This is a genomic window from Roseitalea sp. MMSF_3546 (assembly GCF_030732865.1).
Taxonomy (GTDB): Bacteria; Pseudomonadota; Alphaproteobacteria; order Rhizobiales; family Rhizobiaceae; genus Roseitalea.
In genome coordinates this window covers 54587-169929 of sequence record NZ_JASHKB010000002.1, presented here as the reverse complement: position 1 = coordinate 169929, position 115343 = coordinate 54587, and the positions used below count along the sequence as shown (strand labels likewise).

The 115343-nt window shown below is 67.8% G+C and carries 103 protein-coding genes (2 of these 103 running past the window's edge); 64 read left to right on the top strand and 39 right to left on the bottom strand.

Features of this window, described 5'->3' with window-relative positions; genetic code table 11:
• The 10 genes in view from RBB34_RS02640 to RBB34_RS02595 are tightly spaced (at most 11 nt apart) and all read right to left on the bottom strand, a layout consistent with a single transcriptional unit that may run on beyond the window.
• Nucleotides 1-589, bottom strand: the 5' portion of a protein-coding gene (locus tag RBB34_RS02640) for an ABC transporter ATP-binding protein (protein ID WP_306117640.1). It extends 380 nt beyond the left edge of the window; 589 of the gene's 969 nt are visible here — the first part of the coding sequence; its start codon is at nt 587-589; the stop codon falls past the left edge of the window.
• Nucleotides 586-1602, bottom strand: coding sequence for an ABC transporter ATP-binding protein (locus RBB34_RS02635; protein WP_306117639.1), 1017 nt, complete (start codon nt 1600-1602; stop codon nt 586-588). Before RBB34_RS02635 ends, RBB34_RS02640 begins: the two co-directional genes overlap by 4 nt.
• Entirely contained in the window at nt 1599-2990 is a 1392-nt protein-coding gene (locus RBB34_RS02630) for a dihydroorotase family protein (protein ID WP_306117638.1), read from the bottom strand. Before RBB34_RS02630 ends, RBB34_RS02635 begins: the two co-directional genes overlap by 4 nt.
• Entirely contained in the window at nt 2987-4411 is a 1425-nt protein-coding gene (locus tag RBB34_RS02625; protein WP_306117637.1) for a hypothetical protein, read from the bottom strand. Before RBB34_RS02625 ends, RBB34_RS02630 begins: the two co-directional genes overlap by 4 nt.
• Nucleotides 4408-5586: a pyridoxal phosphate-dependent aminotransferase gene (locus tag RBB34_RS02620; RefSeq protein ID WP_306117636.1), complete on the bottom strand. Its 1179-nt coding sequence runs from the start codon at nt 5584-5586 to the stop codon at nt 4408-4410. The genes RBB34_RS02625 and RBB34_RS02620 overlap by 4 nt, the downstream gene beginning before the upstream one ends.
• Nucleotides 5583-6803 carry an amidohydrolase family protein gene (locus RBB34_RS02615; RefSeq protein WP_306117635.1) on the bottom strand — a complete coding sequence of 407 codons (1221 nt, stop codon included), beginning with the start codon at nt 6801-6803 and terminating at the stop codon, nt 5583-5585. The genes RBB34_RS02620 and RBB34_RS02615 overlap by 4 nt, the downstream gene beginning before the upstream one ends.
• Nucleotides 6804-6814: 11 nt before the next feature.
• Nucleotides 6815-7963: a Xaa-Pro peptidase family protein gene (locus RBB34_RS02610; RefSeq protein WP_306117634.1), complete on the bottom strand. Its 1149-nt coding sequence runs from the start codon at nt 7961-7963 to the stop codon at nt 6815-6817.
• Entirely contained in the window at nt 7960-9039 is a 1080-nt protein-coding gene (locus RBB34_RS02605) for an Ldh family oxidoreductase (protein ID WP_306117633.1), read from the bottom strand. The genes RBB34_RS02610 and RBB34_RS02605 overlap by 4 nt, the downstream gene beginning before the upstream one ends.
• A gap of 4 nt (nt 9040-9043) precedes the next feature.
• Entirely contained in the window at nt 9044-9934 is an 891-nt protein-coding gene (locus RBB34_RS02600; protein WP_306117632.1) for a DUF4438 domain-containing protein, read from the bottom strand.
• Entirely contained in the window at nt 9931-10800 is an 870-nt protein-coding gene (locus tag RBB34_RS02595) for a DUF4438 domain-containing protein (protein WP_306117631.1), read from the bottom strand. Before RBB34_RS02595 ends, RBB34_RS02600 begins: the two co-directional genes overlap by 4 nt.
• 188 nt (nt 10801-10988) lie before the next feature.
• On the opposite strand from RBB34_RS02595, the gene RBB34_RS02590 reads away from it, so the two are divergent.
• From RBB34_RS02590 to RBB34_RS02495, 20 genes are all read left to right on the top strand, one after another.
• Entirely contained in the window at nt 10989-12509 is a 1521-nt protein-coding gene (locus tag RBB34_RS02590; protein WP_306117630.1) for a carboxypeptidase M32, read from the top strand.
• Nucleotides 12510-12512: 3 nt separating this feature from the next.
• A complete protein-coding gene (locus RBB34_RS02585) occupies nt 12513-13700 on the top strand; it encodes a pyridoxal phosphate-dependent aminotransferase (RefSeq protein WP_306117629.1) in 1188 nt (395 codons plus the stop codon).
• 11 nt (nt 13701-13711) lie between these two features.
• On the top strand, nt 13712-14191 hold the full coding sequence (locus RBB34_RS02580; RefSeq protein WP_306117628.1) for a VOC family protein: 480 nt from the start codon (nt 13712-13714) through the stop codon (nt 14189-14191).
• Between the two features lie 2 nt (nt 14192-14193).
• Nucleotides 14194-15186: a M14 family metallopeptidase gene (locus tag RBB34_RS02575; RefSeq protein ID WP_306117627.1), complete on the top strand. Its 993-nt coding sequence runs from the start codon at nt 14194-14196 to the stop codon at nt 15184-15186.
• Between the two features lie 4 nt (nt 15187-15190).
• On the top strand, nt 15191-16111 hold the full coding sequence (locus tag RBB34_RS02570; RefSeq protein ID WP_306117626.1) for a polysaccharide deacetylase family protein: 921 nt from the start codon (nt 15191-15193) through the stop codon (nt 16109-16111).
• Nucleotides 16098-16595: an ureidoglycolate lyase gene (locus RBB34_RS02565; RefSeq protein WP_306117625.1), complete on the top strand. Its 498-nt coding sequence runs from the start codon at nt 16098-16100 to the stop codon at nt 16593-16595. Before RBB34_RS02570 ends, RBB34_RS02565 begins: the two co-directional genes overlap by 14 nt.
• Before the next feature lie 186 nt (nt 16596-16781).
• Nucleotides 16782-17498 carry a GntR family transcriptional regulator gene (locus RBB34_RS02560; RefSeq protein ID WP_306117624.1) on the top strand — a complete coding sequence of 239 codons (717 nt, stop codon included), beginning with the start codon at nt 16782-16784 and terminating at the stop codon, nt 17496-17498.
• 13 nt (nt 17499-17511) lie between these two features.
• Nucleotides 17512-18429: an NAD(P)-dependent oxidoreductase gene (locus RBB34_RS02555; protein WP_306117623.1), complete on the top strand. Its 918-nt coding sequence runs from the start codon at nt 17512-17514 to the stop codon at nt 18427-18429.
• The gene (locus tag RBB34_RS02550; RefSeq protein ID WP_306117622.1) at nt 18426-19511 is read left to right on the top strand and encodes a Gfo/Idh/MocA family oxidoreductase; all 1086 of its coding nucleotides are present in this window, start codon (nt 18426-18428) and stop codon (nt 19509-19511) included. Before RBB34_RS02555 ends, RBB34_RS02550 begins: the two co-directional genes overlap by 4 nt.
• Entirely contained in the window at nt 19508-21070 is a 1563-nt protein-coding gene (locus RBB34_RS02545; protein WP_306117621.1) for an ABC transporter substrate-binding protein, read from the top strand. Before RBB34_RS02550 ends, RBB34_RS02545 begins: the two co-directional genes overlap by 4 nt.
• Nucleotides 21071-21143: 73 nt before the next feature.
• The gene (locus RBB34_RS02540) at nt 21144-22118 is read left to right on the top strand and encodes an ABC transporter permease (protein WP_306117620.1); all 975 of its coding nucleotides are present in this window, start codon (nt 21144-21146) and stop codon (nt 22116-22118) included.
• Nucleotides 22119-22126: 8 nt separating this feature from the next.
• A complete protein-coding gene (locus RBB34_RS02535; protein ID WP_306117619.1) occupies nt 22127-23053 on the top strand; it encodes an ABC transporter permease in 927 nt (308 codons plus the stop codon).
• An 8-nt stretch (nt 23054-23061) separates the two neighbouring features.
• A complete protein-coding gene (locus RBB34_RS02530) occupies nt 23062-24138 on the top strand; it encodes a Gfo/Idh/MocA family oxidoreductase (protein ID WP_306117618.1) in 1077 nt (358 codons plus the stop codon).
• Entirely contained in the window at nt 24131-24838 is a 708-nt protein-coding gene (locus RBB34_RS02525; RefSeq protein ID WP_306117617.1) for an SDR family oxidoreductase, read from the top strand. The genes RBB34_RS02530 and RBB34_RS02525 overlap by 8 nt, the downstream gene beginning before the upstream one ends.
• A complete protein-coding gene (locus RBB34_RS02520; RefSeq protein WP_306117616.1) occupies nt 24835-26196 on the top strand; it encodes a M20/M25/M40 family metallo-hydrolase in 1362 nt (453 codons plus the stop codon). Before RBB34_RS02525 ends, RBB34_RS02520 begins: the two co-directional genes overlap by 4 nt.
• Before the next feature lie 137 nt (nt 26197-26333).
• On the top strand, nt 26334-28130 hold the full coding sequence (locus RBB34_RS02515; RefSeq protein ID WP_306117810.1) for an ABC transporter ATP-binding protein: 1797 nt from the start codon (nt 26334-26336) through the stop codon (nt 28128-28130).
• Nucleotides 28127-29986 (top strand): ABC transporter ATP-binding protein, encoded by a 1860-nt coding sequence (locus tag RBB34_RS02510; RefSeq protein ID WP_306117615.1) that lies wholly within the window; start codon nt 28127-28129, stop codon nt 29984-29986. The genes RBB34_RS02515 and RBB34_RS02510 overlap by 4 nt, the downstream gene beginning before the upstream one ends.
• Before the next feature lie 172 nt (nt 29987-30158).
• Nucleotides 30159-30701 (top strand): dihydrofolate reductase family protein, encoded by a 543-nt coding sequence (locus RBB34_RS02505; RefSeq protein ID WP_306117614.1) that lies wholly within the window; start codon nt 30159-30161, stop codon nt 30699-30701.
• A gap of 299 nt (nt 30702-31000) precedes the next feature.
• Complete coding sequence (locus tag RBB34_RS02500) at nt 31001-31336, top strand: STAS domain-containing protein (RefSeq protein ID WP_306117613.1); 336 nt, start codon at nt 31001-31003, stop codon at nt 31334-31336.
• A gap of 26 nt (nt 31337-31362) precedes the next feature.
• A complete protein-coding gene (locus RBB34_RS02495) occupies nt 31363-31773 on the top strand; it encodes an ATP-binding protein (protein WP_306117612.1) in 411 nt (136 codons plus the stop codon).
• 11 nt (nt 31774-31784) lie between these two features.
• Here RBB34_RS02495 and RBB34_RS02490 read toward each other — a convergent pair whose 3' ends face one another.
• On the bottom strand, nt 31785-33143 hold the full coding sequence (locus RBB34_RS02490) for a SpoIIE family protein phosphatase (protein ID WP_306117611.1): 1359 nt from the start codon (nt 33141-33143) through the stop codon (nt 31785-31787).
• A gap of 143 nt (nt 33144-33286) precedes the next feature.
• Between RBB34_RS02490 and RBB34_RS02485 the strand changes: the two genes are divergently transcribed.
• Entirely contained in the window at nt 33287-33808 is a 522-nt protein-coding gene (locus RBB34_RS02485) for a MaoC family dehydratase (protein ID WP_306117610.1), read from the top strand.
• A 4-nt stretch (nt 33809-33812) separates the two neighbouring features.
• Here RBB34_RS02485 and RBB34_RS02480 read toward each other — a convergent pair whose 3' ends face one another.
• From RBB34_RS02480 to RBB34_RS02465, 4 genes are all read right to left on the bottom strand, one after another.
• On the bottom strand, nt 33813-34364 hold the full coding sequence (locus tag RBB34_RS02480; RefSeq protein WP_306117609.1) for a sarcosine oxidase subunit gamma: 552 nt from the start codon (nt 34362-34364) through the stop codon (nt 33813-33815).
• The gene (locus tag RBB34_RS02475) at nt 34357-37356 is read right to left on the bottom strand and encodes a sarcosine oxidase subunit alpha family protein (protein ID WP_306117608.1); all 3000 of its coding nucleotides are present in this window, start codon (nt 37354-37356) and stop codon (nt 34357-34359) included. The genes RBB34_RS02480 and RBB34_RS02475 overlap by 8 nt, the downstream gene beginning before the upstream one ends.
• Nucleotides 37357-37537: 181 nt before the next feature.
• Nucleotides 37538-37852: a sarcosine oxidase subunit delta gene (locus RBB34_RS02470; protein ID WP_306117607.1), complete on the bottom strand. Its 315-nt coding sequence runs from the start codon at nt 37850-37852 to the stop codon at nt 37538-37540.
• A gap of 20 nt (nt 37853-37872) precedes the next feature.
• Nucleotides 37873-39126, bottom strand: coding sequence for a sarcosine oxidase subunit beta family protein (locus tag RBB34_RS02465; protein WP_306117606.1), 1254 nt, complete (start codon nt 39124-39126; stop codon nt 37873-37875).
• A 330-nt stretch (nt 39127-39456) separates the two neighbouring features.
• Between RBB34_RS02465 and rpsU the strand changes: the two genes are divergently transcribed.
• Both rpsU and RBB34_RS02455 read left to right on the top strand, forming a co-directional pair.
• On the top strand, nt 39457-39681 hold the full coding sequence (gene rpsU, locus RBB34_RS02460) for a 30S ribosomal protein S21 (RefSeq protein WP_109768626.1): 225 nt from the start codon (nt 39457-39459) through the stop codon (nt 39679-39681).
• Nucleotides 39682-39789: 108 nt separating this feature from the next.
• Nucleotides 39790-40668: a tetratricopeptide repeat protein gene (locus RBB34_RS02455; protein WP_306117605.1), complete on the top strand. Its 879-nt coding sequence runs from the start codon at nt 39790-39792 to the stop codon at nt 40666-40668.
• A gap of 104 nt (nt 40669-40772) precedes the next feature.
• Here the strand turns inward: RBB34_RS02455 and RBB34_RS02450 are convergent, their stop codons facing one another.
• Nucleotides 40773-41510 carry a helix-turn-helix domain-containing protein gene (locus RBB34_RS02450; protein WP_306117604.1) on the bottom strand — a complete coding sequence of 246 codons (738 nt, stop codon included), beginning with the start codon at nt 41508-41510 and terminating at the stop codon, nt 40773-40775.
• 151 nt (nt 41511-41661) lie between these two features.
• On the opposite strand from RBB34_RS02450, the gene RBB34_RS02445 reads away from it, so the two are divergent.
• Nucleotides 41662-41964, top strand: coding sequence for an antibiotic biosynthesis monooxygenase (locus tag RBB34_RS02445; RefSeq protein WP_306117603.1), 303 nt, complete (start codon nt 41662-41664; stop codon nt 41962-41964).
• A 66-nt stretch (nt 41965-42030) separates the two neighbouring features.
• Here RBB34_RS02445 and RBB34_RS02440 read toward each other — a convergent pair whose 3' ends face one another.
• The 6 genes from RBB34_RS02440 to RBB34_RS02415 form a co-directional block, all read right to left on the bottom strand.
• Nucleotides 42031-43434 carry an NAD(P)(+) transhydrogenase (Re/Si-specific) subunit beta gene (locus RBB34_RS02440; protein WP_306117602.1) on the bottom strand — a complete coding sequence of 468 codons (1404 nt, stop codon included), beginning with the start codon at nt 43432-43434 and terminating at the stop codon, nt 42031-42033.
• A gap of 14 nt (nt 43435-43448) precedes the next feature.
• Nucleotides 43449-43859, bottom strand: a complete 411-nt coding sequence (locus tag RBB34_RS02435; RefSeq protein ID WP_306117601.1) for an NAD(P) transhydrogenase subunit alpha — start codon at nt 43857-43859, stop codon at nt 43449-43451.
• Nucleotides 43852-45018: a Re/Si-specific NAD(P)(+) transhydrogenase subunit alpha gene (locus tag RBB34_RS02430; RefSeq protein WP_306117600.1), complete on the bottom strand. Its 1167-nt coding sequence runs from the start codon at nt 45016-45018 to the stop codon at nt 43852-43854. The genes RBB34_RS02435 and RBB34_RS02430 overlap by 8 nt, the downstream gene beginning before the upstream one ends.
• Before the next feature lie 67 nt (nt 45019-45085).
• On the bottom strand, nt 45086-45304 hold the full coding sequence (locus tag RBB34_RS02425) for an aa3-type cytochrome c oxidase subunit IV (RefSeq protein ID WP_306117599.1): 219 nt from the start codon (nt 45302-45304) through the stop codon (nt 45086-45088).
• A gap of 113 nt (nt 45305-45417) precedes the next feature.
• A complete protein-coding gene (locus RBB34_RS02420) occupies nt 45418-46161 on the bottom strand; it encodes a hypothetical protein (RefSeq protein WP_306117598.1) in 744 nt (247 codons plus the stop codon).
• 202 nt (nt 46162-46363) lie between these two features.
• Nucleotides 46364-48757, bottom strand: a complete 2394-nt coding sequence (locus tag RBB34_RS02415) for an EAL domain-containing protein (protein ID WP_306117597.1) — start codon at nt 48755-48757, stop codon at nt 46364-46366.
• Between the two features lie 652 nt (nt 48758-49409).
• Here RBB34_RS02415 and RBB34_RS02410 point away from each other — a divergent pair.
• The 3 genes from RBB34_RS02410 to RBB34_RS02400 all read left to right on the top strand — a co-directional run bounded on the left by RBB34_RS02410 (nt 49410) and on the right by RBB34_RS02400 (nt 52799).
• Nucleotides 49410-50003 (top strand): TRAP transporter small permease subunit, encoded by a 594-nt coding sequence (locus RBB34_RS02410; RefSeq protein ID WP_306117596.1) that lies wholly within the window; start codon nt 49410-49412, stop codon nt 50001-50003.
• Nucleotides 50000-51955, top strand: a complete 1956-nt coding sequence (locus RBB34_RS02405) for a TRAP transporter large permease subunit (RefSeq protein ID WP_306117595.1) — start codon at nt 50000-50002, stop codon at nt 51953-51955. The genes RBB34_RS02410 and RBB34_RS02405 overlap by 4 nt, the downstream gene beginning before the upstream one ends.
• A 103-nt stretch (nt 51956-52058) precedes the next feature.
• The gene (locus RBB34_RS02400) at nt 52059-52799 is read left to right on the top strand and encodes a tellurite resistance TerB family protein (RefSeq protein WP_306117594.1); all 741 of its coding nucleotides are present in this window, start codon (nt 52059-52061) and stop codon (nt 52797-52799) included.
• Between the two features lie 195 nt (nt 52800-52994).
• Here RBB34_RS02400 and RBB34_RS02395 read toward each other — a convergent pair whose 3' ends face one another.
• Both RBB34_RS02395 and RBB34_RS02390 read right to left on the bottom strand, forming a co-directional pair.
• Entirely contained in the window at nt 52995-53642 is a 648-nt protein-coding gene (locus RBB34_RS02395) for a TetR-like C-terminal domain-containing protein (RefSeq protein WP_306117593.1), read from the bottom strand.
• Nucleotides 53643-53742: 100 nt separating this feature from the next.
• A complete protein-coding gene (locus tag RBB34_RS02390) occupies nt 53743-54912 on the bottom strand; it encodes a pyridoxal phosphate-dependent aminotransferase (protein ID WP_306117592.1) in 1170 nt (389 codons plus the stop codon).
• A gap of 57 nt (nt 54913-54969) precedes the next feature.
• Here RBB34_RS02390 and RBB34_RS02385 point away from each other — a divergent pair, with 57 nt between their 5' ends.
• Genes RBB34_RS02385 through RBB34_RS02375 form a run of 3 tightly spaced genes read left to right on the top strand, consistent with a single transcriptional unit; the run spans nt 54970 to nt 56640 of the window.
• Complete coding sequence (locus RBB34_RS02385; RefSeq protein ID WP_306117591.1) at nt 54970-55665, top strand: GNAT family protein; 696 nt, start codon at nt 54970-54972, stop codon at nt 55663-55665.
• A complete protein-coding gene (locus RBB34_RS02380; protein WP_306117590.1) occupies nt 55649-56404 on the top strand; it encodes an SDR family oxidoreductase in 756 nt (251 codons plus the stop codon). The genes RBB34_RS02385 and RBB34_RS02380 overlap by 17 nt, the downstream gene beginning before the upstream one ends.
• Entirely contained in the window at nt 56401-56640 is a 240-nt protein-coding gene (locus RBB34_RS02375) for a hypothetical protein (protein WP_306117589.1), read from the top strand. Before RBB34_RS02380 ends, RBB34_RS02375 begins: the two co-directional genes overlap by 4 nt.
• Before the next feature lie 3 nt (nt 56641-56643).
• On the opposite strand, the gene RBB34_RS02370 is transcribed toward RBB34_RS02375, so the two are convergent.
• From RBB34_RS02370 to RBB34_RS02360, 3 genes are read right to left on the bottom strand one after another with little or no spacing between them, the layout of a single operon-like run.
• Nucleotides 56644-57678 carry a nickel/cobalt transporter gene (locus RBB34_RS02370; RefSeq protein ID WP_306117588.1) on the bottom strand — a complete coding sequence of 345 codons (1035 nt, stop codon included), beginning with the start codon at nt 57676-57678 and terminating at the stop codon, nt 56644-56646.
• The gene (locus RBB34_RS02365; protein ID WP_306117587.1) at nt 57675-58346 is read right to left on the bottom strand and encodes a DUF1007 family protein; all 672 of its coding nucleotides are present in this window, start codon (nt 58344-58346) and stop codon (nt 57675-57677) included. The genes RBB34_RS02370 and RBB34_RS02365 overlap by 4 nt, the downstream gene beginning before the upstream one ends.
• A 44-nt stretch (nt 58347-58390) precedes the next feature.
• Nucleotides 58391-59320: a LysR family transcriptional regulator gene (locus RBB34_RS02360; protein ID WP_306117586.1), complete on the bottom strand. Its 930-nt coding sequence runs from the start codon at nt 59318-59320 to the stop codon at nt 58391-58393.
• A gap of 144 nt (nt 59321-59464) precedes the next feature.
• Here RBB34_RS02360 and RBB34_RS02355 point away from each other — a divergent pair, with 144 nt between their 5' ends.
• From RBB34_RS02355 to RBB34_RS02335, 5 genes are all read left to right on the top strand, one after another.
• Nucleotides 59465-59833 (top strand): hypothetical protein, encoded by a 369-nt coding sequence (locus RBB34_RS02355; protein WP_306117585.1) that lies wholly within the window; start codon nt 59465-59467, stop codon nt 59831-59833.
• An 86-nt stretch (nt 59834-59919) separates the two neighbouring features.
• Nucleotides 59920-60441 carry a MarR family transcriptional regulator gene (locus tag RBB34_RS02350; RefSeq protein ID WP_306117584.1) on the top strand — a complete coding sequence of 174 codons (522 nt, stop codon included), beginning with the start codon at nt 59920-59922 and terminating at the stop codon, nt 60439-60441.
• Between the two features lie 92 nt (nt 60442-60533).
• Complete coding sequence (locus RBB34_RS02345; protein WP_306117583.1) at nt 60534-61556, top strand: LacI family DNA-binding transcriptional regulator; 1023 nt, start codon at nt 60534-60536, stop codon at nt 61554-61556.
• Complete coding sequence (locus RBB34_RS02340) at nt 61556-62530, top strand: 2-hydroxyacid dehydrogenase (protein ID WP_306117582.1); 975 nt, start codon at nt 61556-61558, stop codon at nt 62528-62530. The genes RBB34_RS02345 and RBB34_RS02340 overlap by 1 nt, the downstream gene beginning before the upstream one ends.
• 78 nt (nt 62531-62608) lie before the next feature.
• Nucleotides 62609-63049, top strand: coding sequence for an AprI/Inh family metalloprotease inhibitor (locus RBB34_RS02335; RefSeq protein ID WP_306117581.1), 441 nt, complete (start codon nt 62609-62611; stop codon nt 63047-63049).
• Here RBB34_RS02335 and RBB34_RS02330 read toward each other — a convergent pair.
• Nucleotides 63043-63804 (bottom strand): gamma-glutamyl-gamma-aminobutyrate hydrolase family protein, encoded by a 762-nt coding sequence (locus RBB34_RS02330; RefSeq protein ID WP_306117580.1) that lies wholly within the window; start codon nt 63802-63804, stop codon nt 63043-63045. The two genes, RBB34_RS02335 and RBB34_RS02330, sit on opposite strands and share 7 nt — an antisense overlap.
• Nucleotides 63805-64069: 265 nt before the next feature.
• Between RBB34_RS02330 and RBB34_RS02325 the strand changes: the two genes are divergently transcribed.
• Nucleotides 64070-65176, top strand: coding sequence for a TRAP transporter substrate-binding protein (locus RBB34_RS02325; RefSeq protein ID WP_306117579.1), 1107 nt, complete (start codon nt 64070-64072; stop codon nt 65174-65176).
• Nucleotides 65177-65407: 231 nt separating this feature from the next.
• Here the strand turns inward: RBB34_RS02325 and RBB34_RS02320 are convergent, their stop codons facing one another.
• Together RBB34_RS02320 and RBB34_RS02315 are read right to left on the bottom strand one after the other, a co-directional pair.
• Nucleotides 65408-66043, bottom strand: coding sequence for a 2-dehydro-3-deoxy-phosphogluconate aldolase (locus RBB34_RS02320; protein WP_306117578.1), 636 nt, complete (start codon nt 66041-66043; stop codon nt 65408-65410).
• A gap of 80 nt (nt 66044-66123) precedes the next feature.
• Nucleotides 66124-67029 (bottom strand): N-acetylmuramidase domain-containing protein, encoded by a 906-nt coding sequence (locus RBB34_RS02315; protein WP_306117577.1) that lies wholly within the window; start codon nt 67027-67029, stop codon nt 66124-66126.
• 108 nt (nt 67030-67137) lie between these two features.
• Between RBB34_RS02315 and RBB34_RS02310 the strand changes: the two genes are divergently transcribed.
• Entirely contained in the window at nt 67138-68076 is a 939-nt protein-coding gene (locus RBB34_RS02310) for a rhodanese-related sulfurtransferase (RefSeq protein WP_306117576.1), read from the top strand.
• Between the two features lie 6 nt (nt 68077-68082).
• On the opposite strand, the gene kynU is transcribed toward RBB34_RS02310, so the two are convergent.
• Entirely contained in the window at nt 68083-69321 is a 1239-nt protein-coding gene (gene kynU, locus RBB34_RS02305; protein ID WP_306117575.1) for a kynureninase, read from the bottom strand.
• Nucleotides 69322-69373: 52 nt separating this feature from the next.
• On the opposite strand from kynU, the gene RBB34_RS02300 reads away from it, so the two are divergent.
• Complete coding sequence (locus RBB34_RS02300; protein WP_306117574.1) at nt 69374-70273, top strand: urease accessory protein UreD; 900 nt, start codon at nt 69374-69376, stop codon at nt 70271-70273.
• Between the two features lie 75 nt (nt 70274-70348).
• On the top strand, nt 70349-71371 hold the full coding sequence (gene galE, locus RBB34_RS02295; protein WP_306117573.1) for a UDP-glucose 4-epimerase GalE: 1023 nt from the start codon (nt 70349-70351) through the stop codon (nt 71369-71371).
• 34 nt (nt 71372-71405) lie between these two features.
• Here galE and RBB34_RS02290 read toward each other — a convergent pair whose 3' ends face one another.
• Nucleotides 71406-72290, bottom strand: coding sequence for a UTP--glucose-1-phosphate uridylyltransferase (locus tag RBB34_RS02290; protein ID WP_306117572.1), 885 nt, complete (start codon nt 72288-72290; stop codon nt 71406-71408).
• A 295-nt stretch (nt 72291-72585) separates the two neighbouring features.
• Between RBB34_RS02290 and RBB34_RS02285 the strand changes: the two genes are divergently transcribed.
• Genes RBB34_RS02285 through RBB34_RS02275 form a run of 3 tightly spaced genes read left to right on the top strand, consistent with a single transcriptional unit; the run spans nt 72586 to nt 78008 of the window.
• Nucleotides 72586-75315, top strand: a complete 2730-nt coding sequence (locus RBB34_RS02285) for a cation-transporting P-type ATPase (protein ID WP_306117571.1) — start codon at nt 72586-72588, stop codon at nt 75313-75315.
• A gap of 6 nt (nt 75316-75321) precedes the next feature.
• Nucleotides 75322-77037, top strand: a complete 1716-nt coding sequence (locus RBB34_RS02280; protein ID WP_306117570.1) for a cation:proton antiporter family protein — start codon at nt 75322-75324, stop codon at nt 77035-77037.
• Complete coding sequence (locus RBB34_RS02275; RefSeq protein WP_306117569.1) at nt 77037-78008, top strand: universal stress protein; 972 nt, start codon at nt 77037-77039, stop codon at nt 78006-78008. Before RBB34_RS02280 ends, RBB34_RS02275 begins: the two co-directional genes overlap by 1 nt.
• Here the strand turns inward: RBB34_RS02275 and RBB34_RS02270 are convergent.
• Nucleotides 77989-78918 (bottom strand): LysR family transcriptional regulator, encoded by a 930-nt coding sequence (locus RBB34_RS02270; RefSeq protein ID WP_306117568.1) that lies wholly within the window; start codon nt 78916-78918, stop codon nt 77989-77991. The two genes, RBB34_RS02275 and RBB34_RS02270, sit on opposite strands and share 20 nt — an antisense overlap.
• Before the next feature lie 112 nt (nt 78919-79030).
• Here RBB34_RS02270 and RBB34_RS02265 point away from each other — a divergent pair, with 112 nt between their 5' ends.
• A complete protein-coding gene (locus tag RBB34_RS02265) occupies nt 79031-80602 on the top strand; it encodes an NADH-quinone oxidoreductase subunit L (RefSeq protein ID WP_306117567.1) in 1572 nt (523 codons plus the stop codon).
• A 13-nt stretch (nt 80603-80615) separates the two neighbouring features.
• Nucleotides 80616-83141, top strand: a complete 2526-nt coding sequence (locus RBB34_RS02260) for a DUF2309 domain-containing protein (RefSeq protein WP_306117566.1) — start codon at nt 80616-80618, stop codon at nt 83139-83141.
• A gap of 39 nt (nt 83142-83180) precedes the next feature.
• On the opposite strand, the gene RBB34_RS02255 is transcribed toward RBB34_RS02260, so the two are convergent.
• From RBB34_RS02255 to RBB34_RS02245, 3 genes are read right to left on the bottom strand one after another with little or no spacing between them, the layout of a single operon-like run.
• Nucleotides 83181-86498 (bottom strand): error-prone DNA polymerase, encoded by a 3318-nt coding sequence (locus RBB34_RS02255; RefSeq protein ID WP_306117565.1) that lies wholly within the window; start codon nt 86496-86498, stop codon nt 83181-83183.
• The gene (locus RBB34_RS02250; RefSeq protein WP_306117564.1) at nt 86499-88034 is read right to left on the bottom strand and encodes a DNA polymerase Y family protein; all 1536 of its coding nucleotides are present in this window, start codon (nt 88032-88034) and stop codon (nt 86499-86501) included.
• The gene (locus tag RBB34_RS02245) at nt 87943-88638 is read right to left on the bottom strand and encodes a hypothetical protein (RefSeq protein WP_306117563.1); all 696 of its coding nucleotides are present in this window, start codon (nt 88636-88638) and stop codon (nt 87943-87945) included. Before RBB34_RS02245 ends, RBB34_RS02250 begins: the two co-directional genes overlap by 92 nt.
• A 385-nt stretch (nt 88639-89023) precedes the next feature.
• On the opposite strand from RBB34_RS02245, the gene RBB34_RS02240 reads away from it, so the two are divergent.
• From RBB34_RS02240 to RBB34_RS02205, 8 genes are all read left to right on the top strand, one after another.
• Nucleotides 89024-90049: an ABC transporter substrate-binding protein gene (locus tag RBB34_RS02240; RefSeq protein WP_306117562.1), complete on the top strand. Its 1026-nt coding sequence runs from the start codon at nt 89024-89026 to the stop codon at nt 90047-90049.
• Between the two features lie 14 nt (nt 90050-90063).
• On the top strand, nt 90064-90867 hold the full coding sequence (locus tag RBB34_RS02235; protein WP_306117809.1) for an ABC transporter ATP-binding protein: 804 nt from the start codon (nt 90064-90066) through the stop codon (nt 90865-90867).
• Nucleotides 90867-91679 carry an ABC transporter permease gene (locus tag RBB34_RS02230; RefSeq protein ID WP_306117561.1) on the top strand — a complete coding sequence of 271 codons (813 nt, stop codon included), beginning with the start codon at nt 90867-90869 and terminating at the stop codon, nt 91677-91679. Before RBB34_RS02235 ends, RBB34_RS02230 begins: the two co-directional genes overlap by 1 nt.
• Before the next feature lie 45 nt (nt 91680-91724).
• Nucleotides 91725-93086 carry an FAD-dependent oxidoreductase gene (locus RBB34_RS02225; protein ID WP_306117560.1) on the top strand — a complete coding sequence of 454 codons (1362 nt, stop codon included), beginning with the start codon at nt 91725-91727 and terminating at the stop codon, nt 93084-93086.
• Entirely contained in the window at nt 93083-94240 is a 1158-nt protein-coding gene (locus RBB34_RS02220; RefSeq protein ID WP_306117559.1) for a CoA transferase, read from the top strand. Before RBB34_RS02225 ends, RBB34_RS02220 begins: the two co-directional genes overlap by 4 nt.
• On the top strand, nt 94237-95010 hold the full coding sequence (locus tag RBB34_RS02215; RefSeq protein WP_306117558.1) for an enoyl-CoA hydratase-related protein: 774 nt from the start codon (nt 94237-94239) through the stop codon (nt 95008-95010). Before RBB34_RS02220 ends, RBB34_RS02215 begins: the two co-directional genes overlap by 4 nt.
• Before the next feature lie 128 nt (nt 95011-95138).
• Nucleotides 95139-96050 carry a LysR family transcriptional regulator gene (locus RBB34_RS02210; RefSeq protein ID WP_306117557.1) on the top strand — a complete coding sequence of 304 codons (912 nt, stop codon included), beginning with the start codon at nt 95139-95141 and terminating at the stop codon, nt 96048-96050.
• Nucleotides 96051-96078: 28 nt separating this feature from the next.
• Entirely contained in the window at nt 96079-97491 is a 1413-nt protein-coding gene (locus RBB34_RS02205) for an amidohydrolase family protein (protein ID WP_306117556.1), read from the top strand.
• A 6-nt stretch (nt 97492-97497) separates the two neighbouring features.
• On the opposite strand, the gene RBB34_RS02200 is transcribed toward RBB34_RS02205, so the two are convergent.
• The 3 genes from RBB34_RS02200 to putA all read right to left on the bottom strand — a co-directional run bounded on the left by RBB34_RS02200 (nt 97498) and on the right by putA (nt 102366).
• On the bottom strand, nt 97498-98376 hold the full coding sequence (locus RBB34_RS02200) for a dihydrodipicolinate synthase family protein (protein WP_306117555.1): 879 nt from the start codon (nt 98374-98376) through the stop codon (nt 97498-97500).
• Between the two features lie 12 nt (nt 98377-98388).
• A complete protein-coding gene (gene fdxA, locus RBB34_RS02195; RefSeq protein WP_306117554.1) occupies nt 98389-98730 on the bottom strand; it encodes a ferredoxin in 342 nt (113 codons plus the stop codon).
• 147 nt (nt 98731-98877) lie between these two features.
• Nucleotides 98878-102366 carry a bifunctional proline dehydrogenase/L-glutamate gamma-semialdehyde dehydrogenase PutA gene (gene putA / locus RBB34_RS02190; protein WP_306117553.1) on the bottom strand — a complete coding sequence of 1163 codons (3489 nt, stop codon included), beginning with the start codon at nt 102364-102366 and terminating at the stop codon, nt 98878-98880.
• 126 nt (nt 102367-102492) lie between these two features.
• Between putA and RBB34_RS02185 the strand changes: the two genes are divergently transcribed.
• The 12 genes from RBB34_RS02185 to RBB34_RS02130 all read left to right on the top strand — a co-directional run.
• A complete protein-coding gene (locus tag RBB34_RS02185; RefSeq protein WP_306117552.1) occupies nt 102493-102957 on the top strand; it encodes an Lrp/AsnC ligand binding domain-containing protein in 465 nt (154 codons plus the stop codon).
• 158 nt (nt 102958-103115) lie between these two features.
• On the top strand, nt 103116-103766 hold the full coding sequence (locus tag RBB34_RS02180) for a cupin domain-containing protein (RefSeq protein WP_306117551.1): 651 nt from the start codon (nt 103116-103118) through the stop codon (nt 103764-103766).
• A 36-nt stretch (nt 103767-103802) separates the two neighbouring features.
• A complete protein-coding gene (locus RBB34_RS02175) occupies nt 103803-105398 on the top strand; it encodes an ABC transporter substrate-binding protein (RefSeq protein WP_306117550.1) in 1596 nt (531 codons plus the stop codon).
• 64 nt (nt 105399-105462) lie between these two features.
• Nucleotides 105463-106488, top strand: a complete 1026-nt coding sequence (locus RBB34_RS02170; protein ID WP_306117549.1) for an ABC transporter permease — start codon at nt 105463-105465, stop codon at nt 106486-106488.
• The gene (locus RBB34_RS02165) at nt 106485-107318 is read left to right on the top strand and encodes an ABC transporter permease (protein WP_306117548.1); all 834 of its coding nucleotides are present in this window, start codon (nt 106485-106487) and stop codon (nt 107316-107318) included. Before RBB34_RS02170 ends, RBB34_RS02165 begins: the two co-directional genes overlap by 4 nt.
• The gene (locus RBB34_RS02160; protein ID WP_306117547.1) at nt 107315-108193 is read left to right on the top strand and encodes an ABC transporter ATP-binding protein; all 879 of its coding nucleotides are present in this window, start codon (nt 107315-107317) and stop codon (nt 108191-108193) included. The genes RBB34_RS02165 and RBB34_RS02160 overlap by 4 nt, the downstream gene beginning before the upstream one ends.
• Entirely contained in the window at nt 108190-109008 is an 819-nt protein-coding gene (locus RBB34_RS02155; protein ID WP_306117546.1) for an ATP-binding cassette domain-containing protein, read from the top strand. Before RBB34_RS02160 ends, RBB34_RS02155 begins: the two co-directional genes overlap by 4 nt.
• Nucleotides 109005-109499: a GAF domain-containing protein gene (locus tag RBB34_RS02150; RefSeq protein WP_306117545.1), complete on the top strand. Its 495-nt coding sequence runs from the start codon at nt 109005-109007 to the stop codon at nt 109497-109499. Before RBB34_RS02155 ends, RBB34_RS02150 begins: the two co-directional genes overlap by 4 nt.
• Nucleotides 109500-109501: 2 nt before the next feature.
• Nucleotides 109502-111577: a hydantoinase/oxoprolinase family protein gene (locus RBB34_RS02145; protein WP_306117544.1), complete on the top strand. Its 2076-nt coding sequence runs from the start codon at nt 109502-109504 to the stop codon at nt 111575-111577.
• A 12-nt stretch (nt 111578-111589) separates the two neighbouring features.
• Nucleotides 111590-113248 (top strand): hydantoinase B/oxoprolinase family protein, encoded by a 1659-nt coding sequence (locus RBB34_RS02140; RefSeq protein ID WP_306117543.1) that lies wholly within the window; start codon nt 111590-111592, stop codon nt 113246-113248.
• Between the two features lie 20 nt (nt 113249-113268).
• Nucleotides 113269-114099 carry an aspartate/glutamate racemase family protein gene (locus RBB34_RS02135; protein ID WP_306117542.1) on the top strand — a complete coding sequence of 277 codons (831 nt, stop codon included), beginning with the start codon at nt 113269-113271 and terminating at the stop codon, nt 114097-114099.
• Nucleotides 114096-115343 carry the 5' portion of a hydantoinase B/oxoprolinase family protein gene (locus RBB34_RS02130; protein WP_306117541.1) on the top strand. 366 nt of this gene lie beyond the right edge of the window, so the window shows 1248 of its 1614 coding nt (coding positions 1-1248); the start codon lies at nt 114096-114098; its stop codon lies beyond the right edge, outside the window. The genes RBB34_RS02135 and RBB34_RS02130 overlap by 4 nt, the downstream gene beginning before the upstream one ends.

Genomic DNA, 115343 nt, shown 5'->3' with positions numbered 1-115343 from the left:
GGTTGACGACCTGCGCCTGGATCGACACGTCAAGCGCCGAGACCGGCTCGTCGGCCACCAGGAACTCCGGATCGACGGCCAGCGCCCGGGCGATGCCGATGCGCTGGCGCTGCCCGCCGGAGAACTCGTGCGGAAAACGGTCCAGATAGTCCGCCGACAGCCCCACCTGTTCGAGCAGCTCGACCGTGCGCCCCTCCCGGCTCGCGGGCTCGCCGATATTGTGCAGGTGCAGCGCATGGCCGATCAGCGTGCGGATCTTCTCGCGCGGGTTCAGGCTCGCATAGGGGTCCTGGAAGATGATCTGCATGCGCTTGCGGTAGCGCCGCAATTCGGGCTTGCTCAGGCCCAGAATGTCGGTGCCGTCGAACTCGATGCTGCCGGCGGTCGCCTGTTCGAGGCGCAGCAGCAGCCGGCCGACCGTGGTCTTGCCCGAGCCGCTCTCGCCGACAAGGCCCAGCACTTCGCCGCGGCGGATGGTGAAGTCGACGCCATTGACGGCCTTGACGTGGTTGACGACCCGATTGAGCACGCCGCCCCGGATCGGGAAGTGCTTGGTCAGGTCCTTGACCCGCATCAGTTGTGCGGTCATGCCGGGATCCTCTCGGCCAGTTCGAGTTCCTTCCAGCGCAGGCAGCGTACCTGCCGGCCCGCTCCGATGGCGTCCAGTTCGGGCAGGGTCTCGATGCAGCGCTGCTGCACATGGGCGCATCGCGACGAAAACCGGCACCCCCTGGGCAACTCCGAAAGGGACGGCACCTGCCCCGGAATGGTCTGCAGCGGCCCCTTGCCGCGCGAAGCGCCAAGCTGCGGGATCGAGCCCATCAGCCCCGCCGTATAGGGCATGCGCGGACGTTCGAAGATGTCCTCGACCGGCCCGCTCTCGACGATCTGGCTGGCATACATGACGACCACGCGGTCGGCCATCTCGGCGACCACGCCCAGATCGTGCGTGATGAAGACGATTGCCATGCCCAATTCGGCCTGAAGATCCTTCATCAGTTCGAGGATCTGCGCCTGGATGGTGACATCGAGCGCGGTCGTGGGCTCGTCGGCGATGAGCAGGCTGGGCCGGCACGCCAGCGCCATGGCGATCATGGCGCGCTGGCGCATGCCGCCCGACATCTGGTGGGGATAGTTGCGCGCCCTGCGGCGCGGCTCGGGAATGCCCACCAGCGCCAGCATTTCGACGGCGCGTTCATGCGCCTTGCTGCGGCCGAGATTCTCGTGCTCGATCAGCACCTCGGAGATCTGGTCGCCAATGGTGTGCACCGGGTTCAGGCTGGTCATCGGCTCCTGGAAGATCATGCCGATCTCCTTGCCGCGCACGGCCCGCATCTGCGCTTCGCGCAGGCGCGTCAGTTCGCGCCCGCGCAGCCTTATCGAGCCGCCGGTGATGCTGCCGATGCCGGCCGGCAGAAGCCGCATGATCGACAGGCTGGTGACCGACTTGCCCGAGCCGCTCTCGCCGACGATGGCCAGCGTTTCGCCCGCGCCAACGCTGAAACTGACACCGTCGACGGCAACGATCCTCAGACTGCCGCCGAGCGTGAAGGTGGTCTGAAGATCGGTGACCTCCAGCAGCGGGGGAGACGGATCGGTCATGGTGTTCTCTCCTGCATTCGGTGTGGCCTGACGAAGCGGCCAAGGCCCGCCTCGCCCCTCAGGCGCCCGTCCCAGACGGTGCGCCCGGCGACGAGCGTGCGCGCGATCCGGCCGCCAAGGCTGATCCCGTGCGACAGGCGCGCCACATCGCGCGCCGCCGTCATCATGCGCGCCGCGTCGATCTCGGTCCTGCCGGCAAGGTCGACGAGCACGATATCGGCCTGCGCGCCGGGCACAAGCCTTCCCTTTTCGTCCAGTGCGAACCGGTCGGCGGCCGCGCCGGCGACGAGCCGGACCGCTTCGGCGAGCGTCAGCCGGCCCTCGGCGACACCGTCGAGCATCGTCGGCAGCAGCACCTCGAGCCCCGGATGCCCCGGCGGAGCGGCGAGGAAATCGCCCTCATGGGCGGCCTTTTCGGCGGCGGCGAAGGCGGCGTGGTCGGTCGTCACGTGAGCGATCGTGCCGTCGGCAAGCGCCTCCCAAAGCGCCTGCCGGTCCGCTTCGCCGCGCACCGGCGGGTTGATCTTGCCGCACACGCCGACGCGGTCGACGTCCGCGCGCGTATGGCGCAGATAATGCGGGCAGGTCTCGGCCGAAACGTCCGAACTGCCGGCAAAGCGCCGCAGCACGTCCAGGGTCGCGGCCGATGTCACATGGGCGATGTGCAGCTTCGCGCCGGCGTCGATGTTCAGCGTCAGCAACTGTGCCACGGCGAGCGCCTCGGCCAGCGCCGGCCGCGCCGCCTCGTGCGTTGCCGCGCGCGCCCGGTCGAGCGTTTCGGCCTCGGTGGCGGCGCGCGCCAGCAATTGCGGATGCTCGGCATGCACCACCACCGGCAGGCCGGTGCGGGCCGCCAGTTCGAGCACCCGCCGCTGATCGGCCGCGTCGGGCCAGGCAAGCCCGTCGAACTCCCGGTGCCGGCCCGGCGGGGCGGGCGTGGTGAAGATCTTCAGCGCCACGACGCCAGCTTCTGCCAGCGCGTCGAACGCCGCCTCGGTCAATGCGCGCGGAGCGGCATAAAGGGCGAAATCGACATGGGCATGCCGGGCGAAGTGGTCGCGGCGCATCGCCACCTGCGCCGGCGTGTTGCAGCACGGATCGGTGATCGGCATCTCGAACACGGTCGTCACGCCGCCCGCCGCGCACGCCGCCGTCTCCGAGCGCACCGTGGCCCGCTCGGGGAAGGCCGGCGCGCGGATGTGGCAATGAATGTCGATCGCCCCGGGCAGCACGTGCAGACCGCGCGCATCGATCGTCTCGGCCGCCGTGACCGGGTCATCGGGCTCGGCGATGCCGGCGATGCGGCCGTCGCGCAGGACGAGCGTGCCGGGCCGCACGCCATCGGGCCCGACGATCGTCCCGCCGGCTATCGCCGTATCGGCCGTCATTTCAGCCCCAGTTCGCTCAGCGCCGCGGCGACGCCGTCAAGATGCGTCAGATGCATCGAGGCGTAGTTGGGCGAAAGCACGACGCCGTGCCCGCCCGCCCGATAGGTGGCGTGCACCGACCGATAGGCGATGTCGGCGGTCATCCTGGCGGTATCGGGCCGCGAGCGCGGCGCATCGACGCCAATGCCCATATAGACCCGCGCCTTGCCCTGGACGCCGCGCAGCGCGTCGACGCACTGGCCGTGAACGTATGTGTCCGGATCCATGCCGGCCCGAACGATCTCATCGAACGGCGCTTCGTTCAGGCCCAGAATGCGGAACAGGGCCGTGGTCGCCTCGCCCGGCTCGAAGTCGCGCAGGATCGTCTTGCGGAAGAAGGACAGCTCCTTCGCCCACACCTCGCCCGCCTGATGCTGATAGGTGATCGGCTTGACGTAGTCGGCATGGAGCGTCTGTTCGGCCCACGGCCACTGCGCCCTGCGCAACAGGTTGAAATGGTTCCGGTTCCACACATTAAGCCCGAACGGCAGCTCCGGCTTGCACCACTTGACGAGCCCGTAGAGTTCGCGGTCGAGATCCTTGTTGCGGGTCAGCCAGAACTTCTCCCAGACCAGCGCTTCGGGATTGTCGAACAGCGTGCGCAGGAAGGTGATCAGCGTGCCGTCGGCAAAAAGCTTGCCGGCAGCGGCCTCCTGACAGAAGTCGTAAAGGCGCAGCATCGCCTGCCGGCAGGCCTCGACATCGATGCCCCGTTCCATCGCCTCGCGCCGCGCGGGCGCGGAGAAGTCGCCCGGGCAGCCGCCCTGAATGAGCGTGTCGAGCGGCGAGTTGCGCTCGTTGCACCACATCACGCCGTCGATGTCGTGATTGCGCACCTGATCCTCGATCATCGAATGGATCCAGCGCCGATAGCCCGGGTTCGATGTCGACGGCTCGCCGCCGAGCCGGCCCAGCGCGTCGATCTCCATGGCCTGCGGCAGCGTCGGGATCTCCACCGCCGCCGCCGAGCCGTGCCCGGCATATTTGAAGAACGGCTCCATCAGCTCGACATAGACCTTCATGCCGCGCGCATGCGCCTGGTCGAGGACCATCTTCAGGATGTCCTTGCCGGCGAATTCGGGATCGCGCGAGCGGTAGTCAGCCATGAAGGTGTCGCGATAGTAGCGCGGATCGGGGTCGAAATAGGCCCCGCCCTTCATCTGGTAGGGCTCGGGCACGCCATGGTCGGGCCAGCCGTCCAGTTCATGGCTGATCGACCGTCCCGACTTCAGCCCCAGCCACGACACCGTGCCGAGCATCAGCACGTTGACGCCGACCCGGTCGCGCAGCGTGTCGAGCACGGTGTCGACGCCCTCGTCGATGAAGCTGATCGGGCTGATCTGGATGCCGACGAACTTGTCCATGGGCTCGGGCCGGGTCATGCCGCATTCCTCGCGGTCCTGGCGAAGGCGGCGATGCGGTCCATTGCCTCCATGATCCTGGGCAGCGGCTGCAGATAGCTGACGCGGATGTAATCGTCGCTTTCGTCGCCGAAAAGCGCGCCGGGGAACACCATGACGCCGGTCTCGCGCAGCAGCCGTTCGCAGAAGTCCGGCGCGGCCATGCCGGTCGAGGACACGTTGACATAGATGTAGAACGCACCGCCGGGATGGCCGTAGCTGAAACCGGCTTCGTCGAGCGCCGGCATCAGCCAGTCGCGGCGGGCGCGATATTCGGCGAGCATGGCCTCGATCGGCTCCTGCGGTCCGTTCAGTGCGGCGAGCGCGGCATGCTGGCTGATCGTGCAGGTGTTGATCGACAGCGTGTGCCGCGGCTCGGTCATCGGCGCAACGAAATCGTCCGGCGCCGCCAGATAACCCACGCGCCAGCCGGTCATCGCATAGGTCTTGGAAAAGCCGTTCAGCGTGACGGTGCGCTCGCGCATGCCCGGCAGCGTGGCGATGGAAAGATGCGTGTTGGGCGCATAGATCATCCGGGCGTAGATCTCGTCGGAGATGACCACGAGGTCGTGCCTGACCGCAAGTTCGGCAATCTGCTCGATCACCTCGGGCGGGGTCACCGCGCCGGTCGGATTGTTCGGTGTGACCAGCACGAACATGCGCGTGCGGTCCGTGATCCGCTTTTCGATCTCGCCGGCATCCAGGGCGAAATCGTGCCTTTCGAAGGTCGGCACCGGCACCGGCACGCCGCCGCACAACCGCACCGCCGTATCGTAGGTGGTAAAGCGCGGCGAGGTGAGCAGCACCTCGTCGCCCGCCCCGATCAGGCCGAGCATGGCGAGCATGATCGATTCCTGCACGCCGGCGGTCACCACGATCTCCTGGGCGCCGTAGTCGAGCCCGTAGCTGGCCGCCATATCGCCGGCGATCGCCTCGCGCAGCGCCGGCAGGCCCGTTGGCCCGGTATAGTGATGGGCGTTGGCGTCGAGCGCGGCCTTGGCCGCCTCGACGATATGGGCGGGCGTGTGGAAATCGGGATCGCCGCGTCCCATGGCGATGACGTCGCTCATGCCCGCGGCGATCGACAGCATGCGCGTGCGATAGGATTCGTCCTGGCCGACGATGCGGCCGTTGATGCGGTTCGCGATCAGGCTCATCCGTGCATCCTCCGCCCGGCGACATAGGTCATGCGGACCCGCTCGAGCGCGAACAGGTCCTCGTCGGGCTTGCCGTCGACGACGATCAGATCGGCGTCCTTGCCCGCCTCGAGCGTGCCGATCCGGTCGTCCATCCGCGACACGCGCGCCGCGCGGATGGTGATGGCCGCCAGCGCGTCCATGGCGTCCGGACACACGCCGATGCGGACCATGAAGTCGAGTTCGGGCGCCACCACATCGTGCTCGACCGCAGGGCTGCCCGCATCGGTGCCGAAGACGATCGGCACGCCGGCGCTTGCGGCGTTCTTCAGCCCCTCGAACCGGCCGGGATCGGCGACCGCCTTCTGCCGCTCGGCGATCTTCCATTCGGGAATGCCGAAGCTGCGCGCGATGTCGGGCTGGGATTGCTGGACGAGCGGCGCGAACGTCGTCACCACGGGCAGCTTCCTGTCGAGCAGCACCCTTATCGTTTCCTGGGACATCGAGCCGCCATGCTCGATGCAGTCGATGCCGAATTCGGCGACACGCCTGATGCAGGCATCGTATGTGGCGTGCGCCGTGATCGGCAGATTGTTGCGATGGGCCTCGTCGATCACCGCGTGCAGTTCCTCGTCGGTGAATTCGAGCGTGTCGTGGCACGCCATGATCTTGATCAGGTCGGCCCCGCCTTTGACCTGTTCGCGCACGGCGCGGCGCATCTCGTCGGCGCCCGAGGCCTCCCGGCACACCCAGTAGGTGTGGCCGCCGGTCTGGATGATGGCCGCCCCGGACACCTTCAGCCGAGGGCCGGGAAAGATGCCCTGCGCCACCGCCTGCTTGGAGAACAGGTTCATGTCGTGAAAGCCCAGATCCCGCACCATGGTGATGCCGGCGCGCAGCGATTTGAGCATGTTGCCGGCTGCCTTGAAGGCCGAGATCGGCCGCGGATCGTCCATGGACTGGCGGGCGAGATCGTGGATGCCGTCCCAGTTCAGATGGGCGTGGCTGTTGATCATGCCGGGCATGATGGTGCCGCCGGTTTCGGTCACCGTGCCCGGCGGCAGGTCGGCGCGGCGGCCGACGGCCGCGATCGTGCCGTCTGCGATGTGCACGAAGCCGTCTTCGATGACCTCCCCTGCCATCGTCAGAACGCGCCCCGCCAGAATGCGGTCCTCGACCGGCGGGTCGAACATCGGCTTGGTGATCTTCTGGTAGTGCCAGGCGGCGGGTTCGGGCATCGGGCTCCTCCTCAGGCGGCGATGATGCGGGTTTCGATGGGGTGATCGGTCTGGAACCGGCTGGCGGTCTGCACGCCGGTCTCGGTAACGATGAGCGTTTCGATGGTGCGCCAGCCATCGATGCCGGGCCGGTAGACCCCCGGCTCGCAGGAAAACACCATGCCGGGGGCGGCCGGCGTCGGGTCGCCGGGCGCGAGCCAGGGCGCCTCGTGGCCCTCCACGCCCATGCCGTGGCCGATCCTGTGCCGGATCGCCTCGCCAAGCCCGGCCGCCCGGATCGGCGCCAGCGCCGCCTCGTTGACCTGCGCGCAGGGCAGGCCCCGGGCCAGCGCGGCCCGCGTCGCCGCATTGGCCTGCTCCATGGCGTCCATCACGCGGCGCTGGTCCTCGCCGATGGCGCCGCAGACCAGCGTGACGCCGCTTTCGGCGTGGTAGCCGCCCAGCGAACAGCCGATACCGGCGATGACCGGCTCGCCCGGCCGGGGCGTTCGCGCCAGCACCGTGCCGTGCGGCAACGCCGCGCGCGGGCCCGAATGCACCGAGGCGGTGATGCCCATCCCGGTGCCCTGAAAGGCCGCCCCATGGGTTGCCTCGAGCGCGGCACGGGCATGGCCGGTGGCATCGGCCATCAGGTCGCGTTCGGTGCCGCCCTGCGCGATGATGTCGGCGCCGTTTGCGAACAGCCGCTCGAGCACCATGTCGGCGAACCGTGCCGCCTCGCGCACGAGCGCAAGCTCCTCGGCATGCTTGACGGCGCGTTCGGCCAGCACGTGATCGGTCAGATCGATGTCGGCGAGCGCGCGCGCGGCATCGAGCAGCCGCGCATCGAGCGCGTCGATGCCGATATGGCGGGCACCGGCGCGCCGGATCATCCACAGCACCGGCGGCTCCTCGCCGGGGAACTCCGGATAGGTTTCGACCGCAACGCCGGGCAGGTCGGCGGCGTTCTCGCGTTCCAGATGCGGCACCAGCATCACCGGCTCGCCCTCGACCGGAAGCCACAGCCCCATCGGCCGCTCATTGACCGAAAAGTGCCAGCCCGACGCATAGGCCAGGTTGCCCGGCTGCACGATGAGCAGACCGTCGAGCCCGGCCGCCTCGGCCCGCCCGCGCAGCCGGTTGCGGACCGTGTCGCGGAATTCGGGCGGCAGCGGCGTCACAGTGCCCGGTCCGTATAGGGGCCGACGACCTCGATGCGGCTTGAAAGGCCAAGTTCCTCGCCGAGCGCCTGCAGGTCGGCCAGCACCGCATCGTCGAGCGGCACGCCATGCGCGCTCTTGCGCGCCGCGCGGCGCGCCTCCTGTTCGCCGGGCAGCAGGATCTCGTCGAAACCCGGCCGCAACGCGCGCGACTTGACCATCTGCGCAAAGTCGTCCATGCGCCGCCGGAACGCCTCCAGCGGCATGAACCAGCCGATGTCGATGGCCGTCAGCGTGTGGCTGACATCGAGCCGCGCCTGATCGGCATAGGGCGTCAGGCCATAGCCGCCGCCGCCGATGACGCCGGTCAGCACATCGGTCATGAACGCAAGGCCATAGCCCTTGTAGGTGCCGATGCCCAGCAGCGCGCCGGCCATGGCCGCCTGTGGGTCGTCGGTCTCGTGCCCTTCCGGTGTCAGCGCCCAGTCGCGCGGCATGGGTCGGCCCTCGCGCGCATGCCATTGCATCATGCCCTTGCCGGCCGTCGTCAGGGCGATGTCGAGGACGACCGGAAAGCCAAGACCGGTCGGCGCGGCGATGCCCCACGGATTGGTGCCTACCGCGCCTTCCCGTCCGCCCCATGGCGCCATTTCCGGCCCGGCATTGGTGAAGCTGACGCCGATGCAGCCGGCCTCGACCGCCTGGCAGGCATGCACCGCGCTGGAGCCGTAATGGGTCGAGTTGCGCACGACCACCTGGCCGATGCCGCAATCCCTGGCCTTGTCGATGGCGATGCGCATCGCCTTGGCGGCGGCCACGGTGCCGATGCCGTTATGGGCATCCACCAGCGCCAGCGCCGGGCTCTGCTTGACGATCTCGAAGGGCGCGGCGACATCGACCAGCCCTTCGCTGATGCGCTCGTGATAGCGGCGCAGCCGCCGCACACCCTGGCCGTGGCCGGGATGAAAGCGCAGTTCGGAGAAGATCAGCGCATCGGCGAAGATCCGAGCGTCCTCGGGCGAAAGGCCGAGCGCGGCAAACCCTTCGACCATGAAGGCGCCCAGGCTGTCGCGGGTGACCGAGGTCATCGCAATCATCGCCTTACGCCTCCAGCGCCAGCAGGTCGGCGATGTTGGCCTTGGCCTCGGTGAAGCTCGAAAGCCGGCCCTCGGGCGCGGTCATCACCACGACGATGCCCGGCCCGTAGCCGGCCCGCGGCCCGTCGGTCGCGCAGACCACGCCGATCGCGCAGGCATCGCGCAGATAGCCGTGATTGTACCGGCTGTCGGTGTCGCGCAGCGCGACGACATCGCCAAGCCGCAGCCGGTCGAGCCCATGCTCGGCGACAAGCGCGCGATCGGTCGACTGCATGTGGATGCTACCGCCTTCCGATGTCAGGCCGAGACCGGCGCCGACCAGATGCGGCGGGATTTCGGCGACGACGCCCACCTCGAGGCGCCCGGCGGCCTCCCGAATCGGCAGCCTGGCCAGCAAATCCGGCGAAAGGCCCTTGAGCCGGATCTGCGGATGCCCGTCGAGCGCGAGCCCCACGCCCTCGGCGCGGATGACGATCTGGTCGCCCACGGCCATCGCCTCGCGCGCAGCCCTGGGGAAATGCACGATCACCTGTTCGGAGAACCGGCCCGACTTGCCCGTGACGACACCTTTCGCCCCGGCCGCCTGGCCGGTCATCACCTTCGCGCGGTTGCCCAGGCAGGCGTATACGTTCAGGCCGCGATTGCCGTTGTCCTCGCCATAGCGGATCGACACGCCCGGATGCACGCAATCGGCCGCCCAGCCAAAGGCCGGATCGCCCACGGACACGTTGTAGACGATGCCGCCATAGGTCGGCAGCAGGAAGGGCGAGCCGTCGGCGGCGAGCCGGTAGGGTTCGGCCGGCAGGCCCGGAAAGCCGGGATGGGCGATGTTTCCGGCAACGGACACCGCGACCAGGTCGTCGGCATTGGTTGCGAGCGTGTGTGCGGCGGTCATTGCGCGCTCCCGATATTCAGCGTCTTTGCGATGTTGGCATCGGCGTCGATGTCGAAGTTCAGCTTTTCGGCCGGCCCGGTGATCAGCGTCAGGATGCCGGGCCCGTGGCCGGTCATGATCGAATCGCCGTGGATGCAGATGCAGATCGCCACCCAGCCCTCGCGATAGGAGCGGCCATAGCGGTGATCGACATTGCGGATGGCGATCAGGTCGCCGAGGCGCATCCGGTCGATGCCCAGATCGGCCATCAGGGCGCGGTCGCCGGACATCAGGTCCTGATCGACGAATTCGGCGTTCAGTTCGGCGCCCGAGCCCATGATTCGCGCCGGCAGTTCCATCGCCACCGGACACACGATCTGCCCGTTTTCCTCGCGCAGCCCGAACGCCTCGGCCAGCGCCGGGCTGGTCTTCTTGAATTCCAGTTCGGGATGATCGAGCAGCCGCACGCCGCGCCCCTTCGTGCGGATCTGGACCGTGTCGCCGACGGTCAGGTCCTCGAGCGCCTCGGGCGGGAAATCGACCAGCAGCCGCGCGTGTTCGCCGGTCACGATGCCCCTGGCGCCGCGCGCCAGCCCGCTGACCACCTCGGCCTCGTTGCCGATGCAGGTCAGATAGTGCAGCGCGAAGTCGGCCTGCTGGTCCGCATTGGCGATGGCCACGCCGGGCTCGACATGATCGCCCGCCCAGCCGAAGGCGCGATCACCAACGCGTGCATTGTAGGCAATGCCGAACATGCCCGGCAGCACGGCGGCACGGCCGTCGGGCCAGTGCAGATAGGCGCCCTGTCGCATGGCTGGCTGGCTCACCTGGCCGGTCACGGCCATCTCCACCAGCGCGTTGAAATTCCACCGCAATACTCCCTCCATGGTTCCTCCTGCACGCCCCTGCATGCCGTTGCGGCTGCCGTTGCGTAACCCGCCGGCCAAGCCGCTTGACAATGCCGGGCGATGTGAACGATAGTCCGTTTGTCGATTGTCGACAACCGACAATTTACAGCGCGTTTCGTCAAGGGCGCCGGCCGCGTCGGGCGCCGCCAAGGGAGGGTTCAGGCAGTATGGGTTATGCAGCGTTCCTCGAACGGATGGGGCAGGTCAACGATATCCTGAACGCCAAATCGGTGCTGAGCTGGGACGCGCGCACCATGATGCCGCGCGGCGGCGCCGAAACCCGCGCCAAGCAGCTCGCCACCCTGTCGGTTCTGGCCCGCGATCATCTGGTCGCCGACGAAACGCGCAGCCTGCTCGACGCCGCCGAGGCCGAGACCGCCGGCCTTGACGAGGATACCGTCGAGCGGACCATGTGCGCCCAGGTGCGCGAGGCCATCGACTACCATTTGCGCATTCCCGCCGAACTGGTGCGCCGCCGCGCCGAGACCGGCTCGATCGGCCAGGAGGTCTGGGCGAAGGCGCGCGCCGAGGACGACTTTGCCGCCTTTGCCCCGGTGCTCGAGGACACGATCGCGCTCAACCGCGAAATGGCCGAGCATATCGGCTATGACGGCCATCCCTATGACGCGCTCATGTACCGCTTCGAGCCCGGCGAGACCGTACAGTCGCTCAAGCCGCTGTTCGAGGCGCTGCGCACCGCACTGCTGCCGCTGCTGCGCAAGGTCGGCGAGACAGAGGGGCCGGACGTCGGCTTCCTGCGTCAGCCGTTTCCGGTCGACGAGCAACTCGCCTTCGGCCTGAAGATGGCCGCCCGGCTGGGTTACGATCTCGATCGCGGCCGGCTCGACACGACGGTGCACCCCTTCGAGATCTCGTTCACCCGCAACGATGTGCGCATCACCACGCGCATCAACGAGACCTGGATGCCGATGAGCCTGTTCGGCTCGCTGCACGAGGCCGGCCATGCGCTTTACGAGCAGTACTGCGATCCCGCCTATACGCGCACGCCGCTGGCGACCGATCTGGTCGGCCTTTACGCCGTCGCCGGCGTCAGCTTCGGCGCCCATGAGAGCCAGTCGCGCCTGTTCGAGAACCAGGTCGGCCGCAGCCGCGAGTTCTGGGAGCTCAACTTCGCCGATGCCAGGAACGCCTTTCCCGAACAGCTCGCCGGCATCGATGCCGAGACGTTCTGGCGCGCGGTCAACCGCGTCGAACCCGGATTCATACGCGTCGAGGCGGACGAGCTGACCTATGACTTCCACATCATGCTGCGCGTCGAGATCGAGGCCGCGCTGATCGACGGCAGCCTGAAGGTGGCCGACCTGCCCCAGGCCTGGAATGCCAAGGTCAGGGAGTATCTGGGTCTCGATGTGCCCAGCGACGCGCTCGGCGTCCTGCAGGACGTGCACTGGTCGTCCGGGCAGGTGGGCACCTTCTGCAACTACACGATCGGCAATGTGATGGCCGGCCAGCTCTACGAGGCCGCGCGCAAGGACAATGCCGTCGCCGACGGGCTTGCGGTGGGCAATTACGTACCGCTGCGCGAATGGATGACCGAGCACATCCACCGTCACGGTCGCCGCTACGGCCGCAACGAATTGCTGCGCCGCGCCACCGGCCGCGAACTCGATCCGGCGCCCTACATCGCGCACCTGACCAGCAAGTATTCCGAGATCTACGGGGTCTGACCGATGCAGGACAACGCCGACCGCCTGGCCAAGCGCCTCAAGCTCAAGGATGCGCATCTGATCACGCGCATGGCCGACATCGCCGAGGGGCTCGACGACGTCATCCGCCTCGGCCGCGGCGATCCCGACCTCGACACGCCCGACCACATCATCAGGGCCGGCCAGGAGGCGCTGGCCAACGGCGCCACCCATTACACCCATCCGCTGGGCATTCCGGCGCTGCGCCAGGCGATCGCCGCCGACATCGCCACCCATGGCGGCGCGCACTATGCGCCCGAGAACATCGTCGTCACGCCCGGCGGCCAGCAGGCCATGTTCGTCATCGCGCTGGGCCTGCTCGATCCGGGCGACGAGATCCTCGTGCCCTGCCCCGGCTACAACCCCTATCACCAGGCGGCCGAACTGGCCGAGGCGAAGCTGGTCAACATCAACACCACGATCAAGACCAACTTCACCATCACCGCCGAGATGGTGCGCGCCCACATCACCCCGAGATCGAAGATCCTGGTGCTGATCAACCCCAACAACCCCACCGGCACGGTGATCCCGCCCGACGAGGTGGCCCGCATCTGCGCGGTGGCGCGCGACAACGACCTGATCGTGGTTTCCGACGAGATCTATGCGCGCCTGACCTATGGCAACAACACGGTCCAGCCGGTGGCCGCGCTGCCCGGCATGTTCGAGCGCACCATAACACTGTCCGGCTTGTCCAAGGCCTATGCGATGACCGGCTGGCGCGTGGGCTATTTCGCGGGCCCGCCGGACCTCGTGCCGGCCCTCGCCGAGATCAATCACGCCTTTGCCATCTCGACCGCCGCGGTCAGCCAGCACGCCGCGCTCGCCGCCCTGACCGGATCGCAGGACTGCGTCGAGCAGATGCGCCAGACCTATGACGCGCGCCGCCGTGCGCTGTGCGACGGCCTTTCGCGGCTCGGCATTCCGCATGCCGAACCGCAGGGCGCCTTTTACGTCTATGCCGACGTTTCCGTGACCGGCGTGCCCGCCAGCGCGTTCTGCCAGCGCCTTCTCGCCGACGGCCGGGTGATGATCTATCCGGGCATCATCTATGGCGACCACACCGACGACTATGTCCGCCTGTCGCTGACCCAGCCCGTCCCGCGAATCAACGAAGCGATCGAACGCATGAAGCAGGTGGTCGACGCCATTCGTGCCGAGACCCGTGCCGCCTGAGAGGAAGCCCCATGAAATCGGACAATCCAAACGTCAAGGGAATCAAGCACATGGCCTTTGCCGTGCGCGACGCGCAAAAGGCGCTCGATGCCTATGCGCGCTTCCTGCACGTGCCCGCCGACACGGCCATCGAGGTCTTCCCCAAATCGCAGAACAAGGTCGCCCTGTTCCATCTGGGCGGGATCGAATACCAGCTCTGCCAGTCCATGGTGCCCGACGGCCGTTTCGCCCGGTGGATCGACGAGCGCGGCGCCGAGGGCCTGCATCACATCTGCTACGAGGTCGACGACATCGAGGCGGCCCTTGCCCACGCACAGCAGCAGGGCGCCACGCTGCGCATCTGCCAGGCCTGCCAGAAATACGGCGCCCACCCGCATCCGGAAGGATGGGTCGCCTTTCTCGACGACGAGGCGGGCGGCATCGAGATCGAGTTCATGCAGGTCTACACGCCCGAGCAACTCAAGGAATACGAACAATATCAGGGAATCTGAGCATGTCGGCTGCCCGAACCGTCACCATCGGCACGGCGAGCGCCGCCCCCGGCGAAGTCGCGCGCGGCGCCATTGCCGTCACCGAACTGGCCGGCGGAACGCCGCTGGAAATCCCGGTCATCGTCATCAACGGCGCCGAACCCGGCCGCTGCTTCTGGGTGAACGGCGCCATTCACGGCGACGAGCCCGAAGGTCCGCTCGCCTGCCAGATCGCTTGCGCCGAGGTCGACCCGGCAAAGCTCGAGGGCACGCTGGTGCTGTGCCCGGTGCTCAATGTGCCGGCCTTCGAGGCGGCCCAGCGCGGCAACCCGCTCGACACGTTCAGCCATGACATGAACCGCATCTACCCCGGCCGCGCCGACGGCTATCTGACCGAGCGCATCGCCGCCGCCCATGCCGCGGCGATGGGCCCGGTCGCCGATATCGAGATCTCGATCCATTCGGGCGGTGCCCACTCCTTCCTGGACAAGGCGATCTTCGTCGACGAGCGCCCCGAATCGGTGGAACTGGCCAAGGCGATGGGGCCGGGCTGGGGCTGCATCATGTCCAACTTCAACCCCAAGGGCAGCCCGATGGCCCATCTGAAGGAACTGGGCAGGGTCGGCATCACCGTCGAGCTCGGCGGCCGCTCGGCGACCTCGCCGGCCGAATTCGCCCGCGTCGGGCGCGAACTGGCCGATTCGATCCTCAACATCCTGCGGCACTACCGGATGTATCCGGGCGAGGCGCGCTATCCCTCGCCGTGCTACAAGGGCCAGCAGCAGGCATTGCTCGCCCCTGCCTCGGGGATCTTCCTGCCCGACCCGCAGGTCCGGTTCCTGACGATGATGAACAAGGGCGACCCGATCGCCCGCATCGTCAACCTGTTCGGCGACACGCTGGCCGAACTGACCGCGCCCGCCGACGGCATGTTCTTCGGCCTGCGCGCCCTGCCCAACGTCACCACCGGCGATTGGTGCTGTTTCTTCTGCAAGGTCGAGGGGACGCGGGACTGACGTGATGGACCGAGCGCGCGATTTCGTCGGCTATGCGGATTGTCCGCCCGACATCACCTGGCCGAACGGCGCCCGGGTGGCGGTCAACTTCGTGCTCAACTACGAGGAGGGCTCGGAATATGCCATCGCCGAGGATGGCCGCACCGACACCACCCTCGTCGAGGTCGCCCAGGCGCGCGTTCCGGTCGGCGACCGCGACCTGGGTGCCGAAAGCATGTTCGAATATGGCAGCCGCGTCGGCTTCTGGCGGCTCTACCGGCTGTTTCGCGAGACCGGCCTGCCGCTGACCGTGTTCGCTTCGGCCCTGGCGCTCGAGCGCAATCCGGAGGCGGTTCGCGCGATCCGGGCGACGGACTGGGACGTGGTCTGTCACGGCTGGCGCTGGATCGAGCACTACCTTCTCGATGAAGCCACCGAGCGCGAGCACATCGCCCGCGGCCATGACACGCTGACGCGACTGCTCGGCCGGTCCCCGCAAGGCTTTTATTGCCGCTACGCGCCCTCGGTGGCGACGCGCCGGCTCGTCGTCGAGCACGGCGGATTTGCCTATGACAGCGACGCCTACAACGACGAATTGCCCTACTGGACCGAAGTCGGCGGCAAGGCCCATCTGGTGGTGCCCTATTCGCTGGCGACCAACGACGCCAAGATGCTCGGCGCGGGCGGGCTGACCGGCCGGCTGTTCGGCGAATTCCTCATCGACAGCGTGGAGACGCTGATTGCCGAGGCCCAGGCGCATCCGCGCATGATGTCGGTGGGCATGCACTGCCGCATTCTGGGCCATCCAGGCCGGGTTCCGGCGTTGCGCGCCTTCATGGCGCATCTTGCCGGTCGCGACGATGTATGGGTGTGCCGGCGCGCCGATATCGCCGCGCACTGGCGCAAGGTGGCCCCCTACACGGAGAAGCGCCATGCGCTCGCTTGAGGCGACCGCCCCCGATCCGGCGCGCTTTGCGCCCTTCGGCGCGCTGATCGAGCAGCCGCGCGAGGTGGGCGACCGGCGGGTCTTCAGCCAGTGGCTGGCGCCCGTCGACGGGCTGGCGCAGAAGGTGCATCTGAACAAGGTCGCGCCGACCGCACTGCCCTCGGTACTCACGCGCCTCGAGCGCCATCCGCATGCCGCGCAGATGTTCCTGCCGGTCGATGTCGAGCGCTATCTGGTCACCGCCATGCCCTCGGCCGCCGACGGCGCGCCCGACCCGGCCGGCGCGGTGTGCATGCTGCTGCCCGGCTCGACCGGCGTCGTCTACCGGCCCGGCGTGTGGCATGCGTCGATGACCGTGCTCGATCGGACCGCGAGTTTCGCCGTCTTGATGTGGCGCGGCGCCCCGGACGACGATGTCTTCGCCGACATCGCCCCGCTCTCGCTCGGCCTGGCCGACCTCGTCCGCAGGGGGACGGGAACATGAGCCCTGCCGTCTTCGCCAACCGCCGGTCGGGGCTCCGCCGGGCCTGCGCGGCGGGCCGGCGGCCCACAGCGGTGAACGGGCCCGAGATCGATACGACCTTTTATGGCATGGTGCGCCTACCCATGGTTGCGCCCGCCCCGGCCCCGGCCGGGCGCGCAACCGCCCTTGCCAATGGAGACGCGCATCATGGCTGACTTGCAGCATGAACCTCACGATGACGGCCTTGTCCTGCCACCCGACACCAGCCCGCTGGGCCCGATCGAACAGACCCCGCTGAAGGTGCAGATCGCCGACCGGCTGCGCACCGCCATCGTCACCGGCAAGCTCAAACCCGGTGCGGTGCTCGTCGAGACCGCGCTCGCCGAACGGATGAACGTCTCGCGCGCCCCAATCCGCGAGGCCATCCAGATCCTCGAAAACGACGGTCTGGTCGAAACGGTCGCCTACAAGGGACGGCGCGTCAAACCGCTCTCGGTGCGCGAGGTCAGCGAGACCTACGACATGCGCCAGATCTTCGAGATGCGTGCGGTGCGCCGCATCATCGAGCGCAAGATCCCGGCCGGAGCGCTGTGGCAGCCCTGCCAGGACATGGAGCGCGCCGCCCAGGCCGGCGACCGCGAGGGCCTTGTCGCCGCCGACGAGCGCTTCCACCGCATGCTGATCACGCTCGCCGACCACCAGCTTCTGCTGCAATCGTGGAACAGCATCTATCTGCGCGTGCATCAGATCATGGCGCTGCGCAACGACCGGCGCGTGCCGCTGACCGACATCGCGGCCAACCACCCCCCGATCATCCGCGCGCTCGAAGAGGGCGACATGGACCGCGCCGTCGGGCTGATCGCCGAGCACACCCGCTCGCTGGAAAGCTTCGATCCCGCCACGATCGCCGGAGCACCGCAATGAGAGGCGGGCAGACATGAGCGCCGGGCGGGTCCTGATCACCGGGGCGGCCGGGTTTGTCGGAAGCGCGCTTGCGACAGGCTTTCTTGCTTCCCGCTGGCAGGTCGCCGCCGTCGACCGGGCCTTCGACGCTTCCGCTCGAACGCGCCTTTCCGGTGCCGACCGCATCCGCGCCGATCTGGGCGCCGATCCCGCCCCTGCCCTGCCGTCCGCCGATGTCATCATCCATGCCGCGGCGCTGACAACCGATCCCGCCGAGGCCGGCATCACCTGCGCCGACCATCTCGGCGCCAATCTCGCACCGCTCCTCGCCATCCTGCGCCATGCCGCGCGGTCCGCGCCCTCGGCCTTCGTCTTCCTGTCGTCGTCCGGCGTGTTCGAGCCCGGCGACGGCGATCCGGACCTGACCGACGCGTGCACGCCCACGGCGAGAACGCCCTACGCCGCCGCCAAGCGGGCCGGCGAGTTGCTGGCGCCGGCGGCACTGGCCGGGGTCTGCGACGTGCACGTGGTCCGGCTGGGCCATCTGTACGGCCCGCACGAGATGCCCCGGGCGAGCCGCATGGGCCTTTCGCGCGTCGCCCGCTACCGCGCCGACGCCGCCGCCGGCCGGCCGCTGATCCCCGCTGCGGGCGATCCGCGCCGAGAATGGACCCATGTCGACGATCTCGCGCCGGCTCTGACGCGCCTGCTTGCCGGACCGCCGCGCGCCGGCGCCGTTCACCTTTGCGCGCCGGCCGTCCTGCGCGACAGCGAACTGGCCGCCATCGTCGCAGCGGCCGTGCCCGGCACCCGCATCGCTCCGGCCCCGGAATCGGGGCCGCCGGCCAAGCCGCCGATGATCGCCAGCCGGCTTGCCGCCCTTGACGGCCTTGCCTGGACCGCACCCCGGGACGGCATCGCCGCGCTGTGCCGCCAGAAGGTGCCGGCATGAACGCGCTGCGGTTCATCCTCGTTGGCCTGGGTGCGCGCTCGCGCGTCTGGCGCCAGGTGATCGCGGACAATCCGCGCTGCACGATTGTCGGGCTCGTCGATGTCGATGCCGACCGGCGCGCCGCCGCCCTGGCGCAGTGTCCCGGCGCCGTGGCCGGCGACGATCTCGCCGAGGTCGCCGCGCGCGCCAGTGCGGACGCGGTTATCCTGATCACGCCGCCGGGCAACCGGCACACCCAGATCGCCGCCGCTTGCGATGCCGGCCTTGCCATCCTGGCCGAAAAGCCGCTGGCCGACAGCCTTGCCGCCGCAAGGGACCATGTCGCCGCAGCCGCCTCCGCCGGCATCGCCCTCAGCGTCGGGCTCAATTTCCGTTATCTCGCGGTGACGCGCGCGCTTTGCGAGCTTTTCGCCGAAGACCGGCTCGGCCCGCCGGAATTCGGTCACTTTACCTATGAACGCTGGCGCGACGGCCATCTTCCGCATCTCAACAAATACCCGCTCACCATGGACCAGCCCATGCTCTGGGAGCAGTCCATCCATCATTTCGACCTGATGCGCCATGTCTACCGGGCCGACCCGGTGCGCATCAGCGCGCGGACCTGGAACCCGTCCTGGTCGATGTACCGCCATGACGCCAACGTTGCGGCGCTGATCACCTTCGAGCGCGGCATCGAGGTGACATATCAGGGCACATGGGCCGGCAATTGGGCGCAGCCGCGCTTCGAGTGGCGCACCGACTGCCGCCACGGCGTCGCCATCCAGTCCGACATGTTCGGCGCGCTCGGCCATGCCCGGCGCGACGATCCCGAACTCATCCCCGTCGACCTGCCCGCCCATGCGGCGTGGATCGACGATGCCGCCGCGCTGCTGGCCGACTTCGTCGCCGGCCTTGCCGACGGCGCCCCCCTGCCCTGCCCGGGCGAGGATCACCTGACGTCGCTCCGCATGGTCGAGGCGTGCATCCGCGCCGCGGCCACTGGCCAGACGCTAGACCTGACCACCCCGGCCGTGGCCCAGGAGCCGGCCGGGACCTTCGCCAACCGTTCAACGACACCAAAAGCAGAAAGGATCGCCAAATGAGACGTTTGGGAACCTTGGCAGCGGCGGGGGCCACAGGCCTTCTGCTCTGCTCCACGGCATTGGCACAGCAGCCCGACGAGAACACGCTCGTCGTCGGGCTCAGTGCCGACATCACCACCTTCGAGCCCGCCAACATCTCCTCGCGCGACAACTCCAACATCGCCCGCCACATCTTCGGCACGCTCTACACCATTTCGGGCGATGGCGACGTGCAGCCCGACCTGGCCGAGGATTTGCAGATCTCCGATGACGGGCTGGCCTATGTCTACACGCTGCGCGAGGGCCTGACCTGCCATGACGGCGAGGCGCTGACCGCCGAGGACGCGGCCTACAGCTTCAACCGTGCCGCCGATCCGGCGAACAACTTCACCGGCAACACGCCCGGCTTCGTGTTCTCCTCGATCGGCTTCGACAGCGCCGAGGCGCTCGACGAGCAGCGCGTGCAGATCAACATCGAGCGCAAGAACCCGATCGCCTTCGGCCTGATCGCCGAAGTGTTCATCCACTGCAAGGACAGCTACGAGGCGATGTCGCTCGACGAGGCCTCGGCCAATCCGATCGGCTCGGGACCCTACAGGCTCGCCTCCTGGGATCGCGGCTCGCAGGTGGTGCTCGAGAAGGTCGACGACCCCAACAGCCCGGCCAACATGGAGCGGATCGTCTGGCGCATCATTCCCGAGGCCTCGACCCGCACGGCCGAACTGATCGCCGGCAATGTCGACATCATCACCAACGTCGCCCCCGACCAGATCGATGCGATCAACAATTCGGGCGGTGCCGAGGTGCAGGCAGTCCAGGGCACGCGCCGCATGTATGTCGGCTTCAACCTGTCCGACGAGTTCGCCCAGATGCCCGGCGGCGACGCGATCCAGGACCCGGCCGTGCGCCGCGCCCTGCAATATGCGGTCGACGTTCCGTCCATCTGCAAGCAGTTGCTCAACTTCGAGTGCGAGCGCATGACCGGCATCGTCAATCCGCCGAACGCGCATCCTGACATCGAGCCCTATCCCTACGATCCCGAGACCGCCGAGCGGCTGCTCGACGAGGCCGGCTGGCCGCGCGGCGAGGACGGCGTGCGGTTCGAGATCCGCCTTCAGGCGGGCCAGGGCCGCTATCTGAACGACCGCAACGTCGTTCTGGCCATCGCCCAGTATCTCGAGGACGTCGGGCTCGACGTCGAGGTCGACATCATGGAGTGGGCGAGCGTCTATATCCCGCTCATCCGCCAGCGGGCGGCCGGACCGCTCTACTTCATCGGTTCGGGCGGTGCGCTGTGGTCGCCGCTCTACGACATGACCGACCTCGCCCGCGTCGATTCGGGCACCAACTACACCCATTGGGACGACCCGCGCTGGTTCGACCGCTGGGAGGACATCGCCAACGCCGAGACCGAGGAAGAAACCCGGCAGATCGTCAACGAGATGCTCGAGGTGTTCTACGAGGACGGCCCCTGGCTGCACCTTTACTTCCAGCCCGACTTCTACGGCGTGTCGGACCGTGTCGACTTCGAGGCCCGTCCCGACGAGAAGGTCTATCTCTTCGACACCGGCCTGAACTGACCCGACCGCAACCACGGCCGTCGCGCGCCATCAACGCGCGGCGGCCATTGCCCGATTCAAGGACACCGCCCGCATGTGGACCTTCATCGTCAGACGGCTGCTGCAAAGCGTCATCGTGATCCTGGGCGTGACGCTGATCAGCTTCATCGCGCTGCAGATCGGCGGCGATCCGACCTATCTGTTCGTTTCCGAGCGGGCCACCGACGAAGAGATCGCCATGGTGCGCCGGGCGCTGGGCTTCGACCAGCCGCTGCACATCCAGTACCTGACCTATCTGGGCAACGTGGCGCAAGGCGATTTCGGCAACTCGCTCAGCTACCGCCAGCCGGCCATGGAAATCGTGCTGGGCGCGCTGCCCGCAACGATCGAACTGACGATCTTCGCCATGCTGTTCGCCATCGTGCTGGCGATCCCCTTCGGCGTGTTCGCCGCGCTCTACCGCGGCACCGCCGTCGACGGCTCGATCATGACCATGGCCATGTTCGGCCAGTCCGTCCCCAATTTCTGGCTCGGCATCATGATGATCCTGTTCTTCGGGCTCTATCTGGGCTGGCTGCCGATTTCCGGGCACGTGCCCTTCCTGATGCCGCTGCTGCGCGGCGATTTCGTCACCGCCTTCACCAACCTGCCGCAGACGATCTACTATCTGATCCTGCCCGGCGTGGCCGTGGCCTTCTATTCGCTGTCGCGCAATGCGCGCCTCGTGCGCTCGTCCATGCTCGAAGTGCTCGGCCAGGACTATGTGCGCACCGCCCGCTCCAAGGGCATCTCCGAATACGCCGTCATCACCCACCACGCCCTGCGCAATGCCTGGCTGCCGGTGGTCACCATGATCGGGCTCGAATTCGGCTTCCTGCTGGGCGGCGTCGTCGTCATCGAGACGGTGTTCAGCTATCCGGGCATCGGCCGGCTCGTCTTCAACGCCATCAACCAGCGCGACATTCCGCTGGTGCAGGCCTCGGTCATCGTCCTGTCGGTGATCTTCATCGTCCTCAACCTCGTCGTCGATCTCGTCTATGCGCGCATCGACCCGCGCGTGAAACTGTGAGCGAGCCCATGACCGACATGGCATCCGATGGTCTGACCACCCTTTCGCCGCAGCGCGAATCCAATTTCCGCCGCGAACTCAAACGCGCCGTGCGCAGCATGGTCGCGGCCAAATGGCCGGTGCTGGCGCTTGTCGTGCTCGGCGCCGTGCTGATCGTGGCGATCTTCGGCCCGCTGCTGGCTCCGCTCGATCCCAACCGGCAGAACATCATGCTGCGCCTGGCCGAGCCCATGGCCGAGGGCCCGCGCGGCGCCACCTTCTGGCTGGGCTCGGACGCGCTCGGCCGCGACGTGCTCTCGCGCCTTCTTTATGGCGCGCGCATCTCGCTTCTGGTCGGCGTGTGCGCGATCTTCGTGGGCGGCGCCATCGGCACGGTGGCCGGGCTGGTCGCGGGCTATTTCGGCGGCCGCATCGACGATGTCTTCATGCGGCTGGGCGACATCCAGCTCGCCTTCCCCTTCATCCTGCTGGCGATCATGTTCCTGGTCGTGCTCGGGCCGGGCGTGGTCAATCTGATCCTGGTGCTCGGCATCGGCCAGTGGGTGACCTATGCGCGCATCGTGCGCGCCCAGACCCTGTCGCTGCGCGAAAAGGAGTTCGTCGAGGCGGCCCGGGCGCTCGGCGACAGCACCACCTCGATCATCTTTCGCACAATCCTGCCCAACATCGTCGCCCCGCTGACCGTGATCGCCTCGTTCAACGTGGCGAGCGTGATCCTGGCCGAGGCGGCGCTGTCCTTCCTGGGCCTGGGCGTGCCGCCCGAAGTGCCGACCTGGGGCTCGATGCTGGCCGAAAGCCGCGAACAGCTCATCGCCAACAAATGGTGGCTGGCGGTGTTCCCCGGCCTTGCCATCGTGCTCACCGTGCTGAGCTTCAACATCATCGGAGACTGGCTGCGCGATTTCCTCGATCCGCGGCTCAAGGAGAGAGGATAAGACGAACCATGAAGGTCGCGATCATCGGCGCAAGCTTCGCCCGTGCCGCCTATCTGCCCGCGCTCGCCCATGTCGAGGGCGCCGAGGTGGTGGCCATCGCCTCGGGCCGGCTCGAAAGCGCGCAATCGGCCGCCGACGCCTTCGGCGTGCCGCACGCCCATGACGACTGGCGGGCCATGCTCGACGCCCACCGGGTCGATCTGGTGTGCATTGCAACGCCCACCGTGCTGCATGCCCCGCAGACGCTGGCGGCCATCGAGGCGGGCGCCCATGTGCTGTGCGAAAAGCCCACCGCGATGAATGCGGCCGAAGCCGCGCGGATGCTATCGGCAGCCGAGGCGGCGGGCCGCATCCACATGATCGATCACGAACTGCGCTTCAATCCCAACCGCGCCCGCATCAGGCAGATGATCGCCGAAGGCGAACTGGGCGAGATCCGCCACGTCAACATCGCCAATATCGGCGCTAGCTGGTCCGATCCCGCCGGCCGGCCCAAGGGCGACTGGTGGAGCCTTGCCGACCAGGGCGGCGGCCGGCTCGGCGCCAATGGCAGCCACCAGGTCGACCTGCTGCGCTGGTGGCTGGGCGAGGTCGCCTGGGTCACCGGCGCCGCGCCGACCGTCATTGCCGAGCGCCGCGACAGGACCACCGGCGAGCCCTGGATGGCGACCGCCGACGACCTTGCCTGGTTCGCCCTCGAAATGGCCTCGGGCTCCATCGCCCAGGTCTTCATGTCCGGCGTCGCCGCCCACAATATCGGCAACGCGACCCAGATTTTCGGCTCCAAGGGCACCATCACCCTCGACAATGGCGACGAGAAGCTGTGGTTCGCAAGGGCCGGGCAGGGCTTCAAGGACATCTCCGTCACCGACCCCAATGCCGATCTCGACGGCGTCAATCCGGGCATCTGGAACGTCTCGGTCGTCTCGGTCATGCGCGAACTCGCCGCCGCGATCGACGGGGGCCGGCCGCTGGCGCGCGGGGCGACCTTCGCCGACGGGCTGGCCAATCAGAAGGTGCTCGACGCGGTGCGCGTTTCGGGAGCCGAACGACGCTGGGTGCGGCCGGACGACGTCCATGCGTAACGCGCGCACCGTGCTCGTGACCGGCGCCGCCCAGGGGCTCGGCGCGGCGATCGCCCGCCATCTCGCCGCGCGCGGCGACCGGCTGCTGCTGATCGACCGCGATGGGCAGGGCCTGGCGCGCACGCTCGCCGACTGCCCCGACGCGGCCGGCTGCGTCGCCGATCTTGCCGACGCCGAGGGCACCGAGCGCGCCATCGCCGAACTGGTGACCGGTCCGGTCGACACGCTGATCCACAATGCGGCGATCCTGCGCGTTCAGCCCATCCAGGCGGTCGACTTGCCGGGCTTCCAGGCGACCATGAATGTCGGCATTCAGGCCGGCTTCCAGCTCACCCGCGCCCTGTGGCCGACCATGGCCGAACGCGGCGGCATGCTGGTCTTCGTGTCCTCGCGCTCGGGCATCGAGGGCTTTGCCGGCGAGACCGCCTATTGCGCCGCCAAGCACGCGCTGGAAGGATTTTCCAAGTGCCTGGCGCTCGAGGGCGCCGATCACGGCATCGTCTCGGTCACCGTCACGCCGGGCATGTACATGCACACGCCCATGTCCGAGACCACCTACCCGCCCGAACTGCGCGCCCGCTGGGTCGATCCGATCCGGCTCGCGCCCGCCTTCGCCTGGCTTTCCGACACCCGTCCCGCCCATCTGTCGGGCCAGCGGCTCGATGCCTGGCAATTGACCAACAAGGATGCCGCCTCATGAGCATGCAAGCCGTCTACGACTGGATCGACGCCCACGCCGACGAGTGCATCGCCGATCTGCAGACGCTGGTGCGCCAGCCCTCCATCTCGGCGCAGAATGTCGGCCTTGAGGAGTGCGCCGCGCTCGTGCGCGACATGATGCATCGCGACGGCCTGCCGGCCGACCTTCACCCGCTGCCCGACGGCCCGCCGGTCGTCTTCGGCCATCTTCAGGCGAAGCGGCCGGCCAAGACGATCCTGTGCTATTCCCATTACGACGTGCAGCCGCCCGAGCCGATCGAGGCCTGGACCCATGGCGGGCCGTGGTCCGGCGCGGTCGTCGACGGCTTCCTGTATGGCCGCGGCGCCACCGACAACAAGTCCGGCGTTCTCGCCTTCAACAAGGCGGCCAAGGCGTTCTTGGCCGTGCGCGGCGAGGTTCCGGTCAACCTCAAGTTCCTGATCGAGGGCGAAGAGGAGATCGGCTCGCCCAATCTCGGGCCCTGGGCCGAGCGCAACAAGGCCATGCTCGAGGCCGACGGCATGCATTGCCTGGACGGCTCGGTCGAGGCGGGCACCGATGTCCCCGACGTCTCGCTCGGGCTGAAATCGGTGCTGTTCGTCGAGCTGATCGCGCGCGGCGCCAATGCCGACATCCACTCGCTCAATTTCCCCCTCGCCCCGGCCCCGGTCTGGGAGCTGGTCTGGGCGCTGTCGACCATTCTCGACCGGAACCGCCGCATCCTGATCGAGGACTGGGACGAAGGCATCTGGCAGCTCGACGCGGAAGACGAGCGCCAGCTCGTCGAGAAGGCGGGCCGGGTCGATCTCGACGCCATGCGCGAAGAATGGGGCATCGACAGCTTCGCACTCGGCCGCGACGGCATCGACGCGATCCGCGCGCGCACCTACGAGCCCACCGCCAACATCCAGGGCATCATTGCCGGCTATACCGGCCCGGGCACCAAGACGATCGTGCCCAACGAGGCGCGCGCCAGGCTCGACTTCCGGCTGATCCCGAACATCCAGCCCGACAGGGCGATCGCCAGGCTGAAGGCGCATCTTGAAAAGCACGGCTTCGGCCACATCGAGGTCAGGGCCTTCGACGGCGCCGAGCCGCCCTACAAGATCTCCGTGAGGGAGGATATCAGCCAGGCGATCATCGCCGCGGCCACCGAAGTCTACGGCGAACTGCCCGTGGTCAACGGCGTCTCCGCCGAGGGCGCGATCCTGCGCCATGTGTGGATACCGTGCGTGCTGACCGGCTTTGCCAATACCGGCGCGAACCTGCACGCACCCGACGAGAACATCGAGATCGCGCGCTACATCTCCGGCATCAAATATGCCGCCGCGATCATGGAGCATTTCGGCCGGCGGTGAGCCGCCGATCGGCGCCGATGCCCTTGCCCCGCCCGGCGCGGGGCGCTATCCACCCCGTCGCCGGCGATGCCGGCAAAGGAGGTCCAGTGCCTGTTCGCGCCCATTCGGCGGAAGGCTCCGATTCGACGTTCGAGCTCATGGCGCGCACCGACACCGTATCCTGGTCGGCGGGCGTGAACACGATCGTGCGCGTCACGCGCATGGCGATGGCAACGCCGTGGCTCGCGACGTTTTCGGTGCTGGCGACCGTCGTCGCCTCGGCCCTGATGATCTGGGTTCCGCTGCTGCTGGGCCAGGCGATCGACTTCGCCCAGCAGACGCTGACCGGCGAGGCCGGGGCGGCGCGGCGCGGCCTGGCGGTCACCGCGGCGATGGTTCTGGCCGTGTCCATCCTGCGCGGCATCTTCACCACGTTCCAGAACTACCTCGCCGAGGCGGTCGGCCACCACCTGGCCTACCGGTTGCGCCAGCGCACCTATGACAAGATCCAGCGGCTGAGCTTCGGCTTTCACGACCGCATCCATTCGGGCGAATTGATCACGCTGGGCATGCTCGATCTGGAAGCGGTGCGCATGTTCTTCGCCACCGGCCTGATCCGGCTCGTAATGCTGCTCATCCTGATCGGCTTCGGCGCGGTGATGCTGCTGATGACCGACCCGCTTCTGGCCCTGGTCGCGCTGTCCTTCGTGCCGGTCGTCGGGGTCGTGTCCTCGTTTTCCCAGCTCAGGCTGCGCCGCACCTGGCTCGAGCTTCAGGAGCGCCTGGGCGTTCTCTCGCGCGTCATGGAGGAGAACCTCGCCGGCGTGCGCGTGGTGCGCGCCTTTGCGGCGCAGCACCACGAGATGAACAAGTTCCGCGGCGCCTCCGTCGATGCCCTCGGCCTCGCCCATGAGCGCGTGCGCCTGCGCGTGGGCGCGGCCGCCATCATGACGCTGTCGTTCATGACGGCCATGGGGCTGGTGCTCTGGGTCGGCGGCCGCCAGGTGCTCGCCGGCGAGATGACGCTCGGCACGCTGGCCACCTTTCTGACCTTCATGACGATCCTGCAGATGCCGGTGCGCCAGCTCGGCATGCTGGTCAACGCCTTTGCGCGCACCTCGACCTGCGGGTCGCGTCTGTTCGGGCTGCTCGATCTCGAGCCCGCCGTGCAGGACCCGCCCGGCGCGCCGGCGCTCGTTCTGGGCGAAGGCCGGCTGCGCTTCGACGATGTCGGATTTGCCTATCCCAGCGCGCCCGATCAGCCGGTCCTGTCCCGGATCAGCTTCGAGGCCCGCCGCGGCGAGACGATCGGCATTGTCGGCCCCCAGGGCAGCGGCAAGTCGACCATCGCCCAGCTCGTCCCGCGCTTTTACGACGTCACCGAGGGCCGCATCACGATCGACGGCCAGGATATGCGCGATGTCACCCTCGCCTCGCTGCGCAAGGCGGTGACGGTGGTCCAGCAGGATGCATTCGTGTTCACCACCACGCTCGAGAACAACATCGCCTATGGCGACCCCTGGGCCGATCCCCGGCGCATCGAGGCGGCCAGCAGCGACGCCCAGATCCACGGCTTCATCGCCAGCCTGCCCGAGGGCTACCGCACCGTGCTCGCCGAGCGCGGCGCCTCGCTATCCGGCGGCCAGCGCCAGCGCCTGTCGATCGCCCGCGGACTGATGCTGTCGCCGCCGATCCTGATCTTCGACGATTCGACGGCGGCCATCGACGCGCGCACCGAGGAACAGATCCTCGCCGCGCTGCGCCAGAAGGCGCAGGACCGGCTCACCATCCTGATCGCGCATCGGCTGAACACGCTGCGCCACGCCGACCGCATCTTCGTGCTCGAACGCGGCCGCATCGTCGAGGAAGGCAGCCCCGGCGCGCTTCTGGCCAGCGACAGCCGCTACCGCAGCCTGCACGAACTTCAGACCCGCGCGCACGAGGGTGCCGCATGACCGCCGGCGAGAACGAAGTCGAACGCGACGAGATACGCGACGACGGCCGCCGGCCGCCGCGCGCCGTGGTCGGCTCGCACCGGCTGCAGGAGGAGATGTTCGGGCGCGTCTTCGATCCCTGGGTCATCGGGCGCATCTGGGCCTTCGTGCGCCCCTATCGCGCGCGGGTGCTGTTGTCGGTCCTTGCCGTCCTGACCTTCACCGGCACCCAGCTCGCCATTCCGCTGATTATCCGCAGCGCCATCGACAACGGCCTTGTCGCCGACGATGGCGGCGGCCGGGCGCTGAGCGTCGCGGTGATCCTGTTTGCGATCGTCGTCGCGCTCAATGCCGGCGCCAGCTACATGCAGGAGCGCGTCGTCGGCGAGGTCGCCGAGAACGTCCTGTTCGACATCCGCGAGGCGATGTTCGGTCATCTGCAACGCATCTCCATGGCCTTTTACGACAAGACCGAGGTCGGCCGGCTGATGTCGCGCCTGCAAGGCGACGTCAATTCCATGCAGGAATTCCTCGAAACCTCGGTGATCTCGATCGGCGATCTGGTGCTGCTCGTCGGCATCGTCGTGTGCATGCTCTGGCTCGACCTGTGGCTCGGCCTTTTGACGATATCGATCCTGCCGGTGCTGGCGCTGGCGCGGCTGGTCTGGCTGCCGCGGGCGCGCTCCGCCTTCATCGCCGCCCATGAGGCCAATTCGGTGACCAATGGCGCTCTCGCCGAGGCCATCCACGGCGTGCGCACGGTCCAGGGCATGACGCGCCAGACCGTCAACCACGCCCTTTTCGACGAACTCGCCTCCGGCAACCGGCGCGCCCATCTGCATGCGGCCAAGATGGCGCAGGTCCTGGTGCCGGTGGTCGACACGCTGACTGGCCTGGCCATGGCCGTCGTCGTCCTCGTGGGCGGCTCGCGCGTCCTGGACGGCACGCTCGAGGTCGGTGTCATCGTCGCTTTCTTGTTCTTCATCCAGCGTTTCTTCGATCCGATCCGCTCGCTGACGCTGCAGTATTCCGTCATGCAGCGGGCCATGGCTGCCGGCCAGCGCCTGATCGAGGTGCTCGACGTCCCGCTCGGTGTGGCCGACAGGCCCGGTGCGCGCGAACTGCCCGCCGACGCGCCCGCCTCGGTCGCCTTCGAGAACGTCACCTTCAGCTATGTCCCCGGCCAGCCGGTGCTCAAGAGTGTGAGCTTCGCGGTCGCCCCCGGCGAGACCGTGGCGCTGGTCGGGCCGACCGGCTCGGGCAAGTCGAGCGTGATGTCGCTCGTCCACCGCTTCTACGACATCCAGGACGGCGCCGTCCGGGTCGGCGGGCAGGATGTGCGCGAGGTCACGCAGGCCTCGCTCGGTCGCATGATCGCCATGGTGCTCCAGGAGCCATACCTGTTCACCGATACGGTTCTCGAGAACATCCGCTACAACCGGCCCGATGCAACGCTCGACGAGGTCGTTGCGGCGTCGAAGGCCGTCGGCGCGCATGACTTCATCGACCGCCTGCCCGAGGGCTACCGGACCATGCTGACCGAGCGCGGCGGCAATCTGTCCATGGGCCAGCGCCAGCTCGTCAGCTTCGCCCGGGCGCTTGTCGCCGACGCGCCGATCCTGGTCCTCGACGAGGCGACATCGAGCATCGACAGCCAGACCGAGGCACAGATACAGGCCGCGCTCGCCCGCGTGCTGGAAGGCCGAACCGGGCTGGTCATCGCTCACCGCCTCGCCACGATCCGCAATGCCGACCGCATCCTGGTGCTGCGCGACGGCGAACTGATCGAGCAGGGCAACCATGCCGAGCTCGTCGCCAATGACGGGCTCTATGCGCGCCTTTACCGCTCCAACCAGAGCTCGTTCGACGACCTGTGACCGAAACCCTTGCCATGCGGCGGGACCGGTCGATCTATTCCTCACGTGCCTGAAGGGTCCGGGGTCTGCCGGGTATCGGCTCGCCAGGTCGTCCAGGCCGAAGGGCCACGCGGCGGTGCCCGACCCTTGCGTGGCGCGGATCCACGGCGCATGCGAACGAAAGGCTGCTTTGATGCTCGAAAACCACGTCTATACCGCCACGTCGCTCGACGGCTTCATCGCCCGGCCGGACGGCTCGCTCGACTGGCTGATGCAATTCGATCCGGCGCAGCAGGAATACGAGACCTTCATCGCCGGCATGGACGGCATCGTCATGGGCCGGTCGACCTATCAGACCGTGCACGACTTCGGCGACTGGCCCTACACGATTCCCGCCGTGGTCCTGAGCACCTCGCTGTCGCCGGCGGACGTGCCGGCCGCGCTGCGCGACAAGGTGGAGGTGTCCGCCCAACCGGTCGAGGCGCTGTGCCGCCGCCTGCACGCCGAACGCGGCTGGCGCACCGCTTATGTCGATGGCGGCCGCACGGTCCAGTCCTTCCTGGCCGCCGGCCTGATCGCGCAGATGACGATCTTCACCATGCCGGTGCTGATCGGTGCCGGCCGACCGCTGTTCGGCCCGATCGACGCCGACATGCAATGGTCACTGACCGAATGCGCGCCACTGGCCATGGGCGCGGCGAAGACGGTCTGGCGGCGCGCCGGCGCCGCGCGATAGGGTCCGTTGAATGTAACCGCGCGGCGTGTGCCGCACCGTAGGCATGTCTTCCTGCCCGGTCGGGCAACGCAAGGGCCGTGCCCGTGACGGCGCATGCGGCCGCCATCGAGCCGATTGGCGGCGCCTGGCCAAAGCGCATCTCGCGCCATGGCGCCGGCGACCGGCTCCTTGCCCGCGCCTGGCGCACAACCGGTTGTTGGAAAACTGTCATGAAACCTGTGCTAGGAACACCGGTCGGCGCTCGCGCGGGGGCCGACCGACGCATCAAATTGCCCAGCGCGCGACAGGAGCGGGAAGACATGCAGATCAGCCAGCAAGAACTCGATGGCGGAGTCCTGAAGGTCACGTTGAGCGGGCCGTTCGACATTGCCGGGGCGGCCGATGTCGACGTGCCCTTTTCGGTCATCGGCGGCCGCCGCGACAAGGTGATCGTCGATTTCTCCGATGTCGACTTTCTCGCTTCGATCGGCGTGCGCGTCCTGGTCAAGGCGGCCAAGTCGATGGGCAATCGCGGCGGCACGATGGCCCTGTTCAACGTCGGCGAGGCGCCGCGCAAGGTGCTCGCCTCCACCGGCGTCGACACCATCATCGCCGTGACCGAGGACGAACCGTCGGCCATCGCCGCGGTCTCGTGAACGGCAGTTCTGCGCCGGGGACAGTTGTGCAAGACCGGCTCACCCTCGATGCCGACCCGGCCGCGCTGGCCCGGCTGAACGACTGGCTCGCCGCGCGCTTTTCGGAAGCGGGCCTGGCGCCGGCCGTCGCCGCCGACATGAAGCTTTGCCTCAACGAGGCGGTCACCAACACCATCTGCCACGGCTTCGACGATCCCGCCGGTGCCCGCATCGCGGTCGAACTCCAGGCCGGCCCCCGCCGCGCCGTCGCGCTGGTGACCGACAATGGCCGGCCCTTCGACCCGCTGGCCGCCCCGCTCGCCGCGCCGATCGAAAGCCTTCGGAGCGCGCAGATCGGCGGTTTCGGCATCAAGCTGATGCGCGACACCGCCTCGGCGCTGCACTATGAGCGCGTCGGCGATACCAACCGCCTGCGCATCGAGTGCTCGGCCGACTGACGCGCCGCGCCTCAGCCGCGATAGTCCAGCACCAGGCAGGTCAGATCGTCCGATTGCGGGCATCCGGCCGCGAAACGGGCGACATTGGCTTCGACCGCCTTGACGAGATCGGCGGGTGCGAGATGGACGTGCTCGGCGAGCAGCCGCTCGAGCCGGTCATTGCCGAACACCGCGCGGTCGGCCGAGAATGCCTCGGTGATGCCGTCGGTGGCCAGCACCACCCGCGTGCCGGGCACGAGCCTGACATGCCGCGTGCCGAAGGCCGGTCCCGCGAACAGCCCCACGGCCGGCCCCATCGGCGCGCACTTTTCGACCGCGCCCGCCGGCGGCACCAGATAGATCTCCTCATGGCCGCCGCTCGCCAGATCCATGGCGCCGGTGACCAGATTGAGCCGGGCGAAGGCCAGCGTCACGAACATGCCCTCGGCATTGTCCTCGGCCAGAAGCGCATTGACGCGACCGACGATCTCGCCCGCTTCGCCGCCCTGCCGCGCCAGCGTCTTGAGCACGGTGCGCGCCACGCTCATGAACATCGCCGCCGGCACGCCCTTGCCCGAGACATCGCCGACCGCAAAGCCGATGTGGTCGTCGTCGATCATGAAATAGTCGAAGAAATCGCCGCCCACATGCCGCGCCGGCGTCATCAAGGCCGCGATGGCGAAGCGATCCGCATGCCGGCCCGCATCGATGCCCGGCGGCAGGAAGGATTGCTGGATTTCGGCCGCGGTCTGCATTTCCTGGGCGAACAGGCGCTTGTTGGTGATCTCGTGCGCCATGTCCTCGAAGACATCGGCAAAATGGCTGAACCGGTCGGCCTGCTGGCGCAGCGTGGCCAGCATGTCGGGCTCGAACTGGCCGGCGGCGAGCGCCTTGGTCGCCTGGGTGAGCGTGGCGATCGACCCGTTCAGGCTCTGAAGGCGCACACCCAATTCGGCGATGATCGCCATGGCCGCCTCGGGCCGTCCGGCCAGCAGTTCGCGGATCGTCGCCTGTTCGATGCGCAGCAGGCACACATCGCACAGGCAGGACACGGTCGCCGTGCGCGGCACCGAGGCGAAGGCGGCGATCTCGCCGACGAGCCCGCCCGACCCGATCACCGCGACGGTCACCCGCCCGGTCTCGGTTTCCACCTCGATGGCGACCTCGCCTTCGAGCACCAGATAGGCGAAATGGCCGGGATCGCCCTGGGCGAACAGCACCGTGCCCGCACCGAAGGTCTCGATCGGGCTTTGCCCGGCGACGCGTTCGAGCCGGGCCGTGCCAAGCGAGGCGAAACAGGCGGAGGCCTCGAGCATCCGCGCGATGGCCGCCGGCGTCCACTGGCCGGGCGAGGCGGCGCATTGCGCCCCGATCTCGATCGCATCGCCCATCGATGTCCCTGTGATTGCCGCGTTCAGGCCATGCATTGGTCCATCGATTTGACCCAAGGTCAACCGGCGCGCGCCGATATCGGCGCAACGCGCCGCGCCGATTTCGCTTGAAGCGGCCCGGGACCAGCCGCTATGGCCATACCATGACGGACAATGCCCCCGAGACGACGCCCGCCGGCCGCGCCGGCGGCGACAAGCGCACCATCACGCTCGACGACATTTCCGCCGCCGTCGGCACGGTGATCGGCACGTCGGGCTGGCGCACCGTCACCCAGACCATGATCGACGGCTTCGCCGAAGCGACCGACGACCACCAGTGGATCCATCTCGACCCCGAGCGCGCCGCCGCCGAAACGCCCTTTGGCGGCACCATCGCCCACGGGTTCCTGACGCTGTCGCTGCTGTCGACGCTGGCCTATGAGGCGCTTCCCGAGCTCGAGGGGGCGACCATGGGCATCAATTACGGCTTCGACCGCATCCGCTTTCAGGCGCCGGTCCGGTCGGGCGCCCGCGTGCGCGCCGTCTTCGCGCTCGCCGAGGCCGACATCCGCCCCTCCGGCCGGGTGCTTTCGACCTATGACGTCACGCTGGAGATCGAACACGGCGCCAGACCGGCCTTCACCGCCAGATGGCTGACCCTGTCTGTCGTCGAAAGGGCGCAGTGAACGCTCAATCGACGTCGCGCGCGGCGTCGATCAGATAGTCGAACACATAGTCCGAGAACGACCGCCAGACCTCGATGCGGAAGGTTTCGGCCTGCGGGCGATGCAGCACGATCTCCACCTTGCCGAAGACGGTGCGCGAGCACGCGCCTTTCGAGAAGGCCTCGAGCGACAGGTCCTGCGGGCAGCCATGGCTGATGACATCGGCCGCCCGCAGCCCGCGCACCATGATGGCCGTGTTGCGCTGCGAGATGTCGACCGCGCTGTGCGGCGCATCCACGCCGGCGAGCGCGGCGCCCGGATCGGCCTTTTCGTCGATGACGAGCCATTCATCCGGGCCCAGCCACAGGGCGGCGCGCTTGCCCGAGGCGGCCGACGTCTTCGGTTCTTGCGGCAAATCGAGCGCCAGGGCAGCCGACAGCGCGGCGACACTGTCGCCCGGTGCGCGCAGGCTGATGCGAAAGGCGGGCGGGGCGGGCGCGATTTCAACGCCTGTGCCGGCATGAACGCGCCCGGCCAATGGCTGCTCCCGCGCCAGCGTTGCGGCGGTGTCAGCCATGATCGTGCCCTCCCCTTTCGGCGAGAAAGTCCGTGCCCATGATCTCGACGGCCATCGCGCCGCCGGCATCGGCGACGAAGACCGTCTCCCCCATGCGCGAAAAGCCGTTCTCGATCAGCGCCATGGCGATCGGCCGACCGAGATTTTCCGACCAGTAGGACGACGACACCCAGCCGATCGCGCGCCCGGCTTCCGGCTCGGCGACGATCTGCGCACCCTCGTCGATCACGCCGACGCCGTTGCCCACGCGCAGACCCACCAATTGCCGCCGCCCGTCGGCGACCAGATCGGGCCGCATGAGCCCGCGCATGCCCACGAAGTCGGACTTCTTCCGCCCGACCGCCCATGACAGGCCGGCATCGTGCGGCGTCACCGTGCCGTCCGTGTCCTGGCCGACGATGATGAACCCCTTTTCGGCGCGCAGCACATGCATCGCCTCGGTGCCGTAGGCGCGGCCGCCGATTTCGGTCACCCGCGCCAGAAGCGTGTCCCACACGGCGCGGCCGTGATCGGCCGGCACGTTGATCTCGAACCCGTCCTCGCCGGCGAACGACATGCGGAACAGCCGCATCGGCACGCCCTCGAACGTGCCCTGGCGACAGCTCATGAAGGCCATCGCCTCGCGTCCGATATCCATGCCATCGACGAATGGCGCCAGGATCGCCTCGGCGCGCGGCCCCTGCAGGGCGATTACCGCCCACTGTTCGGAGACCGAGGTCAGCCACACATTCAGATGCGTGAACTCGGTCTGAAGATAGTCCTCCATCCGGCCCAGCACCCGCGCCGCGCCGCCGGTTGTCGTTGTGACATGGAACCGGTCCTCGGCGAGCCGCCCGATCACGCCGTCATCGTAGATGAAGCCGTCCTCGCCGCACATCACCCCATAGCGCAGCCGTCCCACGCCCAGCTTGCGGAACGGATTGGTATAGAGCAGATCGAGAAATTCCGCCGCGTCGGGCCCGACGACCTCGATCTTGCCCAGCGTCGAGGCATCGAACAGGCCGGCCGTGCGCCGCACCGCCAGGCATTCGCGGTTGACCGCGGCGGCCATGTCCTCGCCCGCTTGCGGGTAGTACCAGGCCCGCTTCCACTGGCCGACATCCTCGAACACCGCGCCGAGCGCCTCATGGGCACCGTGCATGGGCGTGCGCCGGGTCGGCTCGAACAGCGCGCCGCGGTCATGGCCCACCAGCGCGCCGAAGGTCACCGGCGTGTAGGGTGCACGAAACGTCGTCAGCCCGACCTCCGGGATCGGCCGACCGAGCCTTTCGGCCGCGATCGCCAGCGCATGCATGTTGGACAGCTTGCCCTGATCGGTCGCCATGCCGCTGGTGGTGAAGCGCTTGACGTGCTCGATCGAGTGGAAGCCCTCCTGCACCGCCAGGCGAATGTCCTTTTCGGTGACATCGTTCTGGAAGTCGACGAAGGCCTTGACCACCTTGCCCGAATCGGGATTGGGCGCCGCGCCCGCCATGGCGCCGCGCCAGCGCCCGGCCCCTTCGACGCGCACGCCAATGCCGGCCTTCTTCGCCCGCGCGCCGCGCGCCGCCCGCGCCGCGTCTTCCCCGGCCGCAAGGGCCTCCTCGACCGTCGCCGCCAGATCGTCCGTGCCGTTGCAGGCGCCCACGCTCCGGCATTCCTGCGCCGCCTCGCCCGGCACGAAGCGCTGGCCCGCCGCCTCGAAGCGCAGCTTGCCGCGCGATTGCGAGAACAGATGCACCGAGGGCGTCCAGCCCGCCGACATGATCAGCGCGTCGATCGGGATCACCCGCCGCGCGCCGCCATCGACGGGCCTGGTCACCATGGACGACACGCGCAGCTTGCCGCCCGCCGCGATCACCGTGTGGCCGGTCAGCACCTCGATACCGAGCGCTTCGGCTTCATCGAGCAGCGCCGGATCGGGCGCGGTGCGCACATCGACGATGGCGGCGATTCCCGCGCCCGCCCGGCTAAGTTCGAACGCCGCCGCATAGGCGCCGTCATTGGCCGTGAACACGCCGATGGTCGTGCCGATGCGCACGCTGCAATGGTTCAGATAGTGCCGCGCCGCCCCGGCGAGCATGATGGCCGGTCGGTCATTGTTCGCAAACACCATGGGCCGCTCGATCGCGCCGGTGGCGAGAATCACCCGTTTTGCGCGCACCTGCCACAGCCGTTCGCGCACCGGGCCGGGATTGGCCAGATGGTCGCCGCGCTGTTCGACCAGTCCGACCATATTCTGGGCATAGTATCCAAACGCGGTCGTGCGCGGCAGAACGCGTACATTGTCCATGGTCACCAGCCGCGCGGCGACGCCGCTCGCCCAGTCAAAGCCGGCCTGCCCGTCGATGACGGCCTCGGTCTCGAAATGCAGCGCCCCGCCGAAGCCGGCGCGTTCATCGCACACGATCACCGACGCCCCGCTCTCGGCCGCCGCCAGCGCGGCCGCCAGTCCGGCCGGCCCGCCGCCGCAAACCAGCACGTCGCAATGGGCGAACCGGTTGGCATAGCTGTCCGGGTCGGGCTCGTCGGGCGCGCGGCCGAGCCCGGCCGCCTGCCGGATGAAGGGCTCGTAGAGGGCGCCCCAGGCCCGTCGCGGCCACATGAAGGTCTTGTAGTAGAACCCCGCGGCCAGAAGCGGCGAGGCCCAGTCATTGACCTCGCCGACATCGAGCGACAGTGACGGCCAGCGGTTCTGGCTGAACGCATCGAGCCCGTCATGGATCTCCTGCATGGTCGCGCGCACATTGGGCTGACGCCGGGCGCTGCCGCGCGCGATGCCGACCAGCGCGTTGGGCTCCTCGGGCCCGGCCGTGACGATGCCGCGCGGCCGGTGATACTTGAACGACCGGCCGACCAGGTGGACGTCGTTTGCCAGAAGCGCCGAGGCGAGCGTGTCGCCGGCAAGGCCCTGATAGGCCTGGCCGTCGAAGCAGAAGCGCACCGGGCTGGCCGGCGACAGCCGGCCGGCGCCGGCGACGCGGTTGGTCTGGGTCTGCGTGGCGGCGGTCATGCGAACCCCTCACCCTCTCCCCGCGGGCGGGGAAAGGAGGTCATCCACATCGCGCCTATCGGTCGGCCGGAGCGCCGGTCGGCGCCGCCCGTCCCTCTCCGCGCCTGCGGGGAGAGGGATACGAGGCTTGGCCAATGCAATGAGCCATAGCCGCAGTTGGGTGAGGGGCGTGACAAGTCCATCATCCCGCCCCTTTCGCGTTCCCGTTGGCCGCTTCGACCACGTCCGGCTTCGCTTCGCCCGCCTTGTAGGTCAGCAGGAACCGGTCCGTATGGGTATCGCGCACCGCGTTGAAGAACCGCGCGCAGCCATGCACGTGCCGCCAGCGCTCGAACGTGATGCCCTTGGGATTGTCGCGCAGGAACAGGAACTGCGCCAGCGCCTCGTCGGTCAGCGATGCCATGTCCGGTGGCCGGTCGATATGGGCCTCTGCGGCATGGACGAATTCCGGCTCGGGCCGGTCCTCCTGGCAATACGGACAATGGATCAACAACATGGCGCCCCCCGGCCACAGACCTAATGCATCACCGCCGCAGCCGCCGCCTCGTCGATCAGAGCACCGGTGGAGAACCGCTCCAGCGTGAAACCCGCATTGACCGGATGCGGGTTGTCGTTTGCAATGGTGTGCGCGAAAACGTGGCCGGAGCCGGGCGTGGCCTTGAAGCCGCCCGTACCCCAGCCGCAATTGACGTAAAGGCCGGGAACCGGCGTCTTGGCGATGATCGGCGAGCGGTCCGGCGTGACGTCGACGACCCCGCCCCATGACCGCATCATCTTCAGCCGCGTGAACATCGGAAACAGTTCGCAGATCGCATCGAGCGTGTGCTGGATGACGGCGAGGCTGCCGGCCTGCGAATAGGAGGTGTACTGGTCCGTCCCCGCGCCGATCACCAGTTCGCCCTTGTCGGACTGGGAGATGTAGCCATGCACCGCGTTCGACATGACAACGCACGGAAAGCACGGCTTGACCGGCTCTGAGACCAGCGCCTGCAGCGGATAGCTCATGATCGGCAGGCGCAGATCCGCCATCCGCATCAGCACCGATGTGTGGCCGGCGGCGACCACGCCGATCTTGCCCGCGCCGATGAAGCCGCGCGTCGTGTCGACGCCCTTGACGTGACCGTTGCCGGCACGCGCGATTCCGGTCACCTCGCAGTTTTCGATGATGTGCACGCCCCGGCTCGATGCCGCGCGCGCATAGCCCCAGGCGACCGCATCGTGCCGCGCCGTGCCGCCGCGCCTTTGAAGCGCCGCGCCCAGCACCGGATAACGCGCCGAACGCGCAATGTTCAGCGGCGGACACCAGGCCCTGGCCGCCTCGGGCTCGAGCCATTCATTGTCGACGCCGTTGAGCCGGTTGGCGTGGATGTGGCGCATCGCCACCTGCCGGTCGTGCACCGAATGGGCCAGCATCATCACGCCGCGCTGGGAGAACATGACGTTGTAGTTCAGGTCCTGGCTGAGGTCCTCCCACAGCCGGACGGCGTGGTCGTAGATGCCCGCCGATTCCTCGTGCAGATAGTTCGAGCGGATGATCGTGGTGTTTCGGCCGGTATTGCCGCCGCCGAGCCAGCCCTTCTCCAGCACGGCGACATTGGTGATGCCGTGCTCCCTGGCAAGGTAGTAGGCCGTCGCCAGCCCGTGCCCGCCGGCACCGACGATGACCACGTCATAGCTTTCGCGCGGTTCGGGCGAGCCCCACTGGCGGCCCCAGCCGCGATGCGCACGCACCGCCTCGCGTGCAAGGGCAAATCCTGAAAATCGGCGCATGCAATCGTCCCGGACCGTGAGCGCGGATCGAATGGCCGCACAAGAGCACAGGAGAGTCGGCGGTTCCAGTGCAATTGCGACAGGTCGGCGCCCGGAAACGAAGCGTATCCCGATCCCGCCGCGCGCTGCGGCCCGGCGCGAACGAGCCGGCCCCGCAGGGCGACAAATGGCTGTCATCTTGGCGCCTCACACTGGACTTGCCCGCGCGAAGCTGCTATCTGTGCCGCAATCGTCGGAGCATCGGCTTCGGGAACCTGTTAGTTCGTTCCGTCGAAGCCGCCGATTTGCCGACATACATCACCTGACCAAACCAGAGGAACGGGATCGAAATTGCAAGTACTCGTACGCGACAACAATGTCGACCAGGCACTGCGTGTGCTCAAGAAGAAGATGCAGCGCGAAGGTGTCTTCCGCGAAATGAAGCTTCGCGGTCATTACGAGAAGCCCTCCGAAAAGCGTGCGCGTGAAAAGGCCGAGGCCGTGCGCCGCACACGCAAGCTGGCGCGCAAGCGTGCGCAGCGCGAGGGACTGCTGGGCGGCCGCAAGGGTCGCTGACGGCGCCGGGCCTTCGCCCCGATTTGGTCTTTTTGACAGTCAAGTATGGTGTGACCGGACAAGGCCACACCTTTTTTGTATGCAGCAGGACCAGACCGGGGGACAGCCATGAATTCGAACAGGCCGGCCAAGCCGATGCGCGGCACTGCCTCATTGCGGAAGGCGGCTCGCCTGCGGCCGGCCGGCGGTCTCGCCGGGCTCGGCCTGTTGGCGCTGACCCTTGTCGCATGCCAGACGGCCAGCCTGCCCACCGATGTCGTGCGCATCGAGCGCGAACAGGCCAGCGAGCAGAACATCGCCTCGCTGACCGGGGTCATTCGCGCCAACCCCAACGACGCCAACGCCTACAATGTGCGCGGTTCGGCCTTCGGCCGCGGCGGGCGGTATCGCGAGGCGCTCGAGGATTTCAACCGGGCCATCGCGCTCGACCCGCGCTTTTACGAAGCCTATGCGAACCGTGCGCTGATCCACCGCTCGCTCGGCGACCCGGTCGCCGCCGCGAGTGACTACAACCAGGCCATCGCGATCAATCCGCGCTACGACAAGGCCTATATCGGCCGCGGCGAACTGTACCGAAGAGCGGGCCGCACGACCGAGGCTTTCGGCGATTTCGAGCGCGCCATCCGGCTCGACACCACCGATCCGCGCGCCTATCACCGCCGCGGCCTGATCTACCAGTCGCGCAATCAGCACGAATTCGCGATCGAGGACTTTTCGACCGCCATCTCGCTGCAACCGGACGCACCCGAGCCCTATAACGGCCGGGCGATCTCGTTCATCGCGCTGAACCAGCTCGACAACGCCTTCGATGACGTCAATTACGCACTGCGTCTTGACGAGCGCAATGCCGAGGGCTGGGCCAATCAGGGCCTTGTCTACGAGCAGCGCGGCGAGACGGCCCAGGCCCAGAAGTCCTACCGCCGCGCCCTGCAACTCGACCCCGACCTCGCCTTCGCCGAGGCCGGCCTGAGGCGGGTCGGCGGATAGCGCCAGGGCCGGCGCGGGCCGGCGGCCACAACACGCCGGCGCGCCCGGCCCCGGGCACATGCCGGCGAAGCGGCCGGCCGCCAGGTCGACCATGGCGATACCGGCTACCGGAGGCCGGCGGCGGACCGCGCGTTGACGGGTGCGTGGCTGGACGGCCCTTCGGCGGCGATCGCGAAGCTGCTTCTGATCAGCCATCGTGACAATGTGCGGGCAAGCGTCTGGTCGCCGACCAGCCTGATCCGCTCGGCCGCGATTTCGGTGGCAAAGTGCGAATAGCCCATCCAGGCTGCGGCAAGCGCCTTCAACTGCGCAAGGATGAACAGATCGACATCGTGCCTGGGATCGACCATGCACAGATCGACATCGGCATTGGGCCGGATGATCAGCCAGTACCGGCCCGTCACGTCATTGGGCTCGTCGATGACGAACTCGATCACGCAGCGCCGCCGCGGCAGCGCGCGCAGGTCGATCTTGCGCCGGATGTTCCACATCAGCACTTTGGCATCGAGGCGGTCGGTGCCGATTGCGGGGTCGAGATGCCGGTGCGCCCAGTGCCCCAGGGCATTGACGATCGGCTCCAGCTCGTCGGCCAATTGGGTCGTCCGGTAGGCGATCTGGCCGTTCGCCGTCGCCTCGAACCGCTCGACCAGGCCCCGATCCTGCATCTGCCTGAGCCGACGCGACAGAAGGCTCGGCGACATGCCCGGAACGCCCCTGTGGATCTCGGAAAAGCGCGTCGATCCGGACCACATCTCGCACAGGATGAGCATGGTCCAGCGCGGCTCGAGCATCTCGCATGCCATCGCAACGGGACAGAACCGCGTGTAGCCGGATGTCGTCATGGGCGATCTCCCTGCACGGCCGATCGTTCCCGTTCCGGCCGGCATTGTCCACTACAGATTTCGTAGCGGGATCGCTCCACATCGAGAAGTGGTGCGCGCCTGAGAACGCCGCCAGGCTCCGGGCACGGAAACCGTGACCGGAGGCGCAGCCATGTTCATCGTCAACGTATTGTTCGAGACGTCCGACACCGATGCGGTCCTGGCGGCCGTCAAGGACCTTCTGGAACGGCTCGTCTCCAGACAGCCCGGCTTTCGCCGCGCGCGCCTGCACGCAGGCGTGGCGCCGAGCGAGAACGTCGTCGTCAACTACATGGAATGGGACAGTCGCGAGGCCTTTCAGGCCTTTCGCGCCGCCCATGGCGCGGAAGTGACCGAAGCGGTGGGACGCTTCGAGCCACGCTTTCTGTTCTTCCAGATCGCCCACGCCGAGGGCGGCTGGTCGAGCGCGGCATAGCCGCGCGAAAGAGCACGCCGGAAACCGGTCGGCGCCGATGGCCGCGACCGGCCGACGGCGCCGTCCTCACGCGTTCTCGAACGCCTTGACGATGTCCTCGGTCATCTTCTTGGCGTCGCCCAGCAGCATCATCGTGCCGTCCTTGTAGAACAGCGTGTTGTCGATGCCCGCATAGCCCGATCCGAGCGAGCGCTTGACGAACAGGCACGTCTTGGCCTTGTCGACGTCGAGGATCGGCATGCCGTAGATCGGCGAGGAGGAATCGTCGCGCGCCGCCGGGTTGGTGACGTCGTTGGCACCGATCACATAGGCGATGTCGGCCTGGGCGAATTCGGCGTTGATGTCCTCGAGTTCGAACACCTCGTCATAGGGCACGTTCGCCTCGGCCAGCAGCACGTTCATGTGGCCGGGCATGCGTCCCGCGACGGGGTGGATGGCATAGGAGACCTCCACGCCCTCGGCCTTGAGCATGTCGGCCATCTCGCGCACGGCGTGCTGGGCCTGCGCCACCGCCATGCCGTAGCCGGGCACGATGATGACCTTGGAGGCATTCTTCATCAGGAAGGCCGCGTCGTCGGCCGAGCCCTGCTTGACCGTGCGGTCGATGCCGTCATCGGCGACCGCAGCGGCCGTCTCGCCGCCGAAGCCGCCCAGGATGACCGATATGAACGAGCGGTTCATGCCCTTGCACATGATGTAGGACAGGATCGCCCCGGACGAGCCGACCAGCGCGCCGGTGATGATCAGCGCCAGATTCTCGAGCGTGAACCCGATGCCGGCGGCCGCCCACCCCGAATAGGAGTTGAGCATGGACACGACCACCGGCATGTCGGCGCCGCCGATCGGGATGATGATCAGCACGCCGATCGCCAGCGACAGCAGCACGATCAGCCAGAACACCGCCCGGCTTTCGGTGCCCACCAGCATGAAGATCAGCAGCACGATCGCGATGCCGATGCCGGCATTGATCGCATGGCGGGCCGGCAGCAGGATCGGCTTGCCCGACATCCGCCCGTCGAGCTTCAGGAAGGCGATGATCGAACCGGTGAACGTCACAGCGCCGATGGCAACGCCGATCGACATCTCCACCAGCGCCACCGGCTTGATCGCGCCGATGGCGCCGATGCCGAACGAGGCCGGCGAATAAAGCGCCGCCGCCGCCACCAGCACGGCGGCAAGGCCGACCAGCGAGTGGAACCCGGCAACGAGTTGCGGCATGGCGGTCATGGCGATGTTGCGCGCCACATAGGCGCCCACCGAGCCGCCAATGGCGATGCCGACAAGGATCGCGAACGCGCCGCCGACGCCGGGCGCGGCATAGAACAGCGTGGTCAGCACGGCGATGCCCATGCCGATCATGCCGTACATGTTGCCCTGCCGGCTGGTGGTCGGATGACTCAGCCCGCGCAGGGCGAGGATGAACAGGATCCCGGAGACGAGATACAGAAAGTAGGCGACATTGGTCGACATGATACGCTATCGCCTCACTTGTCTTTTTTCTTGTACATGGCGAGCATGCGCTGGGTGACCAGAAAGCCGCCGAAGATATTGACCGAGGCGAGCACCAGCGCGACGAAGCCGAGCCCCGATGCGAAACCGCTCTCCGATATGCCGACGGCCAGCAGCGCGCCGACCACGATCACCGAGGAGATCGCGTTGGTCACGCTCATCAGCGGCGTATGCAGCGCCGGCGTGACCGACCAGACCACGTAGTAGCCCACGAAGATCGCCAGAACGAAGATCGAGAACAGGAAGACGAACTCGCTCACTCCGCCCTGCTGGACGGCGTCGGCGGCCGAAGTCACCACGGGCGGCGCCTCGGCGATCGCGTCGCGAACGCCCTGAGCGGCCTGATCGAGCGCGTCGAGCGCTTGTGACACTGCATCGTCACCCATCGGTCTTCTCCCCCTTCTTGGCGTTGTCGCCGCCGAACCGTTCGTGCACCACGGACCCGTCGTGCGTGAGCAGGGTCGCCTTGACCAGTTCGTCCTGACGGTCGATGGCGAGTTCGCCCTTGTCCTTGTCGATCAGCGTGTCGATGAAGGCGAGCACGTTCCTGGCGTAGAGCAGCGAAGCCGAGGCGGCGACCTGGCCGGGCATGTTGGCAACGCCGATGATGCTGACGTCGTTCTTGGTCACGACCGTCTCGTCGGGCTTGGCGCCGTCCACATTGCCGCCGCGCTCGACAGCCAGATCGACCAGCACCGAGCCCGGCTTCATCGTGTCGATCATCGCCTTGGTCACCAGCCTTGGCGCCGGCCGGCCCGGGATAAGCGCGGTGGTGATGACGATGTCCTGCTTGGCGATGTGATCGGCAACCAGTTCGGCCTGCTTGGCCTGGTACTCCTTCGACATCTCCTTGGCGTAGCCGCCCGCCGTCTCGGCCGCCTTGAACTCCTCGTCCTCGACGGCGATGAACTTGGCGCCGAGCGAAGCCACCTGCTCCTTGGCCGCAGGGCGCACGTCGGTGGCGGTGACGACCGCGCCCAGCCGCCGCGCCGTGGCGATGGCCTGCAGGCCGGCAACGCCCGCGCCCATCACGAACACGCGCGCGGCGGGCACCGTGCCGGCGGCCGTCATCATCATCGGCATGGCGCGGTCATAGGCGTGCGCCGCCTCGACGACGGCCTGATAGCCGGCCAGGTTCGCCTGGCTGGACAGCACATCCATCGACTGCGCGCGGGTGATGCGCGGCATCAGTTCCATCGCAAATGCCGACACGCCCGCACCGGCCATCGTGTCGAGTGCCTTGCCCGCATCGAACGGGTCCATCATGGCGACGACGACGGCCCCCTTCTTGTAGCGCTTGAGCTCGGCCTCCGTGGGCCGGCGCACCTTGAGCACGATGTCGGCCTTGCCGGCCGAGGCCGCCGTGCCCAGCGAAGCTCCGGCGGCCTCGAAAGCCTCGTCGGTGATGCGCGAGGCCGTCCCCGCACCCTTCTGGACGACGACCTCGTGTCCCGCCCCGACCAGGCGCTTGACGGTATCGGGCGAGCCGGCCACGCGCGGCTCCTCGCCCGAGGTCTCCTTGGCGATGAAGATGTTCAGTGGCAAATCCGTCCCCCCAAAATGCAGTGTTCCGGCGTCCCGGCCGGCTTGTGTCCCCTCTGGCCGGACGCGGTTACAGGAAGAACCAGGCCACCACCATCAAGATGACGAAGACGATCAGGCCACCGAAGAAACCGCCGCCGGCAAAGAAGCCGAAGGCCATGGCGATCAGCACGGCCGCAACCGATGCGGCGCCCCACTTGGTCATCGTCAGGAACGCGGCGAATGTGCGCTCATGCTCGCGATAGTCCATGGGCGCTCCATCGTCATTGCCGTTGTGGTCCTGGCTCATGAAGGTCTCCGCTGCCGGTCATCGTCAGTTCGCTGCGACAGCGCATAGCGAAAACCGTACCGCACTGCAATGGCGTGCGACGTTCGTCCGCTGCGACGCGGGGGCGCGGCGCCTCACGCCGCGCGGGCGGCGAAGCGCGCGGTCGGCAGCACGCTGAGCGGCGGCAGGGCATCGACGCGATCGTCGAACAGCAGCCGCGCCTCGGTCTGGGTGAAGTTGAAGATCGGGTTGCGGCGGGTGATGTAGTCCTGGTTGCCGCGCGAGATCGCCAGCAGCAGCGTGTCCGGGATCATGCCCTCGGGCACGAAGGGGCCGGCAAGGCGCGTCGCGCCGAACACGCGCCGGTAATAGGCCTCGTGCGTCGCCTTGACCACGCACAGGCAGTGGTCGGCATTGCGGTAAATCGTCATCATGGTCGACAGCCGGTGCGTCAGCAGCGGCAGCGCCGGAATGGCCCGGGAGGCTTCGGCATCGACGGCGAACCGGGTCGGGTCGATGAACACCATGCCCTGGGCCAGCAGCGGCGCCAGCGTACTGCGACACAGTTTCAACGCCGGCGTTTCGGGCAGGCCCGCCGCGAGCACGTTCAGACGCATAGACGAGACGAGCGTGCCATCGTGGTACAGCCCGAAGACATAGCTTTCATCGGCATAGTCGAGGTCCTCGAGCACGGGTTCGGTGAATTTCTCGGTATAGAGCGCGCGCGCGTTGAAGGCGTCGCGCCGCAGGACGCCGACCGCCTCGAAATCCTCGGCCGTCACGATGCGCCGGTACTCCATCCGGTCGAGCACCGTCATCAGTTCATTGAGCGCAAGCTGTGCGGAAGGGGCCGTGGCGCCTGTGAACCTGTCATCCATATCCCACCTCTCAATGCCCCGGTGGAATCGTTACGTCACGACAGGTTTGCAGTAAATGTAGTGTGTTGTTTAATCGCTTGTTAACGTTAATTCTTAGCTTGGGACATGAAGGAAGGCTCTGCGTCCGCCGGCCTGCGGCGCGGTGCCGGGCAACGGGGCCCTGCGGCGCGTCAGCGAGCACCCGGCCGCGATTGCGGCGCTTTCACCTCCGCGCTCCCGCATCGGCCGGCGCGGGCGGCGCCACGGCAGCGCCCGACGGCTCGGCGGGATCGGCGAAATCGGGCATGCGGTAACGCTGCGGCGGGGTGCGGGTGGCCATTTCGACGATGGCCGAGGCCGGCAGGGCCGGCCCGAAGAGGTAGCCCTGCACGCGGTCGATCTTGCCCGACTTGCGGATCAGGCCGAGCTGGCTCTCGTTTTCCACGCCCTCGACCGTGACCTTCAGGCCGAGTCCGTAGCAAAGGTCGGCAATGCCGTCGAGCAGGGCCAGCGGCGTCTCGCCGGAATCGAGCCCGGCCACGAAGGACCGGTCGATCTTCACGCGGTCGAGCGGCAGCCGGTGCAGGTAGCTCAGCGACGAATAGCCGGTGCCGAAATCGTCGAGCGACACCCGCACGCCGGTCTCGCGCAGCCGGTTGAGCCGGGCGATCATGTCCGCCTCGTTGGAGATGACGGCCGACTCGGTGATTTCCAGATCGAGCCGCTTCGGGCTCAGCTTCGCATCGGCCAGCGAGTCGCGCACCACCTTGTTGATGCCGTCGCGGCGAAAGTCGATCGGCGACAGGTTGACCGACACGTCGATGTGCGCGGGCCATCCGGCGCAGTCGTTGACCGCCCGCCGCAGCATGCTCTCGGTCAGCTTGGTGATGATGCCCATCTCCTCGGCGAGCGGAATGTACTCGCCCGGCGAGATCGTGCCCAGGTCCTCGTGATGCCAGCGTGACAGCGCCTCGCAGGCGACGATCCGGCCGGTATCGGCCTCCACGATGGGCTGGTACAGCACCGACAGGTGATTGCCGTCGATGGCCTTGGCCAGTTCGCCCTTGATGAGCTGGCGCCGCAGATAGCGCTCGTTCATGCCGTCTTCGAACACCGACCACACGCCCTTGCCCGCGGCCTTGGAGTGGTACAGAGCCAGATCGGCACGCACCATCGCTTCCTGCAGGTCGAAGTCGCAGGCACGCATCTGCGTCAGGCCGATCGACTGGGTGACGAAGACCTGTTCCGGCCCGATCCGATAGGACTGGCTCATGCAGATGCGGAATTCCTCGGCGAACGCCTCCAGTTCGCGATCGGGATGCAGCCGGTCGATGAACACCATGAACTCGTCGCCGCCGAGCCGCGACAGCAGGCCCAGATTGCCGTAATGACGCTGCATGCGCCGGGCAATGGCGCGCAGCAGGCTGTCGCCCTGCGCATGGCCGATCGAGTCGTTGACCCGCTTGAAGTCATCGACATCGAAGGCGATCAGGATGCAGCTTCCGTCCGGGTCGGCCTCCTCGAGGCGCTTGTTGACCTCCTGCGAAAAGTGGTTGCGGTTTGGCAGCTCGGTCAGGCCGTCGAACCGCGCCATGGCCTTGATCTTCTCCTGGGTGCGCACGCGCTCGGTGACGTCCTCCAGGATCAGCACCGAACCGCCCTCGGGCCGCTGCGAGCCGGAGAACTCGATATAGGTGCCGTTGGTCAGCCGGATCTGCGCCTTGTCGCCATCGCTGGACATCAGCCGTCCGACAGTGCGCTGCAGCGAGCGGCCGCGACTGGGCGCAACGAGCTCGAAGCGCCGCGCATAGCGCAGCAGAAGCGCGAAGCTGCGCCGCTCCATGCGCACATATTGCGGGATCTGCAACAGCACGCGGGCGCGGCGGTTCATCACCTGGACCCGCTCGTTCGCATCGAACATGATCAGCCCGTGCGACATGTTGTTGAGCGCCACGTCGAAGCGTTCGGCGATGTCGGCGGTCTCGAGCCGCCCGCGCACCGCCGACACCACCGTCGAGCGCACATTGCGCACCATCGACAGGATCAGCGTGACATAGGGCACGAACAGCAAGACCGCGATCATGCCCGCCGGATCCCCGCGCATGGCAAGGCTGACCGCCGGGGCGAGCAAGGTGATCACGGTCATGATCGCGGCCAGCTTTACCGAACCGTAAAGGCGCCCGACGATCGTCGGCAGGGCGGCAAAGACGGTCGAGAGCGAAGCGATGATGGCGAATTCGGTGGCAACGAATTCGAGGCAGAACCAGGCGAACAGGCCCACGGCGAGACCGACCAGCCCCGACGAGACGATGTAGCGCCGTTCCCAGCCGATGGCCCACCGCGCCCGCGCATTGATCGGCAGTCTCGCCGCGCCGGCGCGCTCGGTGTTGTACCTGATCAGGTGATACAGACGGAAGGCATTGGCCGCCAGGAACACGATCGGCCAAAGGCCCATGACGGGCACGCCGCTTTCGATATAGACGCAAATGGCAATGGCGACCTGGAGGGTCAGGCCCATAAGCATGTTGCGCCGATCAGCGAACAAGCTGTCGACGAAGCTCAGAAAGATTTCGGTTTCGGCCTGATCGCCGATCGGCGAACGATCCGAGTCTGCCATTGCCAGCCCTCTCCGGCGGACACTACCGCCTGCGCCCTTAAGGAACGGTATATCCGCAGCCCGCAATAAAGATAAGTTGCAGCCTTGATTGCATTGTTCTGTAATAAATTCTATGTACATTTGAAATACATGAAAAGTAAAACAGTTATCGCAATATATATTGAACAGTCCCGAAGAATCTGAATCGAACCGAGTATTGCGTGACCCGCCCTGCTTGCGCCGGCGCAACCAGCGGCTGTAGCCGACGCGTCATTGGCGACCCTGGCCGGCCGGACCCGCCGCTGGCGCGCGGGCGCTGCCGATCGACACGGCGTTAGACCAATGACTGGTTAACAATCCTTACCAGTTTGTTGCCAGCGCCCGCGATCGGTGCTAGGCGGGCGCCGATCGGCCGATGGCCCCTGCCGCTGGTCAAGGCGCCAAGCCGGGCCGGCGGTCGGAGGCCGTCGCAAGCATGGTCGGCTCGGCGCGGGCGTCTCGGGCAGGCGCGCTTGCGGGCTCGCCGGCCGGGTTGCGGAGGCCAGGACGGAGCATGCGCGCAATGCCGGGCAGATAGCAAATTGAGTTGCAAAAGCGGGCCCGGGCCAACAATGTGCGCGATCACGGGCCTGGCGCCGGGGCGCGCCGAACCGTGGCGGACTGAGGGAGGATCATGTCTGCACTGTTAAGGATTTCGTCGGCGATCGATGCGGTCACCGGTTTCATCGGCCGCTCGGTCTCCTGGCTCGTGCTCGTCGCCGTGCTTGTCAGCGCCGGCAACGCCACGATCCGAAAGGCGTTCGACACCTCGTCCAATGCCTGGCTCGAACTGCAATGGTATCTTTACGGCGCGGTGTTCCTGCTCGCCGCCTCCTACACGCTGCAGCGCAACGAGCATGTGCGCATCGATGTCGCCACGTCCGGCTTGTCCAAGCGCGCCCGGGACTGGATCGACCTGTTCGGCCACACCGTCTTTCTGCTGCCGTTTGCCGGGCTGATGATCTACCTGTCCTGGCCGTTCATGATGAACTCGATCCGCTCGGGCGAGATCTCGGTCAATGCCGGCGGCCTGGTTCTGTGGCCCGCCAAGTCGATGGTCTTTGCCGGTTTCGTGCTTTTGTTCTTCCAGACCGTCTCCGAGATCATCAAGCGGTGGGCGGTGATCCGCGGAGCGATCGACGATCCCATCCAGGAGCATGAACTGCCGCCGCTGATCGAGGAGATGGAAAGCGGCGCCGACCTTCAGGAGCGGATGAAGCACAAATGATCGAGGTGATTGCCCACAACCTGGCGCCGATCATGTTCATCTCCGTCATGGCGATGCTCCTGCTCGGCTATCCGGTCGCCTTCACGCTCGCCGCCGGCGGGCTGATCTTCTTTTTCATCGGCGTCGAGCTTTCGGTCTTCGCGCCCGACGAGATCCGCCTGTTTCCCAACCTGATCCAGGCCAATCCCAACCGAACCTTCGATGTCATGCGCAACGAGGTTCTGCTGGCGATCCCCTTCTTCACCTTCATGGGGCTGATCCTCGAGCGATCGCGCATGGCCGAGGATCTTCTGGATACCATCGGCCAGCTCTTCGGCCCCTTGCGCGGCGGGCTTGCCATCGCCGTCGTCATCGTCGGCGGCCTTCTGGGCGCGACGACCGGTGTCGTCGCCGCCTCGGTCATCGCCATGGGCCTGATCTCGCTGCCCATCATGATGCGCTATGGCTACAACCGTTCGGTCGCCACCGGGACCATCGCCGCCGCCGGCACGCTGGCGCAGATCGTGCCGCCGTCGCTGGTGCTGATCGTCATGTCCGACCAGCTCGGCCGCTCGGTCGGCGACATGTATCTGGGCGCGCTCTATCCGGCGCTGATGATCATGGCGATGTACTGCGCCTATATCGTCGTGCTGACGCTCATCCAGCCCAAATCGGTGCCGGCGCTGCCGCCCGAGACGCGCACGCTGGGCGGCGGCGTGATGTCGCTTTTTGCCGTGATCATCCTGTCGGTCGGCATCCATTACGCCGGCTACAACTTCCTTTATTCCGGTTACGGCGAGGAAAACCGCTTCGTGCTGGCGGCAACCACGGCGACCGCCTTTGCCCTCGCCGTCTCGCTGATCAACCGCTATTTCCGGCTCGGGATCGTCTCGCGGCTGACCGAGCAGGTCATCATCGTGCTGATCCCGCCGCTGGCACTGATCTTCCTGGTGCTCGGCACGATCTTCCTTGGCATCGCAACGCCGACCGAAGGCGGCGCCATGGGCGCCACGGGCGCGCTCATCCTGGCGCTGATCAAGCGCCGGCTGACGCTGAAGACGGTCAAGGAAGCGCTCGATTCGACCACCAAGCTGACCGCCTTCGTCATGTTCATCCTGATCGGCGCGCGCGTCTTCGGGCTGACCTTCTACGGCATCAACGGCCATCTGTGGATCAAGGAGCTGCTGCTCGCCCTGCCCGGCGGCGAGACCGGCTTTCTCGTCGTCGTCACGGTGATCGTGTTCATCCTGGGCTGTTTTCTCGACTTCTTCGAGATCGCCTTCATCGTCGTGCCGCTGCTGGTCGCCCCGGCCGAGGCACTGGGCATCGATCTGATCTGGCTGGGCATCATCCTGGGCATCAACCTGCAGACGTCGTTTCTCACACCGCCCTTCGGCTTCGCCCTGTTCTACCTGCGTTCGATCGCGCCCAAGAAGGACTGGGACGATGAGGTCACCGGCGAGCGCATCAAGGGTATCCACACCACGTCGATCTACAAGGGCGTCCTGCCCTTTATCGCGATCCAGTTCGTCGCCATTCTGCTCGTGATCTTCTACCCGCGCCTGGTCACCCACTATGCCGACGACGAGATCGAGGTCGATCTCGACAATGTGCAGATCGAACTGCCCTCGCTGGGCGGCGAGGACGCCGAGGGCAACCCGGTGGGCCTGCCCGGTCTCGACGGCGGCGGTGGCCTGCAACTGCCCGGCGGGCTCAATCTCGACGGCGGCGCACCCGCTGGCGGCGACACCGACGGCGCCGGCCAGGGGTCGGGCCTGCCCGGCCTGGAGCTCACCCCGCTCGGACAGCCCCCCGCGCTCGGCGGCGATGGAAACGGCGCGCCCCAGGGCTCGGACACGCAGGATGGCGGGCAAGATGGCCAGGACGGCGGCCAGGACGACGGCGCGGCGCCGGGCGGGCTCGGCCTGCCGGGCCAGCTCAACCTGAACAACGAGCCGCCGCCCATCCAGTGACCGTGCTTGGCGGCGGCCGCTGCTTCGGCCGCGTCTGCTCGCTTGCAATGGCGTGCACCGATCCCCAATTTCCGCTTTCGTGACCCGAGGACGGAGGACATCGATGCTCGACCCGAAGAAACTGCTCAACGACTTTCTGGGAAGCCAGATACCGGGCGCCGGAGGCTCGGTGCGCGAACGGGCCGGGCAGGCAGGGCAACTGGCCAGGGACAATCCGCTGGCAACGGGCGCCATCGCCGCCGTTCTTCTGGGCACGGGCGCAGGGCGCGAACTCACCGGCTCGGCGCTCAAGCTGGGCGCCGCCGCCGCCGTGGGCGGGCTCGCCTACACCGCATGGAAGAACTACAAGGAAGGCCGCCAGCCCGGCGGCCAGGTCGAGGGCGACGCCGCGGGCCGGCCGGACGGTCGGATCGAAGCGCCCAGGCAGGAGGTTCTGCCGCCACCGCAGGGGTCGGAATTCGACCTGGAGACCACGGCGCAGGCCGACGAATTCGCCCTTGCGCTGGTGCGCGCCATGATCGCGGCGGCCCGCGCCGACGGCCATATCGACGACGCCGAACGCGGCCGCATCGCCGACAAGTTGGCCATGAGCGGCATCGACGAGGACGAACAGTCCTTCATCCGCGCCGAACTTGCCAAACCCGTCGATCTCGATTCGATCGTCTCGGCGGCGCGGACCGAGGCGCAAAGGGTCGAGCTCTACACCGCCTCGCGCCTTGCCATCGAGCCCAACTCGCGCGCCGAACGCGGCTATCTGGACATGCTCGCCGGCCGGCTGCAACTGCCCGATCCGCTGGTCGACCATATCGAGGCGACCATCGCCGGCGCCACCGCCCCGGCCTGACCGGCCCGCCCGTTGCCGCGCGGGCCGCGCTGCCGCGTGGGCGCGTGCATCGGCCCGCCCGCACAACCGTTAACCATTCGTTAACGGTTTTGTGCGAATCTCGATCGCAGGGCATAAAGCGGGTCCGGAGTCTCCTCCCGACCGGATCACGCGGAAAACGGGCGATTGTTCCTTGCGAATGATCGCCCGCTTTTTTCATCCTTCGGCAAGCCGCAGCGCCCGTCTGACCTGATCGGCGATCACCGCCCGCTGGGCCTCGAAGGGCTGGTCCGACAGCCAGGCCACCTTGCCGCCGATGGCCAGATGCGCATAGCCATGCATGATCGCCCAGACCGCCATCACGTCGCGCCAGCCCGCCTCGGTCGTCAGCGCGTCGCGCCCGCCCACCCGGGCGACGCCATTGACCAGCACGGAGAATCCCGCCTCGGCCGCCTTGGCGAGTTCGGCCGGCTTGTCGCCGCCGCCGCGGCCGCCGAACATGAGCTGAAACAGGGCCGGGTTGTCGATCGCAAAGCGGACATAGCCGATGCCCGCCGCCACCACCTGACCGGCCGCATCGTCCGTTCCGGCCGCATCCGCTCCGGCCGCGGCCTGCTCGGCCTTCATCACCGCCGTCAGCCGGTCGAAGCCGCGCGCGGCGAGCGCGTGCAACAGCGCCGCCAGATCCCTGAAGTGATGGGCCGGCGCGGCATGGCTGACGCCCGCCCGCTTGGCCGTCGAACGCAGCGAAAACCCGTCCTCGCCCTTTTCGATCAGTTCGGCCTCGGCCGCCTCGAGCAGCGCCTCGCGCAACGCGCCATGATGGTAGCGCCTTGATTCCGCGCCGTCTTTCATGCGTTCCATGGGAAATGATATCGCATCGTCATGACACCGTCAAAACGCCGACCGTGTCATTGCGACAATCGAGGCACCACGGATTTGACAGTGACAAGGGGGCAGCCCCCTACCCCGCCAGGAACGCGTCCACCCGGTCCAGCGCCCTTTCGATGTTCTCAAGCGAATTGGCATAGGACACGCGCACGAACCCTTCCCCCAGAACGCCGAAATCCGGCCCCCCGATCAGCGCCACACCGGCTTCCTCCAGAAGGGCACCGGCCAGGTCCTTGGCCTTCCAGCCGGTCGCCGAGATGTTGGGGAAGGCATAGAACGCGCCCTTGGGCGTCGCGCAGGTCACGCCGTCAATGGCATTGAGCCGTTCGACGACGAAGCGCCGGCGCGCGTCGAACGCGGTCATCATTTCGGCCACCGCGTCCTGCGGGCCGTCGATCGCCGCGATCCCGGCATGCTGGCTCGGCGCGTTGACGCAGGACCAGCAATTGACCGCCAGCTTGCGCACCGCGTCGCAAAGCGGTTCGGGCCAGATCGACCAGCCGATGCGCCAGCCGGTCATCGCCCAGGTCTTCGAGAAGCCATTGAGCACGATCAGCCGGTCGCGCAGCGCCGCAAATTCCAAGAGCGAGGTATGCGCCTCGCCTTCATAGGTCATCACGTCGTAGATCTCGTCGGACAGGATCGCCAGGTCGGGGTGATCGGCAAGGCCGGCGACCAGCGCCTCGATCTCGGCGCGCGGGGTGACCCCGCCGGTCGGGTTGGCCGGCGAGTTGACGATCAGCAGCCGCGTTTTCGGCGTGATCAGATCGAGCGTCTCGGCCACCGAAAAGGCAAAGCCGTTCGCCTCGCGCATCGGAACCGGCACCGGCGTCGCCCCCGTCGCCTCGATCATCGACCGGTAGATCGGAAAGCCCGGATCGGGATAGGCGATCTCGGCACCGGGCGCGCCGAACATCATGATCGCGGCGAACATGGCCGGCTTGCCGCCCGGCGTGATCATGATCGCGTCCGGTGCGATCTGCGCGCCGGTCATCGCGTGCACGCGCCGCGCCACGGCCTCGCGCAGGGGCAGGATTCCGGCGGCCGGCGTGTAGCCATGGGCACCGTCGCGAAGCGCCTTAACGGCGGCCTCGACGATGTGTTCGGGCGTTGCGAAATCCGGCTGGCCGATGCCCAGATTGATGATGTCGCGGCCCTCTTGCGCCAGAGCGGTGGCGCGCGCCAGAACGGCGAAGGCGTTTTCCTCGCCGATGCGCTTGAAGAAGGGGGTGATGTCGTGCATGGCTGTCCTCCGCCGCGTGGGGATGCGTCTCCGCCCGCGACTTGTCAAGCAGCAGCCATGATCGACGACCTTTCGCAATGGACGCCCCGCCCGACCCCGACCAATGCCGAGATGACCGGTCGCACGGTGCGTATCGTCCCGTTCGAGCGCGCCGCTCATGAAGACGCGCTTTGGCGGGCCTTCGGCGGGCCGGCGACCAACGATCTGCTCTACCATTTCGGCTGGCCGCACATGGCCTGCGCCGCCGATCTGGGCGCCAGGCTGGCCGATCTTCGCGCCAATGCCGGCTTCGTCACCTGCGTCTTCGTCCATCCCGCGACGGGCCGGGTCATGGGCATGGCGAGCTATATGCGCATCGACGAGACCAACGGCGTGTGCGAGGTCGGCTGCGTGGCCCACGGCGCGGCCATGGCCCGTTCGCCCGCCTCCACCGAGGCGCACTACCTGATGGCGCGGCGCATCTTCGACGAGCTCGACTATCGCCGCTACGAGTGGAAGCTCAACAACGCCAACGCGCCCTCCCACCGCGCCGCGCGCCGCTTCGGCTTCACCTTCGAGGGCGTGTTCCGCCAGCTCGAGGTCAAGCCCTATGGCAATCGCGACACCGCCTGGTATTCCATGCTCGACCGGCAGTGGCCGGTCGCCAGGGCAGCCTTCGAGCGCTGGCTGGAACCTGGCAATTTCGATAGCGCCGGCCGCCAGCGCCGCACGCTGGAATCCATAAGGAGGGACATCCATGCCGGGCAGGCTTGAAGGCAGGATCGCGGTCGTCACCGCGGCGGGACAGGGCATCGGCAAGGCGATCGCCGACAGGTTCGTGGCCGAGGGCGCGACCGTATGGGCCAGCGACCTCGATGCCGACAGGCTGACCGATGCCGCCTATGCCGACGCGCGCCGGCTCGATGTCACCGACACGGCGGCGATCGAGGCCTATGCCGCGCGGATCGGCCCCATCGACGTGCTCGCCAACGTCGCCGGCTGGGTGCATCACGGCACGGTGCTCGACTGCGCCGAGGCCGATTGGGACCGGTCCTTCGACGTCAACGTCAAGTCCGCCCATCGCACGATCCGCGCCTTCCTGCCCGCCCTGCTGGAACGCGCCGAACGCACCGGCCGGACGACGTCGATCATCAATCTGGCCTCGGGCGCGGCGACGCGCGCTCTGCCCAACCGCTACGCCTATGCCGCCTCCAAGGCAGCCATGGTGGCGATGACCAAGGCCGTGGCGATCGATTTCGCCGCAAGGCAGGTGCGCTGCAATGCGATCTCGCCGGGCACGGTGGATTCGCCCTCGCTGCGCGAACGGGTCGCCGCGCTCGGCGAGACGCTGGGCGGCTACGAGATCGCCTGGCAGCAATTCGTCGACCGCCAGCCCATGGGACGGCTGGCGACGCCCCAGGAGATCGCGGCGCTGGCGGTCTATCTCGCCTCGGACGAGGCGGCTTTCGTCACCGGCGCCGACATGCCCGTCGACGGAGGGTTCGGCGCATGATCGATCCGGGCAACGACAGGCCGCCGCGGGGCTATGACCGGGCGACGCTGATCGTCGCCGGGCTGATCTTCGTCGGCTTCGTGCTGCTGCTGTATTTCCTGCCGGTGATCATGACCGCCATCGGCGGCGACAGTCCCTGGCTGGCCGGCCTGGCCATCGCCGCGGTGCTGGTCCTGCCCTTTGCCGGGCTGTGGCTGCGCGGGCGCGCGCGCCGCAACCAGGGGCGGCGCGACTGATCCTCACGGCGCGTTCAGCGCCCCGCCGAGCAGCGCCAGCCCCATGGCGATGATGAGCAGCGCGCCGGCGATCTCGATGCCGTGGCTGACCGGCCCCGACAGCGCCGACGACCCCGAAAGGCGCAGCGCGACGGCCTTGGCGCTCACCGCCAGCGTCGCCAGCAGCGACACGGTGATCGCCGTGCCCAGCGCCATGGCGAAGACCGAGACGATCCCGGCCAACCACAGCCCGTTCAGGAACGCAAAGGTCAGCACCACCAGCCCGCCCGTGCACGGCCGCAGCCCGACCGACATCACCGCGCCAATCGCCCCGCGCCAGTCCATCTGACCCGAGATCCGGTCCGGCGATGGCATGTGCGCGTGCCCGCAGGCCGCGCAGGTCTCGCCTGGCCCGTGCTCATGGGCGTGATCGTGATGATGATCATGGTGATGATGTGCGCCGTGACCATGGCCGACCGCCGCCGCCCCGAGCGCCGCCGGGCGCGGCCGGCGCCAGTGCACGGCGCGCAGCTTGCGCGCCAGCAGCCAGAGCCCGAGCAGCACGACCAGCACATAGGACGAGATTTCGAAGAAGCGCGTCGTGTCGGTCTGCGAGATCGCCATCTGGCGCAGGATCGCAAAGCCGAGCGCGACGATGACGATGGCCGACAGCGCCTGCACGACCGAAGCGGCCAGCGACAGCATGACGCCGCGCCGGAGCGCGGTCTCGTTGGCCAGCATATAGGACGAGATCACCACCTTGCCGTGGCCCGGCCCCGCCGCGTGCAGCACGCCATAAAGAAACGACAGGCCGACCAGCAGCCAGGCGCCCGATCCGCCATCGCGCATCTGCGCGAGCGCGTCGGTCATCAGCCGGTAGAACTCGCGCTGCCGGTCGGCGATCCAGTCGAAGAACCCGGCCAGCGGCCCGCCCGTGGGCGCCGCCGACTGTTCGGCAACCCCGATCCCCAGCGACGACTGCGCGAGCGCCGCTCCGGCCGCGCCGGCCAGCGCCAGCGCGGTCAAGCCGATCAGGGCGGCGGCGCGCCGGGCCGTCACGTGCAGCTCACCTCCATGCGCGTGGCGAAGATCTTCGACCAGTCATTGCCCTCGGGATCGTTGAAGAACGCCTCGGTGAGCGTGTCCTGGTTCTGCGCGATCGCCTCGTCCGGATCGGGGATCACCATCTGGTGGCTGCATCCGGCGGGCGCGTCGATGAGCACCATATTGGCCTCGTCGTAGAAGTCGATGGCCGTGTAGAAGGTCGGATCGTAGACCGCGATCGACGGATTGTCGGCGAGCGCCACGGCCGTGACCGGCTGCGAGGTGAACAGGATCAGCAGTTGCCCGTCGATCATGTCGACGCGCATGTCGGTCACCTCGGCCACCGCGACGTCCTTGCCCTCGACCGTCACCGACTGGAAATAGCCGAACTCGGCGATCGAGCCCGAGACGGTGCGGGCGACCTCTTCGAGTTCGTCCACCTCCAGCGCATTGCTGCCATCGGCATCGAACTCGAACAGCACGGTCGAGGAGAACACCGGATCGAAGCGCCAGACATGGCGCAGCCGGTCGACCATGCCGTCCGGCGTCGCCGTCACCTCGAGCCGTGCCTCGGCGAAGACATGCGGATGGGTATCGGCGCTGGCGGTCAGGCCGGCCATGGCACACGCCGCCAGCAGGGCCCGTTTTGCCGCCTTCGTCATGCGCGCGCGCCCGAAAACCATGATTCCCTTCCCCCCTCGATCTGCGCCATCAGAAGCTGGCCGAATTATGACGGATCGACCTGCTTTGCTTCCGGCCGCGGCGGACAATTGTCCCTGAACCACTCGGCCAGATGGTCGACCAGCGCCCGCACCCGCGCCGGCAGGTAGCGCCGGTGCGGATAGACAGCGTAAATGCCGGCGTCATTGCCCAGAAGTCCCGGCAGCACTTCGACCAGCCGCCCCGCGCTCAGATCGTCATGCACGGTGAAATCGGGCGAGACGACAAAGCCGATATCGGCGAGCGCGGCCATGCGCGCGGCCAGCGGGCTGTTGACCACGATGCGCCCGTCGATCGGCACGGTCGCCGTTCCCCCCTTGGCGTCGCGGTAGACGATCGCATTGCGTCGCCGCGCATTGCTGTCGACGACAAAGGGCAGCCCGGCGAGTGCGGCCGGCTCGTCCGGCGCCCCGTATCGGGCGATCACCGCCGGCGTCGCACACAGCACCAGCCGGAACGGCGACAGCCGGCGCGCGATCAGACCCGAATCCTGAAGCTGCGTGATGCGGATGGCCAGATCGAAGCCCTCTTCGACCAGATCCACGAACCGGTCTTCAAGGCTCATCTCGAGCTTGATGTCCGGATTGGCCACGGCGAAGTCGACGAGCGACTGCCCCATGCCGGCCGCTTCCATGGCGCGCGGCGCCGACAGCCGGATTGCGCCCGACAGCCCGGCCTTCTGATCGCGGATTTCGTCATGCAGGGCATCGAAATCGCGCAGCACGTCGACGACCCGCTTGTAATAGGCGTGTCCCGCCTCGGTCAGCGAGAACTGGCGCGTGGTCCGGTTGAGCAGCAGCACGCCCAGATCGTCCTCCAGCTCGCGCACATATTTCGACAGCAGCGCCTTGGACCGGCCCTGCGCGCGCGCGGCGGCCGAAAAGCCTTCATTGTCGACCACCGCCACATAGGCGCGCATGCGCGTCAAGGCGTCCATCGCGATATCGGCTCCACCGCTTGCATCGGCGGTTTTGTGCCTCCATCGCGGGCCGTTGTCCACCGCCATGCCCTTGACCAAGGTCAAGGCGGCCGCCCATATGCGGCGCCACTATCGGCATGCGCAAACCGGAGAGAACGCAATATGAGCCTTCGCCGCATCCGCCTGGAAATGGCCCGCGAGCCCGCCTTCCCCAACGGCAATCCCAACCGGGGCTACGTGCTGGTGCTGCCGCTCGATGCCGACCACAAGATCGATGCCGCGCAATGGCAGAAGGATCCCTCCGCCTGCACGGTAGAGCGCTTCTGGGACGGCGAGAAGGTCGAGCTGGGCTATCTCGACCGGAACCGCCGCGGCCAGTGGGTCTTCGACTACGACTTCGACGACGACGCCGACGACGAGGAAGGCTTCCGGCTTGGCGAACACGCCTTTCGCGTGGGCGAATATGTCTCCATCGCCGACCATGAAGGCACCATGCACACCTTCACCGTGGTCGCCACCGAACCGGCCTGACCGCGCTTCGGCGCGCCGCGTCGCGCCCCGGCAACACCTTCGCGGCCATTCTTGCGGCACCCGTTTTGCCGGCTTATCGTGCCGGCATGAACAGATTCTACATCCCCGCCGACGAGACCGAGTCGGGGGCGCTGCTGGCGCGCCTGCAGGAAGTCGCGCGCCAGGGACGGACGCACTACGCCCGGCATCTGCTCAAGACGGGGCTCTATGCGGGCCAGGAGAAGATCATCGAAGCGCTTGCCGCCGCCGACGGCCTGACGCCCGGCGAACTGGCGCGCGCGCTCGGCGTGCGGCCGCCGACCATCACCAAGACCATAAGCCGGCTGGAGGAACAGGGTTTCGTCGCGCGACAGGCCTCCAAGACCGACGCGCGCCAGATCGTCGTCAGCCTCACCGAGGCCGGCCACGAGGTCCTCGGCGCCATGAAGAAGGCCGTCGCCAAGGCCGAGAAGCAGGCACTGAAGGGGCTGAAGAAAAAGGAGCGCAAGCAGCTCGAGAAGATCCTCGGCAAGATCGAGGAGAACCTGGCCGAGCGCGCCGCCGGAAAGACCGATCGGCAATCGGCGGATCCGCCGAGCGAGGCGCCCCCCGAACCGATGGCGCAGTAGGGTCTGGCCGGGGCGTCCCGGCTTTACCGGGCCTTTCAATTGGTTTAATGGATTTGAATTCGGTTTAACTCCACTCTTGCCTTTTCAGGGGCATGCAGAAGATCAAGCTCTCCACCATCGGCGAGGCGCTCGGCGTTTCGACGGCCACCGTGTCGCTGGCCCTGCGCGACAGCCCGCTCGTCGCCGATGCGACGCGCGAGAAGGTCAAGGCCTACGCGCTGGAAATCGGCTACATCTACAACCGCCGCGCGGCGAGCCTGCGCACCTCCAAATCCGGCATCATCGGTGTCGTCGTTCACGACATCATGAACCCGTTCTATGCCGAGATCCTGCGCGCCATCGAGATCGAGCTCGACAGGTCGGGCCAGACCTTCCTTCTGTCCAACCATTACGATTCGGTGGACAAGCAGCGCGCATTTCTCGAAACGCTCATGCAGCTTGGCGCGGACGGCGTGATCATGTCGCCGGCGATCGACACCCCGCCCGGCGATATCGAACTGGGCATCAAGAACGGTCTGCCCTTCGTGTTCGTCGCCCGTTCGGTGGACGGGGCGGACGTGCCGGTTTTCCGCGGCGACGACGCCTATGGTATCGGACTGGCGACCAATCATCTGATTTCGCTGGGCCATGAGCGGATCGCCATGATCGGCGGCACCGACAAGACCTCGACCGGCCGCGACCGCTATCGCGGCTATGTCGAGGCGATGGCAAGGGCGGGGCTGAAGGTGCGCCCGCAATGGCGCATCGCCGGCCCGCGCACCAAGGCGGCCGGCTTCGAGGCGGCGAGCGCGTTTCTGGCCTTGCGCGACAAGCCGACGGCGGCGGTGTGCTGGAACGACATGGTCGCCATCGGGTTGATGAACGGGATCGCCCGCGCCGGGCTGACGCCGGGCGTCGATATTTCCGTGACCGGCTATGACGATCTGGAGGAAGCCTCCATTGCAACGCCGGCCCTGACGACGGTATGGAACGGCCAGCGCGATGTCGGCCGCCAGGCCGCGCGCGCTTTGCTCGACCGCATCGAGGGCAAGCGCTCCCTTGGCGGGCATCTCGAGCTGATCAAGCCCGAACTGCACGTGCGTCAGTCGACGTCGCAACCGCCGGAGAACCGCTGATGGCCTCGCACACCGCTCCCGCCCGGATCCTTGTCAGCCGCAAGGGTCACGGGCCGACCCGCGACCGTCTGCTCTCCGAATTCGACACCATCATCGCCGATCCCGACGAGGTGCCGCAGCTCAGCCCGCAGGACCGGGCCTCGATCACCGGCTTTGCCTGCCTGTTCGTTTCGGCGCGTGCCGAACTGATCGACGCCCTTCCCAACCTTCAGATCATCGCCAGCTTCGGTGTCGGCTACGACAATGTCGATGCGGCCCATGCCGCGCAGAAGGGGATCATGGTCACCCACACCCCGCACGTTCTTGATGACGAGGTCGCCGACACCGCCATCGGCCTGCTGATCAACACCGTCCGCGAACTGCCGCGCGCCGAAACCTGGCTGCGTCAGGGCGACTGGGTTGCAAGGGGCCCCTATCGGCTGACCCCGCTGACGCTGCGCAACCGCACGGTGGGCATTTTCGGCCTCGGCCGCATCGGCCTCGCCGTCGCCCGGCGCCTTGAGGGCTTCGACCTCGACATCCACTATCACAACCGCTCCCGGCGCGACGATGTCGCCTACACCTATCACGGCTCGCTCGCCGATCTGGCCGAGGCCTGCGACACGCTGATCAGCGTTGCGCCCGGCACGCCGCAGACCCACCACGCCATCGATGCGGACATTCTCGGCCGGCTCGGGCCTGACGGCGTGCTGATCAATGTCGGGCGCGGTTCGGTGGTCGACGAGGCGGCGCTGATCGCCGCGCTGTCCGACCGCACCATCGCCGCCGCCGGGCTCGACGTCTTCGAGGTCGAACCGAACGTGCCGCGGGCGCTGATCGACGCACCCAATGCATGCCTTCTGCCGCACGTCGCCTCTGCCTCGGTGCACACGCGCACCGTCATGGGCGATCTGGTCGTCGACAATCTGTCGGCCTGGTTCGGCACCGGCAAGGCGCTCACACCGGTGCCCGAGACCCGGCATCTGCAGCCGTGAACCGGCGCCGGCGCGGTTAGCGCGCCATTAACCTTGCCCGTTCATCATGGCGCCATTGCATCGTTCGGGAGTATCCCAATGCAGATTGGCCCCACGCAATGGCTCAACATTGCGGCCGTCGCCGGCATCGGCGCGATGATGGTCGCGGTCTCGCTCGATCACACCGCCGGACGCGGCAGCGCCTACGGGATCGACGACATCATTACCGGATCGATCTCGGGCGGCAACGGCATCGACAACGACCAGTTCATGGCGATCGACCACCTCACCGACCGCACCTGCATCTTTTCCCTGCATCGCGCCGAAGGCTATGACGTTCACCGCATCGAGCCCGGACTTGCCTGCGCGGAGCTGGGCGAGGCATTCGCGCGTGCCCGCACCTGGCAGGAAAACCGCCGCGGCACCGTCGCGATAACCGACCATCGCGGCAAGACGCTGATGCGGCTTGCCCGCGGCGACGGTTTTGCCTGGGAGGTCGTCGAGCCGCGCGGAGTGCAGGTCTCGCTTTCGGCCTACTGAGCCGCCGACCGCAGCCCGCCGGCGAAGTCCCGCACCGCCGCGCCGAATGCCTCGAACAGCTTTCGCGAGGGCGCATCGCTTGCGGCCCAGTATTCGGGATGCCACTGCACGCCGAGCGCGAAGGCTCGCGCATCGGCAACCGAGACCGCCTCGATCGTGCCGTCCTCGGCCGTCGCCTCGACCGTCAGCCCGGGCGCGAGCACGTCGATCCCCTGCCGGTGCAGCGAGTTGACCCTGACCGGCGACTCGCCGATCACCTGCGCCAGCGCGCCGCCCGGCACCGGCGTGACCTCGTGGACCAGCCGGAACCGCTCGTCCTGGCTCTCGCTCTGCGGCGCGCGATGATCGGCCCGGCCCTCCAGCTCCTGGATCTCTGCGGCGATGGACCCGCCCAGCGCGACGTTGAGTTCCTGAAAGCCCCGGCAGATGGCGAACAGCGGCATGCCCGCCGCGAGCGCGCCGCGCACCAGTGCCAGCGCCGTTGCGTCGCGATCGACATCGAACGGCTCATGGCGCGCGGTCGGCGCGATGCCATAGCGTTCCGGATGCACATTTGTCTTCGACCCCGTCAGCATGACGCCGTCGAACCGGGCCAGAAGGTGCGCAACGTCGATATCCTCGCCGAAGGCCGGCACCAGCACAGGCACCACCCCGGCCACCGCCAGCGCGGCGCGAAGATAGGGTTCGGGCGCGGCGTGCCAGCGATAGCGTTCCAGTTCGCGCACATCGCAGGCGACGGCGACGACGGGCTGCATGATTTCCTCCAATGGTCGGAACGGTTCACCGTGCAGCGTTTGCCGGGCGAACGACGCTTTCTAGCGCGATGGCGGCGCGTGCGGCAAGAGGGCGCGACACGGTCTGGCGGCCGGCTTTACTGGCGGCGTCCAAGTGGCGAAAAAAATTGACCACTTTTCCGCCGACCAGTGGACAGCCCCATCGAAAGCTGTAATCTGGCCAGCAGTTGAAGCGGGCCTGTCCGGTACGGCCAGCCTCGACTGTCTGTGTTTACGGGAGGATCACATGGATCGTCGTTCATTTATGAAGAAGGCCGGCGTCGCCGGCGCCGGCGCGGCTGCCGCCAGCACCCTTGCGGCACCGGCCATTGCCCAGTCCATGCCGAAGATCACCTGGCGGTGCACGTCCGGTTTTCCGAAGGCGCTCGACACCATTTACGGTGCGGCCGAGGTCTTTGCCGACGCCGTCAGCGAGATGACGGACGGCAATTTCACCATCCAGGTCTTCGCCGCCGGCGAGATCGTCGGCATGCCCGAGGCGCTCGATGCGACCCAGAACGGCACGACCGAGATGACGCACACCGCGTCCTACTATTACTGGGGCAAGGACCCGACCTTCGCCTTCGGCACGGGCGTGCCCTTCGGGCTGAACGCGCGCATGACCAATGCCTGGCTCTATGAGGGCGAGGGCATGGACCTGCTCAACGAGTTCTACAAGGACTACAACATCATCGGCTTCCCGAACGGCAATACGGGTGCGCAGATGGGCGGCTGGTTCCGCAACGAGATCAACACGCTCGAGGACATGCAGGGCCTGAAGTTCCGCATCGGCGGCTTCGGCGGCGCGATCATCGAGAAGATCGGCGTTGTCCCGCAGGGCCTGCCCGGCGGCGACATCTATCCCGCGCTCGAGCGCGGCACGATCGATGCGGCCGAGTTCGTCGGTCCCTATGACGACGCCAAGCTGGGCTTCAACAAGGTCGCCGACTACTACTACTATCCCGGCTGGTGGGAGGGCGGCGTCGCCCTGATGAACATGATCAACCTGGACAAGTGGAACGAGCTTCCGCCCGTCTACCAGGCGATCGTCAAGAACGCTTCGGCCCTTGCCAACTCGACCATGATGGCCCGCTACGACAAACTCAACCCGCAGGTGCTCAAGCAGCTTGCCGCCACCGGCACGCAGCTTCGTCCCTACAGCCAGGAAATCCTGGAAGCGTGCTTCAATGCGGCCGCGGAGACCTATGCCGAGATCGGCGCCGAGAACGAGTGGTTCAAACGCGTCCATGACAGCTATATGGGCTACCGCAAGGACGCCTATCTGTGGATGCAGCTGTCGGAGTACAATTTCGACACCTTCCTCATGCTGCAGCAGCGCGCCGGCCGCCTCTGAGGCGCCAGCGCTCTGGCCAACGCGAACCCGGGATGTTTCATCCCGGGTTTTTTCGCGCCCGCCTCCCCCTTGAGGGGAGGCACGAGAAGCAACCTTCGGGCTCGGCCCGAAGGGCAGCTGATCGGGTGGGGGTGACAATGGAGCACGATGGTCAGCTTTAACCCCCACCCGGCTCTGTCTCGCTTCGCTCGACAATCGCCGACCTCCCCTCAAGGGGGAGGTGGGGCGACCCTAGGCCAGCCCCGCCGCTTCTTTGGCGAGCGCCGTGATGCGGTCCCAATCGCCGCCCTGAACCGCATCGCCCGGCGCGACCCAGGAACCGCCCACGCAGATGACGTTCGAAAGGCCGAGATAGTCGGCCGCATTGGTCGCCGAAACGCCGCCCGTGGGGCAGAAGCGCACCCCGGCAAAGGGCGAGGCCAGCGATTTCAGATAGCCCACCCCGCCGGACTGCTCGGCCGGAAAGAACTTCAGCAGCCAATAGCCTTCCTCGAGCGCCGCCATGATCTCGCTGGGCGTCGACGCACCGGGCAGCAGCGGGACCGCGCTGCCGCGCGCCGAATCGGCCAGTTCCGGCGTGAAGCCCGGCGACACGGCAAAGCGCGCGCCGGCGGCGACAACCTGTTCGTAGTGTTCGGTGTTGAGCACCGTGCCGGCGCCGACGATCGCCTGCGGCACCTTTGCGGCGATCCTGCCGATGGCGTCGACCGCCGCTTCGCTGCGCAGCGTGATCTCCACGGCCGGCAGCCCCCCGGCCGCCAGGGCGCGCGCCAGCGGCACCGCCTTTTCGGCGTCCTCGATCACGATCACGGGGATGACGGGCTGGCCCGTCAGGATCGGCAACAATGTGTCGGTGTTCTGGGTCATGTCGGTCTCGTGCGGCGCTGGGTTCGGCCCGCCCTTAGATCGGATCGCCATGGCCTGTCCACCGGCAAGGCCGGCTTCGGTCAACCGAGCCGCCGCCCGATCCATGGAAGTACGGCCAGAAGACCCTGGATGTTTCGCCACAGGGCACGCGGCCAGCCCGGCCTTGCCAGGGCCCGATGCAGCGCACCGGCCGATCGCGGCCCGTAAACCCCGTCGACCGCAAGTCCGGCCCGGCGCTGAAACGCGCGCAGCGCGGCCTCGGTCCTTGGACCGAACGCGCCGTCGGCGGCCAGCGGGAAGCCGGCGGCGGTCAGCTTGCGCTGCAGGTCGGCCACGCCCGGGCCGTTGTCGCCGCTGCGCAGCACGGCCGGCGATCCGGCGGGCGCATCATGGCCACGATAGCGCGCATGGGCCGCCGCGAGCCGCGCGTCGTACCGGTTGCGCCGCCAGGCCGGCCCGTTATAGCGGCGCGCAAAGCCGGCCCAGTCGCGCGTCTGCAGCAGCGGCAGCAGCCGGTTGACCCGCATGAAGCGCACCATGAGCGCCAACTGGCCTTCAACGCCGCTGCGCGCTTCGCGCACCATCGCCTCGACCGAGGCATAGCCGAGCGCCTGCCAGTGCGCGCCCATCACCTGACCGATGCCCCAGGACACCGATTGCAGCGCCGCCGCCCGGTCGATGGCGCAGGCCTTGTCGAGCAACCGCCAGCGCCCGGCCTGATCGCGCGGGTTCTTTACCGCGCCCGCGCGCGGCGAGGCGAGCCCGGCCCGCCGCGCCGCCGCGCGCTTGTCGCCAGTCAGCAGCCGGTCGAAATAGTGACCCTCGAATCGGATCAGCGGTTCGGCGCGCCCGTCGATCCGGGCGAAGGCGCGCCCGCCGCTTTCGACCGCCGCGACCGCCTTGAGCGCGGCCGGCTCGATGCCGTAGGCGCGCGCCACGTTCTCGATCTGTCGCAATGTCTCCGGCGAAAATCTTGGCACTGGCATGACCCTCGTTTCCTCGGTGCCAGTATGCGACTGCCGCCGACGCGTTCGATAATTCTGGTCCATGCGCCGACCTTTGCGCCACGCCTCCAGGTGGTCTAGTTATGGGCGATGACCGAGGATCGTGACCCGATTGTCGTCGCCGCGCTCTACCATTTCGCCCGGCTCGACCGCTTCGAAAGCCTGCGCAAGCCGTTGGCCGAACTGTGCTGCAAGGCCGGCCTGAAGGGCACGCTGCTGCTGGCCTCCGAGGGCATCAACGGCACGGTGGCCGGCCCGCGCGCCGGCATCGATGCAATGCTCGCCTTCCTGCGGGCGCAGCCCGAATTCGCCGGGCTCGAACACAAGGAAAGTTATGCACCGAACATGCCGTTCTACCGGCTCAAGGTGCGGCTGAAGAGCGAGATCGTGACCATGGGCGTGCCGGACACCGACCCCACGCAGATCGTCGGCACCTATGTCGCGCCCGACGAGTGGAACGCGCTGATCGCCGATCCCGACACCATCGTCATCGACACGCGCAACGATTACGAGGTGAAGGTCGGCACCTTCGAGGGCGCGGTGAACCCCGAAACGGCCAGCTTCCGCGAATTTCCCGACTGGGTGCGACGCAACGAGAACCGGCTCAGAGGCAGGAAGATCGCCATGTTCTGCACCGGCGGCATTCGCTGCGAAAAGGCCACCGCCTTTGTCCGCTCGCTGGGTCATGACGATGTCTTTCACCTCAAGGGCGGCATCCTGAAATATCTGGAGACCGTGCCCGAGGCCGAAAGCACCTGGCGGGGCGAGTGTTTCGTCTTCGACGAGCGCGTCTCGGTCGGCCACGGGCTCGCGCCCGGCCACCACCGGCTGTGCCGCGCCTGCCGCCATCCGCTCTCGCCCCAGGACATGCGCTCGGCGCATTTCCGAAACGGCGTGCAATGCCCCCATTGCGTCGGCAAGTTCAGCGACGACGACCGCGCGCGCTTTGCCGAACGACAGCGCCAGGTCGACCTCGCCCGCGCCCGCGGCGCGCGCCATATCGGCGCCGAACCGGCCGCCGAGGACTGATCCGGCTCAGGTCACCGCGTTGCGCCGATGGAATTCGGGCCTGTCCCAGGCGCGTTCGCGCAGGATCGTCTCGAGTTCGCCCGCCGCCCGGGCCACCTCAGCAAAGCTGTTGTAGAGCGGCGCGAAGCCGAAACGCACAATGTCCGGCGCGCGCATGTCGCCGATCACCCCGCGCGCGATCAGCGCCTGCATCACCGGATAGGCGTGCTCGTGCCGCCAGGAGACATGGCTGCCCCGTTCGGCCGCTGCACGGGGCGTGGCCAGCGTCAGCCCCGCCTGCGCCGCAAAACCGTCCACACAGTCGATGAAGAACTGCGTCAGCCTGGCCGACTTGTCCGCGATCGCGGCCAGATCGGCGTTGTCGAACACATCGAGCGAGGCATCGAGCGCGGCCATCGACAGGACCGGCGGCGTGCCCACGCGCAGCCGGTCGATGCCGTCGGCCGGCCGGTAGTCGAGATCGAAGGCGAAGGGCGCGGCATGGCCGAACCATCCGGCGAGCAGCGGGTCGATCGCCTGCTGATGGCGCTCGGCGACATGATAGAAGGCGGGCGCGCCAGGCCCGCCATTGAGATATTTGTACCCGCAGCCCACCGCGAAATCGGCACCGCATGCATCGAGCGCCACCGGAAAGGCGCCGGCCGAATGCGCCAGATCCCAGATCGCCAGCGCCCCTTGCGCATGGGCCAGTTCGGTCAGTGCGGCCATGTCGTGCTTGCGGCCGGTGCGGTAATCGACCTCGGTGAGCATGACGATGTCGACCCGGTCGTCGATCGCCTCTGCGACCTCTTCGGGCTCGACGAGGCGCAACCGGACGCCATCGAACCGGCCGGCCAGCCCCTGCGCGACATAAAGATCGGTTGGGAAGTTGCCCGTGTCGGAGAGGATCGTCGCATCGCCCCCCTTCAGCGAGATCGCCGCCGACAGCACCTTGAACAGGTTGACCGAGGTGGAATCGCCGGCCCGCACCGTGCCCGGCGCCGCGCCGATGAGACGCGCGATGCGCGCGCCGATGCGCGCGGGCAGATCGGCCCAGCCATCGCGGTTCCAGGCGGTGATCAGATGTTCGCCCCAGGCCGTGTCGACCGTCTCGCGCACGCGGGCGCGTGCCGATTTCGTAAGCGGTCCCAGCGAGTTGCCGTCCAGATAGACAAGGTTGGCGGGCAGATCGAACCGGTTGCGCATCGGCGCCAGCGGGTCGGCCCCATCGAGTTCGCGCGCGCGCCTTGCGATGTCGTCAGTCATGGTCGATTGTCCCTCGCCTTGCGACCGAAATCATGGGATCGACATAGCACGCATGACCGCCGCCGCAACCATCGCCGCCCGCGCCCGCCTTCGGGCCGATGCGCACCCCGCTTCGCCGCGCATGCAGCGCTCGGTCGGCGCCGGCCGCATCGCCGTCAAGGCGGGCGCGGATGGCCGCACGCGACTTGCGGCGCTGTACCAGAAGGCCAATGCGAAGATCCGCGTGCCGCGCCAGCACCATGGCCGGCTCGAGGCGGTGCTGATCAACACCGCCGGCGGGCTGACCGGCGGCGATCGGCTGAACTGGGACGTGGCGGCCGGCGCGGGCACCCATGCGGTGATCACCACCCAGGCCTGCGAGCGGATCTACAGGGCTGCAGGCGGCGTGGCGCGCCAGCGCACGGCGATCACCGTGGACGATGGCGCCCGGATCGACTGGCTGCCCCAGGAGACGATCGTGTTCGACCGCGCCGCGCTTGCCCGCACCATCGCCGTCGACCTCGCCCCATCGGCGACCTTCACCGGCATCGAAACGCTCGTGTTCGGCCGCAAGGCGATGCGCGAAACGGTGCACGAGGCCTTCGTTCACGATCGCTGGCGCATCGCGCGCGCCGGCCGCCTCGTGCATGGCGACGATGTGCGCATTGATGGCGCGATCGCGCCGCTGCGCTCCGCGCCGGGGCTGTTCGCCGGCTGCGACGCCATGGCCTCGATCGTCCATTGCGCCCGGCTCGACGAGGAGCAGTGGGCGGCGCTGGCACAGGACCTACGCGCCCGGCTGGACCCGCTTCTGGCCGAAAGGCCGGGCGCGCAGGGCGGCGTCAGCGCCTTTGCCGGCAAGTGCGTTGTGCGCCTCATCGCGGCCGATTCCTATGCCCTGCGGCCGCTCACGCGCGCCGCGCTCGACGCGTTGCGCGGTGCGACCCCGCTGCCGGCTGTCTGGCACAGCTGATCGCCGTCATGGCAAGCAATACGCAACGGGTCTGATCTACCCTGCAGGCACGATCGCGGAAGAGAGCGCGCCATCATGAAGATCCTCGTCACCGGCGGCGCCGGCTATATCGGCACGCACACCTATGTCGCGCTGCGCGAGGCAGGCCACGAACCGGTGATCCTCGACAGTTTCGTCAACGCCTCCGCGCGCGCCATCGACCGGCTCGGCCAGCTCTTCCAGGATCGGCCGACCCTGATCGAGGGCGACATTCGCGATCGGCCCACGCTAGAAAGGGCGCTGCGCGATCACGGCTGCGAGGCGGTGATCCATTTCGCCGGCCTCAAGGCGGTCGGCGAAAGCATGGCCGAGCCGTTGCGATATCACGAATTCAATGTCGGCGGTTCCGAGCGGTTGTTGAGCGCGATGGCCGAGACCGGCGTCAGGAAGCTGATCTTTTCCTCCTCGGCGACCGTCTACGGCACGCCGCAGCAATTGCCGATCCCCGAGGACCACCCGCTCGGCGCGCAGAGCGTCTACGGCCAGACCAAGCTGATCGTCGAGAACATGCTGCGCGCGCTGCGTGCGTCCGATCCGGCCTGGTCGATCGCCATCCTGCGCTATTTCAACCCGGTCGGCGCCCACCCCTCGGGGCTGATCGGCGAGGACCCGGCCGACATTCCCAACAACCTCATGCCCTTCATCAGCCAGGTCGCGGTCGGACGCCGGCCGCATCTGACCGTGTTCGGCGACGACTATCCGACGGCCGACGGCACCGGCGTGCGCGACTACATCCATGTGTGCGATCTGGCCGAGGGCCATGTCGCCGCGCTCGGCCTGCTGGATGCGCCGCGCTGCGAGGCGATCAATCTGGGCACCGGCACGGGCTATTCGGTGCTCGACATGGTGGCCGCCTTCGAGGCGGCGAGCGGCCGCCCGATCCCCTATGAAATCGCGGCGCGCCGGCCGGGCGACATCGCCACCTGCTATGCCGACCCAAGCCGTGCCCGCGAGCTCATGGGCTGGACGGCGCGGCGCGATCTTGCCGCCATGTGCGCGGACAGCTGGCGCTGGCAGTCGCGCAATCCGGCGGGCTACGCCGAAGCATCGGCCGACTGAGGCGCAGCCAACCGGCAGCCGATGGCGCAGGCCATCACTCGCAGACGTCCAGCGACTTGATGAAGGCCCGAAGCTCAGGCCCGAGCGTGTCATTGGCGAGCCCAAGCGCGATATTGGCGCTCAGAAAGCCAAGCTTCGAGCCGCAATCATAGGTCTCGCCTTCGAACGGCACGCCGTGAAAGGGCTGTTGCGCCATCAGATCGAGCATGGAGTCGGTGAGCTGGATTTCGCCGCCCGCCCCGGTCTGATGCCGGCCGAGCAGGTCCATGATCGCCGCATCGAGAATGTAGCGTCCGTTCATGAAATAGTTCGACGGTGCCGTGCCCTTTTCGGGCTTCTCCACCATGCCGGTGATCTCGAACGAGCCGTCCTCATGGGTCTCGCCCATCGAAACGATGCCGTATTTGTGCGCCTCCTCGGGCGCGCAGGCCTCCACCGAGACGATGTTGCCGCCGCGTTTTTCATGCACCGCGACCATCTGCGACAGGCAGCCCGGATCGCCCGTCATCACCATGTCGGGCAGCAGCACGGCAAACGGCTCGCTGCGGTCGATCAGCGCCCGTGCGCACCAGACCGCATGGCCAAGGCCCAGCGCCTGTTGCTGGCGCGTGTAGCTGACCTGGCCGGCCTGCGGCAGGTCGGCGCGCAGTCCGGCCAGCGCCTCGGTCTTGCCGCGCTGTTCGAGCGTGGTCTCCAGCTCGAACTGGTGGTCGAAGTGGTCCTCGATGACATGCTTGTTGCGGCCGGTCACGAAGATGATGTGCTCGATGCCGGCGGCCTGTGCCTCCTCGACCGCGTATTGCACCACGGGCTTGTCGACCACGGTGAGCATCTCCTTGGGCACGGCCTTGGTGGCCGGCAGGAAACGGGTGCCGAGGCCGGCGACGGGGATGACGGCTTTGCGAATGGTCTGGGTCAAGATGGTGCCTCTTACAGATTGCGCCGCAGCCCTTATGCCAAGCGCCGGCAACCCAATGCAAATCCTTCCGCCCGGTTCCGACCCGCGGGGCCGGCCAACCGGTGCGACACCGCGCCACAGACCCGTTCTGAGCCGTTTTGACCACGGTCAAGTGACACCGGACCAGGCCCGGCTATCAACGAGAACACGTGCAACGGAACTGACATGTCCGGTCGCCCCGTCATGCCGTTGCGTGCCGCGGCACGGCGGAGTTTCCGCCGCAGCTTGGTTTTGCCTGCACGAAAGGACCACGGTCATGGCCCAGCGCTGGCACGACCAGCCCCACGAAACCGCGCTGGAGGCGCTTCGCACGAGGGCCGAGACCGGCCTGGATGCCGGCGAGGTCGAGCGTCGTCGCCGCGCCCACGGCGCCAACCGGCTGCCCGAGCCCAGACGCGCCGGGCCGCTGGTGCGCTTTGTCCGGCAGTTTCACAACCTGCTGATCTACGTGCTTCTGGGCGCCGGTTCCGTCACCGCGCTGCTCGGCCATCTCGTGGACACGGTCGTCATCCTTGCCGTTGTGATGGTCAATGCGCTCATCGGCTTCATCCAGGAAGGCAAGGCCGAAAGCGCCCTCGCCGCCATTCGCAACATACTGGCACCGCAGGCCACCGTGCTGCGCAATGGCCGCCGGCAGACCGTTGCCAGTGACCAGATCGTGCCCGGCGACATCGCGATCATCGAGGCCGGCGACCGGGTGCCCGCCGACATCCGCCTGATCGAGGCGCGCGGCCTGCGCATCGAGGAAGCCGCGCTCACCGGCGAATCCGTCGCCGTCGAGAAGGCCAGTGGCGCCGTTGCGGCCGATGCGCCGCTTGGCGACCGGCGCTCCATGGCGTTTTCGGGCACCATGGCCGCCGCCGGCCAGGGCCGCGGCGTCGTCGTCGCCACCGGTCCACAGACCGAGATTGGCCGCATCAGCGGCATGATCGCCCGCGTGGAATCGACCCAGACGCCGCTGCTCCGGCAGATGACGGTGTTCGCCAAATGGCTGACCGGTTTCATCCTGGCGTTCTGCCTGCTGATCCTGGCCTTCGGCCTGACGCTTGGCGGTTATGGCTTCACCGAATTGTTCATGGCGCTGGTCGGCCTGGCGGTCGCCGCCATTCCCGAGGGGTTGCCGGCGATCCTGACGGTCACGCTGGCCATCGGCGTGCAGGCCATGGCGCGCCGCAACGCCATCGTCCGGCGCCTGCCGGCGATCGAGGCGCTGGGATCGGTCTCGGTGATCTGTTCGGACAAGACCGGCACGCTCACCCGCAACGAAATGACGGTTGCGCGCGTGGCCACGGCCAATCACGCCTATCGCGTCACCGGCACCGGCTATGCCCCCCATGGCGGCTTCGTGCTGGGCGAGGCGGAGGCACGACCGGCCGACCATCCGGTGCTGACCGAGCTTGCGCGCGCCGCGCTTTTGTGCAGCGAGGCCGAACTCGTCCAGGCGGACGAAAACTGGTCCGTGCTCGGCGACCCGATGGAAGGGGCCCTGCTCGCGCTGGCCGGCAAGGCCGGTTTCGACGCCGAAACCGAGCGGCGCAGGGTTCCGCAGACCGATGCCATTCCCTTCGATGCCGAACACCGCTTCATGGCGAGCCTGCGCCACGATCACCAGGGCCGGTCGCACATCTGGGTCAAGGGCGCGCCGGAGCGGATCCTTGCGATGTGCCGCACCCAGCGCGTCAGCGACGGCGGCAGCGCGCCGATCGATGCGGATTACTGGCGCGGCCAGGCCCAGGCCATTGCCGAGGAGGGCATGCGCGTTCTCGCCATCGCCGCCAAGCCCACCCATGGCGATCACGGCGAACTGCACTTTGCCGATGTCGACGCCGACCTGACCTTGCTCGGCCTTGTCGGCCTGATCGATCCGCCGCGCGAGGAGGCGGTCGCCGCGGTCCGGCAATGCCGGGCGGCGGGGATCCGGGTGAAGATGATCACCGGCGACCATGCCGGCACGGCGGCGGCCATCGCCGGTCAACTCGGCCTCGGGAACACGTCGGAGGTGCTCGAGGGCGCCGGAATCGGCGCGCTCGACGACCAGGCGCTGCGCGAGGCGGCCGCGCGCGTCGATGTCTTCGCCCGCACGAGCCCGGCGCACAAGCTGCGCCTCGTCAACGCGTTGCAGCAGGCCGGCCATGTGGTCGCCATGACCGGCGACGGCGTCAATGACGCACCCGCGCTCAAGCGGGCCGATATCGGCATCGCCATGGGCCGGAAGGGCACCGAGGCGGCAAAGGAGGCCGCCGAGATCGTGCTCGCCGACGACAATTTCGCAACCATCGCCGCGGCGGTGAAGGCCGGCCGCACCGTCTACGACAACCTCAAGAAGGCGATCGTCTTCCTGCTGCCGGTCAATGGCGGGGAATCGCTGTCGCTGGTGGCGGCGATCCTGCTCGGCCTGACCCTGCCGATCACGCCGCTGCAGATCCTGTGGGTCAACATGGTCTCCTCGGTCGTGCTGGCCATGACGCTCGCCTTCGAGCCCTCCGAGCGAGGCGTGATGGCGCGCGCGCCACGCCCCGCATCCGAGCCGATTCTTTCAGGCTTCGTGCTGTGGCGGGTCGGGTTCGTTTCGGTCCTGTTCATGGCCGGCATATTCGGCAAGTTCGCCCTCGCCCAGGCCCAGGGCGCCTCGGTCGCCCAGGCGCGGACCATCGCCGTCAACACGCTCGTGGCCATGGAGATCTTCTATCTGTTCTCGGTGCGCTACCTGCACGCGCCCTCGCTGACCCTGCGCGGCCTGCTCGGCACGCGGCCGGTGCTGATTGCCGTTGCCGCCGTTGCGGCGCTGCAGTTTTTGTTTACATATGCGCCGTTCATGGAGGCGTTCTTCGACACCCGGCCCTTGACGGTCGTGCAAGGCTTGCAGATCGTCGCAATCGGTCTGGCCGTCCTGACCATCCTCGAACTGGAAAAGCGCGGCGTGCGCGCCTGGCGCGACCGCCGGGCGGCGCCGTCGCAGGGCCGGTCGCTCGAAGCAAGGGGCTGAGCGTTCATGGCGGAAGCCATCACCGACTACATCTTCTACGAGATCGCCGCGCTGCTGGTGCTCGCCGCGGCCGTCGGCTTTGTCGGCCTGATGCTGCGCCAGCCGCTGATCGTCTCGTTCATCGCGGTGGGGATCATCGCCGGCCCGTCCGTTCTCAACATCGCGCGCTCGGACGAATATATCGATCTTCTGGCCGAACTGGGCATCGCGGTCCTGTTGTTCCTGGTCGGGCTCAAGCTCGATCTCAAGCTGGTACGCACGCTCGGCCCCGTGGCGCTGATGACCGGGCTGGGCCAGGTGATCTTCACCACGATCTTCGGCTTCCTGATCGGGCTCGCGCTCGGCCTTGGTGCGATAACGAGCCTTTACATCGCCGTCGCGCTGACCTTCTCGTCGACCATCATCATCGTCAAGCTGCTGTCGGACAAGCGCGAGATCGATTCGCTGCATGGGCGCATCGCGCTTGGCTTTCTCATCGTTCAGGACATCGTCGTCGTGGTCGCCATGATCGTGCTGTCGGCGCTCGGCGTTGGCGCCCAGGGCGATGCCGGCTTCGCCGAAATCCTCGGCGTGTTCGGCTATGGCGCGCTGATGCTGGTCGCCGTCGGCCTGTTCATCCGCTTTCTTGCCAACCCGCTCACCGAGCGGCTGTCGCGCGCGCCCGAACTGATGATCTCCTTCGCGATCGGCTGGGCCGCGCTTCTGGCCGCGCTCGGGCATTATTTCGGCTTCGGCAAGGAGCTGGGCGGCCTGCTCGCCGGCGTGTCGCTCGCCTCCACGCCGTTCCGCGACGCGATCGCGGCGCGGCTGGCGAGCCTGCGCGACTTCCTGCTCCTGTTCTTCTTCATCGCGCTGGGCGCGTCGCTCGACCTGGGCGTGCTGGGCGCCTCGGTCGGCGCGGCGCTGGTCTTCTCGGCGTTCGTGCTGATCGGCAATCCGCTGATCGTTCTCGCCATCATGGGGGCGATGGGCTATCGCAAGCGCACCGGCTTTCTGGCCGGGCTCACCGTCGCGCAGATTTCCGAGTTCTCGCTGATCTTCATGGCCATGGGCGTGACCATCGGGCATGTGACCGAACCGGCGCTGGGGCTCGTCACCCTGGTCGGGCTGATCACCATCGCCGCCTCGACCTACATGATCACCTGGTCGCACCAGCTCTATGGCCGCCTCGAGCCGCTGCTGGGCCCGTTCGAGCGGCGCGGCGCCGGCACGAAGGAAGACGACTGGCACCCCGATGCGGCGGGCTATGACGCCGTCGTGTTCGGCCTGGGTCGCTATGGCCTGGCCATCGCCCAGGAACTCGACAGCGCCGGCATGCGCGTGCTGGGCATCGACTTCAACCCGGTCGCCGTGCGCCAGGCACGCGCGCAAGGCTTCGACACGCTGTTCGGAGATGCCTCCGACCCCGAATTCATCGCCCATCTGCCGCTGGCGCGCACGCGCTGGGCGGTCTCCGCCGTGCCCGAGCACGACACCGGCGTCACCCATGACGACCCGCGCCGCTCGCTGATCCATTCGCTGCAGCAGGTCGGATTCGCCGGGCGCATCGCGGTCGCCGTGCACAGCCACGAGACCGCCGCCCGGCTTCGGCAGGCCGGTGCCGATCTCGTGCTGATGCCCTATCGCGACGCCGCATCGCAAGCGGCGAGCCTGGTGATGAGCGTCGAACAGCCGCCGGCGCGCGATGCGGCGCCCGCGCCCGAACAGGGCGAGCCCGCCTGATGCCCGCCCCCGCGCATTTTGCGAGCATTCTGGCCGTGTGCAGCGGCGACGAGGGTGACCGCGCCCTTCTGGCACGCGCCGCCGAGCTGGCCGGGGCCCACAATGCGCGCCTGACTGTCCTCGCCCTCGTGCCGGCGGGCCGCGAGCTCGACCGCCTGGCGCGCCATGCCGGCGTCAGCGCCGGGCACATCGCCGAGCGCATGGGCGCCGATGCACGATCGAAGGCAGAGACGGCGGTCCGCGCGCTCGACCTGTCGGCCCGGATCACCGCCCGCGTCGGCCGGCCCTTCTACGAGATCATCCGGCAGGTCATCGACGATGGCCACGACCTCGTCATCAAGACGGCCGAACCGATCGACGCCGCCCATCGCTACCTGTTCGCCAGCACCGATCAGCACCTGTTGCGCAAGTGCCCCTGCCCGGTCTGGCTGGTCATGCCCGAAAGCGCCGGACCGGTACGCCACGTCCTCGCCGCCGTAGACGTCGATGACAGCGATGCCGACGAGCCGGGCACGCTGTCGGGACTAAACGCCGAGATCGTCCGCTCGGCCGCCGCCATCGCCGCCCTTGCGGGCGCGACACTGCATCTGCTGCATGTCTGGGAGGCGCCGGCCGAAGACCTCGTGCGCCGCTGGTCCTCCGACGATGAGGGCGCGCTGTCCTATGTGCGCGACACGCTCGCCCGGCACGAAAAGGGCCTTGACGTCCTCGCCGCGCAGACCGCCCGCACCTTCGGCGATAGCCTGCCTCGATCCCGGATCCGCCGCCACCTGGTGCGCGGCAATCCGCGCCGGGCGATTCCCGAGCAGGTCAGGGCGCTGGGGGCGGACATCCTCGTCATGGGCACGCTCACGCGCACGGGCGTGCCGGGCCTGATCATCGGCAACACCGCCGAGGACATCCTCAACGTCGTCGAATGCTCGGTCGTCACCGTCAAGCCGCCCGGCTATGTCAGCCCGGTCGCCAGCTAGCGTCACGCGCGGGCCTGCTCATCGAACTCCCATCGTCCGGCCCGGCGATCAGGGCGCGCAGCACCGGGTTGGGGAACCGCCGCGCCAGCGTGACCGCGTAGAAGGTCTCCGACAGGCGCGCGAAGGTCTGCGCCTCGACCATGGTGCCGGCTGCGAGTTCGTCCTTGACGACGATGGGCGGCACCACGGCGAGCCCCGCCCCTTCGCGGGCCAGCAGCCGGATCATCGCCATGTCGTCGACCTCGGCGGCGATGCGCGGCCGAATGTCGAGCCGGTCGGCGATCGCGTCGAACCCCGTGCGGATCGCGCTGCCCGGCGTCGGCAGGATGACCGGCGCGCGTTCCAGCAGGTCGCGCAGCGAACCGCCCGCGCCGACGCGATCCGGCGTGCCCACCAGGCTCACCGTCTGCTCGTCGATGCGATGGGCGATCAGCGGGGTCGCCGCATCGCGCGCCGGCATCACATTGGTCAGCACGACGTCGAGTTGATGCGCCTGAAGGCTCTGCAAGAGATCGCCCAGCGCACCGGAGCGCACCACCACCTCAACATCCTCGCGCCGGACCACGGGGCGCAGGAAATCGATCTGGAAATTGCGCGACAGCGTCGCCAGCGCGCCCACGCGCAACACGAATCGCCGCCCCGTGCCGGTCTCGCTCAGCGTGCCCAGAAGCTCGTCGCCCGCCGCGAAGATCACGTCCGCATGATCGAGCGCGATCCGGCCCGCCTCGGTCAGCAGGAGCTGTCTGCCGCTGCGCTCGAACAGCGTGTGGCCGAGCTGCGCCTCCAGCTTGCCGATCTGCACCGATAGCGCCGATTGCGACACGTTCAGCCGCTGGGCGGTGCGCGTCAGATTGCCGTCATGGGCGACCGCCCAGAAATAGCGCAAATGGTTGTAGTTCAGCCGGGCCACGCATTCGTTCTATTTTGTATAACGATTGTTTGCAATCAATGAATTTGATGCATTGATAGGCCGCTGATAGGGCTCGTCGCCGGCTCATTCACAGACCGGAGGACGACCCGCCATGTCACCGACGCTCGCCCTGTTCGTATTGCTCGCCCCGCTGGCCCACATGGCCGTATGGCTTCACGCGCGCCGCCGGCCCGGTCTGCGCCCGCACGCGGTTCTGGCCGCAAGTCGCTGGGTCAGCCTTGCCACGCTTTCCGTCGCGATTGTCGTGGCGCTTGCGGTCGCCGCCGCCGGCCCGGTCACCTCGACGCTCATCGGCGTCGCCGGTCTCGGGCTTTCGGTGCGGCTCGACGCGCTGACGGCGATCATCTTCCTGCTGGTCAGCTTCATCGGCGCCATCGTCATCCAGTACAGCCGCAACTACATGGATGGCGACGACCGGCAGGGCACCTTCTTCGGCGGGCTGTGCCTGACCCTTGGCGCGGTCATGCTGCTGGTGCTGTCGGGCAATCTGTTCCAGCTCGTCCTCGCCTGGATCGTCACCGGGCTGGCGCTGCGCCAGCTCCTGTTGTTCTATGCCGACCGGCCGGCCGCCATCGCCGCCGCGCGCAAGCAGTTCATCGTCGCGCGTATCGGCGATGGTGCGCTGGTCCTGGCCGCCTTGCTGCTGGCGAACGCCTTCGGCACCGCCGACCTCGCCGCCATCGCCGCTGCGGCGAGCGCCGGCACGGCCAGCGCCTCCATCGTCGCCGCCGCCTTCCTGATCGCGCTCGCCGCGCTGATGCAGTCGGCGCAGTTCCCCGTGCATGGCTGGCTGCCCGAGGTGATGGAAACGCCCACGCCCGTCTCCGCGCTCCTGCATGCCGGGATCGTCAATGCCGGCGGGTTTCTGATTGTGCGCTTTGCCGACGTCATGGTGCTGTCGGCCGCCTCGCTGCACCTTCTGGCGCTGGTCGGCGGCTTCACCGCCCTTTTCGGCGCTGTGGTCATGCTCACCCAGACCTCGATCAAGGTCTCGCTGGCCTGGTCGACGGTGGCCCAGATGGGCTTCATGATCCTGCAATGCGGGCTTGGCGCCTTCGCGCTGGCCGTGCTCCACATCGTCGCTCACTCGCTCTACAAGGCCCATGCCTTCCTGTCCTCGGGCTCGGTGGTCGAGATCGCCCGCGCCTCATGGGTGCCGGAGAAGGCGCGGCCGCGCGCCGCCGACCTGTTCGCCGCGCTCGCCACCGCGCTGGCGCTTTATGGCGGCATCGCCTATCTGGTCGGGCTGGCCGGCGGCGGCTCGCTCGCGGTGATTGCACTGGGCGCGATCCTGATCATGGGCGTGACGCTGATGATGGCGCAGGCCATGGCCGGCACCACCAATGGCTATGTCATCGGCCGCACGGCCGCCGCCGCCGCCGGTGTCACGGTCGCCTATTTCGCGCTGCAGGCCGGCGCGACCGCGCTGCTCGCATCGGTCGTGCCGACCCCGGCGCCCGCCGGCCCGATCGACATCGCGATCATCGCGCTGGTCATCGCCTCCTTCGGCCTGGTGACCATCGCCCAGATCCTGGGGCCCTCGCGCGCCACGCTGCCGCTGTGGCGCCAGGCCCGCGTGCACCTGTCGAACGGACTTTACGTCAACGCCCTGATGAACCGGCTGACCGGCGCCTACCGGCACTCGGCCGCAAACCCCTCGTGATGGAGCCGGACAGATGAACATCCACGTTTCCGCCAACCAGACCCGATCGGACCTTTCCATGACCGCCAGCCAAGCCGCGATCATCGGCGCCGCCGAGACCGCAACCAGGAAGATCGCGCCGCTCTGGCCGCTCAAGCACTTCGTCGCGGTCAATCCGTTCCTCGGCCTGTCCGACCACGGCTTTGCCGATGCCGCCCAGATCATGGCGCGCAATGCCGGCGCGGCCATGACGATGGAGCGCGGCTTCTATGCGGCGGCGATCGCCGACGGACGCATCACCGATGGCGACCTCGCCGCCGCGCTCGCCGAAGCCGGGCCGGCTCCGGGGTTGCCGGCAACGGTCGAGGAGCTGAAGGGCGCAACCGCGAAGCCGGCCGAGACCGTCGCCGCGCATCCGACGGTGGCCGACGTCGCTGCCAGCCACACCGGCACCGACTGGGCGCGCCTTGCCGTCGAACGCGTCGCCGCCTGGGCCGCCGGCCATTTCGACGAGGGCCAGGCCGCCTGGACATCGCCCTTCAGGCACCGGTCCGCCTTCGGTGCCTTTCGGCTGGAGGCGCAGATCGACCGCACGCCCGAGATCATGGGGCTTTCCGGCTTCCGCGCGCAGATCGCCGCCCTGCCCGAAGACGCCCACGGCGCCATCGCCGCTTGCGCCGAACGGCTCGGCCTCGGCGAGGACGCGCTCGACGCGTATTTCCACCGCCTTCTGATGTCGGTCGGCGGCTGGTCGGCCTATCTGCGCTACCAGGTCTGGGAGAGCGAGCTTCATGGCCGCGAAAACCACACGCTGGTCGAGTTCCTCGCCGTTCGCCTGGCCTGGGAGGCGGCGATCTTCGGCTGCCTGAAGGCCGATGCGGCCTTTGCCGCAAGCTGGCGGGCGGCCAGGGGCGCCTACACCATGGCGGGCGCAGCCTCCGCCGACATCGCCATCGACTGTGTCCTCCAGTCGGCCTTCGACAAGGCCTGGCAGCGCCAATTGCTGGCCCGCATGGCCGCGCCGGCCCAGAGCCCCGCACCGGCACGCAAGGCGGTGCAGGCCGCATTCTGCATCGACGTGCGCTCGGAGGTCTTCCGCCGCGCGCTGGAGACCACCTCGCCCGAAATCGAGACGATCGGCTTTGCCGGCTTCTTCGGCTTTCCCATCGAGTATGTGCCGCTCGGCCATCGCCGGGGCGGCGCGCAATGCCCGGTGCTGCTGACGCCGCAATTCACCGTCTGCGAGGAGGTCAGGGCCGCAAGCGAGGACGAGCAGACCGAGATCCTCGGCCTGCGTCTTCTGCGCCGCCGGGCCGGCCGGGCCTGGAAATCGTTCAAGCTGGCGGCGGTGTCCTCCTTTGCATTCGTCGAGACGCTCGGACTGACCTATGCCGGCAAGCTGGTCACCGACGCGCTGGGCAGCACCCGGCCGGTTCCGCATCCGGACACGGACGGCATCGCTACCGATGTCCGCAGCCGGCTCGGCCCGCGCATCACCCCGCGCGAGCATGCCGGCCGGCCAACCGGCTTCACCGACGAAACGCGCGTCGACATGGCCCAGGGCGTGCTCAAGGCGATGTCGATGACCGGCGAGTTCGCCCGGCTGGTCCTGCTGGCCGGCCATGGCTCGACCACGGTCAACAATCCGCACGCCTCGGGTCTTGATTGCGGCGCCTGCGGCGGCCACACCGGCGAAGCCAATGCGCGCGTCGCCGCCGCCATCCTCAACGATCCGGCGGTGCGGATCGGCCTTGCCGAACGCGGCATCGCCGTGCCCGAAGACACATGGTTCCTGGGCGCGCTGCACGACACGACCACCGACGATGTCGAGATCTTCGATGCCGATCAGGTGCCGGCGACCCATCGCGAGGACGTCGACCGGCTCCGCGCCTGGCTGGCCCAGGCCGGCGGGGCGACGCGGGCCGAGCGCGCCGCGCTGCTGAACCTGCAGGCCGGCCGGCCCGTCGATGCGCAGGTGCTGCACCGCAGCCGCGACTGGAGCCAGGTGCGGCCCGAATGGGGCCTTGCCGGCTGCGCCGCCTTCATCGCCGCCCCGCGGGCACGCACCGCCGGGCGCGATCTGGGCGGCCGGTCCTTCCTGCACAGCTATGACTGGCAAGGGGACGAGGGCTTTTCCGTGCTCGAGCTGATCATGACCGCGCCCATGGTCGTCGCAAGCTGGATCTCGCTGCAATATTACTGCTCGACCGTCGACAACCGTGTCTTTGGCAGCGGCAACAAGGTGCTGCACAATGTCGTCGGCACGCTCGGCGTGCTCGAGGGCAATGGCGGCGACCTGCGCACCGGCCTGCCCATGCAGTCGATCCATGACGGCGAGAAGTTCATCCACGAGCCGCTGCGGCTCAACGTTATGATCGAGGCGCCGATCGCGGCGATGAACGCGGTCATCGAAAGGCAGGCCAATGTGCGCGACCTGCTCGACAATGGCTGGCTGTTCCTGTTCGCCATCGACGAGACGGGCGCGGTCTCCCACCGCTATGCGGGCGGTCTGCAATGGACCGCGCTCGATGGCGAGGGCGAGGCCCGCAAGGCGGCGTGACGAGGCCGCGCCGTCGCCGCGTTGCGCGGCGACGGCCGGTCAGTGAAAGTCGCGCGATTTCGGGATCACCCGGACATCGCGCGGATGGCGCTCGCCGCGCGAGGGGATCGGCTTGATCACCTCGTCGGCGCGCGCATAGTCGCTGGTGAAGGCCTCCCTTGAAAGCTGCGCCAGGTCCGCCGTGCGATCCTCCAGATGCCGGGCGACGACATGGATGACGCCCGATTGGGTGTCCTTCTGGATCGGCCCGCGCACCGCCATCAGCCGCGCGCCCATGATGACCGGGCGGAACCGTGCCATCACCTTGGGCCAGACCACCAGATTGGCAACACCGGTTTCATCCTCGATGGTGATGAAGCACACGCCCCTGGCGCTGCCCGGCCGCTGACGCACCAGCACCAGCCCCGCCATCGCCACGCTCTGCCCGTTGCGGCAACTCGCCAGCGTGTGCGCGGCGATGAAGCGTTTCTTCGTCAGTCCCTCGCGCAGGAAGGACAGCGGGTGCGCCTTCAGCGACAGGCGCAGCGTCTGGTAATCGGCCACCACATGCTCGCTGACCGGCATCGTGGGCAGCATGCCCGGCGCCTCGGCGCCCTCATCGCGCACGCGCGCTGCGGCAAACAGCGGCAGGTCGGGCGCCGGCTTGAGCGCGCGCGCGTCCCACAGCGCCTGGCGCCGGTCCAGCCCCATCGAGCGGAAGGCGTCGGCCGCCGCCAGCTTTCCGATCGCGCCCACGCCCATATGCGATCGCGCCCGCAGATCGGCGATGTCGGCATAGGGCGCCTCGCGCGCCGCCACCAGCCTGTCTGCCTCGGCGCGGGCCAGCCCGTCCACCTGCCGAAAGCCGAGCCTGAGCGCATGCCGGCGCGGCCCGACCGGCTCGAGCGTGTTGTCCCATTGGCTGAAATTGACATCGGGCGGGCGCACCTCGACACCATGCTCGCGCGCGTCGCGCACGATCTGCGCGGGCGCGTAAAAGCCCATGGGCTGCGAGTTCAGCAGCCCGCAGGCGAACACGTCCGGATAATGGCACTTGATCCAGCTCGACACGTAGACGAGCAGCGCAAAGCTCGCCGCGTGGCTTTCGGGAAAGCCGTATTCGCCGAACCCCTCGATCTGCGAGAAGCAGCGCGCGGCGAATTCGGGGTCGTAACCGCGCTCCACCATGCGGCCGACCATCTTCTCCTTGTGGTCGCTCATCTGCCCGCGCGAACGGAACGTCGCCATCGCCTTGCGCAACTTGTTGGCCTCCAACGGCGAAAACCTCGCCGCCACCATGGCGATCTTCATTGCCTGCTCCTGGAAGATCGGCACGCCGAGCGTGCGCTTGAGAATGCGCTCGAGTTCGTCGGGCGGACCATGCTCGGGCGTCGGCGAGGGATAGAACACGTCCTGCGCACCCGAGCGACGGCGCAGATAGGGATGCACCATGTCGCCCTGGATCGGCCCGGGCCGCACGATCGCCACTTCGATGACCAGGTCGTAGAAGCAGCGCGGACGCAGGCGCGGCAGCATGTTCATCTGCGCCCGGCTTTCGACCTGGAAAACGCCGACCGAATCCCCCCGGCACAGCATGTCGTAGACTTTCTCGTCGGTCGGCTCGAGGCTGGCGAGCGTCAGCTCGCGCCCGTAATGGGCGCCGATCAGCTCGAAGCATTTGCGGATGCAGGTCAGCATGCCCAGCGCCAGAACATCGATCTTCAATATGCCCAGCGCGTCGATGTCGTCCTTGTCCCATTCGATGAAGCTGCGGTCGGCCATGGCGCCATTGCCGACCGGCACGGTCTCGACCAGCGGGTTCTCGGTCAGCACGAAGCCGCCCACATGCTGCGACAGGTGTCGCGGCAGGCCGATGAGCTGGTCGGTCAGCGTCACCACGCGGCGCAGCATGGCATCGTCCGGGTCGAGCCCGGCCTCGCGCAGCTTCGCATCGTCGACGCCCTCGCCCCAGCTTCCCCAGATGGTGCGCGCCATGGCCGAGGTGACATCCTCGGACAGGCCCATCACCTTGCCCACCTCGCGCACCGCCGAGCGCGGCCGGTAATGGATCACCGTGGCGCACAGCCCGGCGCGCTCGCGTCCGTATTTTTCATAGATGTGCTGGATCACCTCCTCGCGCCGCTCATGCTCGAAATCGACGTCGATATCGGGCGGTTCCTTGCGCTCTTCGGAAACGAAGCGCTCGAACAGAAGGTCGTGCACGGAAGGGTCGACCGCGGTAATGCCGAGCACGTAGCACACCGCCGAATTGGCCGCCGAGCCGCGCCCCTGGCACAGGATCGGCGGGTCCAGACCGCGCGCGAACTCGACCACGTCGCGCACGGTCAGGAAGTAGCGCGCGATGTCGAGCTTTTCGATCAGCCTCAGTTCGTGATCGATCTGCGCGCGCACCTTGTCGGGCACGCCCTCCCGATAGCGCCATCTGGCGCCCCTTTCGGTCAGTTCCTCGAGCCATTGCTGCGGCGTGCGTCCGCCCGGCACGGTCTCGCGCGGATATTCATAGCGCAGTTCCTCGAGCGAAAAGGTGCAGCGCTCGGCGATCTTGCGGCTTTCGGCGATGGCATCGGGCCAGTCGGCGAACAGCGCGATCATCGCCTGTGGCGATTTCAGGTGCCGTTCGGCGTTGGCGTGCAGCAAGAAGCCGGCTTCTTCGATCCTGGTCTTCTCGCGGATGCAGGTCATCACGTCCTGCAACGGCCGGCGTTCGGGCGCGTGATAGTGCACATCGTTGGTCGCGACGATCGTCCGGCCATGGGTCCGCGCAAGCCGGTCGAGCCGCGCAATGCGTGCCCGGTCATCGCCCCGGTAGAGATAGCTCGCCGCGATGTGGGTCATCGCCGGCAGGACACGCGCGAAAGCCGGCAGGCGCGCGGCGAATTGGTCAAGATCGTCGCCCGGCAGCGCGATCAGCACGATCCCTTCCTGATGCGCGGCAAGATCGTCGAGCGTCAGATCGCACACCCCCTTTTGCTGCCAGTCGCCATCGAGATCGGCCATCTTGCCCTTGGAGAGCAGCCGGCACAGCCGGCCATAGGCCGCCCGATCGGCTGGATAGGCCAGGAATGCCGCGCCATCGGCGAGCACCACGCGCGCGCCGATGATCGGGCGGATCCTTGCGGTCCCGGCCTCGGTGTGAAAGCGCACCACGCCGGCCATGGTGTTCCAGTCGGCGATGCCGATGGCGTCGTAGCCGAGCCGGGAGGCGGTGGCGGTCAGATCGACCGCCTCGGACGCCCCGCGCAGGAACGAAAAGCAGGAGACGAGCCCCAGCTCGACGAAGGCGCTCGGTGGGTTGGGTGCAAAGCCGGTCTCCTCGCTCAGCGTGCGGCGTTTGGGTGTGAGCGGCGCTTCGGGCATTTACGGAAACAGCCCGTGCATGAACCAGCGCGGCGGTCCGCCGCGGCCATCGCCCAGCAAACCCTCGCGGAACAGCCAGTAGCGCCGCCCCTGGTCGTCCTCGATGCGGTAATAATCGCGCAGTCGCGCATTCGAACGCTCGCGCCACCATTCCGGCGCGATCCGCTCGGGCCCCTCATAGCGCACCACGCGGTGGTCGAGCCGGCGCCAGATGAAGCGCGCCGGCGGTCCGTCGGGCACCGAATAGACGACGCCGATCTCCTCGGGATGGGTCAGAAGCCGCAGCGGCCGCTCGGGCGCGGACACAGGTTCGAGCGCGTTCGCCGTGCCCGCAAGCGCCGGCGCCCAGAACTCGGCGCGCTCGGGCATGTGGCTTTCGCGCAGGCCCGGCCGCGTCACCGCCTCATGGCCGAAGCGTGCCACCAGCCGGTCGATCAGAAAGCCGAGCGCGATCTGCCCGTCCTCGCCGCCCTCGAACCGCGCCTGCGCGGCATGAAGCGGTTCGACGCGATCGGCCTCCAGCGCGATCGCATCGAAGCCGAAGCCGGGATCGAGCCCGTCGAGCCGGCCGTCGAACAGCCGGGCGAAATGGCGCGGTGCCCGGCTCGGCCGCGACATGGCGATCGCCGTCACCCCGACATCGCCATCCACGCGGAAGGCCATCAGCGTCAGCCGCCGCGCGCCCATGCCGCGCGCGCCAAGACGGGCGCAAAGATCGTCGGCCAGCCCGGGCAGGAACGGTGCCACATCGACCACCGGTTCGGCCAGCCTGACAAGTGCGCGAAAGCGCTCGGGCTCGGCGGCGCTGACCACCGGCTCGGCACGCCGGCCAAAGGCCTGGTCGAGCCGCCTGAGCGGCGCTTCCAGCGACGACAGCGCGCCGGAAAACCGCCGTGCCAGCGCCAGGCGCGGAACCTCGGCCAGCGCGCCGATGGTCTTCAGTCCGAGCCGGCGCAACACCAGCACCGTCTCGCCGTCGAGCCGCAGCGCCTCGACCGGCAGCGGCGCCAGCGCGTCGAAAATGTCATCCTGCGTTGCCACGATGGCCGCCTCCGGCCCATAGCGCGCCAGCGCCCAGGCCGCGCCCCGGCTTGGCGCCAGGGCCGGCCGCGCGCCAAGGCCGATGCCGGCAAGGTCGGTCTTCATCGCCTTCAGCATCGCCGCCTCGCCGCCCCACAGATGGTCCGAACCGGTGGTGTCGAGCACCAGGCCGGTCTCGCCATCGGCCGCGCTCCACGGGCACCAGCGCCGGGCCCACATCACCAGCCGGTCGAGCGCCTGCCGATCGCCCTGCGGATCGGCGTCGAAAACCCGCAAATGCGGACACAGGGCGTGCATGTCGACGACCCGCGCGCCGGCTCGGACGCCGACCCCCTCGGCCGCCGCGTTCGCCGCATGGACCACCGGACCGTGCGGAGCGGTGCGCGCCAGCACGATGGGCGCCTCATCCGGTGCGGGCGGCGTTGCGTTGATGATCCGCCACCGCTCCATCGCCAGCCCGGGCAGATAGATCGAGACGATGCGCCGCCCGGTCATACCGCCCCACCCATGCACCCGGCCGCTGCCAGCGCGCGCGGAACATCTCCAGCGCCCAGCGCGGATCGCCCGGCGCCTTGCGGTTGTAGGGGTGAACGGTCGAGGGCAATGCCTTGATGCGCCAGCGCTCGCCGGCCGCGCTGAGCCCGGGCGAAGCGGCCACGCGCAGCAGATAGGCCGGCACGCCGTTCGCCCTGGCGCGCATGGCAAGCCGGCGCGTCGCGGTGAAGTCGAGCGCCTGCGCCTCGCCCCAGATCTCGCCGATCACCGCCGACAGGTTTTGGCATCTCAGCCCTTCCTCCATCGCCCACAGAAGATCGGTCCCGTTGCGCGCGCGCACCCGGATGAGCCCGTCCGGCACGGTCCAGCCGGCAAGCCCGCGCACGCTGGGAACCCCGCCTTCAAGAAGCGCCATGCGCTCCTGCACCCACAGGATCGGCCGGCCGGCCCGCGCCTTCCGCCCGGCCATGGCGAACACGAAGCCCAGGCCCGCCCCGTCGCGGCTTTCGGCAAAGACCTCGTGCAGCATCGCCGTGGGCGCATGCGGTTCGGCCACTCCAAGGCGCGCCTGGAGACTGTCATGGTCGAGCACCTTAATGTTCATGATATGTTCTAAGCGCGGTTCAAATCGGGAGTCAATGGCCGGTCCCGGCCGGCGCTTTCACATTTTCATGACGGGACGATCCGGCCGGCGGTCCGCAGCGCCGGCGCGCGCGGCGGCGCGTCTGGCGCGACGCATGTCCGTCTGGCGATCCGGACCAAAAGCGGGTACCATGACCGCCATCCCCGCAGCCCGGGCGGACGCCTCCGCCGGCTCGCCGGCGATGCCGGTCGAGCAGCACGATCGGCAATATCGTTCGCATTTCAGCAACGCGGCGACCGAAACTTTGCGCTTTATTCCCGCTACGGTTTTGGGGAACCATTCCGTCCAGGGAGTGAATTGGCGGCCAGAATGCGATGTCCGGCCGTCCGCCAAAGGGAGAACTGCCATGAACCACCTGCTGACCAAGCGCCGATTTCTCGCCGCATCGGGCGCCACACTGGCCGCGGCGGCCACGACCAGCCTGATCGGCGTCCGGCGCGCCGGCGCCCAGAGCACGGTAACCATGCAGTTGGGATGGCTGGCTTCCAACGGCATCACCGGCGAGGTCGTCGCCCAGAAGAACGGATACTACGAAGAGGAAGGCGTGAACCTGGAGATCGTGCCAGGCGGGCCGAACGTCGACGGTGTTGCCGGCGTGGCCGCCGGCCGGTCAACGCTCGGCCAGTTGTCGTCGAGCCCGTCCGTCATGCTGGCCCGTTCGGCCGGCATTCCGGTCAAGGCGTTTGCGGCGGGCTATCAGAAGCATCCCTTCACCTATTTCTCGCTGGAAGCCGACCCCATTCGCGAGCCGGCCGACATGGTCGGCAAGACCATCGCCACCCAGCCGACCGCCTTCATCCTGCTGCGCGCGCTTCTCGCCGCCAACGACATCTCCGAGGACGATGTCGAGATCGTCAATATGGGCTCGGACATGAACCAGCTCATGACCGGCCAGGCCCAGGCCGTCACCGGCTGGCTGACCAACACCAACGCGCTCAAGGTGATTGGCGATGATCGCGTCGACCTGATGCTGTGGGACACCGGCATCCAGCTTTATGCCAATGTCTATTACGCCACCGACGAGACGCTGGACAACGACGCCGAGCCCATCGCCGCCTTCATGCGCGGCTCGGCCCGCGGCTGGGGCTTTGCCCGCGAGAACCCCGAGGCGGCGGTCGACGCGCTCGTCGAGGCCTATCCCAATCTCGACAAGGCCAGCGAGCTCGAAGCGATCCAGGGCGTGCTCGAATTCTCCTTCAACGAGAACACCGCCGAGAACGGCTGGGCCGCGATGAACCGCGAGAACTGGGAGCGGCAGATCCGGCAATACGCCGATCTCGACCAGTTCAAGGGCGAGGTGCCCTCGGTCGACGACGTCATGACCTTGAAGATCCTCGAAATGACCGAGGACATCCGCAAAGAGGTCGGGTAATGGCCATCGCCGCCATGGAGCCGGACGCGGCACATGCCGCGCCCGCTCCGCGATCGGCGACGGCGCCGGCAATCCGGGTGGCCGGCGTCGACGTCACCTTCGGCGAGGGGCCCGGAAGGGTCTCCGCGCTCAAGGACGTCTGCGTCGACATCGCCGAGGGCTCGTTCGTGACCATCCTCGGCCCGTCCGGCTGCGGCAAGTCGACCCTTCTGCGCGCCATCGCCGATCTGGTGCCGATCTCGGCGGGGTCCATCGACGTGCACGGCCGCACGCCCCATGACGCGCGGCGCGACCGCAATTTTTCCTTCGTCTTTCAGGACGCAACGCTTCTGCCCTGGCGCAGCGCCATCGACAATGTGCGTCTGCCGCTCGAGGTGGGCGGCGGCGGCGACGCCCATGCCGACCCCGCCGACCTGCTTGCGCTTGTCGGCTTGCGCGGCCGGGAGAACGCGCTGCCGGACGAACTGTCCGGTGGCATGCGCCAGCGCGTCGCGATCGCCCGCGCGCTGGTCACCAGACCGAAGATCCTGCTGATGGACGAACCCTTCGGCGCGCTCGACGAGATCACCCGCGACAAGCTCAATGAGGAGCTTTTGCGGATCTGGCGCGAGACCGGCACGACGATCCTGTTCGTCACCCATTCCATCCCCGAGGCGGCGTTTCTGGGTCAGAACGTGCTGACGCTCGCCGCCCATCCGGGCCGGGTGCGCGAATTCCTGTCCATCGACCTGCCCGAGCCGCGCCGCCTTGCCATCCGCGACACGATGGAATTCATCGAGATCACCGCGCATCTGCGCAAGCAGCTGGAGGCGTGCTGATGACCGACACCAGCGCCGGCAGCGTTCCGGCCACGACGCCCTATCCCAGGTTCTTCGACGTCATCGCCGCCAAGTGGCCGCCGCTGGCCGCCGTCATCGGCCTGCTCGCGCTGTGGCAGGGCATCGTCTGGGGTTTTTCGGTGCCCACCTACATTGCGCCCGGCCCGGTCGATGTACTCGGCGCCTTCCGCGACAATGCCGGCACCTTGTGGACCAATTTCTGGCCCACCTTCATGGAGGCGATCCTCGGCTTCTTCTTCGGCAACCTGGTCGCGATCCTGCTGGCGGTCGTCTTCGTGCACAGCCGCACCGCCGAGCGCGCCTTCTTTCCGATCGCCGTCTTCGTCAACACCATTCCGATCATCGCCGTCGCCCCGATCCTGGTGCTGATCTTCGGCAACGGCTATGCGCCCAAGATCATCATCGCCGCGCTGATCTGCTTCTTTCCGACGCTCGTGAACATGGTGCGCGGCCTGCGCGCGGTATCGCCGGCAACGCTCGATCTGATGCGCGTGCTTTCGGCGTCCAACGCCGAGATCTTCTGGAAGGTGCGCGTGCAGAGCTCGCTGCCCTTCCTGTTCGCCGCGCTCAAGATCGCCAGCACGACCTGCGTGATCGGCGCCATCGTCGCCGAATGGATCGGCTCCAGCTTCGGCCTGGGCGCGCTGATCATCGAGGCGACCTACAATTTCCGCTCGCCGCTTCTTTACGCGACGGTCTTCACCGCAGCGCTCCTTGCGGTGCTGCTGTTTTCGCTGGTCACCGTCGCCGAACGGCGCCTGATCCGCTGGAAGACCCCGGCCGTCCACTGACACGGCCGGCAACGAGAACAAACACGGTTTAGGGAAGGGATCGCCATGGCATCCGACACCATCACGGAACAGGGCCGCCACACGCCCATCGTCGACCGCTCCGACGTTGTCGTGGTCGGCGGCGGCCCGGCCGGCATTTCGGCGGCCATCTCCGCCGCCCGCAACGGCGCCACCGTCACCCTGCTCGAGCGCTACCCCTATCTGGGCGGCCTCGCCTCGGGCGGCATGGTGCTCATCCTCGACGACATGCACAACGACACCGAGATCACGGTGACGGGCCTTTGCGCCGAGATGATCGACCGCATGAAGTCGATGGACCTGTGCGTAACGCCCGACGAGCCCGACCGCATGCCCGATCGGCGCGACCTGCCCGAGATGTGGCGCAAATACGCCCGCTGGGGCCTGTTCGACTTCCACACCCAGAAGATGCCGCATCCGATCTGCTATGCCGCCGCCTTCGACCCGGACGGCTACAAGCGCGCCGCCTATGCCATGACCGGCGATGCCAGGGTCAAGCTGCGCCTGCACAGCTGGTTCGCCGACACCATCGTCGACGATGGCGCGATCCGCGGCGTCATCTGCCAGACCAAGCAGGGGCGCCAGGCGATCATGGGCGATGTCGTCATCGACACGACCGGCGACCTCGACGTCGCCGCCTCGGCCGGCGCCGCCTTCCAGGAAGCCTCCTTCATCCTGACCACCGTCTCGCGCTGGGGCGGCGTCGACACCGACAAGGCCGAGGAGTTCCAGTTCGGCGAGCCAGAGACCTTCAACAAGCTCGACCACGAAGCCAAGCGCATCATCGGCGGCAGTTGGGCCTATTGGTGGCTGAAGACGCCGCTGCCGGGCGTGGTCTGGCTGAACTGCCCGCACATGCCCAAGCTCAACGGCCTGCATGTCGCCGACCTCACCGCCGCCGAGCTCGAGGGCCGCGCCCGCATCGACCGCCTGCTCGACTTCGCCCGGCAGAACATGCCCGGCTTTGAGAACGCCTACATCGTCGATTTCGCGCCGCAGACCGGCGTGCGCACGACGCGCCTTCTCGAGGGCGAGTATGTCGTCACCAAGGAGGACGTCATGCAGCGCCGCTATTTCGAGGACACCGTGTGCCGCGGCCGCGACTATTACACACCCTATCGCGCCCTGTTGCCGCGCGAGGTCGATCAGTTGCTCGTCGCCGGCCGCCACTATTCGGCAACGCCCCAGGCGCAGAAGACCAGCCGCGAGATCCCGCCCTGCATGGCCCAGGGCGAAGCGGTCGGCATCGCCGCCGCGCTCGCGCTCGATGCCGGCACGAGCGTCCGGCAGGTCGACCACACCGCCATCCAGCGCCGGATGCGCGCCCAGGGCGCCGATCCCGGCGACCGACCCTCTGCCAATGCCAGCTTTCCGGAGGCCGCCGAATGAACCCGCTCCCGCTTGACGGCATCCGCGTCATCGACTTCACCCAGGTCATGCTCGGGCCGAGTTGCACCCAGGTGCTCGCCGATTACGGCGCCGAGGTGATCAAGATCGAAAAGCAGAAGATCGGCGACCTGTCGCGCTGGTCGCTGGGCGAGGATCCCGACGGCCTCAACAACCCGGTCTTCTGCTCGCTCAACCGCAACAAGAAGTCGATCACGCTCAATCTGAAGGACGAGAGCGACCGCGCGCTCGTCCTCGATCTGATCGACACCGCCGATGTCGTCGTCTCCAATTTCCGCCCCGGCGTGATGGAGCGCATGGGCCTTGGCTATGACGAGCTGAAGGCGCGCAACAAGGCCATCATCTTTGCCGTGGGCACCGGTTTCGGGCTCGAGGGCCCCAACCGGCACAAGGGCGGCCAGGACATTCTCGCCCAGGCCATGACCGGCCTGATGGACCGGCGCGCCGACCCCGACCTGCCGGTGACAATCTATCCGACCCCGCTTTGCGACTACACCGCCGGCATGCACATGGTTCAGGGCATTCTGCTGGCCATCCTGCAGCGCCAGAAGACTGGCGAAGGCCAGGTGATCTCGGTGAGCCTTTACAATTCCATGCTCGCCCTGCAGATGCAGGAGGCGGCCGCACACCTGATGCGCGGCAAGGATCTGAACTGGGCCGCCTTCCCGCTCACCGGCGTGTTCGAGACGACCACCGGCCCGTTCGTGATGGTCGGCGCGTTCAAGCCCAACCCGCTGCGCGACATCTGCCAGGCGCTCGGCATCGGCGATCTGTCCCAAGACCCGCGCTATGCCGATTTCGACAGCCAGGCCGCCCATCGCGCCGATCTGCAGGCAATCTTCCGGCGCGAGTTCGCCAGGGCCAGCCGCGAGCACTGGCTCGAACGGCTCGAGGCCGTCGACATCCTGTGCGCGCCCGTGCGCACCATGGCCGAAGCGCTCGCGGACGAGCAGACCGCCGTCAACAAGATGATCGTCGACGCCGGGCGAACCGATGCCGGCCCGGTCCGCCTGATCGCCAGCCCGATCGAGATGTCGGCGGCCCCGCTCGCGGTGCGCCAGACGCCGCCCAGGCTCGGCGAGCACAACGATGTCTACAAGACGGCCCTCGCGAACAGGAAAGCACGCGTGGCGTGAGCATTCACTACGACATCGCCGACCGCGTGGCGCGGATCACCATCGACCGGCCCGAGCGGATGAACGCCATCGACCGGGCCGCCGAGGCCGAGCTGGAGCGCATCTGGTCCGATCTTGAAGCGCGCAACGACGTCGCCTGCGCCGTGCTCACGGGCGCCGGCGAAAAGGCGTTCTCGGTCGGCGCGGACATGAAGGACACCTCGCTGTCGGGCCTTGAATACTGGGCCGCCTCGCGCCCCAACGGCTTTGGCGGCATCGCCTTTCGCAACAGCCTCGACGTTCCGGTGATCGCCCGCGTCAACGGCTACGCGCTGGGCGGCGGTTTCGAAATGGTGCTGGGCTGCGACATCGTCATCGCAGCCGCCCACGCCGGGTTCGGCCTGCCCGAAGGCCGCGTCGGGCGCATGCCGCTCGATGGCGGCATGGTGCTGCTGCAGCGCAAGATCCCGCACAATCAGGCGATGGGTGTCATGCTCACCGGCCGCCGCCTCGGCGCCGACGAGATGGCCCGCTTCGGGCTTGTCAACCAGGTCGCGCCCGCCGGCGAACTGGACGCGACGGTCGATGCCTGGCTCGACGACCTGCTCGCCATGGCGCCGCTGTCGCTGCGCGCCATCAAGCAGACAGTCAACCGCACCGCCCATCTGCCGCCGGCCGAGGCCCAGGCGCTGAAGATGCCCGCAGTGGTCGCCGCCCTTCGCAGCGAGGATGCCGACGAAGGCGTCAGGGCATTCCTTGAAAAGCGCGCCCCGGTCTGGCGCGGCCGGTGAGCTTGCGGATTCGTTGCATATGCATTTTAATACGCGAAGTCATTGATTTGGACAACCTATCTGCGAGCCCGCGCGGTGATGCGCAACAGACGCCAGGATGACGCCAGGATGTCCCGCGAGGTAGAGCCATGATGCACGCCGCGGTTCTGCGCTATTTCGTTGCAGTCGCGCGCGCCGGCTCGATCCGCAAGGCCTCCGAGGAACTTCACGTCGCCGCCTCGGCCATCAGCCGCCAGATCATGAAGATGGAAGAGGACCTCGGCATGCCGCTTTTCGAGCGGTTGCCGGCCGGGCTCAAGCTGACCTCCGCCGGCCGCGCGGCGATGGAACACGCCGAACGCACGCTCAACGACTACGAGATCCTCAAGAGCGATCTGGGCGCCCTGCGCGGCCACAAGACCGGCACGGTCAAGATCGCCACGCTCGACAGCCTGCTGGTCGACTTCATCCCCGATCAGTTGCTCGCCTTCCACGCCCGCAATCCCAATGTCGACTTCCAGGTGCGCAGCGCCGCCCATGGTCGCATCGTCCACCACGTCGCCGAGGGCGAGGCCGATATCGGCATCACCTTCGACCTGGCGCGCTCGCAGGATCTCGATTTCATCGGCGCCGTGCCGATGCCGCTGATGGCGATGGTCGCCAGCAATCATCGGCTCGCGCGCGCCGAGGCGGTGACGCTGACCGAATGCGCCCAGTTCAACCTGTTCCTGCAACTGGACACCGAGCCGATCCGTTCGTTCATCGATATCGAGCTGTCCATGCTTCAGCGCACCGGCCGCGTGCTGGTCGCGTCCAACAATCTCAACATGATCAAGCCGCTGATCATGGCCGGCGTCGGCGTTGCCTTCTACACCCCGCTCGGCATGGCGCGTGAGATCCGCGAGGGCAAGATCGTCGGCGTGCCGCTCAAGGGCACGCGTCTGGGCGGGCTGAAGATGGGCATTCTGGTGCCGCGACGCCGCCGCGCGACCCACGCCACCGAGGCGATGATCGACCATCTGTGCGCCGGCCTGAACGACGTCGCCTCGACATGTCGCTGACGACGCGTCGGCGCCCGGGACCGGCGTGATGACCGTCACGCTCGACGTCGATAGCTGGCTCGCCGAACCGGCACGCACGCCCCATCGCCGCGTCCGCCTCCATTGCGCCGATGGCGACATCGCCGTTCATCCGCTGCCGCACGGTGCGGCAAGCGACGGCCGGCTTGCCCTGCCCGCGCCGATCAATGCCCACGACCATGGCTATGGCATCCGCACGCTCGACTTCGGCGCCCATGACGACGCGCTCGAACCGTGGATCGCGCATCTGCGCCTGCGGCCGCCGACCGATCCAGGCCTGGAGGCGCTGGTCGCCTTTTGCCGCATGGCGCTTGCCGGCTGCGCCGGCACCATGCATTGCCACAATTCGCTCAACCTCGAGCGCCTGCCAGAGGAGGCCGCCGCCGTCATCGCCGCGGCCCGGACGGTGGGAATCCGGCTCGGGCTGTCATGCCCGCTGCTCGATGCCTCGCCCTTCGTCTATGGCGGCATCGACGCGCTCGCCGGCACGGTGCCCGACGCCGACATCGCCTGGCTCTCGGAACGCGCTCCACGCCCGCCGCCGGTCAGCGAGCAGATCGCCACGGTCGAGCACATCGCCAGGCAGAACACCGGCCCGCTGGTCGACATCCAGTTCGGCCCGATCGGCCCGCAATGGTGCTCGAACGCGCTGCTGGAGGCGATCGCGGACGCCTCGGCGCTGAGCGGGCGGCGCATCCACATGCACCTGCTCGAAAGCCCGCGCCAGCGCACCCATCTCGATGCGCGGTTTCCGCAAGGCATCGTCGCCTATCTCGACGAGATCGGCTTTCTGTCGGACCGGCTGACCATCGCCCATGGCGTCCAGTTGCGGCCGCCGGAGATCGAGCGCCTTGCCGAGCGCGGCGTGCGGCTTGCCACCAACCCATCGGCCAATCTGCGCCTGCGCTCCGGCATACTGCCCGACATGGCGGTCGATGGCGGCATGCCATGGGCCGTCGGGCTCGACGGCACGGGCCTGGACGACGATCAGGACATCTGGCGCGAAATGCGCCTGTTCGCCGTGCTGCACAATGGAAACGGCCTGTCGCCGGCCATCGCGCCCGCCGATATCTTCACCGCGGCGAGCCAGACCGGCCCGGCGATCATCGGCGCCCCGCCGGGCGCGGACGTTGTTGCCGTCGACTGGCCGGCGCTCGCCCGCGATGCCCTGTTCGACGAACGGCAGACGCCGCAAGCGCGCCTTCTTGGCCGCATGCGCGCCGAGCATGTAACAGACCTTGTCGTTGCCGGCCGGGCGATCGTCGAGGGCGGCCGGCTGCGGACCGTCGACTTTCCGGCCGCGCGCCAGGAACTGGCGTCGCAGGCCCGTGCCCGCAGCGCCGGTTTCGACGGCAAACGCACCGAGGCGGCGCGGATTGCCCGGATCGTGCGCGCCCACTATCGGGCAATCGGTCACCCCTGAGGGCTGTCAGACCGCCATCGAGGCCAAGTCAGGCAACTTGCTTTTCTGCTCTTCGGTCAGGCGCACGAAGGGCGGCAGCGGCACGGCATAGGCCTCATCGCCGTGCAGCTCGCCGACAAGCTGCTTGACCGCCGGCACCAGCGGCTGGGCGGCGATCCCGGCCCGCGCGGCCCGGACCCGTTCGGCCATGGCGGCATCGTCAGGCGCACGCCACAGCGCGCCTGCCAGCGGCGCCGACAGGTTGACCGTTGCCGAAATGCAGCCGGCAAAGCCGCGCGCTCGCGCCTGCGAAAGCGAGCCCTCGTCGCTGGGAAACACGTCAAAGCCGTCGATCCGGGCGAGTTCCGCCGCATAGTCCAGATCGCCCGAACTGTCCTTGGCGCCGACGATGCGGCCGGAAAACTCGTCGGCCAACCGACCGACAAGTTCGGGCGAAAAGCGCAGGCCCGTCATCTGCGGAAAGTTGTAAAGATAGATCGGGATCGGCGCGTTCGCCGTCGCCGCCACCAGCGCGGCGAAGAAGGCGAAAAGCCCGTCATCGCCGACACCCTTGTAGTAATAGGGCGGCAGCACCAGCGCCGCGGCAAAGCCGGCGGCATGGGCATGGCGCGTCAGCGCGATGGTCGTGGGCAGGTCCGGGCAGCCCGTGCCGACCATCATCGGCGCATCGGGCATCGCCTCGGCGGCCGCCGTCATCAGGGCGCGGCGCTGGTCGGCGGAAAACGAGGTGGCCTCGCCGGTCGTGCCCAGAACGTTCAGCCCGTCACAGCCATTGGCCATCAGCCAGCGCGCATGGCGCACGAAGCGCTCGGCATCGGGGGCGCCGGCGGCGTCGATGGGCGTGACTATGGCGGCGATCACGCCGGAGGGTCGTGCAGCGGTCATGGGGGTTCCGGTTCAGGCTTTCGCCGGCGCGCGCGCCGGCCAGTTGGCGACCAGCGGGTGGTCCTTGTCGGTCGTGTGGGCCGCGTCCCAGCCGCCCGGCTCGCCCCAGCCGGTCACCTCGGGGCCGAAGAACTGGCGATTGGCGGTTTCGAACGGCTTGAGTTCGGCGGGCATGTCGATGTCGTAATGGATGGCGTCGACCGGACAGATGGAAAGGCACAGCCCGCAATTGATGCATTCGTCGGGCTGGATGTAGAACATCCGCCCGCCTTCATAGATGCAGTCGACCGGGCAGGCAAGCGTGCACGAGGCATCCTTCTCGTCGATGCACGGATCCGCGATGATATAGGCCATCTACCCTCCCAAGCGGCACTGGCCCGATATTAGCGCGGCATCGGCGGGCGTGAAGCGCCGAGTTTCGCAAACCGTGTTGCCGGTTCGGCAATGACTTTCGCTTCCTGCATCGCGTTGCTGCATGAAGCGGCGCGCAGCCCGGCGCCGTCAGCTCATCTGTGCCAGCAGCGCGGCATTGCCGCCGGCGGCCGTCGTGTCGATGCAGATGTGCCGTTCGATCAGGCACAGCCGGCCGATCGGATCGGCGACCAGAAGCGGCAGGATCGGACCGTCGCGCGCCGCCAGCGCCCGCCGGATGCGACGCGCCGCCGCTTCATCGCCCCAATAGGCGATCGCATCGAACCCGTCGAGCCGGTCCAGTTCGCCCGGATCGAGCACGCCGTCGATCACGTTCGCCCCGCAGGCGCCCGGCGCGACGATCAGCGCGGCGCAGCCGGCCGCCATCGCCTGGCGGGCTTGCGCCTGGCCGTCGTCGAGCGTTGGTCCAAGGCACAGCACCAGCCCGCGCGCATAGATCGACCAGCGGTTCGATTCGCCCGTCGGCCCGGGCAGGTCGCGCGTCTCGCGCGGAGTGCCATCGATCTCGGCGCGCAGGCGCGTGATCGCCGCCTGCACCTTTGCGCGGTCGGCCGGCCGGCCTTCGGCGGCGGGCCGGGCCGGCAACGGCCGTTTGACGAAACGCGGCAGATAGAGCGGCCCGCCCGCCTTGGGGCCGGTGCCCGAAAGCCCCTCTCCGCCAAAGGGCTGCGAGCCGACAATGGCGCCGATCTGGTTGCGGTTGACATAGATGTTGCCCGCCCGCACGCGGCGCGCGACCGTTTCGACCCGGTCGTCGATGCGCGAATGCAGCCCGAAGGTGAGCCCGTAGCCGGCCGCATTGACGGCATCGATCACGGCATCGAGCGCTTCGGCCCTGAAGGTCGCCACATGCAGCACCGGGCCGAACACCTCGCGGGTCACCTCTTCGATGCCGCTGACGGCGATCACCGATGGCCCGACGAAATGGCCGCTCTGCGGCGCGTCGAGCCGCTTCAGCAGCCGTCCCTGGGCTTGGGCCTCATCGACATAGCCGCCGATCCCGGCGCGCGCCTTGGCGTCGATCACCGGGCCGACATCGGTGGAAAGCCGCCACGGGTCCCCGACGGCGAGTTCGTCCATGGCGCCGTACAGCATCGTCAGGAACGGCTCGGCTATGTCCTCCTGCACATAGAGCACGCGCAGCGCCGAGCACCGCTGGCCGGCCGACCGAAACGCCGAGGTGACGATGTCGGTGATCGCCTGTTCGGGCAGCGCCGTCGAATCGACGATCATCGCATTGATACCGCCGGTTTCGGCGATCAGCGGCGCGGCGGGCGCGATGTCGGCGGCCATGGCGCGATGGATCGCCTGCGCCGTAGCCGTCGAACCGGTGAAGCACACGCCGTCGATGCGCGGGTCCGATGTGATGGCGGCGCCCACCGTGCCGCCCGTGCCGGGCAGCAATTGCAGCGCCGCGCGCGGCACGCCGGCCTCGTGCATGAGTTCGACGGCGCGGTGCGCCATCAGCGCGGTCGCTTCGGCCGGCTTGGCGATCACCGCATTGCCGGCGGCGAGCGCGGCGGCGATCTGCCCGGTGAAGATCGCGAGTGGAAAGTTCCATGGCGAGATGCAGGCAAACGTGCCGCACGGCTCGCCGTCGCCCGCATCGCGCGCCTGCGCGGCGTAGTAGCGCAGAAAATCGGCCGCCTCGCGCAGCTCGGCGATGCCGTCCTCGGTGATCTTGCCCGCTTCACGCGTGGCGATGGCGAACAGTTCGCCGAAACGGGCCTCGTAGAGGTCGGCGACGCCCTCGAGCGTTGCGGCGCGCTCGCTCACCGGCGCCCGCCACGCACGCGCGCCGCCCAGCGCCGCCTCGATATCGGCCATGCTCGCCTCGGCAACGGTACCGACGGTATCGTCCGGCCGCGCCGGATTGACGACGGTCACCGTCTTGCGTCCCTCATCGGGGCACCCCTGGGCGATGAGCGGCGCGGCGCGCCATGTCGCCTCGGCGAAAGGCGCACGCGCGGCCTCGATCGCGGCGATATCGGCGCGGTCGGTCAGATCGAACCCCTTCGAATTGGCCCGTTCGGGCCGGAAGATGTCAGCCGGCGCCGCGACCGGCCGGGCGGGCGCCCGGGCGAGCGCGTCGAACGGGTCGGCGGCGACCGTCTCGGGCGGGATCGCCTCGTCGACGATCTGGTTGACGAGCGAGCTGTTCGCCCCGTTCTCCAGCAGCCGGCGTACCAGATAGGCCAGCAGGTCGCGATGGGCGCCAACCGGCGCATAGATGCGGCAGCGCGTCCCCTCGGTCTGCATCACCCGCGCATGCAGGCTCTCGCCCATGCCGTGCAGGCGCTGGAACTCATAGGCGTTTCGCGGCGCGCCCATTTCCAGGATCGCGGCGACCGAATGGGCATTGTGGGTGGCAAATTGCGGATAGATGCGGTCGGTCAGCCCGAGCATGTGCCGGGCGCAGGTCAGATAGGCGACATCGGTCGCCGGCTTGCGGGTGAAGACCGGAAAGCCGGCAAGGCCCGCCACCTGGGCGCGCTTGATCTCGGTGTCCCAATAGGCGCCCTTGACGAGCCGCACCATGACGCGCCGGTCATGGCGATCCGCGAGCGCGTGCAGCCAGTCGATCACGCCCATCGCGCGCTTGCCATAGGCCTGCACCACCACGCCGAACCCGTCCCAACCCGAAAGCGCCGGATCGGCGATCACCCGTTCGATGACATCGAGCGACAATTCCAGCCGATCGGCCTCCTCGGCATCGATGTTCAGCCCGATGCCGGCCCCGGCCGCCATGCGCGCCAGTTCGACGACGCGCGGCACGAGTTCGTCCATCACGCGCGCGCGCTGCGGCTCCTCGTAGCGCGGATGCAGCGCCGAAAGCTTGATCGAGATGCCCGGATTGCGGTCGACATCGTCATGGGTCGCAGCCTTCGCGATGGCCGCGATCGCGCCGGCATAGGCGTCATGATAGCCCTGCGCATCCCGTGCGGTCAGCGCCGCCTCGCCCAGCATGTCGTAGGAATAGGCAAAGCCACTGGCCTGGTGTGCGTCGGCGCGCTCCATCGCCTCGTCGATCGTGCGCCCGAGCACGAACTGCCGGCCCAACTCGCGGATCGCCTGGCGCACCGCGGTGCGGATCACCGGCTCGCCCAGCCGCTTGACGGCGCCGCGCATGACGCCGGCGAAGCCGCCCCGTGGCGGCTCGCGCAGCACATTGCCCGTCAGCATCAGCGCCCAGGTCGAGGCGTTGACGAGCGAGGAGGCCGACCTGCCCAGATGGGTGCCCCATTGCGACGGCGCGATCTTGTCCTCGATCAGCGCGTCCATGGTCTCGGCGTCCGGAACGCGCAACAGGCTCTCGGCCAGGCACATCAGCGCGATGCCCTCATCGGTCGAAAGCCCGTATTCGGCCAGGAAGACCTCCATCATGCCCGGCCGGTCCATCCTGCGGATATCGCCGACCAGCGCGGTGGCCCGTGCCACCGCCCGCCGGCGCAGATCCGCGTCGATCGCCGCGCGCGCCTTCATGCGCGCCAGAACGGTGTCTTCATCGGCAAGATGATCGCGCGCGATCTGCGCACGCAGCGGGTTCAGCGGGTCCATGCGGGCCTCATCACAGGTTCGACGGGGCCAGACTATCGCGGGCGATGCAGGCTTTCAGCCCCTTGCAATCAACTTGAAATGCCATATGAACCAAAGTAGCCTCGAAATTCGGACGATCATCCTGCCATGGGCGACACCATAGCCAATCTGGATCGCATCGACCGTCGCATCGTCGCCGAACTGGGCCGCGACGGCCGCATGGCGATCACCACGCTTGCCCGCAAGGTGGGCCTTTCCAAGACGCCCTGCCAGATCCGCGTCCGGCGCCTGGTCGAAAGCGGCGTCATTCGCGGCTTCCGCGCCGTCATCGACCCGCGCAAGGTCGGCCTGGAGCATGTCGCCTTCGTCGAGGTCAAGCTGAACGACACCACCGAGGCCGCGCTCGGCGCCTTCAACGCCGCGGTGGGCGAGATCGCCGAGGTCGAGCAGTGCCACATGATCGCCGGCCCCTTCGACTATCTGCTCAAGGTGCGTACCGGCGACATCGCCGCCTATCGCCGCGTGCTCGGCGAGCGCATCTCGGCGCTGCCCCATGTCGCCAACACCTCCACCTATGTCTCCATGGAAGCGGTCAAGGACCCCGGCGCCTGAGCCACATCTTCAACGGCGCGTGCGCATGCCGGCGCGGGCCGCTCCCAGGGCGTTTTAGTATTGATAAAGTTCGGCTTGACTCCCTGTCTGATGGCCGTCATCGTTTTTACAAATACTAAAAGCCTGGGGAGGTAAGGGTGGACAGCGAGCCTGCCCCCTTGACGCCATCGAAGCGCGCCGAACCCGCGACGGACAGGGACGGTCAGGCCCCGCTGGGCCAGCGGCTGCGCCGGCGACGCAAGGCGCTGTCGCTGACCCTGAAGGAGGTGGCCGACGGCGCGGGCCTTTCGGCCGGTTTCATTTCCCAGGTCGAGCGCGGGCTGACCGCGCCGTCGCTGTCCTCGCTGGTCTCGATCTCGCGCGTGCTCGGCACCCAGATCTCGACCTTCCTGGAACAGCCGCGCGCCGATGCCAGCCACACGCGCCAGCAGCGGCGCCAGTTCTACCGTATCGAGGGCCACCAGATCGCCTATGAGCGCGTCTCGGCCTCCTTTGCCCGCCAGCAGATGCATTCGGTGATCATTCACATGCCGCCGGGTCACCGGTCCGAGCCGATCGCCCATGAGGGCGAGGAACTTCACTTCGTGCTCGAAGGTGCCATCACCTCCGAGATCGACGGCGAGGTCGTCGTGCTCAATGCCGGCGACAGCGTGCATTACCCCTCCACGCGGCGCCACAGCCTCTGGAACCACACCGAACGGGAAGCGGTGATCCTCTGGGTCGGCACGATGGATCTGTTCGACGAGCAGATCGGGGCCGCGCGGAGGGCCGCAAACAAACCGGCGGAAACGGCCAGCACGCCGGAATGAACAGTGCAACGGCCAGATGAAGCAGGAGCACTTGCAATGACAACGACACTGAAGACATGGGGCGCCGCCCTACTCGCCGCCACCACGATGGCCGCCGCCATTCCTGCCGCGCAGGCAGGCGGCGTCCTGCGCCTCGACGAGGTCGCCGTCGGCGAACTCGACCCCGGCAAGGCCTCGGACTATGCCGACTCCATCCTGATGTTCAATGTCTACGACACGCTCGTCATTCCCAACCAGGGCGGGCCGGGCCACCAGCCGCACCTGGCGACGAGCTGGGAACAGGACGGCACCTCCGTCACCTTCAAGCTGCGCGACGACGTCACCTTCAACAGCGGCAATCCGCTGACCGCCGAGGATGTGGTCTTCTCGCTCGAGCGCATGAAGACGCTCGGCCAGGGCCTTTCTTATCTGTTCGGCGACGTCGAGGGCGCCGAGGCGCTGGACGAGCACACCGTGCGCTTCGACCTTGCCCGGCCCTATGCGCCGTTCATCGCCGCGCTGGTGCGTCTGCCGATCATCGACAAGCAGGCCGTCATGGACAATCTGGGCGAAGGCGAGGGCGAGATGGGAGACTGGGGCCAGGCCTATCTGTCGGCCAACAGCGCCGGCACCGGCGCCTATACGGTCGTCTCGCACAACCCCCAGCAGGAAACGGTCATGGAGATGAACCCGGACTATTTCCTTGGCGTGCCCGAGGCCGCGCCCGACACGGTGCGCCTGCGCTACGGCCTGGAGGCGGCGACCGTGCGCACGCTGATCACCCAGGGCGAGCACGACATCGCCTCGCAATGGCTGCCGCCGGAAGTGATCAAGGCGCTCGAGGCCAATGGCGCCCAGCTCTTCACCGAAAGCGGCACCGGCGCGTTCTACGTCAAGATGAACACCACCAAGCCGCCTCTCGACGACGTCAACTGCCGGCTCGCGCTGTCCAAGGCCTTCGACTATGGCGCCGCGCTGCAGATGATCGCGATCACCGACCAGATCGCCCAGGGCTCGGCGCCCACCGGCGCCATTCCCGTGGGCATGTTCGGCGCCAATCCGGCCGACCAGACGCTCGGCCGCGATCTCGACGCCGCCAAGCAGCACCTGGCGGACTGCCAGTACAGCCCGGAAGACTTCACCCTGGAAATCTCCTGGATCGCCGAGGTGCCGATCGAGGAGCGCTTCGCGCTGCTCATGCAGGCCAATTTCGCCGAACTGGGCATCCGCTCGGAGATCACCAAGCTGCCCTGGGCCCTGTTCTCCGAACAGGTGTCGAAGCCCGAGAACACGCCGCACATCTCCCAGCTCTTCGTCAACGCGGTGACCGGCGATCCCGACACGCTTCTTTACGGCCAGTATCACTCCTCGACCGCCGGCACCTGGCAGTCGCCCGAATATCTGAACGATCCCGAAGTGGACCGGCATCTGGAGGCCGGCCGCACCGCGCAGACGCCCCAGGCGCGCGAGCAAGCCTATTCGGCGCTCAACGAGCGGCTGATGGAGATCGCGCCGACCATCTATGGCTATGACCGCCAGTCGGTCTTCGCCGCCAGCAGCCGCGTGAAGGCGCCGGCCCTGACCGATCCCGAGGCCGCCTTCGGCCTTGACGGCATGGGCTTTTCCTTCCGCCTGATGGAAGTCGCCGACTGACCCCGGACCGGATCGCGGGCACGGCATGGTCGCCCAGCCCGCGATCGTGCAACGGCGTGATGCCATGACCCCTGTCCTGCGCCTGCTCGCAAAGCGGCTGGCGACATCGCTGATCGTGCTCGTCGGTGTCTCCATGCTGATCTTCGCCATCGCCCGAATCATACCGGGCGACCCGGCGCGGATCGCGCTGGGCCCCAACGCGACCGCCGAGCAGATCGCCGCCTTGCGCGCGCAATTGCATCTCGATCAGTCCGTCTTCGTCCAGTACGGCTATTTCGTCGCCGACGTCCTGCGCGGCGATCTGGGCATTTCGCTCTACACCAACCGGCCGGTGACCACCGACATCGCCCAGTTCCTGCCCGCAACGCTCGAACTGATCCTGGTCGCCGGCGCCATGATGATCGCCTTCGGCCTGCCGCTCGGCATCTGGTCGGCCCGCTACAAGGGCAAATGGGCCGACAACCTCATCCGCCTGATCTCGCTTCTGGGCGTGTCGGCGCCGAGCTTCGTCTGGGCGGTCATCCTGATGCTTCTGTTTGCCTTCTATCTGCCGCTGTTTCCAATTGCCGGGCGCATCTCGGACGACATCGTCGTCACCCCCGTGACCGGCTTCCTGATGATCGATACGCTGGTTGCCGGCAATCTGCGGGCTTTTGCCGATGCGGCGTGGCACATCGCCCTGCCCGCCTTCGCGCTGGCGCTTTCGGGCATCGGGCAGGCCGCCCGGCTGACCCGCGCCAACATGGTCGAGACCTATGAGCGCCCCTATATCGAGATGGCGCGGTCCTACGGCTTTTCCGAGCGCCGCATCGCCAATCGCTACGCCTTCAAGCCCTCGCTGATCCCGTCGCTGACGATTATCGGGCTCGATTTCGCGGCCATGCTCGGCAATGCGTTCCTGGTCGAGGCGATCTTCGCCTGGCCGGGCCTTTCGCGCTATGGCGTCGAGGTGATCCTGCGCAAGGATCTCAACGGCATCGTCGGCACGGTGCTGATCATCTCGGCGACCTTCCTGATCGTCAACATCATCGTCGATCTTCTGATCGCCTTTCTCAATCCGCGCATCCGCCATTCGCAGAGGGCGTCATGAGGCGCACCTTCGCCATCCTTGCGGCCAACCCGCTGTCGCTGCTCGGCCTCGTCCTCGTCGCGCTGGTGGTGATCTCGGCGGTGTTCGCCGACTTCATCGCTCCGTTTCCGGCCCATCGCGGCGCGGTCGTCGATTTCGCCAACTTCAACCAGCCGCCGCAATGGCCCTACATCTTCGGCACCGATCTGGTCGGCCGCGACCTGTTCAGCCGCATCATCTACGCCTATCGCATTTCGCTGGTCCTGGGCATCGTCGTGCTCGCCATCGCCGTTCCCATCGGCGTGACGATCGGCCTTCTGGCCGGCTATCTGGGCGGCTGGACCGAATATCTGCTGATGCGGCTGACCGACGTCTTCCTGTCGATCCCGCCGCTGGTGCTTGCCATGTCGATCATGGGCGTGCTCGAGCCGACGCTGACCAACGGCATGCTGGCGGTCACCGCCATGTGGTGGCCCTGGTATGCGCGGCTCGTCTACAACATCACGCGCGGCGAGCGCGAGGAGGGCTACGTGCTGGCCGCCGAGGTGATCGGCGCCTCCAGGGGCCATGTCATCTTCCGCGAGATCCTGCCCAATTGCATGCCGGCGGTCATCACCAAGATGACGCTCGACATGGGCTTTGTCATTCTCATCGCCTCCTCGCTCTCCTTTCTGGGGCTCGGCGTGCAGCCCCCGACGCCCGACCTTGGCTCGATGGTCGCCGCCGGGGCGACCTATCTGCCCGATTCGTGGTGGCTGACCGTGTTTCCCGGCCTTGCCATTCTGGTGGCCGTATTCGGCTTCAATCTCATCGGCGATGCGCTGCGCGACATTCTGGGAGCGGATCAATGAGCGCGCCCATGCTCGACATCCGCGACCTGCATCTGAGCTTCAAGGGCCATACCGGCCTGACCGAAGTGCTGCACGGCATATCCCTGCACATCCAGCCGGGCGAGCGCGTCGCGCTGGTCGGCGAGAGCGGCTCGGGCAAGTCGGTGACGGCGCGGATCGTCCTCGGCCTGCTGCAGGATCTGCCATCGGCGCGGATCACCGGCCAGGTTCTGTTCGACGGACGCGATCTGGAGCTGATGTCCTCGCGTGCGCGCCACGCCCTGCGCGGCACGGCCATGTCGATGATCTTCCAGGATCCGACCTCATCGCTCAACCCGGTCTTCCGCATCGCCGACCAGTTCCACGACGTGCTGCGCCGCGCCGATCCGTCGGTCGCGAAAGCGGCAGCGCACGACCGCGCCGCCGCGATCCTCGCCGAGGTGTCGATCCGCGATGCGCAGCGCGTGCTCAACGCCTATCCCTTCCAGCTCTCGGGCGGCATGAACCAGCGCGTGATGATCGCCATGGCGCTCGCCAACGAGCCGGCGTTGCTGATCGCCGACGAGCCGGGCACCGCGCTGGACGTCACCGTGCAGGCGCAGACGCTGCAGCTGATGCGCCGGCTGGTCGAGGACCATCACACGGCGGTCCTGTTCATCTCGCACAATCTGGGCGTGGTGCGCGAATTCGCCGACCGGCTCTATGTCATATACAAGGGCCGAATGGTCGAGCAGGGCCCCACCGATGCCGTCTTCGCCGATCCGCGCCATCCCTATACGCGCGCGCTGATGGCCGCCGTGCCGCACCTGACCGGCGGCGGCATTCCCGAGATCGCCGAGGCTTCGCCCGATTTCGCCGCGCCGCTCGTCGACCACGAGGCGGAGGCGCCATCATGACCGCGCCGATCCTGCGCCTGAGCGATGTCAGCCGCACCTTCGGAACCGGCGACGGCGCGGTGCACGCGGTCCGATCGGTCTCCTTCGACGTCGCCGCCGGCGAGTGCCTTGCCATCGTCGGCGAATCGGGCTCGGGCAAGTCGACGCTGGCCAACATGATCCTTGGCATCTATCCGCCGACGACCGGCGAGATCGCGCTCGAGGGCACGGTCCTGCCGGCCCGGCGCGCGCTCGCCCACCGGCAGGCGATCCAGCTCGTCCAGCAGAACCCGCTGTCCTCGCTCAATCCCAAGCGCTCGATCGGCGCGACGCTGCGGCTCGCGCTCGACGTGCACGGGATCGGCGCGCCGGCCGACCGCGCAGCCATCGTCGGCGCCCTGCTCGAGGAGGTCGGCCTTGCCGCCGAATACGCAAGACGCGCGCCGGCCGCGCTGTCGGGCGGACAACGCCAGAGGGTCGCCATCGCCCGCGCGCTCGCCTGCCAGTCGCGCGTGGTCGTGCTCGACGAGCCGACCTCGGCGCTCGACGTGCTGGTGCAGGCGCGCGTCTTGCGCCTGCTCGATGCGCTGCGCGCCGAACGCGGGCTGACCTACATCTTCATCACCCACGATCTGTCGGTCGTGCGCAACATCGCCGACCGCATCGCGGTCTTCGAAAAGGGCCGGATGATCGAGATCGGCGACACCGAGACCATCTTCTCGGCACCCTCGCAGACCTATACCCGCCGCCTGATCAGCGCCGTGCCCGTCATCACCGGGGACGAACTGGCCCTGCGCGACAAGCTTGCCGCCCACACAAAAGAGGATGCCCCTTGACTGCCACCGCCTTCACCGCCGCACTCGCCAGCCCCGGCAACCAGCCGCGCGCCACCTTCGACGCGCTGTGCGCGCTGGCCCGCCGGACCGTCGGCGCCAGGCTGTTCACCCTGATGACCTTCGACGCCACCACCCGCCAGGCGCGCCGCATCTATTCGAACATGCCCGACGCCTATCCCGAGCTCGGCACCAAGCCGGTCAACCAGACCCACTGGACCGCCCATGTGCTCGACGGCCACAGGACCTTCGTCGCCAACGACATCGCCGGCATCGCCGAGGTGTTCGGCGATCATGACCTCATCGCTTCGCTGGGCTGCGAATCGGTCATCAATGTCCCGATCGTGGTCGATGGCGGGGTGATCGGCACGATCAACTGCCTCGATGGCGCCGGCCATTACACGCCCGAGCGCGTCGCCGCCTCCGAAGCGCTCAAGCTGCCCGGCGCGAGCGCGTTTCTTCTCGACCATTTTCTCACCGCCAGGGGAGCCTGACCATGTCGACGAAAACGACGCGCGTTGCAACCGATGTCGGCGGAACGTTCACCGATCTTGTGGTGTTCGAGACCGACACCGCGACCGGCCAGTCGCAGATCCGCACCGCCAAGTCGGACACCACCCCGCCCGACTACGAAAAGGGCGTGCTCGACGTGCTCGAGAAGGGCGGGGTCGACCCCGCCGCCATCGACTTTCTCGCGCACGGCACCACGGTCGTCATCAACGCGCTGACCGAGCGCAAGGGCGTCAAGGTCGGCCTGATCACCACGCAAGGCTTTCGCGACACGCTGGAGATCGCGCGCGGCAACCGGCCGGACTTCTTCAACCTGCACTATCGCAAGCCCGCCCCGTTCGTGCCGCGCCATCTGCGCCGCGAACTGCCCGGGCGCATGACCTACAAGGGCGAGGAACGCGCACCGCTGGACCTGTCGCCGCTGCCGGCGATCATAGCGGACTTCAAGGCCGAGGGCGTCGCAGCGATCGCCATCTGCTTCCTGCATTCCTACGCCAATCCGACCCATGAACAGGCCGCGCTCGATGAGGTCCGCCGGCTCTGGCCGGAGGTTTCGGCCGTCGCATCGCACCAGATCACGCGCGAATGGCGCGAGTACGAACGCACCAACACGGCGGTGCTGTCGGCCTATGTGCAGCCCGTCGCCGAGCGCTATCTTCAGCGCCTGGACGATGGGCTCAAGTCGCGGGGCTTTACGGGAAGCCCCTACATCATGCAGTCCAACTGCGGCGTCGACTCGCTTCAGGCGGTCTCGCGCATTCCGATCACCATGGTCGAGTCCGGCCCCGCCTCGGGTTTCTGGGGCGCGGCGGAACTGGGCAAGCTGATCGGCGAGCCCAACGTGATCGCCCTCGATATCGGTGGCACGACGGCGAAATGCTCGCTGATCGAGAACGGCCAGATCAAGATCATGACCGACTACTGGATCGAGCGCGACCGCACATCGGCCGGTTATCCGATCATGGTGCCGGTGGTCGATCTGGTCGAGATCGGCAATGGCGGTGGTTCGATCGCCTGGGTCGACGACTACGGCAAGCTGCATGTCGGCCCGCAATCGGCCGGCGCCCAGCCCGGCCCGGCAGCCTATGGTCGCGGCGGCACCGAGGCGACGACGACTGATGCCAACCTCCGGCTCGGCCGCATCAACCCCGACTATTTCTGCGGCGGCGAGGTGGCCGCCGACATGGCGGCCGTCGAGACCGCCATCCGTGCCGTCGGCGACAGGCTCGGTGTCGATGCCGACGAGGCGGCGCGCGGCATCATCCGCATCGCCAACAACAACATGGTCAATGCGCTCAAGCTTGTCTCGCTGAATCGGGGCTTCGATCCGCGCGATTTCACCCTCGTCGCCTTCGGCGGCGGCGGGGCGATGCATGCGGTCGCCCTCGCCCAGGAACTGGGCGTCAAGCGCGTCGTCGTGCCGGCCGGCGCCTCGGTCTTTTCGGCCTGGGGCATGATGATGTCGGACCTCCGGCGCGACTATTTCGTCACCAATCTGGCCGATCTCGTCCCGGACAATGCCGCAACCATCGAGACCCTGTTCGCGGAAACGGAAGACCGCGCCCGCGCCCAGTTCGAGGCCGAAGGCGTTGCCGGCGACAAGGTCTCGTTCCTGCGCTTCGGCAAGTTCCGCTACCAGAACCAGGAACACACGACCGAAGTGCTGCTCGACGATGGCGCGATCACGCCCGAGCGCGTCGCGGCGATCGAGGCAGCGTTCCACGAGACCTATGAGCGCGAATACACCTACCGGCTCGACGCGCCGGTCGAGATGGTCGGCATTCATCTGGTCGCCGCCGCCGAGATCGGCAAGCTGACGGTCGCCGAACGGCCGCTGGGCGACGACGATCCCAGCCCCGCGGTCAAGGGCGCCCGCCAGGTCGACTTCGCGCTCGAGGGCGAGCACGAGGCGATCATCTATGACGGCGAGAAGCTGCAGCCGGGCATGGTGTTCGAGGGTCCGGCCATCGTCGAGGATCCGGGCACCACGATCGTCATCCATCCGGGCAGCCGCGCGAAGATGGACGGCCATGGCAACATCATCATCGACATTGCGGGCTGAGGGAGGCGCACCATGACGACCCACGACCCCATCACGCTGGAAATCATCCAGAACTCGCTGCAATCGGCGGCCGACGAGATGTTCGCGGCGATGAAGAAGACGGCGATGAGCTCGATCATCTACGAGGTGCTGGACATGGGCACCGGCATCCTCGACGCCAAAGGCGAGATCGCCTGTTCGGGCGCGGGCATTCCCGCCTTCATCGGGGTGCTCGACAAGGCGGTCAAGGTGATCGCGGCAAAGTATGACGAACCGGGCGCCGTCAGGCCCGGCGACGTCTTCGCCACCAACGACCCCTATCATGGCGGCGTCACCCATCTCAACGACATCGTCGTCGCCATGCCGGTCTTCGTCGACGGCGAACTGATCGCCTGGACCGCCAACATCGCCCACAATTCCGATGTCGGCGGCATGGCGCCCGGCTCGCTTTCGGGCGACGCCACCGAGATATTCCAGGAAGGCCTGCGCCTGCCGGCGGTCAAGATCATCGCCGAAGGCACGCCGATCAAGCCGGTCTTCGACATCATCAAGGTCAATTCGCGCATGCCCGACGTGCTCGAGGGCGATGTCTGGGCGGCGATCGCCTCGGTGCGCATCGGCGCCCGGCGCCTTGCCGAGATCGCCGGCAAATACGGTGTCGGGACCTTCAAGACCGCCATGGACCATTTCATGGACTATGGCGAGACGGTCTCGCGTACGGAACTGGCCAACCTGCCCAAGGGCACGTTCGAACTCTCCGAGGAGCAGGACGACGGGCGCATCTTCAACGTCAAGATCACCATCACCGACGACGCCTTCACCGTCGATCTGACCGACAATCCCGACCAGTCGCCAAATCCGGTCAACACCAGCCGCGACGGCGTCATGGTCGCCGCGCAGATGATCTTCAAGTCGCTCACCGATCCCTATTCGCCGGCCAATGGCGGCTCGTTCCGTCCGATCGCGCTGCTGACGCGCGAGGGATCGGTCTTCCACGCCTCCGAGCCGGCGCCGATCGGCTTTTACTACGAGATCGAACTGCGCGTTTACGACCTGATGTGGCGATGCCTGGCCCCGCATATGCCCGACCGGCTCGCGGCGGGGCACTTCGCCTCGGTCTGCGGCACCTTCATCGGCGGCATCCACCCCGACACGGGCCGCCAGTACACCATCATCGAACCGCAACTGGGCGGCTGGGGCGCCAGCCGCAACGCCGACGGCAACAGCGCCATCTTCTGCGGCTTTCACGGCGAGACCTACAACTGTCCAGCCGAGATCAACGAGGCGCGAAACGGCCTTTACGTCGACCGCATGGAACTGAACACCGAACCCGGCGGAGAAGGCGAGCACACCGGCGGGCGCGGCATCGTGATGGACTATCGCGTGCGCGCCGACAACGGCTTTCTGACCGCCGGCTACACCCGCTCGAAATTCCCCGCCTGGTCGCTCGACGGCGGCCGTGAGGGCTCGCCCAACTATGTCGAATACCGGCCGAAGGACGGCGCACCGCAACGCTTTGCCTTCGTCTCTGGCCTGACCACCCGCACGGACGACGTGATCCGCGTCGTCACCGGCAATGGCGGCGGCCTGGGCGATCCGAAAAGGCGCGACCCCGAAGCCGTGCGCGCCGACGTCAAAAACGGACTGATCACGGCCGAACGCGCCCGCGAGGTCTATGGCGTGACGGTCTGATGTGCACAGGAGGAAAGACCATGACCCAGCCGCTGAAGATCATGTATCTGAGCCCGGTCGCCAATGGCGGCGCGGACGATCCCATCTTCGCCAAGATGGCTCAGGACGTGAAGCTGCCCGGCACGGAGGTGCACGTCACCTGCCTGCCCGACAATGACGGCGCCTTCACCCATATCGAGTTCCGATCCTACGAGGCGATCGTCACGCGCGGCATCGTCCGCGGGGCGCGCGCGGCGGCCAGGGAAGGCTTCGATGCCCTTGCGATCGGCTGCTTCTACGACACCGCGCTCCATGACGCGCGCGAGATATCCGGCGACATGATCGTCACCGCGCCCTGCATGGCCTCCTGCGAGATCGCCGCGAGCCTTGCCAACCGTTTCGGCATGATCGTCGGCCGGCGCAAATGGGTCAATCAGATGACGCGCACCGTGCACGAGCATGGCCATGGCGAGCGTCTGAGCGGCTTCTACCACGTCGACCTGGGCGTGAACGATTTTCAGAAGGACCATTGCGTCACCGAGGGCCGCCTCATGGAGGCCGGCCGCAAGGCGGTCGAGGAGGATTATGCCGAGGCGCTGATCCTGGGCTGCACGCTGGAGGTCGGCTTTCACGCGCGGATGCAGGAAAGGCTCGGCGTGCCGGTGATCGACCCGTCGACCGCCGCGCTCAAGCGGGCCGAATATGCCGCCCTGCTGAAGCGGCAATGCGGCTGGGTGCCGAGCCGCAAATGGTCCTGCGAGGCGCCGTCCGAAGACGAGATCGCGCGCTTTGGCGGCTTCGACGAGGGCGAGGCCTTCGGCAACCGCGTCATCGTGCCGGCCGATCCTGACGCCAGGCCGCTGGCGGCATGATGCCGAACCCCGCGCCCGGCCCGGCATCGGATCGCACGGCGTCCGCCGATCCGGTCACGCTGTCGGTAATCCAGGCCGGCCTGACCGCGGCGGCCGACGAGATGTTCGCCGTGCTCAGGAAGACCGCGATGAGCCCGATCATCTACGAGGTGCTCGATGTCGGCACCGGCATCACCGACGCACGTGGCGAACTGGTCTCCTCGGGCGCCGGCATTCCCACCTTTGTCGGCGTGCTTGACAAGGCGGTCCGGCGCATCGTCGAACTGCACGGCCTGCAGGATCTGCGCGACGGCGATCTGTTCGTCACCAACGATCCCGCCTATGGCGGCGTCACGCACCTCAATGACGTGGTCATCGCCATGCCGGTCTTCGCAGCCGGCCGGCCGATCGCCTGGACCGCATCGATCGCCCATTGGAACGACGTCGGCGGCATGACGCCCGGCTCGATGTCGACCACGGCGACCGAGATCTTCCAGGAAGGGCTGCGCCTGCCCGCCGTCAGGCTGTTCGCGGCGGGCGAGCCGGTCGACCCGGTCTTCGACATCATCGCCGCCAACTCGCGTCTGCCCGATTTCGTGCGCGGCGATCTGTGGGCGCAGATCGCCGCCAGCCGCAAGGCCGCGCAGCGCGTGGCCGGCCTTGCCGCCGCCCATGGCGTCGAGACCTTCGAGCGCGCCGTCGACGATTTGTTCGCCCAGGGCGAGCGCCGGGCGCGCGACGGCCTGGCTGCCCTGCCCGAAGGCGACTACGCGATCACCGAGGAACAGGACGACGGTGCCCTCTGGCGCGCCGCGATCCGCATCGGCCCCGACCGCTTCACCGTCGATCTGAGCGGCAATCCGGCCCAGCGCGCCGCCCCGCACAACACCAGCCGCGACGGCGCGGTGATCTCCTCGCAGATGATCTTCCGGGCGCTGACCGATCCCACGCTCGCCGCCAATGCCGGCTCGTTCCGCCCGCTGGAGGTCATCACGGAGCCGGGCACGATTTTTAACGCCACCGGCACCGCGCCGCACGGATACTATTTCGAGACCCGCATCCGGCTCTACGACATGTTGTGGCAATGCATGGCGCGCGCCTTTCCCGAGCGCCTGCCGGCCGGCCATTTCGCCTCGATCTGCGGCACCGTGATCGCCGGCGACCATCCCGATACGGGCCGCAGATACACAATGGTCGAGCCGCAAATGGGCGGCTGGGGCGCGACCGCGAGCCGCGACGGCCTCGATGCGATGTATTCGGCGAGC

Coding starts and splice junctions, on each gene's coding strand:
- RBB34_RS02635 (WP_306117639.1), bottom strand. CDS start 1,602: ATGACCGATCCGTCTCCCCCGCTGCTGGAGGTCACCGATCTTCAGACC.
- RBB34_RS02630 (WP_306117638.1), bottom strand. CDS start 2,990: ATGACGGCCGATACGGCGATAGCCGGCGGGACGATCGTCGGGCCCGAT.
- RBB34_RS02625 (WP_306117637.1), bottom strand. CDS start 4,411: ATGACCCGGCCCGAGCCCATGGACAAGTTCGTCGGCATCCAGATCAGC.
- RBB34_RS02620 (WP_306117636.1), bottom strand. CDS start 5,586: ATGAGCCTGATCGCGAACCGCATCAACGGCCGCATCGTCGGCCAGGAC.
- RBB34_RS02615 (WP_306117635.1), bottom strand. CDS start 6,803: ATGCCCGAACCCGCCGCCTGGCACTACCAGAAGATCACCAAGCCGATG.
- RBB34_RS02605 (WP_306117633.1), bottom strand. CDS start 9,039: ATGATTGCGATGACCTCGGTCACCCGCGACAGCCTGGGCGCCTTCATG.
- RBB34_RS02600 (WP_306117632.1), bottom strand. CDS start 9,934: ATGACCGCCGCACACACGCTCGCAACCAATGCCGACGACCTGGTCGCG.
- RBB34_RS02595 (WP_306117631.1), bottom strand. CDS start 10,800: ATGGAGGGAGTATTGCGGTGGAATTTCAACGCGCTGGTGGAGATGGCC.
- RBB34_RS02590 (WP_306117630.1), top strand. CDS start 10,989: ATGGGTTATGCAGCGTTCCTCGAACGGATGGGGCAGGTCAACGATATC.
- RBB34_RS02585 (WP_306117629.1), top strand. CDS start 12,513: ATGCAGGACAACGCCGACCGCCTGGCCAAGCGCCTCAAGCTCAAGGAT.
- RBB34_RS02580 (WP_306117628.1), top strand. CDS start 13,712: ATGAAATCGGACAATCCAAACGTCAAGGGAATCAAGCACATGGCCTTT.
- RBB34_RS02575 (WP_306117627.1), top strand. CDS start 14,194: ATGTCGGCTGCCCGAACCGTCACCATCGGCACGGCGAGCGCCGCCCCC.
- RBB34_RS02570 (WP_306117626.1), top strand. CDS start 15,191: ATGGACCGAGCGCGCGATTTCGTCGGCTATGCGGATTGTCCGCCCGAC.
- RBB34_RS02565 (WP_306117625.1), top strand. CDS start 16,098: ATGCGCTCGCTTGAGGCGACCGCCCCCGATCCGGCGCGCTTTGCGCCC.
- RBB34_RS02560 (WP_306117624.1), top strand. CDS start 16,782: ATGGCTGACTTGCAGCATGAACCTCACGATGACGGCCTTGTCCTGCCA.
- RBB34_RS02555 (WP_306117623.1), top strand. CDS start 17,512: ATGAGCGCCGGGCGGGTCCTGATCACCGGGGCGGCCGGGTTTGTCGGA.
- RBB34_RS02550 (WP_306117622.1), top strand. CDS start 18,426: ATGAACGCGCTGCGGTTCATCCTCGTTGGCCTGGGTGCGCGCTCGCGC.
- RBB34_RS02545 (WP_306117621.1), top strand. CDS start 19,508: ATGAGACGTTTGGGAACCTTGGCAGCGGCGGGGGCCACAGGCCTTCTG.
- RBB34_RS02540 (WP_306117620.1), top strand. CDS start 21,144: ATGTGGACCTTCATCGTCAGACGGCTGCTGCAAAGCGTCATCGTGATC.
- RBB34_RS02535 (WP_306117619.1), top strand. CDS start 22,127: ATGACCGACATGGCATCCGATGGTCTGACCACCCTTTCGCCGCAGCGC.
- RBB34_RS02530 (WP_306117618.1), top strand. CDS start 23,062: ATGAAGGTCGCGATCATCGGCGCAAGCTTCGCCCGTGCCGCCTATCTG.
- RBB34_RS02525 (WP_306117617.1), top strand. CDS start 24,131: ATGCGTAACGCGCGCACCGTGCTCGTGACCGGCGCCGCCCAGGGGCTC.
- RBB34_RS02520 (WP_306117616.1), top strand. CDS start 24,835: ATGAGCATGCAAGCCGTCTACGACTGGATCGACGCCCACGCCGACGAG.
- RBB34_RS02515 (WP_306117810.1), top strand. CDS start 26,334: ATGGCGCGCACCGACACCGTATCCTGGTCGGCGGGCGTGAACACGATC.
- RBB34_RS02510 (WP_306117615.1), top strand. CDS start 28,127: ATGACCGCCGGCGAGAACGAAGTCGAACGCGACGAGATACGCGACGAC.
- RBB34_RS02505 (WP_306117614.1), top strand. CDS start 30,159: ATGCTCGAAAACCACGTCTATACCGCCACGTCGCTCGACGGCTTCATC.
- RBB34_RS02500 (WP_306117613.1), top strand. CDS start 31,001: ATGCAGATCAGCCAGCAAGAACTCGATGGCGGAGTCCTGAAGGTCACG.
- RBB34_RS02490 (WP_306117611.1), bottom strand. CDS start 33,143: ATGGGCGATGCGATCGAGATCGGGGCGCAATGCGCCGCCTCGCCCGGC.
- RBB34_RS02485 (WP_306117610.1), top strand. CDS start 33,287: ATGACGGACAATGCCCCCGAGACGACGCCCGCCGGCCGCGCCGGCGGC.
- RBB34_RS02480 (WP_306117609.1), bottom strand. CDS start 34,364: ATGGCTGACACCGCCGCAACGCTGGCGCGGGAGCAGCCATTGGCCGGG.
- RBB34_RS02475 (WP_306117608.1), bottom strand. CDS start 37,356: ATGACCGCCGCCACGCAGACCCAGACCAACCGCGTCGCCGGCGCCGGC.
- RBB34_RS02470 (WP_306117607.1), bottom strand. CDS start 37,852: ATGTTGTTGATCCATTGTCCGTATTGCCAGGAGGACCGGCCCGAGCCG.
- RBB34_RS02465 (WP_306117606.1), bottom strand. CDS start 39,126: ATGCGCCGATTTTCAGGATTTGCCCTTGCACGCGAGGCGGTGCGTGCG.
- RBB34_RS02455 (WP_306117605.1), top strand. CDS start 39,790: ATGAATTCGAACAGGCCGGCCAAGCCGATGCGCGGCACTGCCTCATTG.
- RBB34_RS02450 (WP_306117604.1), bottom strand. CDS start 41,510: ATGACGACATCCGGCTACACGCGGTTCTGTCCCGTTGCGATGGCATGC.
- RBB34_RS02445 (WP_306117603.1), top strand. CDS start 41,662: ATGTTCATCGTCAACGTATTGTTCGAGACGTCCGACACCGATGCGGTC.
- RBB34_RS02440 (WP_306117602.1), bottom strand. CDS start 43,434: ATGTCGACCAATGTCGCCTACTTTCTGTATCTCGTCTCCGGGATCCTG.
- RBB34_RS02435 (WP_306117601.1), bottom strand. CDS start 43,859: ATGGGTGACGATGCAGTGTCACAAGCGCTCGACGCGCTCGATCAGGCC.
- RBB34_RS02425 (WP_306117599.1), bottom strand. CDS start 45,304: ATGAGCCAGGACCACAACGGCAATGACGATGGAGCGCCCATGGACTAT.
- RBB34_RS02420 (WP_306117598.1), bottom strand. CDS start 46,161: ATGGATGACAGGTTCACAGGCGCCACGGCCCCTTCCGCACAGCTTGCG.
- RBB34_RS02415 (WP_306117597.1), bottom strand. CDS start 48,757: ATGGCAGACTCGGATCGTTCGCCGATCGGCGATCAGGCCGAAACCGAA.
- RBB34_RS02410 (WP_306117596.1), top strand. CDS start 49,410: ATGTCTGCACTGTTAAGGATTTCGTCGGCGATCGATGCGGTCACCGGT.
- RBB34_RS02405 (WP_306117595.1), top strand. CDS start 50,000: ATGATCGAGGTGATTGCCCACAACCTGGCGCCGATCATGTTCATCTCC.
- RBB34_RS02400 (WP_306117594.1), top strand. CDS start 52,059: ATGCTCGACCCGAAGAAACTGCTCAACGACTTTCTGGGAAGCCAGATA.
- RBB34_RS02395 (WP_306117593.1), bottom strand. CDS start 53,642: ATGGAACGCATGAAAGACGGCGCGGAATCAAGGCGCTACCATCATGGC.
- RBB34_RS02390 (WP_306117592.1), bottom strand. CDS start 54,912: ATGCACGACATCACCCCCTTCTTCAAGCGCATCGGCGAGGAAAACGCC.
- RBB34_RS02385 (WP_306117591.1), top strand. CDS start 54,970: ATGATCGACGACCTTTCGCAATGGACGCCCCGCCCGACCCCGACCAAT.
- RBB34_RS02380 (WP_306117590.1), top strand. CDS start 55,649: ATGCCGGGCAGGCTTGAAGGCAGGATCGCGGTCGTCACCGCGGCGGGA.
- RBB34_RS02375 (WP_306117589.1), top strand. CDS start 56,401: ATGATCGATCCGGGCAACGACAGGCCGCCGCGGGGCTATGACCGGGCG.
- RBB34_RS02365 (WP_306117587.1), bottom strand. CDS start 58,346: ATGGTTTTCGGGCGCGCGCGCATGACGAAGGCGGCAAAACGGGCCCTG.
- RBB34_RS02360 (WP_306117586.1), bottom strand. CDS start 59,320: ATGGACGCCTTGACGCGCATGCGCGCCTATGTGGCGGTGGTCGACAAT.
- RBB34_RS02355 (WP_306117585.1), top strand. CDS start 59,465: ATGAGCCTTCGCCGCATCCGCCTGGAAATGGCCCGCGAGCCCGCCTTC.
- RBB34_RS02350 (WP_306117584.1), top strand. CDS start 59,920: ATGAACAGATTCTACATCCCCGCCGACGAGACCGAGTCGGGGGCGCTG.
- RBB34_RS02345 (WP_306117583.1), top strand. CDS start 60,534: ATGCAGAAGATCAAGCTCTCCACCATCGGCGAGGCGCTCGGCGTTTCG.
- RBB34_RS02340 (WP_306117582.1), top strand. CDS start 61,556: ATGGCCTCGCACACCGCTCCCGCCCGGATCCTTGTCAGCCGCAAGGGT.
- RBB34_RS02335 (WP_306117581.1), top strand. CDS start 62,609: ATGCAGATTGGCCCCACGCAATGGCTCAACATTGCGGCCGTCGCCGGC.
- RBB34_RS02330 (WP_306117580.1), bottom strand. CDS start 63,804: ATGCAGCCCGTCGTCGCCGTCGCCTGCGATGTGCGCGAACTGGAACGC.
- RBB34_RS02325 (WP_306117579.1), top strand. CDS start 64,070: ATGGATCGTCGTTCATTTATGAAGAAGGCCGGCGTCGCCGGCGCCGGC.
- RBB34_RS02320 (WP_306117578.1), bottom strand. CDS start 66,043: ATGACCCAGAACACCGACACATTGTTGCCGATCCTGACGGGCCAGCCC.
- RBB34_RS02315 (WP_306117577.1), bottom strand. CDS start 67,029: ATGCCAGTGCCAAGATTTTCGCCGGAGACATTGCGACAGATCGAGAAC.
- RBB34_RS02310 (WP_306117576.1), top strand. CDS start 67,138: ATGACCGAGGATCGTGACCCGATTGTCGTCGCCGCGCTCTACCATTTC.
- kynU (WP_306117575.1), bottom strand. CDS start 69,321: ATGACTGACGACATCGCAAGGCGCGCGCGCGAACTCGATGGGGCCGAC.
- RBB34_RS02300 (WP_306117574.1), top strand. CDS start 69,374: ATGACCGCCGCCGCAACCATCGCCGCCCGCGCCCGCCTTCGGGCCGAT.
- galE (WP_306117573.1), top strand. CDS start 70,349: ATGAAGATCCTCGTCACCGGCGGCGCCGGCTATATCGGCACGCACACC.
- RBB34_RS02285 (WP_306117571.1), top strand. CDS start 72,586: ATGGCCCAGCGCTGGCACGACCAGCCCCACGAAACCGCGCTGGAGGCG.
- RBB34_RS02280 (WP_306117570.1), top strand. CDS start 75,322: ATGGCGGAAGCCATCACCGACTACATCTTCTACGAGATCGCCGCGCTG.
- RBB34_RS02275 (WP_306117569.1), top strand. CDS start 77,037: ATGCCCGCCCCCGCGCATTTTGCGAGCATTCTGGCCGTGTGCAGCGGC.
- RBB34_RS02265 (WP_306117567.1), top strand. CDS start 79,031: ATGTCACCGACGCTCGCCCTGTTCGTATTGCTCGCCCCGCTGGCCCAC.
- RBB34_RS02260 (WP_306117566.1), top strand. CDS start 80,616: ATGAACATCCACGTTTCCGCCAACCAGACCCGATCGGACCTTTCCATG.
- RBB34_RS02255 (WP_306117565.1), bottom strand. CDS start 86,498: ATGCCCGAAGCGCCGCTCACACCCAAACGCCGCACGCTGAGCGAGGAG.
- RBB34_RS02250 (WP_306117564.1), bottom strand. CDS start 88,034: ATGACCGGGCGGCGCATCGTCTCGATCTATCTGCCCGGGCTGGCGATG.
- RBB34_RS02245 (WP_306117563.1), bottom strand. CDS start 88,638: ATGAACATTAAGGTGCTCGACCATGACAGTCTCCAGGCGCGCCTTGGA.
- RBB34_RS02240 (WP_306117562.1), top strand. CDS start 89,024: ATGAACCACCTGCTGACCAAGCGCCGATTTCTCGCCGCATCGGGCGCC.
- RBB34_RS02235 (WP_306117809.1), top strand. CDS start 90,064: ATGGAGCCGGACGCGGCACATGCCGCGCCCGCTCCGCGATCGGCGACG.
- RBB34_RS02230 (WP_306117561.1), top strand. CDS start 90,867: ATGACCGACACCAGCGCCGGCAGCGTTCCGGCCACGACGCCCTATCCC.
- RBB34_RS02225 (WP_306117560.1), top strand. CDS start 91,725: ATGGCATCCGACACCATCACGGAACAGGGCCGCCACACGCCCATCGTC.
- RBB34_RS02220 (WP_306117559.1), top strand. CDS start 93,083: ATGAACCCGCTCCCGCTTGACGGCATCCGCGTCATCGACTTCACCCAG.
- RBB34_RS02210 (WP_306117557.1), top strand. CDS start 95,139: ATGATGCACGCCGCGGTTCTGCGCTATTTCGTTGCAGTCGCGCGCGCC.
- RBB34_RS02205 (WP_306117556.1), top strand. CDS start 96,079: ATGACCGTCACGCTCGACGTCGATAGCTGGCTCGCCGAACCGGCACGC.
- RBB34_RS02200 (WP_306117555.1), bottom strand. CDS start 98,376: ATGACCGCTGCACGACCCTCCGGCGTGATCGCCGCCATAGTCACGCCC.
- fdxA (WP_306117554.1), bottom strand. CDS start 98,730: ATGGCCTATATCATCGCGGATCCGTGCATCGACGAGAAGGATGCCTCG.
- putA (WP_306117553.1), bottom strand. CDS start 102,366: ATGGACCCGCTGAACCCGCTGCGTGCGCAGATCGCGCGCGATCATCTT.
- RBB34_RS02185 (WP_306117552.1), top strand. CDS start 102,493: ATGGGCGACACCATAGCCAATCTGGATCGCATCGACCGTCGCATCGTC.
- RBB34_RS02175 (WP_306117550.1), top strand. CDS start 103,803: ATGACAACGACACTGAAGACATGGGGCGCCGCCCTACTCGCCGCCACC.
- RBB34_RS02170 (WP_306117549.1), top strand. CDS start 105,463: ATGACCCCTGTCCTGCGCCTGCTCGCAAAGCGGCTGGCGACATCGCTG.
- RBB34_RS02165 (WP_306117548.1), top strand. CDS start 106,485: ATGAGGCGCACCTTCGCCATCCTTGCGGCCAACCCGCTGTCGCTGCTC.
- RBB34_RS02160 (WP_306117547.1), top strand. CDS start 107,315: ATGAGCGCGCCCATGCTCGACATCCGCGACCTGCATCTGAGCTTCAAG.
- RBB34_RS02155 (WP_306117546.1), top strand. CDS start 108,190: ATGACCGCGCCGATCCTGCGCCTGAGCGATGTCAGCCGCACCTTCGGA.
- RBB34_RS02145 (WP_306117544.1), top strand. CDS start 109,502: ATGTCGACGAAAACGACGCGCGTTGCAACCGATGTCGGCGGAACGTTC.
- RBB34_RS02140 (WP_306117543.1), top strand. CDS start 111,590: ATGACGACCCACGACCCCATCACGCTGGAAATCATCCAGAACTCGCTG.
- RBB34_RS02135 (WP_306117542.1), top strand. CDS start 113,269: ATGACCCAGCCGCTGAAGATCATGTATCTGAGCCCGGTCGCCAATGGC.